Origin of the sequence: Pedobacter nyackensis, assembly GCF_032678475.1 — a bacterium.
Classification (GTDB): domain Bacteria; phylum Bacteroidota; class Bacteroidia; order Sphingobacteriales; family Sphingobacteriaceae; genus Pedobacter; species Pedobacter nyackensis_A.
On record NZ_JAVTSF010000001.1, the window covers coordinates 461,372 to 576,714 of the forward strand.

103 protein-coding genes (2 of these 103 running past the window's edge) are annotated in these 115,343 nt (G+C 36.0%); 43 read left to right on the forward strand and 60 right to left on the reverse strand.

What is annotated here, in order from left to right:
* The 3 genes from R2Q84_RS01895 to R2Q84_RS01905 form a co-directional block, all read right to left on the reverse strand.
* On the reverse strand, nt 1-755 hold the 5' portion of the coding sequence (locus R2Q84_RS01895; RefSeq protein WP_316814826.1) for a glycosyltransferase family 2 protein. Its footprint begins 109 nt before the window's first position; only the first 755 of its 864 coding nucleotides appear in the window; it begins with the start codon at nt 753-755; its stop codon lies beyond the left edge, outside the window.
* 76 nt (nt 756-831) lie between these two features.
* Nucleotides 832-2,283, reverse strand: a complete 1,452-nt coding sequence (locus R2Q84_RS01900; RefSeq protein WP_316814827.1) for a lipopolysaccharide biosynthesis protein — start codon at nt 2,281-2,283, stop codon at nt 832-834.
* 4 nt (nt 2,284-2,287) lie between these two features.
* Nucleotides 2,288-3,580, reverse strand: a complete 1,293-nt coding sequence (locus tag R2Q84_RS01905) for a nucleotide sugar dehydrogenase (protein WP_316814828.1) — start codon at nt 3,578-3,580, stop codon at nt 2,288-2,290.
* Nucleotides 3,581-4,176: 596 nt separating this feature from the next.
* On the opposite strand from R2Q84_RS01905, the gene R2Q84_RS01910 reads away from it, so the two are divergent.
* Complete coding sequence (locus tag R2Q84_RS01910; RefSeq protein WP_316814829.1) at nt 4,177-4,611, forward strand: helix-turn-helix transcriptional regulator; 435 nt, start codon at nt 4,177-4,179, stop codon at nt 4,609-4,611.
* 47 nt (nt 4,612-4,658) lie between these two features.
* Here R2Q84_RS01910 and R2Q84_RS01915 read toward each other — a convergent pair whose 3' ends face one another.
* The 4 genes from R2Q84_RS01915 to R2Q84_RS01930 form a co-directional block, all read right to left on the reverse strand.
* A complete protein-coding gene (locus tag R2Q84_RS01915) occupies nt 4,659-5,915 on the reverse strand; it encodes a YeiH family protein (RefSeq protein ID WP_316814830.1) in 1,257 nt (418 codons plus the stop codon).
* Nucleotides 5,916-6,001: 86 nt separating this feature from the next.
* A complete protein-coding gene (locus R2Q84_RS01920) occupies nt 6,002-6,652 on the reverse strand; it encodes a YceH family protein (protein ID WP_316814831.1) in 651 nt (216 codons plus the stop codon).
* 46 nt (nt 6,653-6,698) lie between these two features.
* Nucleotides 6,699-7,694 carry an L-glyceraldehyde 3-phosphate reductase gene (gene mgrA, locus R2Q84_RS01925; RefSeq protein WP_316814832.1) on the reverse strand — a complete coding sequence of 332 codons (996 nt, stop codon included), beginning with the start codon at nt 7,692-7,694 and terminating at the stop codon, nt 6,699-6,701.
* Between the two features lie 62 nt (nt 7,695-7,756).
* Entirely contained in the window at nt 7,757-7,936 is a 180-nt protein-coding gene (locus R2Q84_RS01930) for a histone H1 (protein WP_316814833.1), read from the reverse strand.
* Between the two features lie 224 nt (nt 7,937-8,160).
* Between R2Q84_RS01930 and R2Q84_RS01935 the strand changes: the two genes are divergently transcribed.
* From R2Q84_RS01935 to R2Q84_RS01950, 4 genes are all read left to right on the forward strand, one after another.
* Nucleotides 8,161-8,523, forward strand: a complete 363-nt coding sequence (locus R2Q84_RS01935) for a response regulator (protein WP_316814834.1) — start codon at nt 8,161-8,163, stop codon at nt 8,521-8,523.
* A gap of 65 nt (nt 8,524-8,588) precedes the next feature.
* The gene (locus R2Q84_RS01940; protein ID WP_316814835.1) at nt 8,589-9,053 is read left to right on the forward strand and encodes an antitoxin Xre/MbcA/ParS toxin-binding domain-containing protein; all 465 of its coding nucleotides are present in this window, start codon (nt 8,589-8,591) and stop codon (nt 9,051-9,053) included.
* Between the two features lie 2 nt (nt 9,054-9,055).
* Complete coding sequence (locus R2Q84_RS01945) at nt 9,056-9,508, forward strand: RES family NAD+ phosphorylase (RefSeq protein WP_316814836.1); 453 nt, start codon at nt 9,056-9,058, stop codon at nt 9,506-9,508.
* 349 nt (nt 9,509-9,857) lie between these two features.
* Complete coding sequence (locus R2Q84_RS01950) at nt 9,858-10,235, forward strand: GreA/GreB family elongation factor (protein WP_316814837.1); 378 nt, start codon at nt 9,858-9,860, stop codon at nt 10,233-10,235.
* A 39-nt stretch (nt 10,236-10,274) separates the two neighbouring features.
* Here the strand turns inward: R2Q84_RS01950 and R2Q84_RS01955 are convergent, their stop codons facing one another.
* Nucleotides 10,275-11,045, reverse strand: coding sequence for a queuosine precursor transporter (locus R2Q84_RS01955; protein WP_316814838.1), 771 nt, complete (start codon nt 11,043-11,045; stop codon nt 10,275-10,277).
* 69 nt (nt 11,046-11,114) lie between these two features.
* Between R2Q84_RS01955 and R2Q84_RS01960 the strand changes: the two genes are divergently transcribed.
* The 6 genes from R2Q84_RS01960 to R2Q84_RS01985 all read left to right on the forward strand — a co-directional run bounded on the left by R2Q84_RS01960 (nt 11,115) and on the right by R2Q84_RS01985 (nt 17,739).
* Nucleotides 11,115-12,260, forward strand: a complete 1,146-nt coding sequence (locus R2Q84_RS01960; RefSeq protein ID WP_316814839.1) for a methionine aminotransferase — start codon at nt 11,115-11,117, stop codon at nt 12,258-12,260.
* Nucleotides 12,261-12,284: 24 nt separating this feature from the next.
* The gene (locus tag R2Q84_RS01965) at nt 12,285-13,088 is read left to right on the forward strand and encodes a nitrilase family protein (protein WP_316814840.1); all 804 of its coding nucleotides are present in this window, start codon (nt 12,285-12,287) and stop codon (nt 13,086-13,088) included.
* A gap of 14 nt (nt 13,089-13,102) precedes the next feature.
* Nucleotides 13,103-14,134 carry a N(4)-(beta-N-acetylglucosaminyl)-L-asparaginase gene (locus R2Q84_RS01970; protein ID WP_316814841.1) on the forward strand — a complete coding sequence of 344 codons (1,032 nt, stop codon included), beginning with the start codon at nt 13,103-13,105 and terminating at the stop codon, nt 14,132-14,134.
* A gap of 37 nt (nt 14,135-14,171) precedes the next feature.
* Nucleotides 14,172-14,903, forward strand: coding sequence for a copper homeostasis protein CutC (locus R2Q84_RS01975; protein ID WP_316814842.1), 732 nt, complete (start codon nt 14,172-14,174; stop codon nt 14,901-14,903).
* Nucleotides 14,904-15,016: 113 nt separating this feature from the next.
* The gene (gene lepA / locus R2Q84_RS01980; protein ID WP_316814843.1) at nt 15,017-16,804 is read left to right on the forward strand and encodes a translation elongation factor 4; all 1,788 of its coding nucleotides are present in this window, start codon (nt 15,017-15,019) and stop codon (nt 16,802-16,804) included.
* Between the two features lie 53 nt (nt 16,805-16,857).
* The gene (locus R2Q84_RS01985) at nt 16,858-17,739 is read left to right on the forward strand and encodes a bifunctional 5,10-methylenetetrahydrofolate dehydrogenase/5,10-methenyltetrahydrofolate cyclohydrolase (protein WP_316814844.1); all 882 of its coding nucleotides are present in this window, start codon (nt 16,858-16,860) and stop codon (nt 17,737-17,739) included.
* Nucleotides 17,740-17,742: 3 nt separating this feature from the next.
* On the opposite strand, the gene R2Q84_RS01990 is transcribed toward R2Q84_RS01985, so the two are convergent.
* Entirely contained in the window at nt 17,743-18,084 is a 342-nt protein-coding gene (locus tag R2Q84_RS01990; RefSeq protein WP_316814845.1) for a Rieske (2Fe-2S) protein, read from the reverse strand.
* Between the two features lie 78 nt (nt 18,085-18,162).
* Here R2Q84_RS01990 and R2Q84_RS01995 point away from each other — a divergent pair, with 78 nt between their 5' ends.
* Complete coding sequence (locus R2Q84_RS01995) at nt 18,163-18,786, forward strand: 7-carboxy-7-deazaguanine synthase QueE (RefSeq protein ID WP_316814846.1); 624 nt, start codon at nt 18,163-18,165, stop codon at nt 18,784-18,786.
* A 58-nt stretch (nt 18,787-18,844) separates the two neighbouring features.
* On the forward strand, nt 18,845-20,740 hold the full coding sequence (locus R2Q84_RS02000; protein ID WP_316814847.1) for an OmpA family protein: 1,896 nt from the start codon (nt 18,845-18,847) through the stop codon (nt 20,738-20,740).
* 8 nt (nt 20,741-20,748) lie between these two features.
* On the opposite strand, the gene kdsA is transcribed toward R2Q84_RS02000, so the two are convergent.
* On the reverse strand, nt 20,749-21,564 hold the full coding sequence (gene kdsA / locus R2Q84_RS02005; RefSeq protein WP_316814848.1) for a 3-deoxy-8-phosphooctulonate synthase: 816 nt from the start codon (nt 21,562-21,564) through the stop codon (nt 20,749-20,751).
* Nucleotides 21,565-21,582: 18 nt separating this feature from the next.
* Nucleotides 21,583-23,772, reverse strand: a complete 2,190-nt coding sequence (recQ, locus tag R2Q84_RS02010; RefSeq protein ID WP_316814849.1) for a DNA helicase RecQ — start codon at nt 23,770-23,772, stop codon at nt 21,583-21,585.
* Between the two features lie 89 nt (nt 23,773-23,861).
* On the opposite strand from recQ, the gene R2Q84_RS02015 reads away from it, so the two are divergent.
* The 3 genes from R2Q84_RS02015 to R2Q84_RS02025 all read left to right on the forward strand — a co-directional run bounded on the left by R2Q84_RS02015 (nt 23,862) and on the right by R2Q84_RS02025 (nt 27,300).
* Nucleotides 23,862-24,827 (forward strand): KpsF/GutQ family sugar-phosphate isomerase, encoded by a 966-nt coding sequence (locus R2Q84_RS02015; RefSeq protein WP_316814850.1) that lies wholly within the window; start codon nt 23,862-23,864, stop codon nt 24,825-24,827.
* A gap of 15 nt (nt 24,828-24,842) precedes the next feature.
* Entirely contained in the window at nt 24,843-25,934 is a 1,092-nt protein-coding gene (locus R2Q84_RS02020) for a mannose-1-phosphate guanylyltransferase (protein ID WP_316814851.1), read from the forward strand.
* A gap of 94 nt (nt 25,935-26,028) precedes the next feature.
* Nucleotides 26,029-27,300 carry an Hsp70 family protein gene (locus R2Q84_RS02025; protein WP_316814852.1) on the forward strand — a complete coding sequence of 424 codons (1,272 nt, stop codon included), beginning with the start codon at nt 26,029-26,031 and terminating at the stop codon, nt 27,298-27,300.
* A 24-nt stretch (nt 27,301-27,324) separates the two neighbouring features.
* On the opposite strand, the gene rlmB is transcribed toward R2Q84_RS02025, so the two are convergent.
* A complete protein-coding gene (gene rlmB / locus R2Q84_RS02030) occupies nt 27,325-28,089 on the reverse strand; it encodes a 23S rRNA (guanosine(2251)-2'-O)-methyltransferase RlmB (RefSeq protein ID WP_316814853.1) in 765 nt (254 codons plus the stop codon).
* 165 nt (nt 28,090-28,254) lie between these two features.
* On the opposite strand from rlmB, the gene dnaB reads away from it, so the two are divergent.
* Entirely contained in the window at nt 28,255-29,820 is a 1,566-nt protein-coding gene (gene dnaB / locus R2Q84_RS02035) for a replicative DNA helicase (protein WP_316814854.1), read from the forward strand.
* 18 nt (nt 29,821-29,838) lie between these two features.
* On the opposite strand, the gene chrA is transcribed toward dnaB, so the two are convergent.
* On the reverse strand, nt 29,839-31,038 hold the full coding sequence (gene chrA / locus R2Q84_RS02040; RefSeq protein WP_316814855.1) for a chromate efflux transporter: 1,200 nt from the start codon (nt 31,036-31,038) through the stop codon (nt 29,839-29,841).
* 9 nt (nt 31,039-31,047) lie between these two features.
* A complete protein-coding gene (locus R2Q84_RS02045) occupies nt 31,048-31,383 on the reverse strand; it encodes a tetratricopeptide repeat protein (RefSeq protein WP_316814856.1) in 336 nt (111 codons plus the stop codon).
* A 179-nt stretch (nt 31,384-31,562) separates the two neighbouring features.
* Here R2Q84_RS02045 and R2Q84_RS02050 point away from each other — a divergent pair, with 179 nt between their 5' ends.
* The 4 genes from R2Q84_RS02050 to R2Q84_RS02065 all read left to right on the forward strand — a co-directional run bounded on the left by R2Q84_RS02050 (nt 31,563) and on the right by R2Q84_RS02065 (nt 35,345).
* The gene (locus tag R2Q84_RS02050; RefSeq protein ID WP_316814857.1) at nt 31,563-32,300 is read left to right on the forward strand and encodes an electron transfer flavoprotein subunit beta/FixA family protein; all 738 of its coding nucleotides are present in this window, start codon (nt 31,563-31,565) and stop codon (nt 32,298-32,300) included.
* 15 nt (nt 32,301-32,315) lie between these two features.
* The gene (locus R2Q84_RS02055; RefSeq protein ID WP_316814858.1) at nt 32,316-33,287 is read left to right on the forward strand and encodes an electron transfer flavoprotein subunit alpha/FixB family protein; all 972 of its coding nucleotides are present in this window, start codon (nt 32,316-32,318) and stop codon (nt 33,285-33,287) included.
* Nucleotides 33,288-33,355: 68 nt separating this feature from the next.
* Nucleotides 33,356-33,970: a bifunctional nuclease family protein gene (locus R2Q84_RS02060; protein ID WP_316814859.1), complete on the forward strand. Its 615-nt coding sequence runs from the start codon at nt 33,356-33,358 to the stop codon at nt 33,968-33,970.
* A 55-nt stretch (nt 33,971-34,025) separates the two neighbouring features.
* A complete protein-coding gene (locus tag R2Q84_RS02065; protein WP_316815943.1) occupies nt 34,026-35,345 on the forward strand; it encodes an MFS transporter in 1,320 nt (439 codons plus the stop codon).
* A 69-nt stretch (nt 35,346-35,414) separates the two neighbouring features.
* Here the strand turns inward: R2Q84_RS02065 and R2Q84_RS02070 are convergent, their stop codons facing one another.
* From R2Q84_RS02070 to R2Q84_RS02130, 13 genes are all read right to left on the reverse strand, one after another.
* Nucleotides 35,415-36,701 carry a citrate synthase gene (locus R2Q84_RS02070; RefSeq protein WP_316814860.1) on the reverse strand — a complete coding sequence of 429 codons (1,287 nt, stop codon included), beginning with the start codon at nt 36,699-36,701 and terminating at the stop codon, nt 35,415-35,417.
* Between the two features lie 112 nt (nt 36,702-36,813).
* Nucleotides 36,814-37,347, reverse strand: a complete 534-nt coding sequence (locus R2Q84_RS02075; protein WP_316814861.1) for a DUF3347 domain-containing protein — start codon at nt 37,345-37,347, stop codon at nt 36,814-36,816.
* A 209-nt stretch (nt 37,348-37,556) separates the two neighbouring features.
* Nucleotides 37,557-38,087, reverse strand: coding sequence for an outer membrane beta-barrel protein (locus R2Q84_RS02080; RefSeq protein ID WP_316814862.1), 531 nt, complete (start codon nt 38,085-38,087; stop codon nt 37,557-37,559).
* Nucleotides 38,088-38,273: 186 nt separating this feature from the next.
* Entirely contained in the window at nt 38,274-39,218 is a 945-nt protein-coding gene (gene miaA / locus R2Q84_RS02085) for a tRNA (adenosine(37)-N6)-dimethylallyltransferase MiaA (RefSeq protein ID WP_316814863.1), read from the reverse strand.
* Nucleotides 39,218-40,057 (reverse strand): hypothetical protein, encoded by an 840-nt coding sequence (locus tag R2Q84_RS02090; protein WP_316814864.1) that lies wholly within the window; start codon nt 40,055-40,057, stop codon nt 39,218-39,220. Before R2Q84_RS02090 ends, miaA begins: the two co-directional genes overlap by 1 nt.
* On the reverse strand, nt 40,048-40,425 hold the full coding sequence (locus tag R2Q84_RS02095; RefSeq protein WP_316814865.1) for a hypothetical protein: 378 nt from the start codon (nt 40,423-40,425) through the stop codon (nt 40,048-40,050). Before R2Q84_RS02095 ends, R2Q84_RS02090 begins: the two co-directional genes overlap by 10 nt.
* Nucleotides 40,426-40,483: 58 nt before the next feature.
* Nucleotides 40,484-41,578 carry an MBL fold metallo-hydrolase gene (locus R2Q84_RS02100; protein WP_316814866.1) on the reverse strand — a complete coding sequence of 365 codons (1,095 nt, stop codon included), beginning with the start codon at nt 41,576-41,578 and terminating at the stop codon, nt 40,484-40,486.
* Nucleotides 41,579-41,615: 37 nt separating this feature from the next.
* Entirely contained in the window at nt 41,616-43,478 is a 1,863-nt protein-coding gene (locus tag R2Q84_RS02105) for a DNA topoisomerase 3 (protein ID WP_316814867.1), read from the reverse strand.
* Between the two features lie 2 nt (nt 43,479-43,480).
* Nucleotides 43,481-44,380: a histone deacetylase gene (locus tag R2Q84_RS02110; protein WP_316814868.1), complete on the reverse strand. Its 900-nt coding sequence runs from the start codon at nt 44,378-44,380 to the stop codon at nt 43,481-43,483.
* A gap of 1 nt (nt 44,381) precedes the next feature.
* On the reverse strand, nt 44,382-45,242 hold the full coding sequence (locus tag R2Q84_RS02115) for a bestrophin family protein (RefSeq protein WP_316814869.1): 861 nt from the start codon (nt 45,240-45,242) through the stop codon (nt 44,382-44,384).
* A 14-nt stretch (nt 45,243-45,256) separates the two neighbouring features.
* Nucleotides 45,257-46,543, reverse strand: a complete 1,287-nt coding sequence (gene kynU, locus R2Q84_RS02120) for a kynureninase (RefSeq protein ID WP_316814870.1) — start codon at nt 46,541-46,543, stop codon at nt 45,257-45,259.
* A gap of 117 nt (nt 46,544-46,660) precedes the next feature.
* Nucleotides 46,661-47,266: a DNA-3-methyladenine glycosylase gene (locus R2Q84_RS02125; RefSeq protein WP_316814871.1), complete on the reverse strand. Its 606-nt coding sequence runs from the start codon at nt 47,264-47,266 to the stop codon at nt 46,661-46,663.
* Nucleotides 47,259-47,735, reverse strand: a complete 477-nt coding sequence (locus R2Q84_RS02130; protein WP_316814872.1) for a GAF domain-containing protein — start codon at nt 47,733-47,735, stop codon at nt 47,259-47,261. The genes R2Q84_RS02125 and R2Q84_RS02130 overlap by 8 nt, the downstream gene beginning before the upstream one ends.
* A 644-nt stretch (nt 47,736-48,379) precedes the next feature.
* Between R2Q84_RS02130 and R2Q84_RS02135 the strand changes: the two genes are divergently transcribed.
* The 7 genes from R2Q84_RS02135 (at nt 48,380) to R2Q84_RS02165 (ending at nt 62,439) form a co-directional block, all read left to right on the forward strand.
* Complete coding sequence (locus R2Q84_RS02135) at nt 48,380-50,560, forward strand: S46 family peptidase (RefSeq protein ID WP_316814873.1); 2,181 nt, start codon at nt 48,380-48,382, stop codon at nt 50,558-50,560.
* 61 nt (nt 50,561-50,621) lie between these two features.
* Nucleotides 50,622-50,873 carry a hypothetical protein gene (locus R2Q84_RS02140; RefSeq protein ID WP_316814874.1) on the forward strand — a complete coding sequence of 84 codons (252 nt, stop codon included), beginning with the start codon at nt 50,622-50,624 and terminating at the stop codon, nt 50,871-50,873.
* A 252-nt stretch (nt 50,874-51,125) separates the two neighbouring features.
* Nucleotides 51,126-51,686, forward strand: coding sequence for a hypothetical protein (locus R2Q84_RS02145; protein WP_316814875.1), 561 nt, complete (start codon nt 51,126-51,128; stop codon nt 51,684-51,686).
* Nucleotides 51,687-51,954: 268 nt separating this feature from the next.
* On the forward strand, nt 51,955-52,116 hold the full coding sequence (locus R2Q84_RS02150) for a hypothetical protein (protein WP_226905054.1): 162 nt from the start codon (nt 51,955-51,957) through the stop codon (nt 52,114-52,116).
* 398 nt (nt 52,117-52,514) lie between these two features.
* Nucleotides 52,515-57,677 (forward strand): polyketide synthase, encoded by a 5,163-nt coding sequence (locus R2Q84_RS02155; RefSeq protein WP_316814876.1) that lies wholly within the window; start codon nt 52,515-52,517, stop codon nt 57,675-57,677.
* Between the two features lie 3 nt (nt 57,678-57,680).
* Complete coding sequence (locus R2Q84_RS02160; protein WP_316814877.1) at nt 57,681-61,712, forward strand: amino acid adenylation domain-containing protein; 4,032 nt, start codon at nt 57,681-57,683, stop codon at nt 61,710-61,712.
* A gap of 25 nt (nt 61,713-61,737) precedes the next feature.
* Nucleotides 61,738-62,439, forward strand: a complete 702-nt coding sequence (locus tag R2Q84_RS02165; protein ID WP_316814878.1) for a 4'-phosphopantetheinyl transferase family protein — start codon at nt 61,738-61,740, stop codon at nt 62,437-62,439.
* Here the strand turns inward: R2Q84_RS02165 and R2Q84_RS02170 are convergent, their stop codons facing one another.
* Nucleotides 62,440-63,609, reverse strand: a complete 1,170-nt coding sequence (locus R2Q84_RS02170) for a glycosyltransferase family 2 protein (RefSeq protein WP_316814879.1) — start codon at nt 63,607-63,609, stop codon at nt 62,440-62,442.
* A 3-nt stretch (nt 63,610-63,612) separates the two neighbouring features.
* The gene (locus R2Q84_RS02175) at nt 63,613-64,524 is read right to left on the reverse strand and encodes a glycosyltransferase family 2 protein (RefSeq protein ID WP_316814880.1); all 912 of its coding nucleotides are present in this window, start codon (nt 64,522-64,524) and stop codon (nt 63,613-63,615) included.
* Nucleotides 64,525-64,733: 209 nt separating this feature from the next.
* On the opposite strand from R2Q84_RS02175, the gene R2Q84_RS02180 reads away from it, so the two are divergent.
* From R2Q84_RS02180 to R2Q84_RS02190, 3 genes are all read left to right on the forward strand, one after another.
* Entirely contained in the window at nt 64,734-66,530 is a 1,797-nt protein-coding gene (locus tag R2Q84_RS02180; RefSeq protein ID WP_316814881.1) for an ABC transporter ATP-binding protein, read from the forward strand.
* Between the two features lie 43 nt (nt 66,531-66,573).
* Nucleotides 66,574-67,632 (forward strand): hypothetical protein, encoded by a 1,059-nt coding sequence (locus R2Q84_RS02185; RefSeq protein WP_316814882.1) that lies wholly within the window; start codon nt 66,574-66,576, stop codon nt 67,630-67,632.
* 73 nt (nt 67,633-67,705) lie between these two features.
* Nucleotides 67,706-68,968, forward strand: coding sequence for a hypothetical protein (locus tag R2Q84_RS02190; RefSeq protein ID WP_316814883.1), 1,263 nt, complete (start codon nt 67,706-67,708; stop codon nt 68,966-68,968).
* Nucleotides 68,969-68,980: 12 nt separating this feature from the next.
* On the opposite strand, the gene R2Q84_RS02195 is transcribed toward R2Q84_RS02190, so the two are convergent.
* Complete coding sequence (locus R2Q84_RS02195) at nt 68,981-69,838, reverse strand: beta-1,6-N-acetylglucosaminyltransferase (RefSeq protein ID WP_316814884.1); 858 nt, start codon at nt 69,836-69,838, stop codon at nt 68,981-68,983.
* A gap of 9 nt (nt 69,839-69,847) precedes the next feature.
* Entirely contained in the window at nt 69,848-70,846 is a 999-nt protein-coding gene (locus R2Q84_RS02200) for a hypothetical protein (RefSeq protein WP_316814885.1), read from the reverse strand.
* A gap of 603 nt (nt 70,847-71,449) precedes the next feature.
* On the opposite strand from R2Q84_RS02200, the gene R2Q84_RS02205 reads away from it, so the two are divergent.
* Complete coding sequence (locus R2Q84_RS02205; protein ID WP_316814886.1) at nt 71,450-72,886, forward strand: hypothetical protein; 1,437 nt, start codon at nt 71,450-71,452, stop codon at nt 72,884-72,886.
* 14 nt (nt 72,887-72,900) lie between these two features.
* Complete coding sequence (locus tag R2Q84_RS02210; RefSeq protein ID WP_316814887.1) at nt 72,901-74,466, forward strand: beta-galactosidase; 1,566 nt, start codon at nt 72,901-72,903, stop codon at nt 74,464-74,466.
* Between the two features lie 6 nt (nt 74,467-74,472).
* On the opposite strand, the gene R2Q84_RS02215 is transcribed toward R2Q84_RS02210, so the two are convergent.
* The 19 genes from R2Q84_RS02215 to R2Q84_RS02305 all read right to left on the reverse strand — a co-directional run bounded on the left by R2Q84_RS02215 (nt 74,473) and on the right by R2Q84_RS02305 (nt 95,460).
* Nucleotides 74,473-75,279: a glycosyltransferase family A protein gene (locus R2Q84_RS02215; RefSeq protein WP_316814888.1), complete on the reverse strand. Its 807-nt coding sequence runs from the start codon at nt 75,277-75,279 to the stop codon at nt 74,473-74,475.
* Between the two features lie 45 nt (nt 75,280-75,324).
* Complete coding sequence (locus R2Q84_RS02220) at nt 75,325-77,016, reverse strand: GMC family oxidoreductase (RefSeq protein WP_316814889.1); 1,692 nt, start codon at nt 77,014-77,016, stop codon at nt 75,325-75,327.
* A gap of 6 nt (nt 77,017-77,022) precedes the next feature.
* Nucleotides 77,023-77,586 carry a gluconate 2-dehydrogenase subunit 3 family protein gene (locus tag R2Q84_RS02225; RefSeq protein WP_316814890.1) on the reverse strand — a complete coding sequence of 188 codons (564 nt, stop codon included), beginning with the start codon at nt 77,584-77,586 and terminating at the stop codon, nt 77,023-77,025.
* A gap of 42 nt (nt 77,587-77,628) precedes the next feature.
* Nucleotides 77,629-78,777, reverse strand: a complete 1,149-nt coding sequence (locus tag R2Q84_RS02230) for a glycosyltransferase family 1 protein (protein ID WP_316814891.1) — start codon at nt 78,775-78,777, stop codon at nt 77,629-77,631.
* Entirely contained in the window at nt 78,770-79,939 is a 1,170-nt protein-coding gene (locus R2Q84_RS02235; protein ID WP_316814892.1) for a glycosyltransferase, read from the reverse strand. Before R2Q84_RS02235 ends, R2Q84_RS02230 begins: the two co-directional genes overlap by 8 nt.
* Before the next feature lies 1 nt (nt 79,940).
* Nucleotides 79,941-81,140, reverse strand: a complete 1,200-nt coding sequence (locus R2Q84_RS02240) for a glycosyltransferase (protein ID WP_316814893.1) — start codon at nt 81,138-81,140, stop codon at nt 79,941-79,943.
* Between the two features lie 18 nt (nt 81,141-81,158).
* The gene (locus R2Q84_RS02245) at nt 81,159-81,773 is read right to left on the reverse strand and encodes an acyltransferase (RefSeq protein ID WP_316814894.1); all 615 of its coding nucleotides are present in this window, start codon (nt 81,771-81,773) and stop codon (nt 81,159-81,161) included.
* Between the two features lie 131 nt (nt 81,774-81,904).
* Nucleotides 81,905-83,185 (reverse strand): O-antigen ligase family protein, encoded by a 1,281-nt coding sequence (locus R2Q84_RS02250; protein ID WP_316814895.1) that lies wholly within the window; start codon nt 83,183-83,185, stop codon nt 81,905-81,907.
* 51 nt (nt 83,186-83,236) lie between these two features.
* Complete coding sequence (locus tag R2Q84_RS02255; protein ID WP_316814896.1) at nt 83,237-85,396, reverse strand: AAA family ATPase; 2,160 nt, start codon at nt 85,394-85,396, stop codon at nt 83,237-83,239.
* Between the two features lie 19 nt (nt 85,397-85,415).
* Nucleotides 85,416-86,090: a TolC family protein gene (locus R2Q84_RS02260; RefSeq protein WP_316814897.1), complete on the reverse strand. Its 675-nt coding sequence runs from the start codon at nt 86,088-86,090 to the stop codon at nt 85,416-85,418.
* 148 nt (nt 86,091-86,238) lie between these two features.
* Entirely contained in the window at nt 86,239-87,324 is a 1,086-nt protein-coding gene (locus R2Q84_RS02265) for a sugar transferase (RefSeq protein WP_316814898.1), read from the reverse strand.
* Nucleotides 87,321-87,704 (reverse strand): response regulator, encoded by a 384-nt coding sequence (locus tag R2Q84_RS02270; RefSeq protein ID WP_316814899.1) that lies wholly within the window; start codon nt 87,702-87,704, stop codon nt 87,321-87,323. The genes R2Q84_RS02265 and R2Q84_RS02270 overlap by 4 nt, the downstream gene beginning before the upstream one ends.
* 330 nt (nt 87,705-88,034) lie before the next feature.
* Complete coding sequence (locus R2Q84_RS02275; protein WP_316814900.1) at nt 88,035-88,403, reverse strand: hypothetical protein; 369 nt, start codon at nt 88,401-88,403, stop codon at nt 88,035-88,037.
* 207 nt (nt 88,404-88,610) lie between these two features.
* Nucleotides 88,611-89,606, reverse strand: coding sequence for a glycosyltransferase family 2 protein (locus R2Q84_RS02280; RefSeq protein WP_316814901.1), 996 nt, complete (start codon nt 89,604-89,606; stop codon nt 88,611-88,613).
* A 27-nt stretch (nt 89,607-89,633) separates the two neighbouring features.
* A complete protein-coding gene (locus R2Q84_RS02285; protein ID WP_316814902.1) occupies nt 89,634-91,688 on the reverse strand; it encodes a glycosyltransferase in 2,055 nt (684 codons plus the stop codon).
* Nucleotides 91,689-91,690: 2 nt separating this feature from the next.
* Nucleotides 91,691-92,944 carry an ABC transporter ATP-binding protein gene (locus R2Q84_RS02290; RefSeq protein WP_316814903.1) on the reverse strand — a complete coding sequence of 418 codons (1,254 nt, stop codon included), beginning with the start codon at nt 92,942-92,944 and terminating at the stop codon, nt 91,691-91,693.
* A gap of 10 nt (nt 92,945-92,954) precedes the next feature.
* A complete protein-coding gene (locus R2Q84_RS02295) occupies nt 92,955-93,821 on the reverse strand; it encodes an ABC transporter permease (protein ID WP_316814904.1) in 867 nt (288 codons plus the stop codon).
* Entirely contained in the window at nt 93,822-94,787 is a 966-nt protein-coding gene (locus R2Q84_RS02300; protein ID WP_316814905.1) for a polysaccharide deacetylase family protein, read from the reverse strand.
* 4 nt (nt 94,788-94,791) lie between these two features.
* Complete coding sequence (locus tag R2Q84_RS02305) at nt 94,792-95,460, reverse strand: methyltransferase domain-containing protein (RefSeq protein ID WP_316814906.1); 669 nt, start codon at nt 95,458-95,460, stop codon at nt 94,792-94,794.
* A 314-nt stretch (nt 95,461-95,774) separates the two neighbouring features.
* Here R2Q84_RS02305 and R2Q84_RS02310 point away from each other — a divergent pair, with 314 nt between their 5' ends.
* Nucleotides 95,775-99,314: a response regulator gene (locus tag R2Q84_RS02310; protein ID WP_316814907.1), complete on the forward strand. Its 3,540-nt coding sequence runs from the start codon at nt 95,775-95,777 to the stop codon at nt 99,312-99,314.
* Nucleotides 99,315-99,367: 53 nt separating this feature from the next.
* Here the strand turns inward: R2Q84_RS02310 and R2Q84_RS02315 are convergent, their stop codons facing one another.
* Together R2Q84_RS02315 and R2Q84_RS02320 are read right to left on the reverse strand one after the other, a co-directional pair.
* Complete coding sequence (locus tag R2Q84_RS02315; RefSeq protein ID WP_316814908.1) at nt 99,368-99,829, reverse strand: YMGG-like glycine zipper-containing protein; 462 nt, start codon at nt 99,827-99,829, stop codon at nt 99,368-99,370.
* A gap of 64 nt (nt 99,830-99,893) precedes the next feature.
* Nucleotides 99,894-100,112: a hypothetical protein gene (locus R2Q84_RS02320; RefSeq protein WP_316814909.1), complete on the reverse strand. Its 219-nt coding sequence runs from the start codon at nt 100,110-100,112 to the stop codon at nt 99,894-99,896.
* A 162-nt stretch (nt 100,113-100,274) separates the two neighbouring features.
* On the opposite strand from R2Q84_RS02320, the gene R2Q84_RS02325 reads away from it, so the two are divergent.
* The 4 genes from R2Q84_RS02325 (at nt 100,275) to R2Q84_RS02340 (ending at nt 104,398) form a co-directional block, all read left to right on the forward strand.
* Nucleotides 100,275-100,481, forward strand: coding sequence for a cold-shock protein (locus R2Q84_RS02325; protein ID WP_316814910.1), 207 nt, complete (start codon nt 100,275-100,277; stop codon nt 100,479-100,481).
* 79 nt (nt 100,482-100,560) lie between these two features.
* Nucleotides 100,561-101,409 (forward strand): NAD(P)H-binding protein, encoded by an 849-nt coding sequence (locus R2Q84_RS02330; RefSeq protein WP_316814911.1) that lies wholly within the window; start codon nt 100,561-100,563, stop codon nt 101,407-101,409.
* Between the two features lie 55 nt (nt 101,410-101,464).
* Nucleotides 101,465-102,850: an MBL fold metallo-hydrolase gene (locus R2Q84_RS02335; RefSeq protein ID WP_316814912.1), complete on the forward strand. Its 1,386-nt coding sequence runs from the start codon at nt 101,465-101,467 to the stop codon at nt 102,848-102,850.
* Between the two features lie 225 nt (nt 102,851-103,075).
* Nucleotides 103,076-104,398, forward strand: coding sequence for an OmpA family protein (locus tag R2Q84_RS02340; RefSeq protein ID WP_316814913.1), 1,323 nt, complete (start codon nt 103,076-103,078; stop codon nt 104,396-104,398).
* Nucleotides 104,399-104,470: 72 nt separating this feature from the next.
* Here R2Q84_RS02340 and R2Q84_RS02345 read toward each other — a convergent pair whose 3' ends face one another.
* From R2Q84_RS02345 to R2Q84_RS02380, 8 genes are all read right to left on the reverse strand, one after another.
* Nucleotides 104,471-105,463 (reverse strand): TerC/Alx family metal homeostasis membrane protein, encoded by a 993-nt coding sequence (locus R2Q84_RS02345; protein ID WP_316814914.1) that lies wholly within the window; start codon nt 105,461-105,463, stop codon nt 104,471-104,473.
* A 53-nt stretch (nt 105,464-105,516) separates the two neighbouring features.
* Nucleotides 105,517-106,479: a hypothetical protein gene (locus R2Q84_RS02350; protein WP_316814915.1), complete on the reverse strand. Its 963-nt coding sequence runs from the start codon at nt 106,477-106,479 to the stop codon at nt 105,517-105,519.
* Between the two features lie 8 nt (nt 106,480-106,487).
* Nucleotides 106,488-107,585: a toxic anion resistance protein gene (locus R2Q84_RS02355; protein WP_316814916.1), complete on the reverse strand. Its 1,098-nt coding sequence runs from the start codon at nt 107,583-107,585 to the stop codon at nt 106,488-106,490.
* Nucleotides 107,586-107,610: 25 nt separating this feature from the next.
* Nucleotides 107,611-108,225: a TerD family protein gene (locus tag R2Q84_RS02360; RefSeq protein ID WP_316814917.1), complete on the reverse strand. Its 615-nt coding sequence runs from the start codon at nt 108,223-108,225 to the stop codon at nt 107,611-107,613.
* Nucleotides 108,226-108,231: 6 nt separating this feature from the next.
* Nucleotides 108,232-108,786, reverse strand: a complete 555-nt coding sequence (locus R2Q84_RS02365; protein ID WP_316814918.1) for a TerD family protein — start codon at nt 108,784-108,786, stop codon at nt 108,232-108,234.
* Nucleotides 108,787-108,788: 2 nt separating this feature from the next.
* The gene (locus R2Q84_RS02370; protein WP_316814919.1) at nt 108,789-109,625 is read right to left on the reverse strand and encodes a phosphoribosyltransferase family protein; all 837 of its coding nucleotides are present in this window, start codon (nt 109,623-109,625) and stop codon (nt 108,789-108,791) included.
* Nucleotides 109,622-110,317 carry an HAD family hydrolase gene (locus R2Q84_RS02375; protein ID WP_316814920.1) on the reverse strand — a complete coding sequence of 232 codons (696 nt, stop codon included), beginning with the start codon at nt 110,315-110,317 and terminating at the stop codon, nt 109,622-109,624. The genes R2Q84_RS02370 and R2Q84_RS02375 overlap by 4 nt, the downstream gene beginning before the upstream one ends.
* 94 nt (nt 110,318-110,411) lie before the next feature.
* Nucleotides 110,412-110,975 carry an AraC family transcriptional regulator gene (locus R2Q84_RS02380; RefSeq protein WP_316814921.1) on the reverse strand — a complete coding sequence of 188 codons (564 nt, stop codon included), beginning with the start codon at nt 110,973-110,975 and terminating at the stop codon, nt 110,412-110,414.
* A gap of 226 nt (nt 110,976-111,201) precedes the next feature.
* Here R2Q84_RS02380 and R2Q84_RS02385 point away from each other — a divergent pair, with 226 nt between their 5' ends.
* The 5 genes from R2Q84_RS02385 to R2Q84_RS02405 form a co-directional block, all read left to right on the forward strand.
* The gene (locus tag R2Q84_RS02385) at nt 111,202-112,398 is read left to right on the forward strand and encodes a multidrug effflux MFS transporter (RefSeq protein ID WP_316814922.1); all 1,197 of its coding nucleotides are present in this window, start codon (nt 111,202-111,204) and stop codon (nt 112,396-112,398) included.
* 65 nt (nt 112,399-112,463) lie between these two features.
* A complete protein-coding gene (locus tag R2Q84_RS02390) occupies nt 112,464-113,525 on the forward strand; it encodes a hypothetical protein (protein WP_316814923.1) in 1,062 nt (353 codons plus the stop codon).
* Between the two features lie 25 nt (nt 113,526-113,550).
* Nucleotides 113,551-114,198 (forward strand): GIN domain-containing protein, encoded by a 648-nt coding sequence (locus R2Q84_RS02395; RefSeq protein WP_316814924.1) that lies wholly within the window; start codon nt 113,551-113,553, stop codon nt 114,196-114,198.
* A gap of 202 nt (nt 114,199-114,400) precedes the next feature.
* Nucleotides 114,401-114,901, forward strand: coding sequence for a DUF4833 domain-containing protein (locus R2Q84_RS02400; RefSeq protein WP_316814925.1), 501 nt, complete (start codon nt 114,401-114,403; stop codon nt 114,899-114,901).
* Nucleotides 114,885-115,343 carry the 5' portion of an RNA polymerase sigma-70 factor gene (locus R2Q84_RS02405; protein WP_316814926.1) on the forward strand. The gene runs 135 nt beyond the window's last position, so 459 of the gene's 594 nt are visible here — the first part of the coding sequence; its start codon is at nt 114,885-114,887; its stop codon lies off the right edge, out of view. The genes R2Q84_RS02400 and R2Q84_RS02405 overlap by 17 nt, the downstream gene beginning before the upstream one ends.

Genomic DNA, 115,343 nt, shown 5'->3' on the forward strand with positions numbered 1-115,343 from the left:
CTGGAGTATTTAAAAATTTTAACAATCAGGTATAAATCGCTAAGTGTTCTTTGTTTTATAATTTTGGGATGTATTGTACTCCAGATACCTCCGCTATGCTTTCTATAGCAACTCATTACTTCGGGCAGAACGTAAATATTTTTTCCAGATGTAAAAGTTGCATACAGTTTAAGAAATCTATCAGGCGCGTTGCTTTTATAAAACCAATCAGCTTTATACATCTCATTAATTTCAGCGGTATTTCTAAAAACAACGGAAAGAAGAACTGTTTCAAAGTCATTATCGAACAAGATATCCTCAAAAGAATAGACTATAGGTTTAGGATTCAGGTTCATATAATATATCTCATTATTTTCTTTTATTCTTTTCGAATAATGACAACACATGATATAATCTTGGTTTTGATCCAGAAAATCGACTTGCTTTTGTAATTTTAATGGATTTGTCCAATAATCATCCCCATCACATAGTGCGATGTATTTACCTTTTACTTCTTTAATTACCCTTACTACATTTTGATGAGCACCAACATTAGTTTCTGAAGTGATTAACTTGATTCTATCGGGATATTTAGCGGCATATTCATCTACTATTTTCCTGGTTCCATCAGTAGAACAATCTTCGCCGATTAATATCTCGTACTTAAAAGTTGTTTTTTGCATTAAGAAGCCTTCGATTGCCTGTGCAATATACTTTTCGTGGTTATAAGTTACACAGCAGATACTAAGCATTACTTCGTGTTCAATTTTCTCCATAACTATTTGTTTTCTTAAATGTCCATTTATACTATTTTTCTTCGATTGCCATGTTATTTGGCTGATAGTTTATATATTAGATCATTCTGAATCCCCGGATCATTTGTTTAAATTCTATTACTGCCTCAAGGTTTACAAGATTGCTAAAGCTTAAATAAATAGAATAATAAAACAGAATACCTATAATAATCAGGGACAAGTCGTTAAAATTTAAAGGAAGTATTAAATAATAATTAAGCAGGTAAGTTAGTACTCCGATAAGCGCTGATAAAGCGATCATAGGCAAAATATCTACAATTTGTTCTGTAACCGGATATCCAATAAGTTTTCCACTATAAATAGAATTGATATAGAATCCTATGAAGGTAAAAAATAGTTGAAAATATAGTAGTCCGTAAATACCAAATGGTATTACACATAATATACCTACTGCACTCATAATCTTTTTTATAATTTCCAATTTTAAAAATAGATCACTCCTCCCTTTTACCTTTAAAATATTCAAGTTGTATGAATGCAACGGGTGTAAAATCCCTGCAATACAAAGTATCTGAAAATAAGGAACAGCTGGTAGCCATTTATCGGTCAATAGAAATCTGAAAAGAGGTTCTGCAACAACACAAAGTGATATGAGCATCGGGGCATTCCAAAAGACAACCTGTTGCATAACTTTCTTATTGACCCTTTTAAGTTGTTCATCATTTTGGGATATTTCAGAGAACATCGGATAGGTTACTTTGCTAATAGCATTTGATACATTTTCAATGGGCAGCTGACTAATTGAAGAGGCTCTTGAATAAAACCCTAATTGTGCAGCAGAATAGTACTTTCCTATAATTAGTGTATAAATATTTTGATAGATTGTCTCCAATAGTCCAGACAGAGTCATTTTATAACCAAAATGGAAATGTCGGTTAAAACTAGCTTTATCAAAAACGAGCAATGGACGCCAACCAGAATATATCCAATGTAATAGAGTTGATAAAAATGCTGTAAACAGACTCATCCATACCAAACTCCAAACACCATATCCCATTTTAGCAAGTAAAATCCCTAAAAGTCCACCGGCTATAGCGGAGGGTATCTGAATATTGGTTTGTGTTTTAAACCTCATCTCTTTGATCAACAGGGTACTTTGAACAACGAAAAATGCATTTATGATAAGTGTTAAACCATAGACCCTGACTATTTTTGTTAAAACATCCTGATGATAAAACGCTGAGATTGCAGGAGCTGTTAAAAATAAAATGAGATATAAAAATATGCTTCCAATCAAATTAAAATAAAAAACTGTAGAAAGATCCTTTTGAGAGACATCAGCAGTTCTTATTAGAGAAGTTGTAAGGCCGCTTTCTAACAATGTATTACCAATGGATATAAAAATTGACAACATAGCTATCAACCCAAACTCCTCTGGAGTTAATATTCTGGCCAAAACTATTGTTATAAAAAAGCCAACTAACTTCGAACTGAATTGCTGACCAATTGACCAAATAATGCCCGTTACTGTTTTTTCTTTTAAGCTCATGTTATTAAAGACGCGAACTTACCATCGCATTAGGCAAAACTGATTTGATATCGTACACCACTGTATTTTTTTTAGATAACTCAGCGAGTTTAATATCTTTAAACTCATCATGAGCAACTGCCAATATTATTCCATCATATTTCCGGGTCTTTGATTCTCCATTTTCGCATATAATTCCATACTCATGTTTAGCATGTGCTACGTTTGCCCATGGATCATGAACTGTGACATGGACGTTATACTCCTTTAAACGGTTAATAATATCAATAACTTTAGTGTTACGAACATCTGGGCAGTTTTCTTTAAATGTAAAACCCAAAATAAGTACTTTAGCTTCAGTAATTTGTGTTTTCTGTTGTACCATTTGCTTAATTAACTGATCAGCCACATAGGCTCCCATTCCGTCGTTCACCCTTCTGCCAGCTAAAATAATCTCTGGATAATATCCTGCTTCCTGTGCCTTCTGCGCCAGGTAATAAGGATCTACTCCTATACAATGTCCGCCAACAAGACCGGGTTTAAAATTTAAAAAATTCCATTTTGTACTGGCCGCATTTAATACATCGGTCGTGTTGATACCTAATCGATTAAAGATCATTGCCAGTTCATTAACAAAAGCAATATTAATGTCACGCTGGGCATTCTCAATAATCTTGGCTGCTTCTGCTACCTTAATAGAAGAGGCCTTGTGGGTTCCTGCAACAATAATCGAATTGTATAACTGGTCTATGATTTCTGCTATTTCTGGTGTCGAACCCGAGGTTATTTTAAGGATATTGGCTACAGTATGCTTCTTATCTCCTGGATTGATACGTTCAGGTGAATAACCTGCAAAAAAATCTACATTAAATTCTAGGCCAGATATTTTAGCTAAAACAGGTACACATTCATCTTCCGTAACGCCAGGATAAACAGTAGATTCATAAATGACGATATCTCCCCTTTTAAGGACTTGCCCAACAGTTACACTTGCTTTTATTAGAGGTGTTAGATCCGGACGGTTGTTCTTATCAACAGGTGTTGGTACTGTAACTATATATATAGTACACTGTCTTATTTCTTCAATATTATTGGTGCAATATAAACCTACTGGAGAAGTACAATCTTTTGTAAGTACATGCTTTAGCTCTTCCCCGCCTATTTCAAGCGTATGATCAAAGCCTGAGTTGAGTTCGGATATGCGTTCAGCATTTATATCAAACCCGAGTACTTTATATTTCTTGGCAAATTCTACAGCTAAAGGTAAGCCTACATAACCCAGGCCAATAATAGCAATTCTTGGTTGCGTATTTAACATCTTGAATATTTTAGTTTATATGCTAATTGAGTTTTTTTGTGTTTTGCAACACCCTGAATAGTGTAAAATGATTACCCAGTTTTAATGAGACTATATAGCTTCGCTACATCAGTTACATTATCCGATTTTGAATTGTAACTTAAGACACTTAAATCCTTCCCTTGCTATTGATTTAGACTTCCGAGCAGAAAAGTAATTCGTTGAATAAATCTATGTAATATATCTCAAGAAGATAAAGGATTTTTCGATTTGTAGTATAAAATTGTAAACTTTATACAACAATGTAAACCCAATTGCACAGTTATACGTTTACAATTGAACAAGGCTAAGTTCTTTTAAGATTTTATTCATCTCCAAATGAAACATGTCGGGCACTGATGCATTAAACGAAAATGACAAAAGCAGTTAATATACCTAGAATTATGAGTTAGTTTTGATGTAAATTAATTTGCAGGCGATCTATGTTAAGAATAGATTAATTTTTAATTTTTATTCATTATTAATATTTTTTTTTATAACTTTCATTAAGATTAGCACATCCCTCTAATCCAAATATTTAGATAATAGAATTAATTTACATTTTAAGCTATTTACTAATGATTTCAAACAAAGGGGATGTAATTGAACGTATTGTTCGGACTAAAATCGGAATCAGCGAACTTTCACGTATACTACATGTTAGTAGAACATCTATTTATAACTGGTTTGAGCATGGACATTTAAGTCTGGAGACTATTTGTAAAATTGGTCAGGCTATAAACTATGATTTCTCTAATGAATTTCCAGAGGAATTTGCAAAAGGCCGCAACCATGTTTCAACAGGTTTTTCACCTGGATCCGACACGAAAACCGAAAATGGTGATAGTTCAGTCCATTATTGGATGAATAAGTATATTTCATTATTAGAAAAATACAATGAAATCTTAACTAACATTGCTAAATCTGATACTAAAGCTGATTTAAATAATGCTATTACATTTAACAATAATGGACAACTAGATCAAAGGGATCATAAAATGTTTATCTCCTGATGCCAATATAGAGTGACAAACAGGAGATAAACTAAAAACTTCGCTTATCAGCTAAACAAGAAGTATGCAATAATTAACGTGATGATAATATTGAATCCTTGAGCGATTAAAAAAGCATAGAAAGGTGTTTTACTATTTTTCCCAAAAAGATCTTTAAAATTAGTTTCTAATCCAATGCTTGTAAATGCCAGTGCAAACCACAAACCTTGCATATTTTTAAGCATACCTTTGACTTCTTTATTTACTTCAGGAGTAATAAAGAAAGAAAATAGCAGTGATGCCCCAACAAAACCTAATACAAATTTAGGAAAGCGTTCCCAAATCACTTTTAATGTTGGTTTTGATGCTGCATCTTTTCCTCCCGGATGCTCTGTATATGTCCAGTAAATGGAAATTACAAATGCCGCAATTCCGAGTAAAACATTTTGAGAAAATTTTACAATTGTACTGATTTTTAATGCTTCTTCTCCTACCAGACTACCTGATGCAACAACTGCACCTGTTGTATCAATGCTCCCACCTAGCCATGCACCTGTTACCGCCTGAGGAAAATTAAAGTATTGTGCAATATATGGCATAAAGATCATCATTGGTATGGCTGTAATTAAAACCATAGAAATAACGTAGGAAAGCTTTTTAGAATCGCCTTTGATAGCTCCTGAAGTTGCTATTGCAGCAGAAACACCACATATGGATACCGCACTGGAAATCATCATAGTTAGTTCACTGTCAACTTTTAACTTCTTACATAGCCAAAAAGCAAAATACCATACTGATAATACTACTGCTAATGATTGTAGCAGTCCCTTGGAACCTGCATTTAAAATCTCCGAAAAAATTACGGTGGTCCCCAATAGTACCAATCCTATTTTGACAAACAACTCGGTAGACAGGGATGTTTTAAACCACTCCGGAAGCTTAAAGAAATTACCAATTATTAATCCTATTGTTAAGCTGAATATGACAGCTTCCAGGTTTAGTGCTTTTACCTGACTATTTCCTGCTAGTATTAAGGCCAGGATAGTTAGGATATAAACAACAGGAAAGGTTAAAACTGCGCTTTTAACCGATTTACCTGTTAACATTGCACCGAATGCTGCTATTGTGATTACAAACAAGAATTGCAATCCTATGATTTGAAAATTTGAGACTGAACATACCAGCGTTGCAAGCTCTGCTGCATTTTTCCAACCAAAGACCGGAACAGGTAGTAAAACTCCTGACAAGGATAAAAAGATGGTTAAAGCGCCTAAAATGACAACTACCCAATCTTCATGGATACTTAGTTTTTTGTTTTCTGACATTATATAAAATTTGTGTGTTTACTATTTTTAGGTCATACCACTGCCATTACGCTTTATTACGTAACAGCGGTGGTATTAAGTATCAATTAGGACAATTCTTGCATCAGCTTATCAAAAGCCTCTTTTAACTCGGCTAACTCCTGCTCTACTTTGGCTAATCTATTTTCCAATTCACTTACAGGCTTGCTGTTCATCTCATCCTGTAAATCAATCTGACTAAGGTCAGGTACTCCTCCTAACAAATGAACATATCGAACTTCTTTTTGACCAGCACGCTTAGGGAGCTGCATTACATATGGCATTTCCGGATTAGAGAGTCTTTCCAATACTTCCTGTACCCCATCCAATGTTTCAAACTCATACATTCTTCCTGAATTCGTATTTAATTCGCCCGGTGTTTGTGGCCCTCTTAATATCAATAAGCAGATAATGGCCACTTCCTGTGGAAGGACCGGAAATACAATTGCAAAATTATGTTTATACTTCACACTTCTACTTGAGCCACCAGTAGCAGTAGAAACAAGACTTTTCCTTTTCAAGGTATCAAGTGCCAATATAACCGTTTGATCATCATATTGAACAACAGGTTTTCGGGATGTTTTTTGATTACAGGCCAGTGTAATAGCATTGATTGTCATCGGATAATACTCTGGCGTTGTCTTTGATTTTTCCATTAACACTCCTAAAACACGAAGCTCAATGGGATCAAGAACTGGTAAAGTTTGTGATGATTCCATCCCTAAATATAGAAATAAATCGTTTCACGATTGAATGAAATTAAATTTAAGCCTTAGAAAGGATGTTTTCGATCTGATCGAGTTCCGCTTTACTGAAATATATACTATCCAAACATTTTAAAGAATCAGCCAATTGTTCGGGTTTACTTGCCCCCACCAAAACAGAAGTAATCCGATCGTCCCGCAAAATCCAGGATAAAGCCATTTGCGCGAGCTTTTGCCCTCTGCTTTCCGCGATAACATTCAATTTATTTAATTGTGCTAACACCTCTGATGTAATCTGATCTTTCTTTAAAAATCCATGTGATTTTGCCGCTCTGGAATCTTCAGGAATACCTTTCAGATATTTATCAGTCAGCATCCCTTGCGCCAATGGAGAAAAAGGAATACAACCTACGCCTTCTTTACCCAAAAGATCTAACAAGCCGTTTTCTATCCAGCGCTCATACATAGAGTATTTAGGCTGATGAATAATACATGGTGTACCTAATTTATCTAATAAAGCAACAGCTTTAGCCGTTTCTTCAACTCCATAATTAGAGATTCCTACATACAACGCTTTTCCCTGACGAACGATCAGATCAAGAGCTGCCATTGTCTCCTCTAAAGGAGTTTCAGGATCTGGGCGATGGTGATAAAAAATATCTACATAATCAAGATCCATACGTTTTAAACTTTGGTCCAAACTAGAAACAAGATATTTTTTAGACCCCCAATCTCCATAGGGTCCGTCCCACATAGTGTAACCCGCTTTTGTTGAGATAATCATTTCATCTCTATATCCTGAAAAATCTCTTTTTAATAGTCGTCCGAAATTTTCTTCCGCTGAACCTGGGGGTGGTCCATAATTGTTCGCAAGATCAAAATGGGTAATACCATGGTCAAATGCCAGCTTTAAAATGCTACTACAGTTCTCCAGCTGATCAACATGGCCAAAATTATGCCATAAACCTAAAGAAATAGCTGATAGCTTTAAGCCGCTATTACCACAACGGCGATATTGCATTGCTGCATACCTTGTTTTTTTTGGTGTGTATGACATATCTCTGAAAAAAAAGCCAGTAATACACCGAAGCAAATTACTGACTTTTAAGCTATTAATTATTATTTAGCAGCATTTTTTTTATCTGTAACTTCTGTACGGATCTCCTGAGCTAAAACTTTTAAATCTTGCATTGCTTTACGTACTCTTGTACCTGCTGCATTGTTACCTGCATTATAAAATTTCTCAGCATCAGCCTCGATAGAAGCTAACAATTCTTTAACTTTTGAAAATTTTTCCATGTTTTTATTTTTTTTCTTTTAAATTATATGGAAGCTGCACATGCTGTTTCCATGTTTTATTTTTTAATTTAAGCCAAATATATATTATTTTAGAAATAAACGCACATAACTTACCTTCTATTGCAGTTTTCTATCTAAAATTATTATTTCCAAAACCTTTTTGTTCTAAAATTGGTTAATTGAAAGCTACCCAATTTATAATATTCTGAAGTCTTTTATTAATTATGAGTAAATGTATATACCTGGTTGAAGATGATGATGATATTAGATTTATTGTTGAATATGTGCTTATAGAGGAGGGCTATGAAGTTAAAGCTTTTGGAACAGCATCAGAATTTCACAAGGGACTGTCTACAAATAAAATTGATCTCATTATCTTAGATGTAATGTTACCTGATGGTAATGGTATTGACATATGCCGAAAACTAAAAACAAATAACCAAACATCCCATATTCCCGTTGTCATTATGTCTGCCCATGCTGCAGAAAAATCAATACTGGAAGAAGCCTGCGCTGATGGATTTATCAACAAGCCTTTTGATCTAAAAGACCTTACAAACCAAATCAAAACACATTTAAAAACATAGAGAAAAAATTCCATGAATTAAAGAAAAAATTCTTACATTTGAATAAACACTAAAACACTCACATTATGGCAACTACTTCAAAACCATATAAAACTAAAGTTAAAGTTTCAATTGTTGCCGAAAGTACAATTATAGCACCGTACCAATCACTATATGACAATCCAATAAGTTTGCTTACCAGTTCAAAAAATGGCTTATCGGCAAAAGCTGCCCTTGATTTTTTAAATCTTTCCGGCTTTACCAAAGAAGAATTCCAGGACACTTTTAAAACGAATGTTAAAACTATCCAGAATTATGTATCTAGTTCTTCAAAACTGGATGCTTCTTTAAGTGAAAAGCTATTAAAGTCTTTTTCTTTATTTGATAAGGGTATAGCTGTTTTTGGATCTGCAAAAGCATTTCATCAATGGTTAAACATACCTTCTTATGGTCTGGGTAATCAAATTCCTTTTGATTTAATGGATACTATTACCGGCATTTCCCTTATAGAAGAAGAGCTGATCAGAATAGAATATGGTGATTTAGCTTAGTTATGCAGGTATTTCGTATTGGATTAGCTAAATATACAGATTCATTAAAAGCATCAGGCAGAGCAGCCCGATGGAATCCTAATGATATTGATATGATCTATACTGCAGGTTCACGATCGCTTGCCTGTCTTGAAAACGTAGTCCACAGAAACCAAATAGGTCTGAATCAATCTTTTAAAGTAATGACTATTGAAATACCTGACAACCTTCTGATACTAACCATTCAGCAAAAGAACCTTCAGGAAGGTTGGACTGAATTTCATCAAATGCCCATCACCCAAAAAATTGGCGAAGACTGGATAAATGAAGCAAAATCTACAGTACTAAAAGTACCTTCAGCCATCATTAATGCTGAATATAATTATTTAATAAACCCTAAGCATCCTGATTTTAAGTCAATAAAACTATTAAAGTCTGAAATTTTCGTTTTCGACAAAAGGATAAAAATGTCATAATATTCATTTTCCTTTGATTTTTGAAAAAAGCTAACGACATTAGCAGAAATGGAACAAAGAGGCATTCATAAAGCTATTGTAGTGACTTATAATAAAAGTCAGTCACAAGCCTATGCCCTATTTAAAAGGTTTTTTAGAGAAAACTATCCATTAGGCTTTACATTCCAGGTAACTAGTAAGGACTTTATTATTTAAGCCCCGAATCATTCCTCTCACCTTCTTCGATTCAGGGGCTCAGAAATTTTCTGATAAATCATTCTTTTAAAATTTTTAACAGGAAGCGTTATAGCACTGAATATTGGCTTATAACTCCGAAACTTAAAATATCTTATTTAATACATATAAAATCATGGAAACAAAATCATTATCATTATCAAAAAGCGATTTTAAATTGCTAAAGGAGCATCTGGAGAAATCAAACATGAGCACCTACAACAAAGAAAAACTACAAGCAGAACTAAAAGCGGCAACAATATATTCAGCAGAAGAGCTTCCTTTAGATGTAGTTTGCTTAAAATCGGAAGCACGGATCGCCAATGTAAAAACAGGAAAAGAATTCACTTTTAAATTAGTGATGCCTGAAGAAGCAAATATTAAAGTTCAGAAAGTATCTGTCTTTGCACCAATAGGCATTGCTCTATTCGGATATAGAACTGGTGATAGTATTAACTGGGAAATGCCTGATGGTATACAAGAGTTTAAAATACTTGAAGTGAACAGATTATAATTTGACACATGTGACCAGGGAGATATTGGAGCATGTGTCCTATCTCCTTCCGGCCATTTTTATCATCCGTTGTGAAAGATCTTTACCCAGGTAGCTATCAATTACACCATGTACCACGTATAAAACCGGGGTCATTAAAATAGCTACAACAAATTTATAGGTATACCCCACCAACCCAATAGCCATCACCATTTGAAAACTCCAGTTATACTGAGGATTTAAGTAAAATGCGATAAAGATAACGACGAAACTATCAATGAATTGCGAAACAACAGTAGAGCCTGTAGCCCGTAACCAAAGTGCTTTATCCCCGGTGATTTTTTTTATACGATGAAAAATCAAAACATCGGCAATTTGTCCAACTAAAAAAGCGGTAATAGAACCAACTATGATCCACATTCCCTGCCCAAATATACCTGCGAAAGCAGTATTCATATTAAGTTCCTGCCCGTTAATATTTTGATTTACCCAGAAGTCTGAAGGTTTAAGATGCATGGCTGCTCCGACAACAATAAATGCATAAGAAATTAAAATAGCCGTAAGTATAGATAAAAAACGAACTTGTCTTACTCCGAAATATTCATTAATTATATCGGTCATGATAAATATTATTGGCCAGGTCAAGACACCGGCAGACATATTAAAGGATAAATTTGGTACGCCAAGCAAACTAATATCAAATTGTTTAATCCCCAACGTCCCCTCTACTGTAAAAATTTTAACACCAATAAACTCCGATAAAATTGCGTTGGCAACAAAAAAGGCACCAAGAACGAGCAGCAATTTGCTCTCTTTTGTTTTAAAACTCATAGCAGGCTGAAATTATTAAATAAATCCGATATAAGCCGATAAAATATTTATTTCTACTTTCGTTGTGCCATGATATCTATACAGTCAAAATTACCACATACAGGCATTAGCATTTTTAGTGTAATGTCAAAATTAGCAGAAGAGCACCATGCAATAAATTTATCACAAGGTTTCCCCGATTATGACTGCGATCCGAAATTATTAAACTTTGTTACGGATGCAATGCAAAAGGGCTATAATCAATATGCTCCAATGCCTGGTTTACCCGCTCTAAGAGAACTAATAGCTGAAAAAGTAAGCTACCTATATGGTGCTAACTATCATCCTGAATCGGAAATCACCATTACCTCTGGTGGTACACAAGCAATCTTCACAGCCTTAAGCTCGTGTATCAGTTCTGGAGATGAAGTAATCATTTTTGAACCTGCTTATGACTGCTACGCGCCGGCTGTTAAATTACTAGGCGGTCTTGTTAAACCTTATGAACTATCTCCTCCAAACTACGAGATAGACTGGGAAATGGTAAAAAAGCTGTTTACAGCAAATACTAAAATGATCATTCTGAATAGTCCGCAAAATCCGACGGGATGTGTTTTATCAGAAAAAGATATTAAAGCCTTAATTAAACTGACAAAAAATACCGACGTTTTAATTTTAAGTGATGAGGTATATGAACATATTATATTCGACGACAATAAACATCAAAGTATCGCTTTGTATCCTGAATTAAGAGAAAGAAGCTTCATCACTGCTTCTTTTGGCAAATTATTACATGCTACAGGATGGAAAATGGGTTATTGTCTGGCACCGGAGCTTCTAATGAAAGAATTTAAAAAGGTGCATCAGTTCAACGTTTTTAGCGTAAACACACCTATGCAGGTTGGCATTACAAATTATTTAAAAGACAAAGAAACTTACTTGGGTCTTTCTGACTTTTTTCAGAAAAAGCGAGATTTCTTCAGGAGCCTACTTGTGGAAACCCGGTTTAAATTACTACCTTGTAACGGTTCTTATTTTCAATGCGTTAGCTATGCTAACCTAAATGAAGAAAAAGATACCGACATGGCTATAAGGCTTATTAAGGAATATGGGGTAGCAAGTATCCCGGTTTCAGCCTTTTATACAAAGAGTACCGATCATCGGATATTACGATTTTGTTTCGCCAAAAAGCAAGAAACCCTTGAAAAAGCCGTTGAAAGACTAATGAAATTATAATTTACATCCCTATAAATTAGAATAATGGACAGTCCAAACTACTTAAATATAAATAATTTAAAAGTTACCATTTTCCAGGCTTATCTTTTCTGGGAAAACACTGATAAAAACCTGCAAAACCTTTCATTAAGACTTTCGTTGGGCGTGAAGGAAAAAACTGACCTTATCGTTTTACCCGAAATGTTCAATACGGGCTTTAGTATGAACGCAGCTGAACTTGCAGAAGAAATGAATGGTAAAACCATGCAGTGGATGCATAAGATTGCTGAAAAGTACGATTCTGTAGTTACTGGAAGTATGATCATTAAAGAAGACGGGAATTATTACAACCGTTTAATCTGGATGTTGCCAAACGGCAATTCAAGCTATTATGACAAAAGACATTTGTTCGGGCTAGGTGACGAAGATAAAACTTATACAGCTGGAAAAGATAAAGTTATAGTCGAATTAAAAGGTTGGAAAATACGATTAGCCATATGCTACGACCTTCGTTTCCCGGTATGGCTACGTAACCAAAATGAAGAATACGATATTTTATTATTAATAGCCAGCTGGCCAGACAAACGCTCTGCACACTGGAAAGCACTTATCCCTGCACGAGCGATTGAAAACCAGAGTTATGTAATCGCTGCAAACAGAGTTGGACACGACGGAAAAGAAATTTACCACAGTGGCCATTCTATGTGTATCGACCCGATGGGAAAAACCGTTTATTATAAACCTGAAGATGAAGACCTTTACACTTTTAGCATAGGCTATGAAGAATTGGTAAAAACACGCAGAAGTTTTCCATTTCTAAAAGATGCAGACAATTTTAATATTATTTAATTATATACGACCATATGTTTAGTCGCAGAAAATTCATTAAAGCAACGGCTATTTCCGCATCGTTGCTTGCAATAGATAAAAAAAGTATAGCAGCCCTCACCCCTGCTTCCTTAAATGTAGATGTTAAACCAATAGTAATCTCGACCTGGGATTTTGGTATTGCAGCCAACAAAGATGCATGGAAAGTGCTATCGACGGGAGGAAGAGCGTTAGATGCTGTTGAAAAAGGTGTTCGCGTGCCGGAAGCTGACCCTAAAAACCAATCCGTTGGTTACGGAGGCCTGCCAGATAGAGACGGACACGTAACACTTGACGCCTGTATTATGGATGAGTATGGAAACTGTGGTGCTGTTGCAGGACTAGAACACATTATGCACCCAATCTCGGTAGCAAGAATGGTTATGGAAAAAACACCACATGTAATGCTCGTTGGCGACGGCGCACTCCAGTTTGCATTAGAGAATGGCTTTAAGAAGCAAAACCTGCTGACTAAAGAAAGTGAAAAAGCATGGAAAGAATGGCTTAAGACAGCTAAGTATGCTCCTGTTATGAATATTGAGAACAAACTTTACGACAAGGTTGCACCGACCAAGTTACCAGGCAATCAATACAATCATGACACCATAGGAATGTTAGCGCTTGATGCCAAAGGCAATTTATCCGGTGCTTGCACAACAAGCGGAATGGCTTTTAAGTTACATGGACGTGTAGGTGATAGTCCGATTATTGGTGCAGGTCTGTATGTGGATAATGAGATTGGCGGGGCAACATCTACCGGTGTTGGAGAGGAAGTAATCCGCAATGTCGGCAGCTTTTTAGTGGTAGAGCTAATGAGACAAGGTTATCCTCCACAGGAAGCCTGTAAAGAAGCCGTAATGAGAATCATCAAGAAAAAGCCAGAAACCGCTAAAAATATACAGGTAGGTTTTCTTGCGCTAAACAAAAAAGGAGAATATGGCGCCTATGCTATTCAAAAAGGCTTTAGTTATGCGGTGTGTACTGAACAGCAAAACGATTTGCTAATTCCTGGAAAAAGTCATTATTAACATTATAAAACCTTATCAAGCGATAACTATGGTAAACATGGAAGTTTGCGCAAACTCTTTAAGTTCTGCGCTAGCTGCACAAGAAGGAGGAGCAATACGGGTAGAATTGTGCGATAATTTACCTGAAGGCGGAACTACACCGAGCTATGCACAAATTGCATTGGCTAAACAAATGCTAACTATTAAAGTATATCCGATCATAAGACCCAGAGGTGGTGACTTTCTATATTCAGACTTGGAATTCGAATTAATGAAAACGGATATAAAAACCTGTAAATCATTAAACTGCGATGGAGTTGTAATTGGAATTTTAAACGCCGACGGTAGTGTAGACCTAAACAGATGCGCTGAATTAATTGCATTAGCAGCTCCTATGCCTGTTACCTTCCATAGGGCTTTTGACATGAGTAACGACCTGGAAAAAGCATTGGAAGATATCATTAGCCTCGGTTGCGAACGAATACTGACTTCGGGGGGCGAATCATCAGCAATGAAAGGTGCAGCTACAATTGCCAAGTTAATTAAACAGGCCAACGGAAGAATTATAATTATGCCCGGAGCAGGTGTTTCAACAAATAATATCGCCGACTTAATACAAGCCACTGGCGCAACCGAATTTCATGCTTCAGCAAAAGCACCTGTTAAAAGTAACATGCTATTTAGAAACCCTCGATTAACTATGGGAACTATTGCCGATGAATTCAGCTATGATCTCACTAGCAGTGAATCAGTTAAAAAATTAATTGAGTTAGCTAATGCCAGTAATTAAACCTACTAATTACCTATAATTCGCTTATTTATCGTAATTAATTGCCATCCAATTCGGATATCGATGAAATTACGATAAAATAATCGAGTCAAAATCATATCTTTGCGCCACTGATGAAGCACATACGTAATTTCTGCATAATTGCACATATTGACCACGGTAAAAGCACTTTAGCTGACCGTTTATTAGAATACACTAAAACCATTAGTCAGCGCGAAGCTCAGGCTCAGCTGCTAGACAATATGGATTTAGAGCGTGAACGTGGTATCACGATCAAAAGCCACGCTATACAAATGAATTATAAGGTTGGTGAAATTGAATACAACTTCAACCTGATAGATACACCTGGACACGTAGATTTTTCTTATGAAGTATCGCGTTCTATTGCTGCTTGCGAAGGCGCACTACTTATTGTGGATGCCTCTCAGGGGATTCAGGCGCAAACCATTTCAAACCTATACCTGGCTTTAGAACACGATCTTGAAATTATTCCCATTTTAAATAAAATGGATCTACCTGGGGCAATGCCAGAGGAGGTAAAAGATCAGATTATTGACTTAATCGGCTGTAAACGTGAAGATATTATTCCTGCATCAGGCAAAACCGGTATGGGAATTCCGGATATTATACAAGCGATTGTAGATCGTGTCCCTGCCCCGGTTGGCGACCCGGAGGCACCTTTACAAGCATTGATTTTTGATTCTGTATTCAACCCATTCAGAGGAATTATCGCCTATTACAAAGTAGTTAACGGCGAAATTAAAAAAGGTGATAAAGTTAAATTCATTAACACGGGTAAACAATATTTAGCTGACGAAGTTGGTATCCTGAAACTGGATATGTCGCCAAGAAGTGTAGTTAAAACCGGTGATGTTGGATACATTATTTCCGGTATTAAAGAAGCTCGTGAGGTAAAAGTTGGAGATACAATTACTACAGTTGACAGACCGTCACTAGACTCAATTCAAGGCTTTGAAGAGGTTAAACCAATGGTTTTCGCAGGTATTTACCCTGTTGATACAGATGAATTTGAGGAATTACGAGAAGCAATGCACAAATTGCAATTGAATGATGCATCTATTGTCTTTGAACCCGAAAGTTCCGCGGCATTAGGTTTTGGTTTCCGTTGCGGGTTCCTTGGGATGTTACATATGGAGATCATCCAGGAACGTTTGGAACGTGAATTCGACATGACGGTTATTACGACTGTTCCCAACGTATCCTACATTGCTAAAACGACAAAAGGTGATGAAGTAATCGTAAACAATCCTTCAGATTTACCTGACCCAAGTAAATTAGATTTTGTAGAAGAACCTTTTATCAAAGCAAATATTATTACAAAAGCCGAATTTGTTGGCCCGGTGATGTCTCTTTGTATCCAAAAGAGAGGAATTATCATCAATCAATCTTATCTGACTTCTGACAGAGTTGAATTGGTATTTGAAATGCCTATGGGCGAGATCGTATTCGACTTTTATGATAAGCTAAAAACAATTTCTAAAGGTTATGCCTCGTTTGATTATCATCAGGTTGGCTATCGCAAATCGGATTTGGTAAGATTAGATATGTTGTTAAATGAAGAGCCTGTTGATGCTTTATCTTCATTAATTCACCGTAGTAATGCTTACGATTTCGGAAAGAAGATTTGTGAAAAGCTGAGAGAATTAATCCCTCGTCAACAATTTGAAATTAAGATACAAGCCTCTATTGGTGCAAAAGTTATTGCCCGCGAAACACTTAGTGCTTTACGTAAAGATGTTACGGCCAAATGCTACGGCGGTGATATTTCCCGTAAACGTAAATTACTTGAAAAACAGAAACAAGGAAAGAAACGTATGCGCCAGGTTGGAAACGTAGAAATTCCTCAAACAGCGTTTATGGCAGTATTAAAACTGGATTAACACAATATATTTAAGTTTACCTAAATTTTAACCAAAAACAACACAATCAATACATGCAGTTACTCGACGGAAAATTCGCATCTGAAAAAATAAAACAGGAAATAGCAGCAGAAGCTGCAGATTTTTTAGCTAGTAGTGGCAGAAAGCCACATCTGGTTGCAATTTTGGTTGGTAATGATGGTGGTAGTGAGACTTATGTAGCCAGTAAAATGAAAAACTGTGAGAAGGTTGGCTTTCAATCTTCTTTAATCAGATATGATGTTAGTGTTACAGAAGAAGAGTTGTTACAAAAGATTGAAGAAATAAATAAAGATGCAGGTGTTGATGGATTGATCGTACAACTTCCTCTTCCTAAACACATTGATCCGGAGAAAGTGACAGAGACTATTGATTATCGTAAAGATGTTGATGGTTTTCATCCGGTAAACCTGGGTAGAATGATGCGTAACCTTCCTTGCTTTATACCAGCTACTCCTTACGGTATTTTATTAATGTTACAGGCTTATCAGATTGATACAGCAGGCAAACATTGTGTTGTTGTTGGCCGCAGTAATATCGTAGGAAGTCCGATGAGTATTTTAATGGCACGTAATGCAAATCCGGGGAACTGTACTGTAACGCTAACACATAGTAAAACCAGTAACCTAAAAGAACTTGCGCTTCAAGCCGATATTATTGTTGCAGCAATTGGTAAAAAGAATTTCGTAACTGCTGATATGGTTAAACCTGGCGCAATTATAATTGACGTAGGTATCAATAGAGAAACTTCTGAGCAAACAAAATCAGGTTATAAATTATTTGGTGATGTAGATTTTGAAAATGTTGCGCCTAAGTCTTCATGGATTACTCCTGTGCCTGGTGGAGTTGGATTGATGACCATTGTTGGCTTACTTAAAAATACATTAGCTTCAGCGAAAGGTGAAATTTACAGTTAGGTGTTAACTACCGAACAATCTTTTAATCCAGCTTTCCTTAAAGCCTACATATATCCCGTCGGACCTTAGTTCTACGGGATATTTATTTATATAGTCTCCTTGTCCTTCTGCCCCTCTACCAGTATGTAAGTCATATTCCCAACGATGAATCGGGCAAACGAGATGACCATTTTTACACCAGCCCCCACTAAGAACACCCCCTGCATGTGGGCAATAGTTTTGTACAACAAAAAATTCATGCTCATGCTTTATCAGGCACAATTTCTTTCCGTCTACCACAATCTGCTTCACAAACTCTTCCCCTGGTATTTCCGTATCTATTCTATGCCATTTAAACTTATTCATGTGTTGGTCATTTATTAGCGTCAAGATACATATAAACTCATTTTCATTAGATATTTATTTACCTTTGCCTCCTTAAATATGGCACATCAAATACCAGAAGACGGCACATTACTTCCTTTAATGGAAGAATTCTATACAATACAGGGAGAAGGGTTTAACACAGGGAAAGCCGCATACTTTATCCGTTTAGGCGGATGCGATGTGGGCTGCCACTGGTGTGATGTAAAAGAAAGCTGGGATGCAGAACTGCATCCGTTAACTTTAGCAGACGATATCGTTGCCAAAGCAGACTCCTTCCCAGGTAAAGCAGTGGTCATTACCGGTGGTGAGCCATTGATCTATAACCTGAACTACCTCACAAAAGAACTGCAGAAAAAAGGGATATTGACTTTCATTGAGACTTCAGGAGCCTACCCTCTTTCTGGTGATTGGGATTGGATCTGCCTATCGCCGAAAAAATTCAAAGCTCCGCGACCTGACATCACTCCGTTTGCAAATGAACTCAAAGTAATTGTATTTAACAAAAGTGATTTTGAATGGGCAGAGAAATATGCAGAAACAGTATCTGAAAACTGTAAATTGTATCTGCAACCAGAATGGTCAAAATCTAAAGAAATTACCCCTTTAATCATTGACTATGTGATGGCTAATCCAAAATGGGAAATCTCATTACAGACACATAAGTTTTTGAATATACCTTAGTTTATTTATTATTTTTCCCTACATTTAATGTTACAGTTAACTTATCAAAGTAGCGTTGATGAAAAAAATTACGCTTTTACTCTTCCTTTTCTTTATCATACAGAAAACAAATGCTCAAATAACTAATAATAAAAAAGCGCGGGCTAATTTTGAAAAAGCACAAATACAGCTGAACTCCAATAATTATGAACAGGCTGTACAACTCCTTCAGGATGCAGTAAAAGCAGATCCTGGATTTCAGTTTGCCTTTATTCAACTAGGCGATATTAACCGAAAGCTCAAAGCATATGAACTCGCCAGGCAAAATTATACCAAAGCTATCGTTTTAGGAGGCAATCTGGAGCCCCGATTTTACTACGGTTATGCAGAAGCAGAAATATATACCGGTGATTATACCAACGCATTAAAAAATATCACACATTTTATAAATACTTATAAAGGGGATGATCCTGATTTCATCAACAAAGCGAAAAAATATTTAAAGGATTGCGAGTTTGCTATTGAAGCCTTAAAAAATCCTATAAAGTATGAACTAGTAAATATAGGACCTCAAATCAATTCTAAATACCGGGATTATTTTCCTTCTGTGACTGCTGATGGAAATCAGATGATTTTTACGAGAAAAATCGATGACAATGAAGACTTTTTTCTTTCTACCAGAAAGGAAAACATGTGGACTACACCGATCCCTTTGAGTGAAAAAATCAATACATCAAAATACAACGAAGGAGCACAATCAATTTCCCCAGATGGCATGTATCTTTTTTTTACGGGATGCAACCGTCCTGATGGATTCGGCAGGTGTGATATTTATGTAAGTCATAAAAATGGAAAAAACTGGGGAGAGCCATTTAATTTAGGAGCACCTGTTAATTCTTCCTATTGGGAATCTCAACCTGCTATTAGTCCCGATGGTACCACTTTGTATTTCGTTAGCAACAGGCCTGGCGGAATAGGTGGTTACGATATATGGAAAAGCAAATTAAATGCTGATGGATATTGGACGGTACCAGAAAACCTGGGACCGGATATCAATACCCCTTACGACGAACATACACCATTTATACACCCTGATGGAAAAACTTTATATTTTTCATCCAATGGATGGCCAGGAATGGGCGACAAGGATATCTTCTTAAGCCGGATTAACGAAACCGGCAAATGGTCTAAACCAGAAAATCTAGGCTATCCAATCAATACTTTTAATGAAGAAACAGGTTTAATTGTATCCCCTGATGGAACATATGGTTTATTCTCTTCCATTTTAGAACATGGTTATGGTGATATGGATATTTACCAGTTTAAAATGCCTGAAAGTAAAAAACCACTTCCTATTACCTATGTTAAAGGTATTGTTACCGACAAAGAAACAAAAGCGTTTTTAGAAGCCAGAGTTCAGGTAGTCGATTTAAAAACTAAACAGTTGGTCTATAATGATTATACTTCAGTAACAACCGGAGATTTCCTGGCGGTAATGCCTATCAATGGCAATTATGCATTCAATGTAAGTGCAGATGGTTATCTGTTCTACTCTGAAAACTACCAGCTTGATGACGCTTATATCAATAAGCCATTTATTATATCGGTGAACCTTGATAAGTTGGTAATTGGTAAAACCATGGTGATGCGAAATATTTTCTTTAATACTAATGAGTATAATATTTTACCTGCTTCCCTAATAGAATTAAATACACTTGTAGACTTACTAAAAAACAATGCCAGTATAGAGATAGAAATCCAAGGACATACAGATAATATAGGAAGCGACATTCAAAATGAAAAACTTTCTTTGCAACGTGCAAAGGCTGTTTACGACTTCTTAATTGAAAATGGAATCAAATCTGAAAGACTCAGCTTTAAAGGTTACGGAAAGACAAAACCTATTGTTAACAATGATACAGAAGCTCAACGAAAACAAAATAGGAGAACATCTTTTTTAATTACTAAAAACTAAAAAAGCGGTTAAACAACCGCTTTTCTTATTTTAATCAATTTAACCAGCAGTTGCTCTATTAAATCAAGATGTAACATATTTGCACCATCTGATTTTGCATTAGCAGGGTCGGGATGTGTTTCAATAAATAGTCCATCGGCACCTACCGCGATAGCTGCTTTTGCAATAGTTTCAATTAGTTCAGGTTTACCACCGGTAACTCCGGAACTCTGATTGGGCTGCTGTAAAGAATGCGTACAATCCATTACAACAGGAACACCAAAACTTTGCATCTCTGGAAGTCCACGATAATCTACAATTAAATCCTGATAACCAAATGTATTCCCCCTATCAGTTAGAATCACTTTATTATTACCTGATTCTACAATCTTTTCTACAGCAAACTTCATAGAACCAGCGGAAAGGAATTGCCCTTTTTTTACATTCACCACCTTACCGGTTTTAGCGGCAGCGATCAGCAAATCCGTTTGACGACAAAGAAACGCCGGAATCTGTAATACATCAACGTAAGCCGCAGCCATAGCCGCTTCAACGCTTTCATGAATATCTGTTACAGTCGGCACGTTAAAAGTTTTCCCGATCTTTTCTAAGATCTTCAAAGCTTTTTCATCTCCAATTCCAGTAAACGAACCACCTTTAGAGCGATTTGCTTTTCGATAAGACCCTTTAAAAATAAAAGGAATTTCAAGTTTATCGGTTATATTCACCAGTCGCTCTGCAATACTAAAAGCAATTTCCTCGCCTTCAATGGCACATGGTCCTGCCATTAAAAAGAAATTACCAGATTCTGTATGTTTTAATTTTTCTAATGAAAAGTTGATCATTATCGTTATTATATTCTATTAATTCCCTAATTCAGACATAAATTTTATACGCATCAATTGAATCTCTTCGCGAGAATAATCAGTTTCACCCAATTCTTTCAATGCCTCATCTATAGAATCATTTTCAGCAGATTGAAAATAATCAAACACTTCATCCTGTCTGTCCTCATCAATTACTTCATCTACAAAATAGTTCAGATTTAACTTCGTCCCCGAATTTACTATGGCTTCTATTTCTTTTAAAATATCATCATAGGTAATTCCTTTTGCCCTGGCAATGTCTTCCAAGCCAATTTTCCTGTCGATGTTTTGAATAATTGATACTTTTAACTGCGATTTATTAGCCTGTGTTTTAATAATCAGGTCTATTGGTCGCTCAATATCATTGTCCTCAACATATTTTTTAATCAGTTCAAGGAAAGGAGCACCAAACTTTAATGCCTTACCATTACCTACGCCAGAAATTTGTTTCAGCTCATCCATCGCTATTGGATAATGCGTACACATTTCCTCTAAAGAAGGATCTTGAAAAACAACAAATGGCGGTACGTTTTTTTGTTTCGCTATTTTTTTTCTCAGATCCTTTAGCAGTTGTAACAACTGAGTGTCCAACGTGCCAGAACCATGCTTTACATCATCTTCATCATCGTCAGCAGCACTTTCAATTGGCTCATTCAAAATAAACTTGAGACTATAAGGGTTTTCAATAAAATCTCGTCCAGAGTTCGTTAAACCCAGTAACCCGTAATTGTCTATATCCTTAGAAAGGAAATTATTCAGAACAGCTTGTCTTACTAATGACTTCCAGTGGTTTTCCCCCTCAACAACTCCTATCCCAAATTCAGGCAATTTGCTATGTTCATAAGCTATAGTCTGTGCGGTTTCAGATCCCATGATCACATTCAGGATATGCGAATCGTCAAACTTCTCTCCTATTTTTTTAATCAACTTTAAAACGACCAACAACGACTCTTCAGCGTCAAACAGTTTTTTAGGCTTTTTACAGTTGTCACACATGCAATTACAGCCAGTCTCATTGAAATTCTCTCCAAAATAATGCAGGATTTGTTTTCTTCTACAAACTCCAGATTCTGCATAATCAATTACTTCTTTCAATATTTGTGTACCTATTTCTCTTTCAGAAACAGGTTTATCTTTCATAAACTTCGCCAGCTTATCGACATCCTTTTGGGCATAAAAAGCGATACATACTCCTTCTCCACCATCTCTTCCGGCTCTACCTGTTTCCTGATAATATCCTTCCATACTTTTTGGAATATCATGGTGGATCACAAAACGAACATCAGGTTTATCTATCCCCATACCAAAGGCAATAGTGGCAACAATCACCTCAACATCTTCCATGAGGAATTTATCCTGTGTTTCAGCTCTGACTTTAGGTTCTAATCCGGCATGATAAGGTAGGGCTTTTATTCCGTTCAGATTTAAAGATTCTGCAACCTCCTCTACTTTTTTACGGCTTAAACAATAAATAATACCTGACTTTCCGGTATTATACTTAATGTACCTGATGATTTCTTTCAGTACGTCACGCTTGGGTCTGATCTCATAAAACAAGTTCGGCCTGTTAAATGAAGACTTAAAGAGCGTTGCGTCGCTCATCTGCAGATTCTTAATGATATCCTGCTGAACTTTCGGAGTTGCAGTTGCTGTTAAAGCAATGATAGGAATTCCTTCCCCCAACCCGCTAATCACCTGTCTGATCTTACGATACTCAGGCCTGAAATCATGTCCCCACTCAGAAATACAGTGGGCCTCATCTACCGCTACAAAAGATATTTTAATCAGCTTCAGGAAATCAATATTATCCTGTTTAGAAAGTGATTCAGGTGCTACATAAAGTAGCTTTGTCTGTCCGTTTAATAAATCACTTTTAACCTGGGCAATTTCCGTCTTATTTAGAGACGAATTTAAAAAATGTGCTATACTATCACTCCCGCCAAAAGCTCTCAACTGATCCACCTGATTTTTCATCAGCGCGATTAATGGGGATATAACAATTGCAGTACCCTCATTCATCAATGCCGGTAACTGATAACATATGGATTTCCCCCCACCTGTAGGCATGATCACAAAAGTGTTCTTCTTCTCAAGAACATTGGTGATTATTGACTCCTGATCACCCTTAAAATTGTCAAAACCAAAAAAGGTTTGTAAGTTGTCAAACAACGACTTTTTCACATCCATTTCGTGTATAAAATATTCAGTGCTATTTTTACTTCAAAATAACATAATTTTGCACTAATTCAAAGCATCAATATACTAATAAATTCTGTTTGAAAAGTAAAAAATCTATTATCGAGGCGGGTGTCAGCACTTTACAGTTGGAAGCTGAGGCCATTTTAGGGCTAATTAAAAATGTAAATGATGATTTTGTTAAGGTTGTTAACTTAATTATCGAAAGTCAAGGCCGCGTAATCGTTACAGGAATTGGCAAAAGTGCCATTATTGCGCAGAAAATTGTTGCAACTTTTAATTCTACAGGCACTCCTTCCATATTTATGCATGCTGCAGATGCTGTACATGGTGACCTGGGTATGATTCAAAAAAACGATGTTGTTATTTGCATTTCCAAAAGCGGAAATACCCCAGAAATAAAAGTATTAGCACCTTTACTCAAACAATCTGGCAATATCATGATAGGCATGATTGGTAATTTGGATTCCGAACTGGCAAAACAGGCAGATATGGTTTTGAATACCTACGTTGAAAAAGAAGCTTGTCCACATAACCTTGCTCCTACCACCAGCACTACTGCTCAGCTCGCCATGGGCGACGCTCTTGCCATATGCTTATTACACACCAGGAATTTTAACGAACAAGATTTCGCTAAGTACCACCCCGGTGGCGCCTTAGGTAAAAAACTATATTTGAAAACCGGGGACCTGGCCGTAAAAAACCAAAAGCCTAGTATAAGTCCTAATGCATCTGTAAAGGATGTTATCATCGAAATTAGTCAAAATCGATTGGGTGCTGTAGTTGTTATTGAAGCAAATGAAGTTCTAGGCATCATTACGGATGGCGACATCAGAAGGATGCTGGAGAAACAATCAGATTTAAGTAATATTAAAGCGAGCGATTTAATGAATTCGAATCCAAAAAAGATTGAAAAAGATCTTTTAGCAATAAGTGCTCTTGAAATCATAAAAGAGAATAATATCACCCAATTATTAGTTACCGACTCCGGAAGTTATTTTGGTATCGTACATTTGCACGACCTTCTTCAGGAAGGTATCATTTAAAACGTTCTAATTATCATGAATAAGAATAATTACGCATTAATAATGGCCGGCGGTGTGGGCAGCCGGTTCTGGCCAGTAAGCAGAACTGAATTTCCAAAGCAATTTATAGATTTCTTTGGCGTGGGAAAAACATTAATACAAAGTACGTACGAACGTTTTTTAAAAATATGTCCTCCGGAGAACATATTCATTGTGACCAACGAAATATATACTCCTATTATCCGGGAGCAATTACCAGATCTGAATGAGAACCAGATCCTGGCGGAACCAATTATGCGTAATACCGCCCCGTGTATTTCTTATGGCTCCATGAAAATTGCTAGTCTGAATCCCAATGCGACCATAGTTGTAGCTCCTTCAGACCACACCATAACAAATCAGGATGCTTTTGTAGCTGCAATAGAACAATCTTTAAAAGCAGCTTCAGAAAACAATTGTCTAATTACACTTGGTATTAAACCAAGCAGACCCGATACGGGATATGGTTACATACAATATATTGACAATACCCTAAAAACGGACAACCAAATTCACAAGGTTAAAATTTTCACAGAAAAACCAAATATAGATCTGGCTAAATCTTTTATACAGAGTGGTGATTTTCTATGGAATGCAGGGATATTCATTTGGTCTGCCAAATCTATAAATGATGCTTTCTCTAAGCATCTTCCTGATATGTACGAAATATTTCTACAGGGAAAGGCATTTTATAATACTGAAAACGAAAAGGGCTTTATCAGCGATGCCTACCAACAGTGCACAAACATTTCTATCGACTTTGCCATTATGGAAAAAGCTGACAATGTTTATGTATTACCTGCCGATTTTGGCTGGTCCGATTTAGGTACCTGGGCTTCTATATACGACATTGCAGAACATGACTATGTTGGTAATGCAGTTATCCCTGCTGAAAAAGTAATGATGTTCAATTCCTCTAACTGTATGGTAAATGTACCTAAAGATAAATTGGTTATACTTCAAGGTTTACATGACTATATTGTTGTAGAATCAAACAACACCTTACTGATCTGCCCACGATCTGAGGAACAAACAATTAAGCAAGTAGTGGCGGATGTAAAAGCTAAATTCGGCACTAAGTTCATTTAGTTTTTCATTTCCATTTATATACAAACATCCGGATTCGGGCTAAAGCCAGATCCGGATGTCTTTTTTTTACCTATCAAACATTTCAAATTTTACCATGAGTAAGTTTTTATACGGAATTGACTTTGGAACAACCAATTCTGCGCTATCTATTTTTGACGAAGAGAAAAATGAAATTACAGAAACCATTATCGTACCATCTATTCTGTATTTTCAAAGTGAACAAAGTCCATCACAGCCATTAAATTACGTAGTTGGAGAAGAGGCTATTGCAGCATATTTAAGTGACGGTATGAAGGGACGCTTCATGAAATCCATTAAACGAATTCTGCCAAGAAGCAGTTTTATAGAAACCAGGATTCATCATAAAAAACTAAATGCCTCTGATCTGGTTACCTTAATTCTAAAGGAGCTAAAATCCAGGGCAGACCAGATTACAGGTACAGATTGCCGGAAGGCAATTATCGGAAGACCAGTTTTTTTTGACGACGACAATACTTCCAAAGATGTATTAGCTCAAAAAAGGCTTAGCAAAGCTGCAGAAAATGCAGGTTTTGACGAAGTAAGATTTCAGTTTGAACCCATTGGGGCCGCTTTTGCCTATGAAAAAACCATCAGCACTAAAGAAAAAGTACTGGTAGCCGATTTAGGTGGTGGAACAACCGACTTCACGTACCTTGAACTGGATCCTGCTAAAATTGGAAATAAAGATCGTAGAGAAGACATTATAGCAACAGGAGGTATTTACATTGGCGGCGACAGCTTTGACTCTGCATTTATGTGGGAAAAAGGCACACCTTATTTTGGAAAGCACACCATGTACGAAGCAGCCCCTGGAAAAACGCTAAAGGTTCCTGTTTCTTTATTCGCCAATATTTGTTCCTGGGAACAGATGAACTTTTTTAACGGGTTAAAAGTAAAAAATGATATACAAACCTATTATCATTATTCTAAGCAAGATAAAACCTTTAAGAATCTCATCACACTTATTGATAACAACCTTGGTTATTCTGTTTTCCAGACTATTGAGAGAACCAAAATAGAGTTATCAGTGCAAACCACTTCTAAGTTTAAATATTCAGAAATGGAAATAGAGATCGATGAAAATATCTCTATTGAAACCTATGAAAATGTTATAGACAAAGATCTTTTAAAGATTAGCCGCTATCTGGATACGTTTTTATTACAACATCAAATCAATCCAGATGAAATAAACAGCTTGTTTTTAACAGGAGGAACATCTATGGTCCTGGCTGTAAAAAATCTATTTAAAACCAGATTTCCTAATATCCCTCTGCATACCGGAGACAATTTTATGAGTGTTGCGAAAGGATTGGCTTACAGCGGTTACTTATTTAACGAATCATAAAATTTCTCAAAGGTCATCAGTCAGCTATTGGCGCTGTCTGATGGCCTCATATAAAATTACCCCCGCAGATACAGATACATTAAGTGAACTGATCTCTCCTATCATAGGTATCTTAGCCAGGTGATTTGCCATACGCATAATCTCATTAGAAATTCCTTCATCTTCTGATCCCATTACTATTGCTGTTGGAGCTGTATAGTCAGGTGCATAAATCAGATCATTTGTCTTTTCCGTACACGCAACAATCTGCAAACCGCATTCCTGTAAATATAGCGCTACTTTATGCAAGCTTTGATGTCTGCATACCGGGATACTGAACAAAGCTCCTGCCGAAGTCTTAATTGCATCTGCATTGATCTGTGCAGAGTTTTTTGATGGTACAATAAGCGCATGTACGCCAGCACAAGCCGCTGTACGCGCAATTGCTCCCATATTTCTAACATCGGTAACACCATCAAGAATTAAAACTAACGGAGTTTCTCCTTTTTCATAAATCATTGGAATAATATCCTCAATCTTTTGAAATGCGATTGCAGAAATTACCGCAATTACCCCCTGATGATTCTTTTGCGTCATACGGTTCAGTTTTTCAATCGGCACATTATGGACAGGAATATCAGTACCTTTTAACAAGGCCTTTAGTTCCAAAATGATTCCGCCGGTAAGACCACGCTGTATATAAATACTTTCTACATCTTTCCCAGCTTTAATAGCCTCTATTACAGCACGTATACCAAATACAAATTCATTATTTTCTTTAGGTCTTGAAGGTCTTCTGGAGTTTTCCATTAATATTTAAAATTGAACCGCAAAAATAGGGATTCTTTTCCACATAGTTTTGTTAGCAAAAATCAAAAATTTCACAAGATGACGCCGCAACGAGGATATTGATGGATGTCGAAATGTGAGTAAAGAAATACAGAAAGGACTTATTTTTTGTATAATTTTGTAGCCATGAGTAACGATCACCCATCCCAAGGACAAGATAAGGCGAGTTTCAGTGCCAGAAAGAACCGTCTAAGCAATACTGTAAGTACAATGGGAAGAATCCCGCCACAGGCAATTGATCTTGAAGAGGCTATTTTAGGAGCTCTAATGCTTGAAAAAGACGCATTATCTACTGTTATCGATATCCTTAAGCCTGAAATGTTTTATCATGATGCGCATAAAAAAGTTTTCGAAGCCATCCAGGGACTTTTCCAAAAATCAAAACCGGTTGATATTTTAACCGTTACTTCAGAGCTACGGACATTAGGTCTCCTTGAAATGATAGGTGGTGCATATTATATCACCAACCTTACTAACAGGGTTGCCTCGGCTGCAAATATTGAATTCCATGCGAGGATTGTATCTCAGAAATATATTCAAAGAGAACTGATTAGAATTTCATCAGAGATTATATCAAATGCGTACGAAGATACTACTGATATTTTTGATCTATTGGACCAAGCTGAAAAAGGCTTGTTTGATATCGCCCAGAACAACCTTCGCAGGGACACGCAGAAAATGGATGAGATTGTAAAACAATCATTAGCGACGTTAGAAGAACTACGCAGCAAAAGTGACGGTTTAACAGGTGTACCTTCAGGATTTACCGATCTGGACCGTATTACTGGCGGGTGGCAGCCTTCAGATTTAGTTATTATTGCTGCACGTCCTGCAATGGGTAAAACAGCCTTCGTTTTAACATGTGCACGTAACGCAAGTGTTCAATTCCACCGTCCTGCAGTAGTTTTCTCTTTAGAGATGTCATCAGTACAGCTGGTAAATCGTTTAATTTCCGGAGAAGCCGAAATTGAGCAGGAAAAAATAAGAAAAGGAAATTTACAGGAATGGGAATGGCAGCAACTACATAGTAAGATTGGCGGACTGACAGAAGCTCCGTTGTTAATCGATGATACTCCAGCGCTTAATATTTTCGAATTCAGAGCGAAATGCCGGAGACTAAAATCACAATATGATATACAATTAATCATCATCGATTACTTGCAGCTAATGCACGGTAAAGGTGAAGGTGGTGGAAACAGGGAGCAAGAGATCGGTAGTATATCGAGAGCTTTGAAATCTGTTGCTAAAGAACTGAATGTCCCTGTATTGGCACTATCTCAGTTAAGTCGTGCGGTTGAAAGTAGACCTGGGGTGAACGGAAAAAGACCAATGCTATCGGATTTACGTGAATCGGGATCTATTGAGCAGGATGCGGATATGGTACTATTCTTATATAGACCGGAATATTACGGTATCACTGAAGATGAACAAGGGCGGTCTCAAGCTGGTGTTGGTGAAGTAATTATTGCAAAGCACAGGAATGGTGAAACAGGTATTGTACCCCTTCGATTCATTGGTAAATATGTAAAGTTTGCCGATCTGGAAGAAAGCTTCTCTGCACCTACTTCGTTTTCTATGGATAGTCCAAGTGCTGGTATGCAGCCTTCTCAGGATTTCGATAGACCAGCAGGCAACGTGATCATTAAACCTTCGCGTATGGATGATATGCATGATGAAGATGCACCTTTTTAAAACGGTTGTAATACAGAGCTATAAAAAGTAACCTAATAGTATTCCAGCTAGAACTATAAACGGCGTACTTATTCTGGTATAATTGAGAATCAAGAAAGTGGCAACCATCACCCCTATCGCTAAGGCATCAAGGGCGACAGGAAGCAATAAAAGCACAAAAGCTGCAATAATAAAACCTACACTTACCGCATTGATACCCGTTAAGGAGTATTTAATGCGGTTGATTTTCTTAAGATCTTCCCAAAACGGTACAATAAACAAAACTAGTATAAGCCCGGGAAGATTAATTCCCAGTACCCCTACCAGCCCTCCTAAAACCTGACCAGTGACACCGAATCCAAAATTCCGCATACTCAGAGCTCCCAGGTAACTGGTAAAAGAAAATGTCGGCCCCGGTAAAGCTTGTTGTAAAGCAAAACCCGATAAAAATCCTGAAGCGCTCAGATACTGTTTCATTTGCACAAACTCGGTAAACATTAACGGCACCAACACCTGTCCTCCCCCAAAAATTACAATACCATTACGATAAAAATTCTCAAACAACCTAATAGGCAAACTAAAAGGAGATGTTCTGTTTATAATAGCTCCCATAAGTGCGAGAAACAACAATACTCCAAAAAAATAAGTAAGCTTCTTGGGGTTAATATTGGAGAAAAGATTTAATCTTATGCTACTTTCTTCCGCCGGTGTTCCAATGGCTGACGATATCATCCCTCCCATTAAAATGGCCATTGGAAAAACATAAGCGTTTCTTAAAACTAAAGTTACAATAGCCGCAGATACCGCTAAAAAAACTGTCAGTTGCGACACCAATACTCTTTTTGCCAGATTAAAGGCGCCATACGCAACAATCCCTAAAGCAATAGGCTGTATGTATTCTAAAATTTCTGTAAACTTTTCCTTTTGATCCAATTTAGCGAAGGTTATTGCAGCAAAAGTCATAATTGCAGCCGAAGGCAGAATCCATATCAAAAAAGTGATAATTGAAAGCTTTAATCCACCTACCTTATAAGCAATCCCCACAAGCGTTTGAGTGGATGCGGGTCCCGGTAAAATTTGGGCAAGGGCATTCAATTCAAGTAATTCTTCTTCTGAAACGAAGCTCGAATTTTTCACAAAATACCTCAGCAAAAGTGCCAGATGTGCCTGAGCCCCACCAAAAGCAGTAAAGGTGAAAAGGATTACATTCCTGATAAACAACAATTGCCTTTTGCCCACCTGTTTTAATTAGTCATCTTCATAATCTAAACCTGCTGCAGAATTATAAGCGCCCTGAAGCTCAGAAAAGGCATGCATATCTTTTTTATTTCTCGCGGCTATCATACCTTTCTGATAAATATCCAATGCAAGCTCCATTTCTCCTGTTTTTTGATAAAGTTTACCCAAATGGTAGTAAGTTCCAACGTAATTCGGATGTTCATTAATAAGCTTCAAATAATATTGAAGTGCCTTTTCTGTATCATTTACACTATTATACTCCGTAGCCAGTGCATACAATACGAACGGATCATTAGGATCACTCTGTAAAAAGTCTAATAACTTTATTAATCGGGTACTTTGCATTTTAAATCCCTGCTTTTTTAATTAGATTTGCAAAAAGACATTTTGAAGTTTAACGACTTCTTAACCTTTAACAATCAAATATATTAATTCTATGAAACCATCATTAGTTTATGATTAACTAAAAAGTTATTAAAGCTTTATGATCGCTTCAAAACCATTAAAAATCAATATGTAAACCTATGAAAATATTAGTTTGTATCAGTAACGTGCCCGACACGACAACAAAAATAACTTTTACCAACGATAATACACAATTCAATACTGCAGGAGTACAGTTTATTGTAAACCCTTATGATGAAATTGCGTTATCAAGGGCTATTGAACTTTGCGAAGGTGGAAAAGGTACGGTAACTGTAATTAATGTTGGCGAAGCCACTACCGATCCGACTATCAGAAAAGCACTGGCTATCGGAGCAGATGATGCAGTGAGAATTAACGCTGCACCACGAGATGCCTATTTCACTGCCTACCAGATTGCTGAGTACGCAAAGACCAACGATTTCGATATGATCCTTTGCGGTCGAGAATCAATCGATTACAACGGCTCTCAGGTAGCCGCAATGATTGGTGAATTTTTGGATATCCCATCTATATCTATCATTAAAAAATTAGACCATGATGGCAGTACTGCCACAATTGAGCGTGAAATTGAGGGAGGTAAAGAAATTATTTCAGTTACAGGTAAATTTATTGCAAGTTGTGCCGAAGGTACAGCCGAACCTAAAATACCTAATATGAGAGGAATTATGTCTGCACGCACCAAGCCATTACAGGTTATTGAAGCTAAAGACATTGCACAGCTTAGTAAAATACAACAATTCGAGACACCTCCTCCACGTGGTGCGGTTAAATTAGTAGCTGCAGAAGAAACAGCTAAATTAATCGATCTGTTACACCAGGAAGCAAAAGTAATTTAATTAAAAGAAGATCTTATGTCAGTTTTAGTATATGTAGAGCAAGTTGATGGTAAATTTAAGAAATCTGTATTCGAAGCCGTTTCTTATGCAAAAGCCATTGCAGATAAAAAAAATAGTAATTTAACAGCTATTTCCATTGGTAATGTTGGTGAGAGCGAACTTGCAGAGCTTGGTAAATACGGAGCATCTAAAGTTTTAAACGTTACCAATGATCAGTTAAAAAATTTTGTAAACCAAGCCTATGCAGCAGTAATTGCTGATGCAGCAAAAAAAGAAAATGCAGATATCGTTGTTCTTTCCAATTCATTCTCTGGAAAAGGTTTAGGACCGCGTATTGCAGTAAAACTTGAGGCAGGACTGGTTGATGGGGCCGTAGAATTACCTCAAATGGACGGTGGGAAATTCCAGGTAAAGAAAACAGCATTCTCCGGAAAAGCATTTGCAATAACTGAATTAACCTCAGCTATAAAAGTGATCGCGCTGAACCCCAACGCATTTGGCACAAAAGAAAATGTCATTGATGTTACCATAGAAGCCTTCAGTCCGGAAGTAAAATCAACAGATCTTGCTGCTATTGTAAAAGAAGTAGTTAGGGCTACCAATAAAATATCTTTACCTGATGCGGAACTTGTCGTATCAGCTGGACGAGGCTTAAAAGGTCCCGAGAACTGGGGAATGATAGAAGAACTAGCTTCATTGTTAGGTGCAGCTACAGCTTGTTCTAAACCAGTTTCGGATGCCGATTGGAGACCACATTCAGAACACGTAGGACAAACGGGTATTGCCATTAGTCCAAATTTATATATTGCGATAGGCATTTCCGGTGCAATTCAGCACTTGGCTGGTGTTAGCTCATCAAAAGTAATAGTTGTCATCAATAAAGATCCTGAAGCTCCTTTCTTTAAAGTAGCTGACTATGGAATAGTTGGTGATGCATTTGAAGTAGTACCAAAATTAATCGAAGCATTAAAAGTACATAAAGGGTAATATTTGTCATCCTGAGCTTGCCAAAAGCTTCATAGTTTCTGGCAAGCTCAACATGACATTTCTATAAAATGAAAAAAGTAAAACTAGACATCGTTGGTCTATCTTATAGCCAAACCCAGTCAGGAGCTTATGCTCTGGTACTTGGAGAAGTAAATGGCAGAAGACGTTTGCCGATTATAATTGGTGCGTTTGAAGCACAAGCTATCGCTATAGAGATAGAAAAAATGACTCCAAGCAGGCCATTAACCCATGACCTGTTTAAAACCTTCGCGCAGATCTACAACATTGAAATTAAAGAAATCTTAATCTACAACCTGGTAGAAGGTGTTTTTTACGCCAAACTAATCTGCACTGATGGCCAGACTACACATGAAATTGATGCCAGAACTTCTGATGCAATAGCCTTAGCTGTTCGATTTAACGCAGCTATTTTTACCTATGAATTTATTCTTTCTTCAGCAGGTATAGTCATAGAAGGAAATGACTTCCTGTTTCTTGAAAACATGGATAGTCTTTCTAAGGAACAGGGGACTGAAGACATCACCTCCATCCCATCTTCAAGTTATAAATCATTAAGTATTGAAGAATTAAATCAAAAACTTCAGGAAGCAATTGCTGAAGAAGCTTATGAAAAAGCTGCCCGTATACGTGATGAATTAAACAGAAGAAATAATGAACGTTAAGTTCCGCTTAACCCTGATGAGTTTCCTTCAGTTTTTCGTATAGGGTGCCTGGCTCATCACCATCGCCAATTATTGGTTCGGAACAAAACAATGGGATGGCACTCAATTCGGTGCCATTTTTGCAACAATGGGATTTGCATCTCTTCTTATGCCAACATTAACAGGAATTATTGCTGATAAATGGGTAAACGCGGAAGTGCTTTATGGTATTCTTCATATATTATATGCCGGGGTATTATTTTACATACCGCAGGTTAACAGTCCAAATGATTTTTTCTGGGTGATGTTGTTAGCTATGTGTTTTTACATGCCTACCATCTCACTTAGTAACTCCATTTCTTATACAACTTTAAAGTCCGGATTGTTCGATGTTATTAAAGATTTTCCGCCAATAAGAGTTTGGGGAACAGTAGGTTTTATAGTAGCAATGTGGACCACAAACTTAACTGGAAATAAAGCCACCGCTTATCAATTTTATATAGCTGGCACCGCAGCACTCGCATTAGGTATTTATGCATTTACGCTACCAAAATGTCCTCCTCAAAACTTAATAGACGAGAAAAAGACCTTTGCACAAACTTTGGGTTTAGAGGCATTTAAGCTATTTACTAATTACAAAATGGCCTTGTTCTTCGTATTTTCGATGTTTTTAGGCGGTGCACTACAATTAACAAATGCCTATGGAGACGTCTTTCTCGATGAGTTTAAGTTATTCCCTGCCTATGCAAATTCGTTTGTCACCAGGTATTCCACCATCATTATGTCCATTTCTCAGGTTTCCGAAACCTTATTTATCTTAGCTATCCCTTTCTTTTTGAAACAGTTTGGTATAAAAAAGGTCATAGTAATTGCTATGTTAGCATGGGTATTACGCTTCGGATTTTTTGCTTTTGGCGATCCTGCAGGTAATCTATGGATGATCGTCATGTCCTGTATTGTATATGGCATGGCATTCGATTTTTTCAATATTTCGGGTTCTCTTTTTGTAGAGACCTCTACCACGCCAAAAAATCGTTCTTCCGCACAAGGTATGTTTATGATGATGACCAATGGATTCGGTGCTATATTCGGCAGCCTTGTATCCGGCTGGATGATCGATAAGTACTTCACAAAACACTATAGTGATATTCAATCACTCGCCACAGTAGCAAATACGGATCCAAAAAATCAGCACCTATTATCTTTCCTTGAAAATAAAGGTATAAGTGTATTGGCCAATGGCGATTTGAGCCGTGTACTGGATGTAAAAGACTGGTATAGTATATGGATTTCTTTTACTTTATATGCCCTGGTCATTACTATAGCGTTTGCCATCATGTTTAAACACAAACATAACAGTGCAGAAGAAAAAGCTATAGAAGCTATGACCCATTAAAACAAAAGATATTCTAAAAATAAACCCCGTTCAGTTATTGAACGGGGTTTATTTTTATCTAATCAGATTCTACCTGTCTTTTATTTCAGTAAACTTTCTATCAGTATGACCAACATAAATCTGACGTGGACGACCGATTGGTTCTTTGTTCTCATGCATCTCTTTCCATTGTGCAATCCATCCTGGTAAACGACCTAATGCAAACAATACTGTAAACATATCAGTTGGGAAACCCAACGCTCTGTAAATAATACCAGAATAAAAATCTACATTCGGATAAAGTTTACGTTGAACAAAATATGGATCACTTAACGCAGCCTCTTCCAATTTTTTAGCAATTTCCAAAACAGGATCATTAATACCCAGTTTCTCTAAGATATCATCACAAGCTTTTTTAATGATTTTAGCTCTTGGATCAAAATTTTTGTAAACTCTGTGCCCAAAACCCATCATGCGGAAAGGATCATTTTTGTCTTTAGCCTTATTGATCCATTTCTCAGTATCACCACCATCTTCTTTAATCAGTTCAAGCATTTCAATCACAGCCTGATTTGCACCACCATGAAGTGGTCCCCATAAAGCATCGATACCTGCGGAAACAGAAGCATATAAATTACAGTCAGAAGAACCTACCATCCTTACAGTAGAAGCAGAACAGTTTTGCTCATGATCAGCGTGTAAAATCAATAGGGTATTCATCGCACTAACTACAACAGGATCAATTTCGATCTCTTCTGTACGCTGACCAAAGATCATGTTCAAAAAGTTACTTACATAATCATATTTGTTTTTAGGATAAATAAGTGGATGACCTAAAGATTTTTTATAAATGAAAGAAACAATAGTCGGAAACTTAGCCAATAGCTTAATCATCGTCAGATCCATTGTTTCAGGAGATGAATTAGCATTTAGCGATTCAGGGTAAAATGTAGATAGCGAACAAACTAAAGATGACAACTGAGCCATTGGATGTGATTTAGAAGGATATCCATCTAAAAACTTTTTCATGTCCTCATGAATCAAAGTATGTCTGCTAATCTGGCTTTGAAAATTTGTCAGCTGATCTTGCGTTGGCAAATCACCATAAATTAATAAGTATGCTACTTCTAAGAATGTAGATTTTTCTGCCAGTTCTTCAATAGGGTATCCTCTGTACTTTAAAACACCTAATTCACCATCTAAAAAGGTTATTGCACTCTTTGTAGAGCCTGTATTCTTATATCCAAAGTCTAAAGTGATATGACCCGTTAAATCTCTAAGTTTAGAAATATCAATAGCCTTCTCTCCTTCGGTACCTGTAATAACCGGGAATTCATACACTTTTCCGTCAATCTTAATTTCTGCAATATCTGACATATATATTCTTAAATTTATAAAAACAAACTTAACTAATCCATTCCGATTAGCTTTTAGCTTATTATAACAAAGCTGTTAAATTATTATTAAATGTGGGTCAAAGCCAAGTAAATTACTTGGTAGAATTTATCGTTTCTACAACACGACCGCACTCCATCATCTCATCCCCATAATAAGGGTTTTGTATTTTTTGCTCATTTGAAAGCCAATCGCCGCCATCTCCATTATTGGCCATAGGACAATGCTGTACGAAAATAGCCCCTTTAGTGATGTCTGCGTGCTTAAACAAAGCAATAACATCATTACTTAATGAAGTAAACTCTTTACGTTGAGTGGCGATATCTTTTGACGTAGCTATTTTATCAGCAATCAATGCAGTGCTCTCACACCCCTTATATTTAGCTAAATCTGTTTTAAGTAGTGCCGCTGTTTTCTGCGCTTCTTCAAACTTCGTACTCACCAAAGCATCTTTTAAAGCGATATAACCGTTGTAAATGGCTTGAACTTTTGCGTCTTTTAATTCCACAATCTCTCCGCCTGTTTTGTCCGCGATTGATGTGGTATCCGAATTCCCTGCTACTTTCTTTTCCGTATTTGTGCAAGAAACTATCCCCGTGATTAGCATTACTGCCAGATATTTTCTCATGTTTCGTTTTTTTGGTTAAAATAGCATTTTAATTTTAAATAAATAAAAAAGCGCCTGAAAAAATCTGGAGCTTTTCAATATTTGCAATAAAAAGTACCACAATCCTCCCCGCTGACTACTCCATTCATGACCATTTATTTTAAAAATGTATCTGTAATAAAAAAGGCTCCTGGATCAGGAGCCTTTTTTACAATTATGTACTTTCAGTATTACAATTTGAAGCTATAAGCTAAACGTAAAGCGAACTGACCGTTTTGAGGTCTGAAAGTGTTTGAAGTTCTTTGTTGAGTAACACCTTCATATCTAGCACCGATATCAAAACCACCAGCAGTTTGGTAACCTAAACCAGTTGAATAAATGAATGATTCTTTAGCATCTTTTTTAGTACCAAAACCAAAACCAGCTTCACCTGATAAATATAAACCACCAATTTGTGGGAATACTTTAACACCACCTTTTACTGGAATGAAGTTATAGTCTTCACCTTGACCATCTTTTGCTTTAAAAGAAGTGTAACCACCTGTTGCTGTAAGAGCCAATTCTCTTGACAATTCGAACTGGAAACCTAAATCTGCACCATATGCATATTTAAATGGAGAACCATCAGTTGGTGCACCACCACTAATACCTACACCTAAACGAACACCTTTAGCATTTTCTCTTGTTTGAGCTTGAGAAACAGTTGCTGTTAACATAAATAAACCTGCAGCAATAGCGAAAATTTTTGTAACTTTTTTCATTTTTTAATTTTCAATTATATAAAACTTATTTGTGTATTATAAACAGATTTTTAATTATCGATAAATTATTAATACCTATAACTCAAAACCCATCTACTCCTCACCTTTACAAAACGTATGCCACATTCCTTAAGTAATTCATATTAATTTATGATATTGAAAATATTAAATGTGATACATTCCTATTCAAAAACTCCTCTCAGCATTCAAATACTGATTATACAGCCTAAACGCCTCTTCTGTAGGATCAATGTTATTCTTAGATTTTATCCAATTTATTTTAACGCCATCTTTTTCCATTTTTCTAAAAAAAGTCATCTGACGCTTTGCAAACTGACATATCGCAATTGTTAATTTTTCGACTAGCGTTTCGTAATTTATTTCGCCAAAGATATAGGACACAACAAACTTATATTCAAGACCATAGAACACAAACTTCTCTTTAGAAACCCCCATTTCAATCAACTGCTTCACCTCATTTATCAGTCCCTGTTCCAGTCTTAGGTTCAACCTTTCAATGATTCTGTTTCTTCGTAAATCCAGTTCAGGTTCTAATCCAATAATGCAGGAATTAAACACGGGTCTTTCTATTTTAACCAAAGTATGTTCTGTTAAATAGGATGACACCTCTATTGCTCTGATGATTCTCTTACGCGAAGATAAATCAGCATGAGCAGTAAATTTGTGAGAATAATCTGACAAAATATTTCGCAGTTCATTCAATTCAAGATCAGCTAATGAAGCGCGCAATGTAGCATTTGGTGGAATTGCTGTGTATTCATGATCCTGCAATACGCTATGAATATACATACCACTGCCACCACAAAGTATTGGGAGGGTCTTTTTGTCAGTTATTTTTTTAAAAGCATTATAAAAGTCCTCTTTAAATTCGTTTACATTATAATTTTCACCGGCTTTTTTTATATCAATAAGATGATAAGGAATTTTTCTACCGTTCACGACATACTCGTCAAGATCTTTACCAGTCCCAATATCCATTCCCTCAAAGACTTGTCTGCTATCTGCACTGATAATTTCACCATTTAGAACACTTGCCAAATTGACAGCTAACTTTGTCTTACCAGATGCTGTCGGGCCCAACACTACCAAAAGTGGCTTTTTATTAATCATTATAGATACAATATATATTTAAGGTTACCTGTATTAAAAACAGGCAAATACTCTTCATTAAGGTCGGCACTAGCTATCGATTCCTTATTCAAATTTAAATTCTGCTGAATAGAAAGTGGCAGACGATGCGGAAAAACTCTAGTCATCTCCTCCTTTTGCAACCATATTTGAGCCGGAGGTGTAATTTCAGTTAGCGTAAATCCTGATTGTTCATACGCATTCCCCAAGGACCAGTCTCGATCTGCATAACTCATCACATCATTTGGCGCTGTCAAATTTACAAAATGCTTCAATAGCTTAGTAAATCCTCCCGTAACCGTAAACCCCATAAGTGTGGCAAAACGGATCAGCTCAACGGATTGGTAATCCGCGGAAATTCTTTTCATAAACCTTGCATTGCTAAAACTTGCAACAGCAACCGTTTGTATACCTATATCAAGTGCAAACCTGTATTTTGCTTTAGCAGATCCCTGGATATGATTATCATTCAAAAAATCGTCGGCCTGTTTTTGTGTAATTGCCTTAATTAATCCTTTACGGCCATGCAACCGTTTATTTAAACCTAAAAGAGACTTGATTCTACCAATAACCTGTTCCCGCCTTGTATACCAAATGTCTTCCCAAAGCTGAACTAAATTAATACGCTTTTGCTGATAAATTGTTTGTAACGCTACGAGCTCCCCGGGGTTGTAATCGTTCTCAAGAGGGATTAAACTAATTACGACGGCATCATTACAAAGCAGTAAGTTATACCTATCATACGCAATAGGCACCACAACAAGCCCTGAGTCCTGAAGTTCAATTAATACATTATTCTGCCAAATCAATCCTATACCCAACCTTTTTCCTTATATAATCTATATCCCTCTGCTAAAGCACTTTCAATGTGACCTAACAATACATCGTCAAGCTTTTTAACATGAAAGCACGACTTACCTTTCAACAATTTTAAAAGAACCGGATCAAATACTGCTTTTATATCAGGTTCTGCATAAACTGGCATATAATAAAATCCAACATGACCTTTACGGATCATTACTGCAGCAAAATAGACTTCATGCCTTCTCCTACCCTCTATAACAACATCTTTATCACTCCACAGATCATAGGTCGTTTCACTATTAACCCTATTATTAAATCCGAGTGCTGCATATGGCTGCAACACTGCTCTTATGGTTTGGAATATTTCTATAAAATCTGTTTTCATTACTGTCATGATCAATCTACACAAACAACATCTTAAAAGTCAGATTGTTTAAAAGCTATTAATCCAGCCACCATTCTTTTGACGGATAGTTTTCATCCAAAACAACTGCTTCACCTAATAAAGGAGTAGTAATTTTAACACTATCCACCTTAGCTTGTTTTACAACACGAATAGCCGGTTCATTCCAACTATGCATAGCCAATGTAAACTTAGCCCAATGAACAGGAAATAAAACTTTTGCATTCAAATCTTTTGCAGCCTGAACGGTTTGTTCAGGAAACATATGAATTAAAGGCCAGTAAGCGTTGTACTGTCCACATTCCAAAATAGCGATATCAAACGGTCCATACTGCTCTCCAGCTTTTTTAAAATGAGTGTCATAACCAGAATCACCACCTAAATACAATTTATGTTTTGATCCCTGCAATATAAAGGCCGACCACAAGGTTTGATTTCTCTTAAATCCTCTTCCTGTAAAATGGCGCGCCGGTGCAGCAGTAAACTTCATATTATTAGTGATCGCCTCTTCACCCCAGGCGAGCTCAACAATCTTCTCCTGAGGTATACCCCAGTGTTCTAAATGAGCTCCGGCCCCTAAAGATGTAATAAAGAGTTTAGTTTTATGTTTTAGCTTTAAAATACTCTGGTAATCCAAGTGGTCATAATGGTCATGGGTAATCAGAACAATATCCAGTTCTGGAAAATCTTCAGCTTTAACAAAATCAGTCCCCATAAAACTTCCTGTTCCAACAAAAGAAATTGGTGAAGGTCGCTTGCTAAACACCGGATCGACTAAAATTTTAACACCATCAATCTGCAAAAAATAAGAAGAATGACCAAACCAAATCAATCTGGTTTTATGCGTAGCGGTAAAATCGGGAACAACATGTGGTAGTGCTTTTTTGGGCGCACTATTTTCATTACCTTTAACCATTCCCACAATCATATCCCAATAACTTACCCCCTCAGGCTTCATTGGTGTAGGCGAAAGATTATCCAGCGTCCCATCTGCTTTAAAGTTAGACAACTTTTTCAGTCGTTCTAATCTTGCTCCTTCTGGTTGATGCCCAAACACAGGCAAATTTAACACCCATACGGTTAATAAAACCAGAACAACTATAATACCCAATAAGGAATACATAAATTTTTTCATTTAAATCATGTAGTTATTACTACACCCCATATAACTATTAATCAGCTTTCTGTTCTTCTACTGCAGGTGGAGGTGCTAATTTTGCAACAAGCGTGTTTCCGGCAAGTAAAAGCTCATTAGTAATTGTCTTTGTATAATCTGCTATCTCTGCTTTAAAATCAACTACAGAAGCACCAGATCTTATTTCTTCCAGACGTTTCTCCCATTGACCGGTCAATTCAGCCTGCGCAATTTTTTGGTCCTTCACTACGTCATATACCGCCAAACCTTTAGTTGTTGGTACAAGATTTCGCTTTTCCCTAGAAATATACTCTCTGTTAATTAGCGTTTCAATTATAGCAGCCCTTGTTGCTGGTGTTCCCAGGCCACTATCTTTCATCGCATACCTCAGCTCTTCATCTTCGATATCTTTTCCCGAAGTTTCCAGCGCTTTTAACAAAGAAGCTTCATTATACATCGGTTTAGGCTTAGTTTGTTTTTCCAATAAAGCCTTATTTGTAATCGGCAATTCCTCTCCCTTCTTTACTTTAGGTAGCGCAGGATTATCCTCATCCTTCTTTTCATCGTCCGATTCATTAAATACAGAACGCCATCCTGCAGAACGTATTACGGTACCATTAGCTACAAATAAAGATCCGGATTCAACCGATATTTTAGTAATTTCTTTTACACACTCCTGATGAAAAGCTTCAAGCATGCGTCCAACTACCATATCATAAACAGCTTGTTTATCACCACTTAACTGATAAGGAGATTCCCCAGTAGGTAAAATTGCATGGTGATCTGTAACCTTTTTCGCGTTAACACTTCTTTTATTCAAAGGAACAGTTTGTAAAAATTCTGCCTGCTTACCGAAATCTTTATGCTCTTTTAGTTTATCAATTAATGTTGGCACACCTGCAAATACATCATCCCCAATATACCTGCTCCCAGTACGAGGATAGGTCACCAGCTTACTCTCATACAAACCTTGTAAAAGATTAAGCGTCTGATCAGCGGTGAATCCCTTACGTTTATTAGCCTCCTGTTGTAAACTACTTAAATCATGCAACAATGGAGGTGGTTCCTTTCTTGGCTTTGCCTCAACATTCAAAATCTTTCCACCATTGCTAAAGCCAGATGCCACATCTTCGATCTTCTCTAAAAGGGCTTCAGCGTCTTCTTTTTTATCGAAGTTGTTTACAGACATTGCTCTAAACAATTGTCCGTCTTTATCCAGTTGTATTGCTAACTGATAATACAACTGGGGAACAAAGTTTTTAATCTCAAGATATCTGGAACAAATCATCGCTAATGTTGGCGTCTGCACCCTACCTAACGACAAAACGGAACGATTGCCCGCCGAAATACTCAATGCCTGGGTTGCATTCATACCAACCAGCCAATCAGACTCAGATCTACAATGTGCCGAATTAAATAAGGTATCGTAATCTGTTCCTGGCTTGAGATTCCTAAACCCTTCCTTTATGGCTTCATCAGTTTGTGAAGAAATCCAAAGCCTTTTAAAAGGCTTCTTACATTTTAAAAAGTAATATATATAACGAAAAATCAATTCACCTTCACGTCCAGCATCCGTTGCTACAATAATTTCTGTAGCCTCATCGAAAAGCTTTTTTATAATATCAAGTTGCTTTCTTACCCCCGGATCTTCTACCATACCATCTTTGGTTTTAATCTTCCGGATAGCGAGTTTAAATTTCTTCGGCAACATCGGTAAATGTTGCCTTCGCCAACCTATAAATCCATATTCCTGTGGAGGCGCCAATTGTAATAAATGGCCGAATGCCCAGGTAAATGAATAACCTTTTCCTTCAATATAGCCATCCTTCTTAGTTGTAGCACCGAAAACCTTAGCCAATTCACGTCCCACCGAAGGTTTCTCTGCAATAACAATCTTCATAATTATTCAAAAATATCTAAACCAATTTTAAAAGTATTACAATGCGCATCCACAATATCTTTTATGTTTGGTGAATAACCACCTCCCATACTCACCTGAACCGGAAGGTGATTGTCTTTACAAAATTGCAATACGATTCTATCTCTCTCTTTACAGCCCTCTTTACTCAAAGCGAGCTTCCCCAATTTATCACTTTCCAACACATCTACTCCCGATAAATAGAAGACAAAGCCTGCCTGATGTTGCAAAAGCCTGGGCAAAGCTGCGCGTAACTTATCTAAAAATATCTGATCCGTTATTCCATCTTCCAATGGAATGTCCAAATCAGAACGCTCCTTTCTAAATGGAAAATTCTTGTCACCGTGCATAGAGAAAGTAAACACCCGAGGTTCATTGTAAAAAATTTCAGCAGTTCCATTACCCTGATGAACATCTAAATCTATAATTAATATACGGTCAACTAAATTACTATTCAACAAATAATTAGCTGCAATTGCCTGATCATTCAACAAACAAAACCCCTCGCCCCAATTGCTACCTGCATGATGGGTCCCCCCAGCAATATTAAACGCAATTCCATATTCTAGTGCAAATAATGCTCCATCAACCGTCCCTTGTGCAATCCTTATTTCACGCTCTACCAACTGTTCATTTAACGGAAAACCAATTCTCCTTTGTTCCTTCGCGGGAAGCGTCAGTTGTTTTAACTGATCCCAATAGTCCTGCTGGTGCGCCAACAACACCACATCCTCATCCAATAAAGCAGGTGTAAACAAATTATGCTCAGTAATTACTCCTTCATGCAGTAGTTGCGCTGGAATCAATTCATACTTAACCATAGGGAAACGATGTCCCTCAGGTAAAGGATGTGCATACAAAGGGTGCCAGGCTATCTTAACCATTTTACTTCAGGATTTCTCCTACATGTTTTTCAATGTTGTTACAAATTTCATTTACCGGAAGATCGTTAGGATCTTCACCAAATGGGTTCTCAATCTCTTCGGCAATCAGTTCTAAACTCGCCAAAACATAAAGTATGAAAGGTACAATCGGTACCACAAAATACCCAAGGCTAAACACCCAACCAAAAGGCAGTGTAATTACATAAATGAAGATGAACTTTTTAATAAATGCGCTATAAGAATACGGTATCGGCGTATTTTTAATGCGTTCGCAACCACCACATATCTCTGTAAACTGCTGCACATCTGCATTTAATATGATAAGCTGTTCATTTGTAATCTCACCATTTGCCTGCAATTCAAAAACTCTGGAAGCGATGCTCGTAGCCACCTGATTAGGAATATGTTTTCCTCCATCCACTTCAATCAACACGCTATTTTTACCAAAATACTGTTTCTCCCTTAAATGTTCCTTCAATGCAAATGCATACTTCGGAATGGCATAATCAAAAAACTCAATATGCTGAGGGTTAAGTTTTAGTGCTTTAATTTTAATTGCGAAATTCCGGCTTACATTGGTTAATCCCCCCAATAATCTTCGCCCTTCCCACCACCTGTCATACGAAGTATTTGTCCTAAAGACCAACAACATAGAGATCACAAAACCCAATAAATTATGCATCATACCTATATTCTTTACATAAGTAGTTTCAGCAAGTTTTAAATAATTAAGCTCCAGGTAAGCTATTACACCAGAAAAAACAGCGACACTCAGCATCAACGGCCATAAAGTACGTATGGTATCCGCTTTATGTACATGGAATATAAAAGTTACCCAATCTTTGGGATTATAATTTATCATATTGACTTCGTTTTTTAAAGAAGCTTTTTACTAATATCCAGCAACAATTCCCCCGTTGTAAATACGTCCTCAAAGGAATTATACAGAGGTACCGGACTTAACCTGATTACATTTGGTTCACGCCAGTCGCCCAATACATTATTAGCTACCAACCCCTGAAAAACTTCTCTTCCTTTTTGCTTTGCAATGATAGAAACCTGCGCTCCACGGTCAACCTCAGTTATCGGAGTAATGATCTTGTACTGTTCCTCTCCTAACACTTTATTCACCTCATTAATAACAAAAAACAAATAAGCACTTAATGTTTTACTTTTATTCCTTAAAGGCTCCATAAAGCCTGCTTTTTCAAAACTTTGTAAAGAGGCATAATACAAAGCCATAGGCATTACCTGTGTACAACTTACCTGCCAGCCATCGGCACCAGGTTCAGGAACAAATCCCTTTTCCATTTTGAAACGTTGCTGCTCCTGATAACCCCACCATCCTGCAAAACGGTTAAGTTTACCATCTGAAAAATGTTTTTCATGCACAAAAATACCGCTTATGCCACCAGGACCAGAGTTTTGATATTTATAAGAACACCAGCAAGCAAAATCGATGTTCCAATCGTGCAATTTCAAAGGAACATTTCCCGCAGCATGAGCCAGATCAAACCCTACCATGGCGCCAGCTGCATGCCCGGCTTTTGTTATGGCTTCCATATCAAACCACTGACCGGTAAAGTAATTAACCCCTCCAAATAATACCAAAGCTATCTCGTTCCCATTAGTTGCAATTGCATCTGTTATATCTTCGGTTCTTAAAGTATATTCATCAGTTCTTGGTGCGACTTCAATAATTGCAGTTGCAGGATCATACCCATGAAAACGAACCTGGCTTTCTATTGCATATTGATCTGAAGGGAAAGCTCCTGCTTCCATGATAATCTTAAACTTAGTTGCCGTTGGTTTATAAAAACTAACCATTAGCAAATGAAGATTTACGGTCAAAGTATTCATCGGACACACCTCAGCAACACTTGCACCTACGATCGGAGCCATCATTTTTTTCAATTCCTTATGATAGAACATCCAGGGGGTATCACCTTCAAACCATCCCTCAACGGCGAGATTTTCCCAATTGTTCAACTGTTCTTCCATAACCTTACGTGCAGCTTTAGGTTGTAGTCCTAAAGAATTACCACACAAATAAATAAATGGCTTTCCATTTTGCTGAGGAAACAAAAAATCTTCTCTTAAATCATGTAATGGATCAGCCTGATCCATCGACTGAGCGAATGCTAAAGTGTTTTCAAAATTCATCACTTCAAATATCCACAAAAAACAGGGATAAATAAATCAGCACAGTCATTTTGTTATCCACAACATGAGACCTCACTCCATGATGGATCTGATTAAAATAGATAAACAGCAGAAAAACTAATTATTTGGCTTACTAACAAACTTATTTCCTTTGACATAATAACGCCATGGCAATGAAGCGTGTTCACCCGCATAATCTATCCCAACCCGGGGAACAGCTGCAATATCATCTGCATCAAAGGCCAGCCCCTCATCTTCAATCCATATTTCATCACCATCCAGGTCTTTTGCGTTTAATTTTTTGTCGACACCCATTGCTTTGGCCAATGCCCCGGGACCGGCAGTAATATTAGGTTTTAAAACCTTCATATTTCTCCTTCTCAACATCACATCAATACCGTCTATTGGCTCCAACCCTCTTATCAATACGGCATGAGGTATTCCCTTTGGTGCCGTAACCACATTCAACAGATGATGAATGCCATAGCACAAGTACACGTAAGATACGCCACCCGCTTCATACATAATTTTGGTACGATCGGTAAACCTACCACCAAAGGCATGGGACGCTTTATCTTCAACACCCTTGTATGCTTCAGTCTCTACTATCGTCCCTCCAGTCAACTCCCCATCTACAAAAGTATATAGTCGCTTACCTAACAACTGTATAGCGAGTTGATTAACTTCTTTACTTTGATAAAAAGAAAAAGGCAATTTAAGCATCCAAAAGACTAACTATTTCCTTTAAATATTTAGCATCAACTCCATCAAAATGAGACAGGTATTCACTATCAACATCTAACACTGCGATTATTTCAGCACCACGATATACAGGTAAAACAATTTCAGACCTTGAAGCGGATGCACAGGCTATATGTCCGGGAAACTGATCTACATCAGGAACAATCAAAACCTCGTTTTGCTGCCACGAAGCCCCGCAAACACCTTTCCCTTTTTTTATTCTAGTACAAGCCACAGGCCCCTGAAATGGACCAAGAACCAGCTCATCACCCTTCACTAGATAAAAACCTACCCAAAACCACTTAAACTGCTCCTTTAGAGCCGCAGCGACGTTCGCCATATTAGCGATCAAATCTTGCTCTCCTGAGATTAAAGAAGCAATCTGAGGAATAAGCGATAAATACTGAGCTTCCTTATCTACGTTAGTGGTAATAATTAAATCTTCTGCCATGATTAAACTTATTGAAGTACAAAAATACAAAAGTTAAACTGATTGCTTCCACATTATAAATGTCCGTTCCTTCTCCGTTCCTGCTCTGAGTTTACATTTACTAGAGTATTAACTGGAAGTTAACAGGGCGTTAGCAGGGCCTTACTAGGACTAGGGGGTAAAGCAAGGCCCTAGTAAGGCCCTAGTAACACCCTACTAATGCCCTACTAATGCCGAACCCTAACAAGTAGTAAAACGGCACAACAATTAACTTAAGAGAAAAAAAATAAAATTCAAAACACTACTGCTACTCCAAAAACGTAATACGTTTATAAACAAGGGACCTTTTGGCCAAAAAGTCGACATCTTCTTTAAAATCAAGCTCTAGGCATTGTAAAAAATCAGATCAAAACGCAGAATGACGACAATTTTCTTTAATAGCGATTCTTTTTTTTAACCGCCCATCCAGCTTCTCCTCCGCGTAAGGACAAAAGCAAATTTTAAGCTCCACCAATAAAAACCTTCTAAATTCAAAAAGCCGACTATGATATTAAGGACTTTTACCCACCAACCGACTAAAATAATTAAATTTGGTGTTTTTAAAATGTGTCCGACAGAAATAAACACATCAATTTAGAACTAACTATTAACAAATATAATCACAAATGAATAAGAAAACCTTGATCACATCATTGTTGACATGTTCCTTGCTCACGGTTGGCATGCTTCAATCGGGCTATAAACCCTGGGAGGAAGGCATGTTTCCATTAAGCGAAATCCACAAACTTGATTTAAAGAAAGCCGGACTAAAGATTAGCCAAAATGAAATCTACAACCCTAAAGGCACCAGCCTTGTTGACGCACTGGTTAACGTTGGCGGGTGTACAGGATCATTTATATCCAATCAAGGATTAATCATCACCAATCACCATTGTGCATTTAGTGCAGTACAACTAGCGAGTACGCCAGAAAATGATTACCTAACCAATGGTTTTGTAGCTGCGTCGCATGAACAGGAAATTGAGGCAAAAGGATTAACATGTCGCATTACGGACAGCTACGAAGATGTGTCTGATAGAGTCCTGGGAGCCGTTGCACAGGTTACAGATCCTACATCCAGGCTAAAGTTAATTAATGATGCACTGAAAAACATTGAAGTTGAAGCCGAAAAAAAAGACCCAAGTATAAAAGCTGAAGTATCAGAAATGTTTATCGGAAAAACTTACGTCCTTTTTAGATATAAAACAATTCAGGATGTAAGACTTGTATATGTTCCAAATCGTCAGATAGGTGAATATGGCGGCGAAACAGACAACTGGGGATGGCCACGTCACACCGGTGATTTCTCTTTTATGCGCGCTTATGTTGCGCCCGATGGCTCACCTGCCAAATTCTCAAAAAACAACGTCCCTTATACACCTAAAAAATTCCTTAAGGTTAATCCAAACGGGACAAATGAAGAAGATTTTGTATTTATCCTGGGCTACCCTGGCAAAACTTTTCGTCACCGTCCTGCTCAATTCATAGCATATCAGCAGCAATACGTATTGCCTTATGTATCCAATTTATACGATTTCCAAAACACAACAATGGAAAACGCCGGAAAGAAAGACAAGACTACTGAGATTAAACTTGCTACCAGAATAAAACGAAATGCCAATGTATTGAAAAACTACAGAGGTAAATTACAAGGACTTAAAGGAATTGACCTGGTTTCACAAAAGAAAGAGGAAGATGCTGCACTTGCCAATTTCATCAATAGCAATGTTGATGTTAAAGCTCGTTACGGCAGTCTGATGACAGATATCGACAACCTGTACAAATTGATTAATGGTGATGCAAAAAGAGACCTATGGTTAACTCAAATCTACAATTCGACCAGCTTACTGGGGGTAGCAAGAAACATTAATACCTTTAAGACTGCACTTGATGCACAGCCAGAAAGCCAGAAAGAAGCCTTTTTTAATCAAAACAAACCTCGTTTAAAGCAATTTATTGCAGGTATTTACGAATCATTTGACTTTGATGCAGATAAAAAGATCCTTAAAAAGATGCTTATAGACGCTTCCGAATTTACTACTGACCAACCAATAAATGCTGTAACTAAAATCACAGGTCAATCTGCAGATAATGAAAAAGTGGTGGACGATTTCATCAACAACACATTTAGCAACACCAAACTTAAGGATACTAATTACGTCTACAATACCTTAATATCTTCAGCCAAAGCTATTGCCAGCTACAATGACGAACTCTTATCTTTAGAGAAAGGCATCTCTACCCAGATCACAGCGTTAAAACCTGAAAAAGACCGACGAGAAGGGGTTTTAAATAAATTAATGGGCGACTATGTGAACGTAAAAGAGAAATTCAAGAAAAAGGATTTCATCCCTGATGCAAATAGCACACTACGTCTTACTTACGGTTATGTAAGAGGCTACTGGCCTGCTGACGCATCCTATATGCGTCCATACACAACAATTAAAGGAATATTAGAAAAAGGAACAACAGGAAACCCTGAATTCGACTACCCTGCTCAAATTAGAAAATTATGGGAAGCTAAAGATTTTGGTTCTTTTGCTAAAAAAGATCTAAACGATGTTCCGGTAGCACTTCTATACAACATGGACACTACCGGTGGCAATTCGGGATCACCAATCATGAATGCCAAAGGCGAATTGATCGGCGTAAACTTTGACCGTGCATACGGCGCTACAATTAATGATTATGCATGGAACGAAAGCTATAGCAGATCTATAGGTGTAGACATCCGTTACGTATTATGGGTAGCTTCAAAAATAGACAATGCTAATTTTCTACTGAAAGAAATGGGCGTTAAAATTTAAATCAATTACAACTAAATAATCAAAAGCCATCCTTTTCGGGATGGCTTTTTACACAAAACACATGAGAGTAATAGCTGAATTACCACATCCGGATTGCAAAATCACATTGTTCAACATGAACCAAAAGTATATCATAAAGTTTGAGCAAGGTACACTCGAACAGAGTTATAAATTATCAGAACTTGACCTGACGGGTGGGGGCGCAAATGAAATATTTCAGATCATTGACGATGCGTTTATTGCCACCGTAGTTGAGCGTTTTAAAGGGATGAGAACAGATTTTTCAGCAGCCTACAACAGACAACAGTATTAATTCATATAACAAAAGATAAAACACTGTAAAACAAAGCCATTAAACAGCAAACAAAACTATATTCTGTAAATATCAACACGCATCGAAACAACACTCCTCTTTTAATAAACAATAAATTCATAACAACACAATTAATAGAACTGAATTACAAACAGTTAAAAAACAAAACAAAATATAATTTTGAAGTTCAAAAATACCAAATATGATATAAGTTAAGTGTTTTTGACAGATATACACTACCTTGCAAGCATCATGAAAAACAGACTCCTAAATATAGCTTTACTTTACCTAATTATAGCATTCACGTCTTGCAATAAAATAACAGAAAGTATCCAGCAGGACATCATCGTTAATGATACAGTTTACTTTGAAATACCCACACTGGATAGTGGCGGCTCAGCACCTGCCGAAGTAAAAAAACAAACACTTAGGCTTGAAGAAGAGATCAAAAAGAGCTTAAACAATTTTACACCTGAAAACATCAAAGCAACCAATATTAAAAGTTTGTTTCTGGCATTATTACCGATTGAAAAAGACTCTATTGATGCTAAGAACAATTTTGGCAATTTAGGAACTATAAAATTCAACATTGCTGCCAATGGAAATATCAGCAACATAGCAAATACGAGTATTACTTCAAGTTCAGTTATTGATTTTCTATCTTTAACACCAGGCATTCAACCTGAAACTCTAAAACCTATCCTAATCAATCCATCAAAAACATACGATATAATTGTTAAAGCAAAAGCACCTACTACTACCCCAATGATAGTTGCAGCACTCGCTACATATACGATTACGCTATCGAAATAAGAGCACCTTCTATTTTACCATAAAATTTCTTATATTTGCATAAAACGGGATATTCATTACACTATTCTCTTAATATTACTTGCCAATTAATCCTTTGATTGGGTTTCAAATTCTATAGGTTGCTGATCCGTTGCCAACCCAGAATTAAATTATATTTCGCCCTAATGATTAAGTAATCATATTGCAGGCTACAACAGGTAAGAGCAGAGAAAAGTTATTTTTTTTTAACTAATACATTGAATTTATGGCTAAATCTCAGGCTACCTTCATGAAGAAGCAACTAGAAAAGAACAGACAAAAGAAAAAAGAAGATAAAGAACAACGCAAGCTGGAACGTCAGCAAAATTCTACTGGAGGCGACTTAGAAAGTATGATGGCCTGGGTGAATGAATTTGGAGAAATCGTAAACACACCTCCAGAAAAGAAGTAATTTCATATATAAATAAAAGAAAGCCAATCCTGTTTAGGATTGGCTTTCTTTTTATCCAAACATTCCATTTCCAAAGACCAGACCTAAGTCACCGCCCTACCACAGGAAAACGCTGGTAAAAAAAACAGCAATAACCTGCGAAATAGATGTTTAAACCCCAATTTTGAAAGAAATAATTTTAAAAATTCAAGTGTATTTTATCACAATTCACCTTTCATTACATCATATTTTATTTATATTAGGCTCCTATTCAATAAGGATAATTTTTAAAGCCAAAACCAAACCAGATAAAAATGTATTAAACCTTAAATTAAATCATCTTATCAGCTAAATTAGAACTACTTAAAAAAAGAAAGCGTTTTTCAAACGCTAACAATCAAACTTAACTCTCCATCTTTATGATTAATAAGAATTCATTTATTTATTTATTTGCTGAACAGGTAGAAAGAATCCCAAATAATATTGCTATTGTCTGTAAAGACAGTAAATTAAGCTATATTCAGCTAGAAGAAAAATCGAACCAAATAGCTAACTTTCTTCTGAAAAAAGGCGTTAATAAAACAACAACAGTTGGCATCTACCTGGACCGTTCTATAGAATTGTTAACAACCATATTAGGTGTACTTAAAACCGGAGCTTCTTATGTTCCATTAGACCCAATTTATCCACAGGATAGAATTGACTTTATGCTGGAAGACTCTGGAGCTTCAATACTCATCAATTCTACCTATTTTAAAGAGCAATTTAACACCCCTGCTGAAATAATCTATTTAGAAAAGCATTTTGCAGAAATAGAACTTTGTGATAAAACTGCAGCCGATGTTACTATAGAGGGAACTGACGTCGCTTATATACTTTATACATCTGGCTCTACAGGGAAACCAAAAGGAGTTCAGATAGAGCACTATAATTTGTTAAATTTTTTATTAAGCATGAAAAAAGAACCCGGCTTAGTAGAAAGCGACTTTTTCCTCGCCAATACAACAATTTCATTTGATATTGCAGCGATGGAGATTTTCCTTCCTTTAATTGTGGGAGCAAAAATTCTAATGGTTGATTCGGAGTTGCGGTTAGATCTTCATAAAATTTTATCAGTTATTGAAGAGCAAAAGGTAACTGTTATGCAGGCAACCCCTACTACCTGGAGACTAATGATTGATGCAGGCTGGAAAAACAAATTATCTTTAAAAGTATTATGCGGTGGCGAAGCTTTTCCTCAGGATCTCGCTAATCAACTTTTAAACCTGAGTGATGAAGTGTGGAATGTTTATGGTCCTACAGAAACTACTATATGGTCAACGATCAAGAAAATTTCAAGAAATGAAAAACCTATTTCTGTAGGGAAACCTATTGACAATACACAGATCTACATATTGGGAGAAGATTTACAGCGCTTGCTGGATGGAGAAATTGGCGAAATTTGCATAGGTGGTCATGGAGTTGCCAGAGGCTATCTAAATAGACCAGAGCTTAATCAGGAAAGATTTTTAAAAGATACATTTTCAAATATAGCAGGGGCGAAAATTTACAGAACTGGTGATTTAGGACTTTTTCTACCGAATGGGGAAATTCAATGTTTAGGTCGAATGGACGATCAGGTGAAAATTCAGGGATACAGAATTGAGTTGGGTGAGATTGAAAACTGTATTTCCAGCTTTCCAAATATTAAGCGTTGTTGTGTAATTGTTTGGGAAGAAAAACAATCTGGTAACAGATTGGTTGGATACATTGTTAGTATAGAAAACAAATCCATAGATATAAATGAGTTAATCGAATATCTAAAAAAGGAGATGCCAGAATATATGGTACCTACCGTTTTTGTTCAACTAGAGGTTTTTCCATTAACTAGCAACGGTAAATTAGATAAAAAATCTTTACCTCCGCCGGTAAGAAAAAGATCTTCAACAGGCACTCTTTATAGAGCACCTACTTCAACCCTCGAAAAAAACATTATCACTATCTGGAAATCATTACTCGAAATAGATCAAATTGGCACAGATGATAATTTTTTTGAAATCGGAGGGAATTCTATTTTAGCTATAAAAACAGTTTCAATATTAAAAAACGAATACAACATAACATTACCGATTATAAAACTGTATCAACACCCTACTGCCAATGGCATATCAAAAATAATTGGTACAAATAATTCTGGTCAATTCTCATTTGAACCTCTAAATTCTGTAAAACAAAAGGAAGTTGCTATTATTGGAATGGCTGGAAGATTTCCCGGGGCAGATAATATAAATGAGCTTTGGGATGTGCTAACCGAAGGAAAAGAAACAACAAAATTCTTTGACTACGAAGAACTTGATAAGCAAATACCAGACGAAGAGAAAAACAACAAAGACTATGTCCGTGCTCGTGGAGTTATAAATAATCCAGAATGGTTTGATGCCGAATTATTTGACGTTACCCCTACAGTAGCTAAATTGATGGATCCTCAGCAACGTGTTTTTCTTGAAATCTGCAGAGAAGTACTAGAGACTACTGGTCATTTATCAAGCCAGTACGATGGTATTACAGGGGTATTTTCAGGTAGCGGCACCAATGATTACTATATAAACAATTTACTCTCTAACCCGGATGAAATAGCAAAAATCGGTAATATTCAAGTTTTCACTCTCAATGAAAAAGACTATTTAAGCAGTAGAGTCGCCTATCATTTAGATTTAAAAGGACCTGCAGTAAGTGTATACTCCGCATGCTCTACCTCATTGCTTGCCATTGCACAAGCTGTTACGGCAATCAGAAATAACCAGTGTGACTCCGCTATAGCAGGAGGAATATCAATAACCACTCCAGTTAATAGTGGTCACCTTTATGAAGAAGGTGCTATTTTTACTGATGATGGACATTGCCGACCTTTTGACGCATTAGGAAAAGGTACCGTTTTTAGTGATGGTGCGGCTGTGGTTCTATTAAAAGATCTGGAATTAGCGAAAAAAGATGGTGATGAAATTTTCGCGGTTATTAAAGGTATTGGAATCAATAATGATGGTGCATTAAAAACTAGCTTTACTGCTCCAAGTACCATTGGACAGGCCAAAGTTGTAGCTATGGCTATCCATGATGCAGGAATAAAGCCAGAATCTATTAGTTATATTGAAGCACACGGTACAGCAACTCCAATTGGAGATCCTATAGAAATTGAGGGACTAAAATTAGCGTTTGGTCATCAGACAAAAAAACAGTACTGTGCTATTGGTTCTTTAAAGAGTAATATGGGCCATTTAACGCATGCGGCTGGTGCAGCCGGATTGATAAAAACTACGCTTGCATTATACCATAAAAAAATTCCCGCCTCTATAAACTACAGTCAGCCTAATCCTAATATAGATTTCGTCAATAGTCCCTTTATTGTCAATGATAAATTAATAGATTGGCAAAGCGATGTAAACCGTATTGCCGGCGTAAGTTCCTTTGGTATCGGCGGTACTAATGTACATACAATTCTTGAAGAATACCCCTCCGCATCCCTCAAAGAGCAAACCAAGCTCGAGGTCCCTGTATTGATAAGTTGGTCTGCCAAATCCGAAAAATCGATTGATTTGTATGCTGATAAGTTAAAGGATTATATTAGTCAAAATCCTGAAGTAAATATAGCTGACATCAGTTACACACTACAGACTACCAGACAGAATTTTAATTTAAGAAACTATATAGTTGCAAACAATGGAGCTGATCTGCTGCAAAAGCTACAAACAAAGGCCTGGCAAACTAATAGCCTTACTGAAAAAAATAACAATTTAGTTTTCATGTTTCCCGGACAAGGTGCACAGTATATTAATATGGGGCTGTCACTTTATAAAAATGAAAAAGTTTACAAAGATGCAATTGATGAATGTGCTGAATTACTGCTATCTGAACTTGGTGAAGATATTAGGAAGGTTATTTTTTCTGAAGAATCCGAAGAGGAAGCTTCTAAAAAATTAAAAAACACCTATTATGCTCAACCAGCGATTTTTATATCCGAATATGCACTTGCCAAATTGTGGCTAAGTTGGGGAATTGAGCCTACTGCGTATATAGGTCATAGTGTAGGTGAATATGTTGCAGCACATCTATCTGGTGTTTTTTCGTTACCTGATGCGCTAAAATTGGTTGCTTCCAGAGGAAGGTTAATTAGTAAGCTTGCTTCGGGCAGTATGTTATCCATACGTGAGTCATCAGAAAAAATAGCTTTATCACTACCTAAAGGTGTATCTATTGCCGCTATTAACGCGCCTAATTTATGTGTGGCCTCCGGACCAGCTGAACTTATACAAAGCTATGCTGAAGAACTTGAAAAAAGAGGAATCAAAACCGCATTATTGCATACCAGTCATGCGTTCCATTCTGAAATGATGAATCCCATTCTAAACGAGTTTAAAGAAATAGTGAGTAGTGTGCCTTTAAATATTGTAAAAAAAGCAGCAATTTCAACTGTTACCGGAGACTGGATGAAGGACAGCGAGGGAATAGACCCTGACTATTGGGTAAAACACATTAGTGCTACTGTTAGATTCTCCGATGGAGTTAAAATCCTTTCTACTGAACTAAATCCTGTTTTTCTGGAAGTTGGTCCTGGAAATGTGACCGCAACGCTAACCCGCCAACATGGAGGAGATACTATTTCAAAAACTATTGGTGGGTTAACCGCTGAGGGGGAATATGAATCAATCTTAAATGCCTTAGGCAAACTCTGGGCGAATGATATTAACCTGGATTGGAACAAAGTATATGGAAAAAGAAGAAGTAAAATAACAAATTTACCGAGCTATGCATATAATAGAAAATATTTTTGGATCAATTCAAAACAAGAAAAATTACCGCAGTTAAATTCCAATATAGATACAACTGTCCAAACCGATGTACTGCCTGAGGAACATGATGTCAAAACATATAATGAAAAGGAAGTTATAATAGAGCGTATTAAACAAATACTATATAACGCTTCTGGAATAGAGATGAATAAAGTAAATCTATTTTCTAGTTTTATTGAAATAGGACTTGATTCTTTACTCCTTACCCAAATAGCCGTAAGTTTAAAAAATGAGTTTAATTTACAGCTTACTTTTAGAAAACTTAATGAGGAGTACTACAACATTGACTTATTGAGTTCACATATACTTAAAAATCAACCTGCCAGAAGCGAACCATTTAATCAACCCATAAAACCTCCAGTTTCATCGTTATCCGAAACAACTGCAGCTACGGATAATTTACCTATAGCAATCCAGCTACTGACAGAACAAGTTACATTCTTGGCCAAACAGATAACTCTACTTCAACAAGCAGCTGATAAAACGGTGAATACTAACGGAACGCACCCTATTTTACAGTCGGAAGCAAATCATAATTCGTATAACCAAAATTCTGAGAAAGAAATCTTAGAGTCAAAAAACACCCCTGCACCTATAAAGGCTACCAATGGTCTTCAACTTACTAATTATTTCAAGAAACCACCGATGAAGAATGCTCGATTAGGAAAAGATAAGTCTGGAAATCCAGCATGGTTCATTCCTGACGAGAAAAATCCTGGAAATTTCATCCAGCTAGAATTACGCAATAACATTTAAAGTATGGAATCTAATTTTTCACTAATACCCGTTGACTTTAACCCGTTTGAAAACCACCAACTTGAAAAGGTTGTTCAAATTAGTGAACCACAGAAAGAAATCTGGGCTTCCTGTATTCTTGGTGGTAATGAAGCTAATCTAGCTTATAATCTATCCGTCTCTGTTAAATTAGATGGCACTTTTAATTTTGAAGCATTTAAACAAACGATATCTATTTTAATTTCCAGACATGAAGCGCTACGTGCCACATTTGATCCACTCGGTGAATATTTAATGGTAAGTAAAGATGTTCCTTTTTCACTGGAAATCAATGATCTATCTACCCTGCGCGGAGATCAGCAGGAAAGTCAGATTAAAGATTTTCTTGACACCGAAATGAGCACTTCCTTTGATTTATTGAAAGGGCCATTATTTAGATTTTTTTTACATAAGAAAACCGACACGAGTCATCTTTTCACCCTAATCGTTCATCATATTATTGCGGATGGTTGGTCAGTAGGAATTTTGCTTCAAGATATTGCAGAGCTTTACTCTGACCTTGTAAAAAAACGACCACTCGCAGCTAAAAATATAACTCAAATAAGTGATTACAATGATGAAGAAATCCATTTTAAAGAAACTCAGAACTATTCGGAAATTGAAAAGTACTGGTTAAATACATTTAAGTCATCTGTACCAGTTACCGACTTACCGACCGACCGTCCCCGTCTTTCTCCTCGAAGTTATGCGGGACGTAGATATGATTATAGAATAGACAGCGATGATGTAAAGCAGTTAAAAAAATTAGGAGCAGATGCAGATGCAACACTCGTTGTTACACTCCTTAGCGGATTCGAAATACTACTTCATAAGGTAACCGGTCAAAATGAAATTGTTATCGGGCTACCAACCGCCGGACAGGCAGCGACTGAAAACTTCTATTTAGTGGGACATTGTGTAAATTTACTTCCATTAAAATCCGAATTAGATGAAAGCTTATCCTTCGACGAATATCTGCGTATACGAAAAACTAAATTCTATGATGACTACGAACATCAACGCATTACGTTTGGAGAGCTTATAAAAAAGCTAAAACTAAAAAGAGAAGATTCAAGGATACCATTAGTACCCATTATGTTTAATGTAAGTTTGGGTATGGATACCAATTTTGCATTTGAAGGCTTGTCCCATCATCTAACTTCAAATGCCAGACCGTCCGAAACATTCGAAATCTTTTTAAATATTAATAGTGACAAAGACGCAATAATTTTAGAATGGTCTTATAATATAAACCTTTTTGATTCAACTACTATCAGCCAATTGAATGACTCTTTCTTACTATTATTAAAAACTGTCATAAAAAAGCCTAACATAAGGATCAGTAACATTTTGTTATATGATAAAGATGCATTAATTAAACAAACCAGCCAATGGAACAACACTACCAGCTATTATGATAAAAATACAATCGTTACAAAATTAATAAGCGAAACTGCCAGGCTTTATCCAAATCGCACAGCAGTGACATTTAAAGATGAAAAAACATCTTATAGTTTACTTGAAAGCAAATCCAATCAGCTTGCCAGACTATTGACTGCAAAAGGTATAAAAGTTGGTGATAAAATTGGTTTGTCCTTAGATAGGTCAACAGAAATGTTAATCAGCTTACTAGCTATAATGAAAGCTGGAGCTGCCTATATACCACTTGACCCACAATATCCAAAAGATCGTATTGAATATATGCTGGCCGACTCTGGTGCCAAAATATTAATTACAAGCAGAGATTATCAAGACAGCTTTAAAAGTGATGCAACACAATTATTAATTGAAGATATCTGGGCTAAACTTGATATATATGATGCAAGTTTGCCTGAAACATCTGTTAAAGGGCGTGACCTCGCTTACATCCTTTATACATCAGGCTCAACAGGGTTACCAAAGGGAGTACAAATAACCCATAGCAGTTTGGTTAATTTCCTGCTAAGTATGCAAAAAGAGCCAGGAATTGATGAGAAAGACATAGTCTTGGCCATCACAACGATATCATTTGATATTGCAGGATTAGAATTATACCTGCCATTAATTACCGGAGCAGAGATTGCTTTGGCAGATACAGATACGGCTAGAAATGGTATAACGTTATTTCAGTTTATTAAAGATGCTAAAGTAACAATTATGCAGGCTACACCTTCGACCTGGAGAATGCTGATGGATGCTGGCTGGGATGACTGTTTGCCTATAAAAGCGCTTTGTGGTGGAGAACCATTAGCGAAGGACCTTGCTGAAAAACTACTGAAAAGATGTAGTTCACTTTGGAATATGTACGGTCCTACCGAAACAACCATATGGTCCACCTTAAAAGAAATATTACCGACTGACGAAATTATAAGTATCGGAAGGCCGATAGATAATACAGCTATATTTATTTTAGATAAAGATCTGAATCATTCCCCAATTGGTTCTTCCGGAGAAATATGCATTGGCGGAGATGGCTTATCAATTGGCTACCTGAATAGACCTGAACTTACATCTGAAAAGTTTAGAAGTACAGATCTATTAGTTGATGGAGCTAAGATATACAGAACCGGAGATCTAGGAAAATTCTTAAGCAATGGTGAGATTCAATGTCTGGGAAGAATTGACCAGCAGGTTAAATTACGTGGACATCGTATTGAGCTGGAAGAAATCGAATATCATTTATTAAAGCTTAATGGAATAAAAGAAGGTGTCGTTACCATGCGGGAAGATAATCCGGGAGATCAACGTCTGGTAGCTTATGTTGTTAATGGAAATGACAGACTTACAAAGGAAGAAATTGATTCATGGAAAAACTTGTTAAAAGAGGAACTTCCGTATTATATGATTCCTAACGATTGGGTTGTACTCAAAAAAATGCCACTTACAAACAATCATAAAGTAGACAAAAAGGTCTTGCCAAAACCTGAATATAAATATATTCTTAATGAAGCTTCGTCTAGACCATTAAAAGGACGAAGCGAAGAGATGCTGGCAAAAATTTGGTCTGAAACTTTAAAAATAGAGTCTGTTAAACCAGAAGATGACTTTTTTGATTTGGGCGGGCATTCGCTAATCGCAATTAAGGTAATGATGTCAATCGAAAAAGAAACAGGCAAGCGATTGCCCCTGGCTTCTTTGTTTGAAAATTCTACATTAGAAAAGTTGGCCAAACTGATTGAGTTTGATGAAAGCGATATTGAGTGGAATTCTCTGGTTCCTATTAAAGCGACAGGAAATAAACCTCCGCTTTATATTGTACATGGATGGGGATTAAATGTATTAGGTTTCCGGAACCTGGCTAAGGTAATAGAAGATGATCAACCGATATATGGACTACAAGCAAAAGGTTTAAATGGCGATGATTTCCATTTTGATTCAGTTAGTGAAACTGCAGCACACTATATTTCAGAAATTATGAAATATAATCCAGACGGCCCCTATTTGGTATCGGGATATTCCTCAGGAGGTATTATCGCATTTGAAATGGCGAAACAGTTAAAAGAACTTGGTAAGGAAGTTCCTTTTTTAGCTTTTTTTGACACCTATACTGAAGTAAGTGATATTGCAATGTTAAAAAAACAAAAAAGAATCATGCCTTACATCAATTTCTTTTATAAGAAACTTATATACAGCGGACTATTTTTTATCCGCACCCCAAAAGCTTTTCTTAAAGATAAACGAGACTTTACATTGGGTACACTCTATAATATTTATGCGAAGTTTAAGCCCAAAAAAGTGATCGATATGAGTATACATGAAAATAAGTTATTGGAACTAAAATGGTCAAATGACAGACTAATGAAAAAGTACATTTTTACACCTTACGATGGCCATGCTTATTTATTCAAATCCAATGATCCGAGAACAACTTATTACAGTCATTTTGAAAGCAACGGCTGGGCTCCATATATAGATAAAGGACTGACATCGGTGGATCTCCCCATCGGTCATCTGGACTTTTTTAAACCCGATTTTGTTCATCATCTCGCGGCTAAACTTCATCAAGAGCTAGCTAAAATTCAAATAAGTGAGAATTAAAATAGATTAAAGGGGTGCATTTAAAATGGTTAAAACTTTACATAGTCGAGATGACTGGGAACTGTGGACAAATAAATCATGCATAAATAGGCTTGAGAACCATCTTTTTAAGGTAAGTACCAGCCAATATTTTAGTAAAATAATACACCTGTATAAGCAAATACTCTCCAAAGACGAACTTTATAAGGCTTCTCGTTATTTTCACCAAAAAGATAGAGAAACCTTTATTGTTACCAGATATTTTTTAAGAACCGTTTTACCTACTTTTATCACAAACCTTAAAACTTCAGAAATTCAATTCCATTACTCAGGCAATAAAAAACCTGCAATTGATGGAATTGAATTTAATGTATCTCATAGTGGTGATTACGTCTTTATTGCGGTCAGCCCTAATCCAATTGGAATTGATATTGAGTCCATTGATTCTAAATTCGATTATCCCCCAATGCTAAATGAATTATTCAATATTGAAGAACAATTCTTTATCACTTCAGGAAAAAACAAACCATTGAACTTTTATGCGCTGTGGACCCGAAAAGAGGCAATATTGAAAGCTTCAGGCGAAGGTTTGATTGATCAATTAAACGAACTGAATGTTTTAAATGAATACATTACAAGAAATGAAATGAATTACAAGCTAGATACCTTTAATCTAGATGATATGAAATATGTATTTACCCTAGCCTTAAGCAATATGCAACTAACTAAATTTTGGAGAAACTGTTAACTATTTTCTTTTTGATTTTTCCCAGGCAGCACTTTGATTCTTTTTAAAATATCTTATGATACCTGCAATTACTGCGTAATTCATAACACAAAAGTAAAAAGGAATAAAAAGAACTTTGATACGTATGTTTTTGCTTTCAAAAAACATACCGATTAGACTTAACAGGTAAAACACGGTTTGTAAAGCAAACATTACTTTATAAACTGCTCCTCCATCATTGGCCACTATCAAAGCATTTAAAATAAAGACTAAAATGAGCAAAAAGGGGGTAATTGTCCATCTTAAAACCCTGTGACTAATATATTGAAAAGTAAGTATAGGGTAGTAAAAAGGATTGGCCGCTTTTTTTAAACGGAATATAGATTGAATCCCCCCTGCTGCTATCCTTATTTTCCTTTTCAACTCTTCTTTTGTATTGGCCGAAGCCGTTTCCATAGCATACGCATTCGGCTCATAGGCAATAACATACCCCTTTTCAGCTATTCTCATGGCAATCATATGATCGTCAATAATCGTATCCGATTCAACAGGTTGATACAATGCTGTTCGTATACTAAACAACTCGCCAGCGGCACCAACATTCGAATATAACTCATAATCCCACTTTTTGAGTGCTGATTCGTATTTCCAATAGAAGCCCTCGCCAGCAGAACTAGCGTCGGCTTTCTCATCCACTAAAATTCGTTTTTCGCCCGCCACAGCTCCAACCCTATTGTTCTGATAATGCTTTACCAGCTCAAGAATTGCATTTTTATTTAAAAAGGTATTTGCATCTGTAAATATGGTTACATCACCATTAATAAAGGGTATAGCCCTTTTGATGGCAGCCATTTTTCCTGACCGAATATCCTCGTGTAACAACGTAATTCCATCAATATTCCGCAGTTTTTCGACCGTTTGATCAGTAGAGCCATCGGTAATGAATATAACTTGTATTTTATCTTCCGGATAATTGAGTTCAAGCGTGTTTTTCACTTTATCAATAATGATGTCTTCTTCGTTATAGGCTGCTATTAATACCGTAACTTTAAGCAAATGTTCAGGAATATCTTTAAAAGCTACTGCTTTAGTTAATATTCTTTTTATTTTAACAAGAACAAACAATAGCAGTCCATATCCAACAAAAGTATACAAGATGATAAAAAGACTAACCCAGAAAGCTATAATCATATTTTATATTTTAAAACCAAGTTTATTACTGTTTTTTGTATTGGTAAAATTCCAAAGTATCCCCTTAAATACCCACTTTACTAAATCCGACCTGCCTTTTAAAAGGTATGCAAAAATTTGCTTACTACAAGCAAACAAAAGGTAGTAAACAGTAAAAAACAGTGTATTGTACAGACTGGTATTCCTCCTGATAAAAAGCAAACGGTTGCGTGTCATAAAATAAGTTTTGATACTACTTTCTTTACCAACACTCATAGATTCTTTATGATAAACTCTGGTTTTTCCTGTAAACCAAATCTTTTTACCTGCCTTTTTGAATTTCTCACACCAGTCTAATTCCTCGTAATACAAAAAGAAATTTTCGGCCATCATACCAACAGTTTCCAAGTCTGCTTTGCGACACATCATTGCAGCACCATGGCAATATCCGGTTTCCCTACTATCCATGTCGAACTGCCTTTTATCGATTTCCATATTGCCAATCCCCTGATTTCTGCAGGTAAGATAATTCATCGCTGTAAACCCAGCGTATTGAATCACCTCAGGTTGATCAAAATATAAAATTAGGGGCGATATAATTCCAATTTCCGGATGATTATCCAACTCAGCAGTTAATGTCTCGATAAGGTTATCGGTAATTTCGGTATCGTTATTAAGTAATAGCAGGTAATCACCATTAGCGACTTTAATCCCGAGGTTATTACCTCCTGCAAATCCAAGATTCATTGATGATCTGATGTAAACAAGCCCCTGATAAACAGATTTAAACAACTCCTCATGATCTTCCCTACTCCCATTATCAACCAAAATAACCTCTACATTTTCAACTGATGTATTTTCCTTTACTGACCTGAGAAAGTCAAGCGTGACCTTCGGCTGATTAAAATTAACTGTGATTATCGAGGTTAAACTCATTAATTATGGCGTTTACTAATAAAGATGTTACAGAATGTAAATATACAGTCTTAAAAACAAATATTAACCACCTTAAACGATATAGTTTTTACACCAAAACCACTTTTAAAAACTAAAAATACCTCCCCCCATATTGTTTTTTAAACATTCTAAAATAGATATGACATTATATATATATATTTAAACAAAAATTCCGGACACGCCATCGTATGAATAGTTTAAAAAAACTTATCAAAAAACATTTTAGTAATTTTGTCTTTTTTTACCAATACCTACACAATAGAATATTCATAGCCCTTACCCTGAGTATCATTGTAACCGTTTTAGATGGTTTGGGTTTATCCATGTTCTTACCACTATTGCAAACTGTTGAACACAAAGGGCAAATCAATTCGGAAGTTCTTGGAAATCTAAGTTTCCTGGTTGATGGTATCCAGGCTATGGGTATAGAACTTACTACTGGCTTTGTGTTGCTTTTTATGCTCATATTTTTTATTTGTAAGGGCATTGCATATTACTTCACTTCAGCCTATATAGTTACGCTGTTACAAGCATTTATAAAAAAAATACGATTAAGATTGCTGAATGCTTTAAACAAAATGAGCTTTAAAAGTTTTATTACTTCAGATGCAGGTCGTATTCAAAACACGATGAGCGGAGAAGTAGATAGCGTAGCTAAAGCTTACTCTTCTTATTTTGGTGCCATTCAGGAAGGAATCATGGTTATTGTATATATATCCTTCGCTTTCTTTGTTGATGCGCAATTTGCTGTTCTTGTTACTGCCGGTGGAATGATCATTAGCATTTCTTACAAGTTCATTTATAATCGTACAAAAAGTGCATCAAAAGAGTTAACGTCTTCTAATAACAGTTATCAAGGATTAATTATCCAACATATTGGAAACTTTAAATATTTGAAGGCTACCGGAAGGATACAGCGTTACGCTGAAAAGCTTAAACGTACAATAGACGAAATAGAATTTTCGAGAAAAAGAATCGGGATACTAGGTGCCATAGGTTCTTCCGCAAGAGAACCATTATTGGTTGCGGTTATAGCTGGTGTAATTCTAATACAAACGGAAATTTTTGGAGGTACAATGGCCACAATTTTAGTTAGTTTATTATTTTTTTACAGAGCATTAACGGCCTTAATACACACACAGGGGCACTGGAATGCCTTTTTAGGTAATAGTGGTTCTCTCGAAAACATGCAGGATTTTATAGAGAACATTGAATCTAACAAGGAAAAAAATGGATCTATAAAATTTGAAAAATTTGAAAGATCAATACACGTAAACAATGTTGACTTTGCTTATGGCGACACAAAGATCTTAAGAAATATCCAATTGACCATCCCAAAATACCAGAGTATAGCTTTTGTTGGTGAGAGTGGTAGTGGCAAAACCACATTAGTAAACCTCATTGCAGGCCTCCTGCCTGAGAATAAAGGAGAAATAAGTGTCGATGGTATCACATTCAAAGAATTAGACAAGAATACCTATCAAAATAGAATAGGATACATTACGCAGGACCCCGTAATTTTCAACGACAATATTTACAACAACATCACCTTTTGGGCAGAACAAACACCTGAGAATTTAGAACGTTTTGAGAGAACGATTCAACAAGCATCTTTATCAAAATTCATGCACAAACTTCCTGATGGAAAAGAAACAGAATTGGGTAATAATGGGATCAACTTAAGTGGTGGACAAAAGCAGAGAATTTCAATAGCCAGAGAACTTTATAAAGACATTGATATTCTGATTATGGATGAAGCTACTTCGGCATTAGATTCTGAAACAGAAATTGTCATTCGCCAAAGTATTGAGAGTTTACAAGGTAAATACACCATACTAATTGTTGCCCATCGTCTATCCACCATCCGCAATGTCGATCGAATCATATACTTAAATGAAGGAACAATAGAGTGTGAAGGTAATTTTGACGAACTAGCAGAAAAGCATGAAATTTTTAGAAAAAATGTTGATCTTCAAGGACGGTAAGGCTTAGCAAATACAATTAAATATTCACACGCTTCTTTTTATAATGATTTATAAAATCAAAAATTTATTAAAACGATTAATACATAATTTAGGATTTATAGTAGAACAAGTTCCGAATGACGATCAACTATTTGAAAAATTAGAGCATGCTCATGAAGCTGTACAGCACCATGAATTGAGGAAACTTGCACTTCAAATAAAAGTAGCGAATAATCAGAAACTATATAATAAAATCCTTAAGAGAAAGGTAGTAGACTGGGACAACAATTTTAACAGCTCAAAATTTGTTGGAAGCGGCTTTGGAACCGGAAATTTTGGAGTCTTTCGAAAGGTTTGTTTTGATGACAACTGCTATTTCGAAAAAGTTTACTTTAACAACACCAGAGATCTTTTAAAAATTGAATGGTTTTATACTAATGTATATCCTCTTCTTTCGAATATCTCTGTAAAACCACCAAAGCTCCATAAAGTCATAAAGGGGGATTTAATCACCATTGTTTACTTTGAGTTTATAGATCTTGTTTCTTTATCTCAGCAACAATTAGATGCTGCTCCCTTTAACATTTCGAAGCAACTTCTAGGTATTTCCAACTCTAAACAAATGAAGGAGCTGATCAATAATGCTGAAAGTTCACTCAAGGATTACACCAGTTATTACTACTACACTAGAAATATAAAAACTGCAGAAAAAGATATTCAAAATTTATCAGCGCATAAGCTTTCATTACATACAATTGAGGTAATTATAAATCAGCAACCATTGGTATTAACCCATGCCGATATTCATGGTACAAATATATTTTCAAATGATTATACTCTTGATTGGGATTCCTTCGGCTTTTTCCCTTTTGGCTTTGATACCGCTTTTATTCTATTTCAAAAATCAGAAACGCTGGATTTTCCAACTTTACAAGAAGTATTAATTAAAGAGTATAAAGAAATTATACCGAAAGACCAATGGGAAGACTTTGAGCTAAGCTGTTTATATTTCTATTTTATCTTCATTGCTTTAAATGAAAACACCACGATAAAAATAGAAATGCAAAAGAAAGCATTCTTAAGAATTAAAGAATTATATTGCAACAAAATAATCCAAAATTAGTTGTATAGAATATCAATTGCTTTTAAGAGATAGTGACCAAAATCCTTAAGCAATTAAAAAAGTAAAGATAAGCATGTCACATTATTACTCAAGCATCAAATTTTCTGAAAAAAACAACCGCTTCTCCCACAATTTAGAAGCTGATTACACTTGTTTTGCTTTATGGAAATCGGCGAGACCTTATCGAGACAAAATCAGGGCATTACTTTCTGCAAAATTTGAAATCCTTCTTGAAACTGAAATCGTATGGAGTAAGGAAAATTTTCATGACAATGCAGCCAGGCTTTATGAAAACCCTTTATATGATAGCATACCAAAAGAAAAGCGTAAATCTCAATTTGCTGACAAACTAGGAGATGAAAAGTTTAATCTATTTGTAATTAAAGATATTAAACCAGATTACGCATATGTGATTTCCACTTCTAAAATCATCGAATTATCTAATTTAAATACTGTACATGTAAAAGCAGAAATTAGAAAATGGATTTTTAATGACTTAGGTGTTGAATATGCTGTACATTCAACAAATGGCATTTACGAATTCTTTTTTCAAGCGCCACTATTGTTAGGCGTTGAATTATTTAATACACTAATGGATGGAGAAACACCTACTATCCCAAGAATCACCAAAGATTTAGAGGGAGCAAATGGTTGGTCGAACTGGGAAGAACTATTTAAAATTCTGAATTTAACTAATAACTATCTGGTCCTTAAAAACCATGAAGGGTTTCCACACGAAAACTCTTATAATCATTTAGAATTGTTAACAGATAACTATCAAAGGGTTGCCTCGGCTTTGGCCATCAATCAACTGTCGTCGGACGGGTCTAAGGGGTTTATTAAGGTTGGGGGTACAAATATTCCTGTTGACATAAGATTTATTGGAGATAAGTACCATAATACCTCTTGGCAAAAAGATATGTTGAACAAAAAGGTAAATAAAAACGGTTACTTCGAATTACGAACTGACATGTATTTTTTTTCTTTACTATACAGCTGCAAAGTTCAGAAGAGCACCGTTACTGATAAAGACATTGAAATATTAGATAAGCTAGCCAAGGATCTTAAGTTTACCTGGTATGAAAAAGAAATGTTACATAGTGACGATGCTATAGGTGAAATTTTGAAAGGATACTTTAAAGCCCATCAATATCATTATGAAGATCCCATAGATAAACAGCTTTCTCAAAAAAGACAAATTATACGACACTTGCCCAATGAAAATTCTATTATTGTCCGAGAGTCTAAGAAAACGAAACTAAAAAGAAAAATAAAGGATGTAATTCCAGAAAGCATGTTCCCTTTATTGAAAAACATCTACAATAAAGTGCGTTAGAAAGAAGTTATTTTAGTCAAGCCGATCGATGTATTGATCCAGCTTCGTTAAAATAGCTGCATCTACCTCCTCATCAAATTTCCTGGCAAAAACCATATTAGAATTAATCATGTCCTCGAAGTCAGCAACTCGGAGGATTTTAGGATTTGCCTTTCCTTTTGGAAAATGTATATAGCGCCAATTATTATTGACAATTTTATTTCTAAACGGAGAATTCATTAATATTGAAGGGATTACAAACTCATCCGTTCCCCAACAAAATCTAAGAAAACTGTGCAATTTCTTTTCTTTCTTAAAAACATCTAAAAGATAAACGGCAGATTCATGATTAATAGTCCACCAACACGCCTTACTTCCGCCATACAACTTTAATGCTAACGGAAACTTACGCTTAGGAAGTACTTTGTTTATTAGTCTTTCAACAAAAAATTTACCGGGAAAGCTAAAGTCTGTCAAATGATATTTTTGATATCTTTTCACCGCGTCCGTCCACCACTCCGACTCCTCCTCAGGTTCATAATAGATAAAGGATTTATCCTGATTTTCTAATAAAAGTTCTTGAATTGTATCACTTTTTTTTAGAGAATAATCCTGAGCACTCAATAAATTATAAAAACCATAATTATTTTTAAGTGCTTCATCTAAAGAACCCAACATTGCTTCCAGCGTACTATAACCACCCCAATTACAGACGACACGATTCTTTATAAAAAAAACATTCTCCAATTCTTTTAAATACAAGAAATCACTGATGTCAACTTTTTTATCGACATGGATGTAAAAATCAAAATCAGGATGCTTCAACCTTTTTATTAAGCGTTCTAATTGATTTGGATTTTTATGTACAATTAAAATATGGGCAGTACGCATCTCTATTTATTAACTTTTATTTGAACCTCTTTTTATTCCACAAAATAACTCTTTATAAACTTTAACATCAGTAGGGAAGTGTAAAAAAACTTGCACGGATTTCTTTAATCCGTATTTTAAATGTCCTAGAGAAAATGCCATGACTGCTTGTTCAAGTACCAAATCTAATTCTATTTTATTTTTCCAGTTTTTAGTTACACTCCTTATAAAAGAAATATCATTAAAATTGGCGGGTGAAGTTCTGTCGAATAATTCTTTAAGGAGACCATCAACAAGCACTTTCTGACGAGCGCCCCAATAGTGCAACAAAAATTTATCTGTTGGTCTTATTTCAGTTCTTTTCTGTAAAACAAGAGCAAAAGCAAGTTGTTCGCTAATAAACCAGTGGGAATTATTGTAAAATTCATCAACTAATTTAAATATATCAGGTAAATAAGAAGCAAAGCTTTTATCCAACCCCAACACACCGGAATTCCAGCAGTAATCATACTTACTGAATCGTTCTGAAGATCCACCAATAACAAATTCTCTATCCGTTATATAATTAATAAACGCTTCTGGGTATTGTCCCTGACCGAAACTGCTAAACAAAGCCAATCCTTCCTCGAAATTATATTCCCTTTTATGCATAAAACTCTTGTTCTCTGCAAATCCATCAAGCATTTCATCAGTTTCATGAATAAAAAAAGTATCAGAATCAACAAACAACAGATCTCTTTCTGGAAAAGCTTTAAAAGTTAAATCGATCACCCCCACTTTCCTTCGATGTATGTAATCCGTATCTCCCATCATCTCCATTAAAATCGTTTCCGTCAAAGTAACATATTCTACTTTGAGATCTTTAAAATATTCTTGAAAAAAAAACGGATTATCTGTATATATCAACACATTAACATCATCAATCTTATGACGCGGGGTCCAGGCAAAAAAACTTAAAACACAAAATATAGTTCTATAATACTCGGATTCCCGTCCATACGAAAGCAAAACCAAATTCTTATTTGTCATAGCACCTAATTATCCAAAAGTTAAAACTATAGCCTCTTCCAGGACTTACAACTAAAGAATTACAAGTCAAGTTAAAATTGCTATAAAGATTTCTATACTTTCAACATCGTCAAAAGCATTTTTTAAAAATAAGAAGAAATAGTTGTTTAACGCATACTATATTCAAATAATACAGCTAAATCTAGTTTAACGTATCCTCACTGTGGAAATATCAATTTACAGAGGGCTATCGATTAACAATATGTTAACAAAAAATCATTAACCAATTTAAAACGGGTATTATTTTCCCCATGCCAACTTTTCAAGGAACTACCTTACATTATTTCCCGTACACAAGTATAAATCCACAATTTAGCAAACAAAGGCCTGTTACGAGTCAAAATGTCATCAAAAAGTAAAAATAGAAATAAACTAATTTCTATAAATTCTTAAAAAATACGAGAAAAACATTCCCCATGTTGTTTAATTAAACATTTTTAAAAAAAAATACGGGGAATTAAAGCCACAACAATTCTACTTTGAATTAAAGCATAGTAGTTAATTGTATGATTTTTATTACAATTGCAAATCAATGGGATAAGTTATTATAATAACTTCTATATTATGGGAAACAAAATAAAGATGCACTTAATATTGTGTGTAGGGGTTTTTATGTTCTTTGCCTGCAAAAAAGGCGAAGTAATAAAAGAAAAAGAAAAGCCTACAGTAGCCGAACCAATCAAACCAAATCCACCTAAAGACACGACCATAACAACACCTCCTAAGCCAACCCTTATTTTTGAGGTAGGAACAGGATCAGGAAATCTTTCAATTGATGCAAATACCCTTAAAATCCCGACGAATTCAGTTATTAAGATAAAATCGGGCTCATATAGCAGTATCCGTGTAAGCAACTTTTTATATGAAACTGGAATAGTACAGATCCAAAATGATGGTCTTGTTGAATTGGTTGGTGAGAAACAATTAACTTTTTCCAATATCAAAAACGTAGTTTTCACTGGAAGCGGAACAAAAGGTTTAGATAAAGGGTTTGTATTTAGAGATAAAAATTCTGATGCAACATCAGTCCAATTGCTAAATAACATTGACAACTTTACATTTAAAGATGTGAAGTTTACTAATGTCAAAACATATAATGCAATTCAATATGACTCAAAAAAAGTTTACAATGGATCTGAATCATCATATTCTAAAAATATTAAGTTCAGCAATATAGAATGTGATAACACTGGTACCTTAATCAGATTCAGGGGCTCAGCTGAAAATGGCGCTATCGTTGGCTTAATAAAGGATATCGAAATCTCCTATATTACCTTTAAAAACTCTCCTAATGTTGGTAGTGTTGTTGCTATTGAAAATGTGCAGGGATATAATATTCATAATAATATTGTTCAAAATGTAAACCAGAGTAATGACAATCATAATGGGATATTCTACATGCAGGGTAACGGAAAGTTTTATAACAACAACATAAAAGATCATCAGGGCAATGCATTAAGAGCCTGGGTTTATAGTATAGGTACTACTCCTCAAACTACACTTATTTTCAATAATATTGTTGCGAACTCCAGACAATATGGTGCATTTGAGTTACAAGCTTTCACCAGGAATATGATGTCCGGCTCAACTACCTATTCTAATGCTATGGTTTTTAATAATACCTGTGGGAATTTATTACCTAAAGGAGGCTTCCCAGCGCAGGTTCTTGACCTATATAGTTTATTAGGTGGAAGTTGTGAGATTTTCAATAATTTCGGTTATAATTTCACATTGGTTGGACAAAACAACACCAACTTTATCTGGAATGAATTAAACGACACTAAACCGACAGGTTACAGTAATAAATATACAGCCACTTACAAGGCAGCTGGAATTTTAGATGATACGAGGTTTAGTCTGGGATCTGGCTCGATCCTGAAAAACAGTGGATCAACGCTAAATGGCAGAAATCTGGAAACGTTAACAAATCAGGCCTACAGCAAAGACATCTACGGCAATCAGCGATCGCTCTCCAATCCATCAATTGGTGCCGTTGAATAACCAATAATCATATAATGAGATCCAGATTTCTTTTAGCTTTATTCCTTCTTTTTTCAACAAGTTGCTTGTATTGCAAAAAGAAAGAAAGTCTTCCAACCATCCTTCAGGAAGAAAATAATGGAAATCCGGATCAAACTCCAGATGATAGTCTAAATACCCCAAACGGAACCCTTTTTAAAGATATGATAGGGGTAAATGGTTTTGATTGGGAGTATACGCAAAACAATTCTACTGAGCTTGATAACAATAAAATTGAATTAATAAAAACGTTCAGCTCCTTCCGTCAATATCTTGACTGGGAGAAAATAGAACCAGAAGAAGGTTCATTTAATCTTGGACACTATGACAAAATCTATAATAAGAATTTCGAATTAAAAATAACCACGTTACTTTGCCTTCAAATTATCCCCAGCTGGATGAGGAGAAGTTATCCGGAGTATAATGAATCTGATCCTTTCTCCAGCTTAAGAGATTATACACCTGTACGATATGGTGCGGATAAATCCTCTCCTGCGTCTTACATTCAGATGGCAAAAGTTGCTTTTCAATTTGCTGCAAGATATGGGTCAAATACTAATATTGATAAAAGTCTTATTAAAGCACCTTCATATGAACAAGGTAGTTATAAAATTGGGCTGAATACCCTTAAATATCTTGAGTGCAGCAACGAGCCTGATAAAAACTGGAGAGGCCCGAATGCCCAGCAAACTCCAGAACAATATGCAGCACAGCTTTCTGCATTTTATGATGGCCATATGGGGACTCTGGGTGCAAATGTAGGGGCAAAAACCGCTGATCCCAATATTAAAGTAGTAATGGCTGGTCTTGCAGATCCTGATCCCGAATTTGTAAGAAAGATGATAAACTGGTGTAAAATAAACCGTGTAAAAAATGGAAAGTACACTTTATGTTTCGACGTTATCAATTATCATCAGTATTCAAACGAAAACATGAAAAAAGGTAAGGCTCCGGAACTTACAAATGTAGGTTCTGTAGCAGCAGATTTTGTTAAAATGAGTAAAGAAGATGCAAACGGGGCCGAAGTATGGGTTACTGAATGTGGTTTTGATGTAAATCCATCAAGTCCACAAAGAGCAATAGCCATTGGTAACAAGTCCACAAGAGATACTCAGGCAGACTGGTCATTGAGAACTAGCCTTTTGTATGCAAGAAAAGGCATTAAAAGGACTTTTTTCTTTATGCTTAATGATGTAAATATTAATGACGCGACTCAATATTCTTCTTCCGGATTAGTTGAAAGCGGGAAAAGAAGACCTGCAGCAGATTTTCTGCTACAAGCCAAAAATCTAATGGGAGAATATACTTATCAAAAAACGATTTCAACAGACCCTATTGTTGACCTATATACCTCAGGAAACAGTAAAATTTATGTCCTGACCATTCCCGATCAAAAGGATAGAAAGGCGAATTATACGATAATCTTGGATATAGGAATTCAAGAAGTTACCATATATAATCCGCTTGCCGGTGCTGAAAGTATGATTTCGAAAAAAGTGGCAGTTAACGATAAACTTGTCATAAATGTTACGGAAACGCCGACCTTTGTTAAAGTTAATTAGTAATTTCTATTTAGAAAACGAATAAAGTCTAGTCGTAAAAGCTTTAAATACCCCTCCTTGTTCGATTATCTGTCTATCAGATGTCCAGACCAGAGAATGATTGTTTTTTACACCATACAGTCTGCCAAATTTCTCTCTTAACTTTAATGCTAGATAACCATCTTCATTTGCACCGGGAGGGTGCTCATAACCACCAACTTCAAGTCCTTGTGTTTTTCTGTAAGCGGTACTACAGCCGTAAGCATAATAGGCTTCCTCTTTATTTCGTTGAATTACACTTTTAAAGATATCCCCTATTGTTTCATATAAAAAATAAGGAATCCTGGATTTAGAAGAATCTGGTAAAAATGCGAACCTACCATAGGCACATGCGATATCTTCATTTTCTAAAAGCGGTTTGCTCAATAAGTCTACCCAATATGGACTATAAACAGAATCCGCATCGGCATTCATGATAATTTTTCCCTTAGCAGCGGCCAATCCAGAAGCTCTCGCATGTTTAACTCCCTGTTTATATTCTATAATGTTGCTTACACCAGTCATCTCGATTAACGCTTGCGTATTATCATTAGAATTATTGTTAACAACCAATATTTCTACCCGTAAATCCGTAATCGTTCTTGCTAATGATGATATTGTTCTAAGTATAGATTTCTCTTCATTAAATGCAGGTACTACTACAGTTACATCAGGTTCATCATGAGAAAACTTTTTCAAATTCTCACGAATATCATTCACATGACCTAGAAACCAATCCGCATCATGCATTTGTTCTTTAATATAAGCAGGTACAGTTATTGGTCTGACAGGCATAGCATCTTTTTATAATTTATAAACATAACAATACTTCTTATATTCTTAAAGACTTCCTGATTTAATCTCAGCTACAGCATAAGCACATGCCCGCGCTGTTAGTGCCATATAGGTAAGCGATGGGTTTTGACAACCAGAGGATGTCATACAACTACCATCAGTTACAAAAACGTTTTTAACAGCATGAACCTGGTTAAATCCATTCAAAACAGAAGTCTTCGGGTCCCTTCCCATTCTGGCTGTACCCATTTCATGAACAGTATCTCCACCAGGTTTGTTATACGTAAATGTGTCTACGTTTTTAAATCCCGCTTGTATGAGCATTTCGCCGGCAGTCTTACGTATATCTTTCATCATCAACTTCTCATTTTCTCCAAATGAAAAGTTAATTCTAATCAAAGGCAAGCCATAGCGGTCTTTTTCGATTAAATCCAGACTTATTTTATTGTTAAAATCAGGTAAACACTCTCCCCAGCCCGCCATCCAAACGGCCCAGGGGCCTGGTTTTGTAAGTTCTTCTTTAAAATTACTGCCAAATCCCTTTAAGGAGCCAATCTTGTCCTTCCAATTTTCACGTTCGCCCTTTCCCTGTATATTATATCCTCTTAAAAATTCCAGTCCTTCATTGCCCTTTAAATTTCTATATCTTGGTATCAAAAAGCCTGCGGGTCTTCTGCCCTTATAATAACGGTCAGTATATCCCTCGTGTATCCCCATTGCACCCGATGATGAATGATGATCCATTAAATTATGGCCAAGCTCACCACTATCATTACCAAGTCCGTTCGGAAAACGTGCTGAAACAGAATTTAAAAGAATTGATGTTGAAGCGATGGTAGATGCATTTAAAAAAATCACCTTTGCATAGAATTCCATTTCCTCAAGCGTATTCATATCTATAACTCTTACGCCTTTAGCCTTTTGGGTAACATCATCATAAATAATCTCTTTCACAATTGAAAAAGGTCTTAATGTCAGATTTCCAGTAGCAGCTGCAGCAGGAATTGTTGCGCTATTACTACTAAAATATCCTCCGAAAGGACAGCCTCTGGTACATAAATTTCTATACTGACAGGGACCTCGTCCATTCCAGCCCCTGGTTAAATTTGCTACTCTGGCAATCATAAGTAGACGTCGTTCATCATCCTTTTTTATAGATTCAGCCAGATGTTTTTCTATACAATTTAACTCCATAGGTGGCAAAAAAATCCCGTCAGGTAAATGAGGTAAATTCTGACAGCTGCCACTTACTCCAATAAAGCGTTCTACATGGTCATACCAGGGAGCCAGGTCCTCATATCGAATTGGCCAGTCAACACCATTACCATCTTTTAGATTCGCTTCAAAATCCAAATTACTTAAGCGATAGCACTGACGTCCCCATAAAAGCGATCTACCCCCAACCTGGTAGCCCCGGATCCATTTGAATGGTTTTTCTTCAATATAAGGCTGCTCATTATCATTCACATAAAACATCCGGTCATCTTCATCTGAAATTGAGGCCCTTAGTGGTGTCGCCTCAATTTCCTTTTCCGTGTTATTTAACCGATATTTAAAGTCCCAGGGATTTAAATTGGCTGTTGGATAGTCAACAACATGTTTTACATCTCTGCCTCTCTCAAGCAAGAGCGTTTTTAATCCACGCTCGCAAAGTTCCTTTGCAGCCCAGCCACCGGTAATACCGGAGCCAATTACTATCGCATCATAAGTATTATACTTTATATCAGCTAGATTCATTTTCTATTATTGAGTTGCCCAGCATTTTTGATGAGGGGTTAATGGAATACAGGCCTGGTATGTTCCTGGAATATAATCGTAAGCCATTGCTTTTGTTGAACCAGCTTCAGAGGTACAATATCCCATTATTGCATAATACTTAAACTGGTACATAAAGCTATCACCAAATAATCTTTTAGATATTTTATGCACTATCGGACTTAGCTCTTCTTTATTTTCCAGATGTGTTAAAATATCTATTCTTTCTCTACCGTTACAATCAAAATAGTTCTTACTAAACTCTTTTAGTGTATAGTCTTCCAGATCTTTCAGTCCGGATATGAATGCATTCTGAGATTTCTTTTCAGTACATTCTTTAACCATTTTTAGAATAAAATCTTCAACCCCTACATCTTTAGCCCCGGGAGTATCTGTTGCAGGTATTATGGTATCTGCTATCTCTCCGATTAAGCCTTTCTTCGTATCCAAATAATTAAGGTCCGGTTTTCTAAAGATTTTCCAGAATTTAAAGCCTGCAAAAACTATTGTCGCAATTCCAAAAATTCCGAGAACAGCCGTTCTTCTATTCATAATCACAACACATCTGAAATAAACATTTAAACTTAATGAAAATTATTTTACGAATGTATCATATACAGAAAGTAATTGTTCCGCGGCTGATTTCCAGGTAAATTGAGCTGCTCTCTTCAACCCTTTCTCTTTCATTTTAAGCATTAAACTCTGATCCGACAACGCCGTTATCATTTTAGCAGTCAAATCTTCGTAATTAAACGGATCAACAAATAATGCTGCATCAGCCGCCACTTCAGGCATAGATGAAGTATCAGATGTGATTACCGGCACGCCACATGCCATGGCTTCCAAAATTGGTAAACCAAAACTTTCACGAAGCGATGGATAAAGAAACAGTGTGCTGCAATTATACAGTAATGGCATCTCTTCTAAAGGGATGTATCCTGGAAATAAAAAAAATGGCTTCAGATCTATTGCATTCAATTTACTGAGCAGCTCATAAACTAACTCTTTATCATAATCAAGAATAACAATTGGTAGGGCATCAGGAACTGATCTTTTATAACCAACATATGCTTTTACTACATTAATTGTATTTTTTTTTGGCGCCGTGTTACCTAAAAACAATATAAAAGATTCTGGTAATGAATGAGACGTTCTAAAATCAGATAAGCGAATGGAATCAAAATCTGTTGTAAATTTAGGACTTACCGCATTATAAATAACCTTCACAGTATCCTCTGGCAGATTCAATCTCTTCAGGATTACATTCCGTTCATAATTAGAAACTGTGATAATGAGTTTACAGGATTTTACAATTCTGGGTACAACTAACTTCCTGTAAATATTCCCGAAATTCTGATAAGCAGTACCTTTAAAATCTGTTTTTTCAAGATATATGATATCGTGTAAAGTAAGTACCAGAGGGACAGTTAAACCTAATGCAGAAGTATTACAAGTGGAGTGTAGAACATCTAAATTATCTTTTTTAACAGCCGCCGGTAAAACAAGTTGTTCCCATGTAAAATAAGTTTTCGCCGGAAGTGACCTGATCTTAAAATTATCAGTCTCAACAATACATTTATCTACGTCCTCTCTTACATAAATTATATAATCATTATAGGTGTCAATTTTTTGAAGCTCTTTAATGATCTCAAGGGCGACAACTTCCATTCCATGCTTCTTTCTCCTAAAAAGTCGCTGTACTTCTATACCTATACGTAACTTATTACTTTTTAATTTACTCATTGATTTCCCCTTTATAATAGTGTTCTGTCGCTACAGATATTTCATTAGCTCTCTTCGCTTTAAAAAGAGCAAGAATTTGAAAATAAATAAACTTCGGTACATTTTTAAGCGATGTGTATATTCTCTTGTCAGCTTTAAAATATGACAATGCACTAAATAAAGATATAAAGAACACGAGAAATAGAAGCGACCAGTAAACCAGCATCCATGGAACAAAAAGAATATTTCCTATAACACAAACAGCTGACAACATCATTAACATAAACAATGGTGGACGTAACAACATTATGCTAAATAAAAATTGGTTCTTATCCAGTCTACGAATGGACGTACTCAGTAATCTGCCACCAAGAAAAAAGAACTTAAACCAGGTATTAATCCAACGCGCCCGCTGGTTTACCAATTGAGCTGTTTTCGCAGTTTTTTCATCATACACAATTGCCTCCTCAGCAAAAGCAATCCTATGACCAGCGGATATAATTTCATATTGAAGAATTTTATCAAATCCTGCACCTTTAAAGAGGTTATCTTTAAGACATTTGATATATAGTTCCGTTTTAAATGCCATACCAGACCCAGACAAAGCTGCAGAAGACCCCGCCTCAAACATGAGTTTTCTATCTATAAAACGATAAAAGATATCTCCCGCTTCATCTAAACAGGCATAAGTTGTATCTAAATTTTTAGCTTTTCTAACCCCTTGTACAGCCAAAAATCCCTTATCAAAAACTTTGTTCAGTTCGTTAAAGTAGGCTGGGTGAACCAGGTTGTCGCTATCAATAATTGTAAGATATTCATGCGCTCTTTTAAAGCGGTCGATTGCATAGAAATGTGATTTGGTATTACTTGCTAGCACCAATTCAGGCCTTAGTAATATTACCCGCTCATCTTCAAATTTTAACTCGCTAATATCACAATTATCAGCAACTACATATATTAAATAGTTACTGTAATTTGCCTTTAATATAGAATCGACAACCATTGGAACAAGTCCTACTTGCTGGTAAGCTGTAATAATAACAGCATAATCGGTTTCAGCTACCTCGGAAGACTCGCATGAAATTTTAGTAAAGAATTTCAGAATGGAAAAGATAACTGGCATCAAAAAATGAATACCGATTAATAATTGCAAAAAGATAAAAACATATAATACTATACTCATTCTAATTATTTTTATCCATGTAGTTCTCTATGGATTCATAAATACTATTCACACTGTTTTCCCATGTATGGCTCTCAGCAAATTTCTTCCTTTCTTGCTGCAGTTCCCAACTGTCATCTGCTATAGCCCGCCCAATACATGCAACATAATCATCGTTACCATCTGCCAGATAAACATGATCTTTAAAAAGATCCATAGCCCGCGTTCTTGTTGCAACTGTTGGTTTGCCCATGGCAAGATATTCATCAATCTTCCGCGGATAATTACCAACTGTAACCTGGTTAACCAGCTGAGGATTTATGCAGATATCAAAAAACTGCATATAAAGCGATAATGTATCCAGAGGCTTACTCCCTGTAAATACAACATTCTTCAATTCATGTAAATCACTTTTCTGAAAATCTTCATCCTCTGGTCCTACAAGCACAATTGTCCAGTCTTTTCTAGCAGTCGCGATATGTCTGATCAATTCAATGTCTAAGCGTAAACTTTGCAATGCCCCAACGTATCCAATTATCGGAGTAGATATATTTACCAATTCTTCCGGTCTTGGTGCATTCTCCTTCAGCTTAAAAAGTTCCAAATCACACCCCTGCCCAACATAATAAGAATTAGGATTATAGTTTCGACAATAATCAGTCAGATAGAGGGAATTGGCCATGCAAAGTGTACTCCTTTCCATTAGCAAAGGTTCAATCCGTTCACCATGCTTTTTCCAATATTCAACTGCAAGCATGTAGTCCCTGGAATAATAAATACTCAAATCAGGTTTCAAAAAATCATTTAGATAAAAACCTTTAAACATTTCACTATCGTTAAACAATATAAAATCCTTAAAGTTTAATTTATCAATAGCGTGCTTTATTGATCGGGCGAATTTTACATTATTTCTCTTGTTAAAGAAATCGAATACATGCTTATTGTTAATCCAGTTTATTGATTCAACCAAACAGTCCGGATATAAATTCCATAAGTTATCAGAAACCTCGACTAGTCCTTCAGCTTCTTTATTAATTATCTGTATACGTTTTTTTATCTTAGGTTCATCGGCATCTTTAAATCTCGTTATCCTGTCTAAAGGGGAATTGACATATAATACACGGTTCTGTTTTGAAATTTCTTCTGCAATGTTTTTACAATTGCTTCCTATATCCGTATCCCATGCTTGCTGGCCTAGTATGACAATATCTTTATTAACCATGTAAATAATATAAACAACTTAAACCTTTTTCCATATACCTTCTTCAAAAGAATACTGTTTAACAACCTTTGCAGGATTCCCAACAGCGACACAATAATCAGGAATACTTTTCGTAACCACACTTCCTCCTCCAATAACTACGTGTTTACCTATCGTAACTCCTGCCGTTATTACTGAATTGGCTCCAATCCAAACATTATCACCAATAAAAATTTGCTTGCAACTTACCTTTTGTAAAGAAGGAGGAATATCAATCATCTCATAACCATGATTTAACCCCGATACAACTATGTTCTGTGCTAACATCACATGGTCTCCTATCGTCACAGGGCCAATGATCACGTTACCTATTCCTATAATAGTCTTTGCTCCTATAACAACATTCCCTACTCCATTATTTATAGTCGAAAAATCTTCAATTACAGAGCCTGCACCCAAATTAAACTCATTGAAAGGAAACACATCCAACCTTGTTCTGTTTCTAATGATAGAGCCTTTTCCTCTTTTATGTTTGAATGGATTTAAAAAAAGTCGCACCCAAAGTCTTGGTCGATGCTCATTTGATGGAATCAAAAGAGCTAATGCCAATTTTTTTAATTTAGGATTCTCTTTTATTTTTGAGATAATCGACATAGACTTAATGAATTTTGATATAATTTAACTATTTATTGCTCAGCTTTCTTCTTCATCATCTTTAATCCATTGATAATTCCGAGAATCAGAAAAATAGCAGCTGGAAGTCCAAATATTTCGTAAGGCATAAATTAAACAGTTAATAGTTTTTCTTCCTTAATCTCTTTATCCCAACCCGGCATCTTATATATAAAAACCCAGGACATATATATTACAACTGAAGATGGCATAGTATTAATTATTTCATTACCATAGCTACAGAATAGAATACCTGCAATTCCTGAAGTTATAGCTATTCCTTTCACCCTTAACCCTTCATCTTCAATTCGCCAAACAATACCACAGCACTTTCCAAGTATATACAGCATGCCACTAAACCAAATGGTAAAACCAATTATCCCGGTCATTGCCCAAATTTTTACCCAATAGCTATCTGGCTGAATGGTTGAAAGAAAACTATCAGCATTATATTTGGTACCATAATAACCAATAACACCCAAGCCTCCTCCGAATGGCCTGGAGCTCATATATTCTCCTAGAATTTTTTGAGAAACTAGTCTTACTTGTAACGAAGGATCATCTGGATTCAGCGCAGACCGAAATCTATAAATATTATAGTTCCCATTTCCGATATAAGTAAATTTTAGAAAACAAATAAATCCTACCGCCAGAATTCCACAAACGATCAATACTTTAAAACGTTTGCTCAATACAATCGCAACAAAAGCACCAATAATCAATGCAAAAAAAGCACCTCTTGTTCCAGATATCATCATCCCATAAAACATAAGAGCTGAACATCCTAACAATAAAACCTTAATTTTCTTATTAAAAGGACCAAATACCAAAATAAGTGTCAACAAGCTGATATGTGCCTGAGATGAACCAAACTGTGCAGCCTCAGAATACATTGAAAATACACGTAAACGACCCCAAAGCAAATGGGTAATTGCTCCTCCCTCTTCTAAAAACCTTGCGTCTCCCTGCGACAGACCTATATGCAGTTGCTTAACGCCGTACAAAGCAGCCAACGTAGAAAACCCAACGACAATAATTAAGAATATATTCAAATCCTTCTTATTGTTAATCGCCAAAAGAGAAAGTGATACGATTAAAAAAGGAATCAAAGCAACGGGGACAATTTCCCTCACCCAACCATCAAAACTTGCTCCTTCTGGATTAAAAACCTCTAAAATGCAAAATACAAACCAACCCAATATAATGTAACACAAGTCGCTCTTTAAAGCAGGCCAATCCTGATTTGAGGATCTGATAGCAGCCAACATTAATCCGAAAAAAGGTAGGGATATACTTATAATATCACTAGGTATTTTTAAATCAAACTGCCTAACAACAAATTGTATTGTGAAACTATAGATAAGAACTAAAAACAATAGAAATTTGGAATTCATAGCATTGTGATAAAAAATAGTTTAAAATAATTATCAAACTCCTAAATGAAATTAAGAGACCTGACTATTTTTAATTTCACTTAGTTTGATTTTATTTAAAACCCATCCCAAAAAACCCGGTTGCTCCTTGAGGAAAGCTACAAATTCCTTTTCGTCGTCTGTTAAAGATTTACCTGCTTCAAAAACGGCGATATTCTTTTCAGTAAATGAAAGCCATTCCTTAGCCATATTGATATTTCTCAGGCTATCAATATCTATAATTACCAGATCAAATTCATTTTTCAGCACTTCAAAACCTGTTTTTAGGCTTCTTTCATTTTGAATTTCTAATAATGAAGAGCTTTCTTTATTTTTATTCAAGACAGTGATTAAATCTTCAGCTACCACCTCTTTTTTAACTAAGAAAGATTCAAAATTCTGGCTCCGTACGATTGCCTTAGAATCAGACTTATCGGCAGAAACAGGTTCCTCTCCTATCAGTAAAACCTTTTTTCCTACCATAGCAAAAGAATAAGCTAAATTATAAGCCGTATATGTTTTTCCTTCTCCATTTCCTAAGCTGGTAATACCTAAAATATTATTAGAATCTGCAGCTAAAGCAGCACTTATTTCAAAACGCAAAGATCTCAGTAAGTTTTTATATGTAATATAATTGCCATTATCGTTATCGTTCCAAATCGTTCTTATACCTCTTTCAGGAGTACTTACATAACTTAAATTACCTAAGACCTTAGATTTAGTTGCTAGTTCAAGCTGCGACGCTGTGCGAATAGTACTATCCAGGTTAAAAACCATACCAAGTACAAGTACACATAAGAATAAACTTCCTATACCCGACATTCCCAAAAACAATGTCTTTTTTGATGCCTCAGGCATACCCGGCACCCCATATTCTTCAATATTTAAACTAAGACCAATACTTCGGTCTGTTCTCGTTTGATTATATCTCGCTAAAGCATCTGTATATTCTTTAGTCGCAAGATCAGCGTCACGCATATAATTCTGAATCCCCGCATCAAAAGGCACCATAGCATAATACTTAGCCTTAGCTTCAGTCAACTCTTTATTAATAGATACAACACTACCATTCAATTGAGCCAAAGTCGTTTCTAAAGTATACTTCTGTTGTAACAGATTCTGCCTTGAAACCTGTGGATCAACAATATACTTATCAGAGTTGGCAATCGTTAAACTATTTTTAATTGCAACCAAAGAATCAACCCTCCTCTTATCGGAGATCTTGAATCCTCCATCAACATATTTCTTGTTAGCCAATTCCAACTGGCTATTAACTTTAATTATTTCCCCATTTTCACGAATAGCATCTCCGCCCATTTCAGGCTCTTTGCTACTTAGTTTTCTATCTATTGCATTAATGGTATTTTGGGTAGACTGTAAATCTCTGATCACCTGGGCTTTTCTATCTTCTGCCTGTGTAATTTGCTGATAAACCAGTTCTGATTGCTTATCCAGATTTAAAACACCATTGTTCATTTTAAAGTCTTTCAATGCAGCATTTTTGGCGTTCATTTCATCTTCTTTTCTCTTTAAATCAGACCCCAGTATTTCTATTGAATTACTTTGATTATAGTTTACCTCTGAACTAAAGGTTTTAATGAATTCACTTGCCAGTGTGTTAACAACAAATGCGGAAAGGTTTGGATCCTCAGATACGAAACTGATATCAACAAAATCACTATAGTTATTACTATGGGATACGTCTATTTTTTCTCCCAAATCACCCTCGCCGTAACCCATAGAAGAAACAATACCAAGTAGGTCATATTTTCCCTTTTTATCTTCTAATGTTAAAAGGGATTTCTTGTTAAGTTTTTCTTCAAATAACTTAACAACTTCTGCTCTATCATGAGTACTTAAAGAATCAATTTTTTTACTATACTTTTTGAAAGTCTTTCCAGGATTAGACAGATCATGAATAATTAAATTGTAGGAGAGGATATTGAGCATCTTCTTCATCTTTAATTTTTCCATTATCGTACTAAACTGCTGGCTGACTTTAAAAAAGTCAATATTTTGCTCGGTAATTTGTTTAGATTGATCCAACAATCCTGTAGAAAGTTTAACACTCGAGCTATATTCTTCTGGCAAATTCTTAACCAAGAAATAAGTAATAGTGACGGCAATAGCGGGAACCAAAATGAGTACCCATGTATATTTATATAAAAATTTTAAAAAACGCTTAATATCCATATTTCCTTTTTGAAAAGAATTATTTAACTTCCTCTAACTTCATACCTATAATCTCTTCCAATGCATCTTTTGCTTTAAGATAATTAACTTCAGATAAGATTTTAGCAGAACTTGATGTCGAAAGGTTGTTTCTGGATTGGTTATAAACATCCAATGAGATTTCTCCTTTTTCAAACTTATATTTTAAATTATCAGCTACATTTTTATTATCCATAGCAGACTGAGAATTCATTTTTACCTGATTTAACTGCAGGATATAGTCATAATATCTTGACTTCACGTCTTTAACCAAAGTTAAATCATAGTCCTGAGCCTCAAGCTTTGCAATCTTATAATCCATTTTAGACTTTTTAACCTGAAAAGGTCTCTGTAGCAAAGCACCTAGGCTGGTAGTTATTCCAAATTGGAAACCATTAATAGTGTAAGGGTTATTGACGTCAATAGCAATTCTATCATTAGGACGATAGTAATAAGCTGCAGTAAACATCTCAAGGTAATTTAATGTTGTAATTGTAACTTCGTTTTTAGCGATATCAGATTTTATTCCTACAACATCTCTACGAGGACTTTTCTTAGCTGCTTGTATGTACTTTTCTAAAGTAGCATAATCGATTTCTGAAATAATTGATTCCTGAGCAGAAAGTTTTAAGCTGCAACCGCAGATTAAAATTATTAATATGGCTAGATTTTTCATTTATTGAGCTTTTAAATGTTGTTTATTCGTTTAGATTAGGGTTGATTTTACTTTTAAATAGATAGTGTAGTAAAAAATTGATTTTGAAGCGTATTTAAATTATTCATTAGGTTATGATATTTATATTTGACATTACGTTATGATTTTACTAAACTTTTTCCTTTTGTATTAATGCAGGTATTGTTTTCAATATGATCTTTAAATCCAACAAAATCGAATAATTTGCCGCATAATAATTATCCAGCTCTTTTCTTTCCGTCTCTGACATATCTTTCTTCCCTCTTTTGCTGATCTGCCATAATCCAGTTAAACCTGCAGGTCCCAAAAAACGTGTAGACCACTCATTTGTAGTCAATTGTTCTGCCTCATACAAAGGCAAAGGCCTATTTCCAACTAACGACATATCTCCAATAAACACGTTAATCAACTGCGGTAATTCATCTATACTGGTTCTTCTTAAAAAAGCACCCAGTTTCGTAATCCTGGGATCATCTTTAAACTTTACAAATGCAGCCTTACCATTTTTCTTATTAGACTCATTAGCATACTGATTCAATTCAGCTATTGATGCTATCATCTGATCAGCATCACTCCTCATAGACCTGAATTTAAAAAAGTCAAAGATCTTATAACCAGCACCTACCCGTCTGCTCTTATAGATAATATCGCCTTTCGATTCTAATCTGATCAGGATGGCAACAATAACAAATACCGGCGCTAAAAAGAGCAGCGCACAACCTGATGCGATTACATCAAAAATCCTTTTTGTTAAGGGAGTCTGATACTCTACATCCATATGTTTAGAAAGCTCAAGTAACTTAGGCTTTATCAGTTTAAACTTTATTAAAAAATTAAGTCGCTCATAAAAATCTTCAATCGGGAAAGGATAAGTGTAATAATCATTAACCTGAAGTTTCAATGCTTTATTTCTCCATTCCTTATCTTCTTTAATGCCTAACAGCACTATAACTAAACCATGAAGTAAAGGATTACTCTTTATATAACTAACCTGTCCGAAACAATCTTTATTATCATCAACTTCAATTAAGATGATATCCGGCAAACTTAAAAGCGAACGATTATCCAGATAATTCTGAAAATCCTTCGGATTCTCCATGTGTTCAATATTGAAATTAGCCTCACAATCTTCAAACACAACGCTTTTAAGTAGTTTACCGAAGTACACAATTTTTGCGTTTATTTCAGGACGATTAATAGTAGTTGTTATCATCATGCGAGTAGTTCTGAGATATGAGACTTCAAAATTGCGGGATTAAAAGGTTTCTCCATAAAACGGTCTATTTTAAAAGACATCTCACTTACTTTCTCCTCCAAATCCTCAGCGCCAGACAATAATATCACTGGCGTATTTCTATAAAAACCACTTATTTTAAGATTCTTAATTAATGTACTTCCATCAAAATACGGCATCATTAAATCCGATATAATTAAATCAGGGTCATTCCCCTCTTCCAACCATGCAATTGCCTCTATACCACTCCTCTTTATAATCAAATCATACTCCGACGATAATATAAAAGTTAACAACTTAAGTATGCTTGGCTCATCATCCACAACTAGTATTATTTTTTTATTACCGTCTTTACTCTCCATAATGCATTAAGTGCTTCAATTTGTTCGTCTAGCAAAATTAATTCAAACTTAAACAAATATTCCCAACTACTTATTTATTAAAATGTTTTTTATTTCCAATAAAAAAACCATCATTTATTTAATAGTAAAAATAACAATTTGTTATAAAAAACATAATAAAATCACTTATTTTCAATCAATCAAAAATCTAATTAATAAAACACGATGCAATTTAAATTTTACAAATCACTTAAAAAAAGTTATTCCAACTGGAAAAGTATAAAAAAAAGCACATACCATCACCATACAAACACGCATACACGTATTGTTGAAACTTAATAAATCTAAAAATTACTTAGTATTAATCCTGAAAGAGCCCTTCCTAACTTCACCCTGAACACAAGAGTTAAGTTCGTTAGACACTACCCGCCCATACGAATCAATGATCATTAGTCGTATACCTTGATTTTGCAGCGACTTAAGTTGAGTTATCAAATTGAAGTCCGTCACGTAGAAGAAAGGAATATCTTCGCTACCATCCTTTACAGACACGTTAAAATCTTTATTCTGAACTGAATAGCTTATTTGACAATCGTTGCATTCTACCCTTAAAATGCCCTTATTACTAAGAACAACATTTGACAGATCATCTGTTAAGGATTCCTTTTTACAACTGGTAAAGGACAAAATGAGAAGAATCAATAGGGTTGAGATTTTCATTTTTATTACTTTTTCACTTAATTAAATGAAAAAATCACGCCACAACTCCGATTAGCCCACCTATTATTTAAAAAAACCATAGAAACCACTGTAAATAAAACATTTAACCACTACAAAAACCAAATCAATCCCATACATTGATAATACCCTTGGTTCATAAAATCAATAAATATTCACAATAATTCCCCAAATCGGGGAATTATCTCATCAAGCTGTTTGGTTTTTATAACCAATCATTCTTTTTACTAAAATTTTGATAACTCTGTGCAATGTACGTTTACTCGGATACATTTTAAATGCCTCCGTTACCTGCACAAATGCTGCTTTTGGATTGTTTTGCGTGTGGTATATCCTATCAGATAGTATCCCTACATAGATCGCATAGTTCATCCGTGCTTTTCTTCTTAAACTTTCCCTTTTATCCAAAGGCAGATAATTTTGAATAATATCAATTACTGTGGCTATATCTCTAATGTTTTGACCAGTCAGTAAAGAGTTACTCGTAATATTGCTTGAATGCACCCTGTAATTAGCCAACTTTCTGGGAGTATACACAACAGGATAATTTGCAGCAATACGGGTCCACATTTCCCAATCTTCACCATAATGCACAGCAAAAAAACCACCTAATTTCTCATATACTTCACGTTTTACCACAATACAGGGAGTTTGCAACAACTGGCCTTCAGCAAGTCGAAGTACCCAGTTATCAATTATACCCGGTTCATCTAATATTTTCTGACTATCCCATAACCATTTATCGTTCTCATCAATATCAGAGCACCCGGTAAACACTGCCCCAGCTTCCGGGTATTTTTCAAACAATTCACCAACTTCCTGATAAAACCCGGGCAACACCAAATCATCGCCATGTAAGATATGTACAAACTTTCCGCGGGCCCTGTTAATGCAGGTTTCAAAATTCCTCAGACTACCTACATTATGCGGTTGTTTATAAAAAGTAACTCTACCTTCACCCAGCTCCTGTACTAAAGCTTCAACATCTCCATCATTACTAAAATCGTCGACAACTTCAATCTGCATACTCTTAGTATCCGGAGCCTGCAACAACACACTACTAATTGTTTTGCGTAAATAATTGATGCAATTATAGGAAGGTATCATAACCGACCATAGTGGTCGATCAGGTCCAGGAACTAACGGAGCAATTTTAGGCGGTAATTTTGGGGTACGTTCAAGCATTTTATTCGTATTAAAATTCACTGATTATTAAGATGTGTAATAGTCTTGCCATACTTTAACTCCAGCTTCATAGGCTTCAATTTGTTTTCCACTTCTCAGTTTACTTTTTTGTCGTTCCAGAACTTTCATAACATAATCAAGCATCAAAATTTTATCAGCAGACATGTTAGCACCATGAATACGATAGGCTGCAATTTTTTCTGTATGTGTCACTGTTGGAAAATATCGGGTGATGTTAAGATTAATATCATAATCCTCACATGCTTTTAACTGCGGGTCAAAAAAGAATGAATAAAAAAGTTCCTTCCTATACATTACCGTTGCTTCCATCGCAATATAATTACCATTTAAAAGACCTTCATAGTTTTCAGCCCATCTCTCCGCAGGTTTTGATGTTGGTAACAGATTGCCCTCGTCATCAACCTTATCGTGCGAACCTGATACAAACACAACTTTACCATTATCAGAAAAATATTTGAGATTTATTTTAAAGGCATCGGCATACAAATAATCATCTGCATCTAAAAAAACTAAATAATTACCTGTACTATATCTTATTCCTGTATTACGGGCCCCCGAAAGTCCCAAACGTTCGGTACGAACATATTTTACATTTGGATAGCTGTTACATACACTTACAGTATTATCTGTTGATCCATCATCTACAACAATGATTTCTGTGTTTCTATGAGTTTGACCCAAGATGCTTTCAATAGCCTTGCTTAAATATCTACCATGATTATAACAGGGAATAACTACAGACACAACGGTACGTTCATCTACAACAGCATTTTCTTTCAGCGATTTAAGATAAAGTAAACTACCTTCCCTTATCACATTGCGGTGTTTTCGATAAAAAAGCCATCCGGAGATACAACCATGTATCTCGTTAAGGGTTTCAAAAAAACTACTCCAGCTAAGGTGCTTAACAGCCTGATATATTCTCCTGGCATAATAGTTAGGCAAGCTCTTTTTAAGGCGAAATAGATCACCGGAATGATGATAATTTTCATATTGTACAAATATTGAACTAACCTGCCCTCGCATATAATTGAAAATCTGACTTTTTAATGAAGCCATTTCTTCACGATGCTGGTGATAGACAAATAATTGCGGATAATAATTACATTGGTACCCCTCTGCCATTATACGGTACCAAAATTCGGAATCTCCACTGCATCCTGATGCACCTACATCCAATCGCTCATCAAACCATCCCACAAGATCAAAAACCTCTCGTCTGAAAGCCATATTTGCACCTGCGCCTACTTCCCATGCCGGCACTCCAATGTTAACGTTAGCATCAAAATATGCGGATCCAAATATCTTAGGTAAATAACCTTTGTTAAAACCCCAGTCTTTTTCAAAAGTATACTGCGCCTTAGTTTTTAAGCTGACTGGTATAACCAATCCGGTAACGGCCATCGTTTTAGGATCCCTAAATACTGTTTTAAGTAAACTGCTCCAGTTTGGTTCCACAATTACATCATCATCTGTATAGGCGATAATGCCATGTGTTGCGTATCTTGCTCCTGTATTACGTGCCACGTCTAAACCTTTAAGGGGTTCCTTCACGTATTTTACATCAGGGTATTTTTTAATGACCTGCTCCGTACGATCATCATCAGGTGCATTATCCACAACAATTAATTCAAAATCTTTATCATGCGAAGCCATCAGCGCTTTGACACAATCATCAATTGCCTGTGGCCGGTTTCGGGTGCAAATAACAATCGAAAGTTTTTCGCTATCAGCCTTTCCATCAATTTGCAAGGGAATAATAAGATCAAGTTCCTGCTTAAGATTCTCCTTATCACTTGCTAAAAGGTAATTTTTCCAGAATGTCTGGTCGCCTTTTCCCTGAACGGAGGCATAATAAGCAACGGTTTTTTCAATTGCCTCCAACACCTTTTGATTGAAAGAGATACGTTCAAAACTATCATCTTCATTATATAGCCAAATGTGGCCTAACGGTATATTTTTCCACCAAAAAACCAGGTAGTAGTTAATCCTTGACGGACTAAACTGATCAAGTTGATCAACCTGAAGATGCTCAATTGTAAAAGGCTTAAAATTTTTCATATTTAAAACTTGTCCTGTTGTAGTTCTATCTTAAACTTTGGCCTAACGGCGCCAACCCAGTCACCATACCACGTTGTATTTTCTCTAAAATCCTCAACATCAAAAGATAAACATTCTTCAAAATCAAACAAAGAGCTGCTGTTGTTTTTCACAAACAATAAGTCTATTAAATAGGAGCCATTATTTAGAAAGTCGCCAGGGATGGTACATTTTCCTTTGATCAACCCTTTACTGTACCTGTTTGCCGGAGAGGGAACATCAAAAATACAATCGCCCATTACTGTATTTAAAAGCACATTTACCCCCAGATCCATTTCTTCAGCGGGGAAATACCAAAATTCAAATTCAATAATCAAAGGTGTTCTAATATCAATGATATTGTTGGAATCCAGGTATTGTGGCAGCATTTCTACACGCTTAACGCGGATATTTTCGTTTCCAGGCGCGGTATTAGGATCAGGATATACACTATTTAGAGACAACGTTTGTTCACGCTTTAAATAATTAGATATTACATCTTGCGTATTCCCCATATCAATAAGGCGGCCCTTTTCCAGGTAAATAGCTTTAGTACATAAATTTTTGAGCGCCTGCGAATTATGGCTCACAAAAAGTACGGTCTTACCCTCCTCCGCTGACACCTGTTTCATCTTACCCAAACATTTTTTCTGAAATTCAGCATCACCTACGGCCAGTACTTCGTCAACGATAAGTATTTCGGGGTCTAAATGCGCTGCTATGGCAAACGCAAGCCTAACGTACATACCACTTGAATAACGTTTCACCGGAGTATCTAAAAAACGTTCAATACCCGAAAAAGCTACTATTTCATCAAACTTAGATTTAATCTCATTTTTGTGCATCCCCAGGATCTGACCATTTAAAAAAATATTCTCACGCCCTGTTAGTTCTGCATGAAATCCGGTTCCAACTTCCAAAAGACTTGCAATGCGTCCTTTTCCTTTAATTGTTCCTGTGGTTGGGCGGGTAATACGTGAAAGTACCTTTAATAAAGTTGATTTTCCTGCTCCATTTTTACCAACAAAACCTACCACATCCCCTTTCATTATTTCGAAGTCAATATCTTTAAGCGCCCATAGCTCATTTGCTTTAGGTTCAATACCAATATTATTACTACCTGCTGAAAACGTATTTTTCCATAAATTTTGCAGGTCTTCTTTAAATGATCCTGATCCGATTACCCCTAAGCGATAATATTTTGATATGTTTTCTGCTTTTAATATTAGGTTACTCATTTTTTATCGCTTAAATAATGTCCATCACTTCTGTCTCGCGTCTTTTGAACAGAACCAACCCAAGGATTAATATAATAGTAGTATTAATAACTGCTAATAGCAAATAGTTATACTGGATCGCACCCTGATGAAAAAACACAGCTCTAAAAGTCTCGATAATCGGCGTTAAAGGGTTTAACCAAAATAGAAACTGATACTTTGCAGGTACTATCGAACTTGGAAAAACAACGGGGGTAACAAACATACCTAAGCGAAGTATATATTGAAAAAAAGTATCTACATCGCGATACCGCGCTGTAAAAACAGAGATTAATAACCCGGAACCTAAGGCAAAAGCTGCAGTTAATAATATTAAAAATGGAATAAGCAACAAAGTATAGGACAGCTTGAACTGATCATATGCGATATAATAAAATACAAAGATAATTATGAACAGCAGAAACTGTATTGACAATCTTACCGTCTGGGTAATGATATTACTTATTGGCATAATCAATCTTGGGAAGTATACTTTATTGAAAATGTGTGCATTCGAGATAAAGGTATACATGGTACCTGAGATACTGTCGTTAAAGAAAGTCCATATAATAGTACCCGACAAATAGAACAAGATTTTAGGAACACCGTCAGTTGATACATTAGCAAAAGTACCAAACACAACCAAATAAATTAAAGTAGTTATAAGAGGTTGTAAAAACATCCAGAGCGGGCCAATTATGGTTTGCTGGTAACTAGCAAGTAAATCACGGCGCACAAAACGCATAATTAATCCGCGATAAGCATAGAGGTCACGTAGGCCTAATTTAAACCAGCTTTGGGCAGCGTTTATTTCCCATTGCCACTTCTCTGTTATATCTTCTTTTTCGTTAATATTCATTTAAAATAAGCTATTGTTTTTCATCCAATTCTTAAGGTGGAACTTAAACGTTTTCCCATCCCAGTTACCTACCTGAAAACGTGGTATAGTGAGATGATAAGTATCAGCTTTAAAATGATGGGGATCTGTAGTAAATGCCAGTTCTACATCGGAATCAGCCAAAATATCTAAAGTATCTTGATTCCAGCCACCATGTGGATACGCCAGATATTTAACACGGTTATCCGTTAATTCATTTAAAAAGGAAATCCCGCCCAGTATCTCATTTTTTTGATAATCATAATGAAAATCAGGCAAAAAAGGATGTGTCATTGTATGCGCACCAATAGTAAAAAGCTTATTTGATTGTAAATCTAGTAACTCAGTTTTATCCATTGTAAAATATTCCGACCTATTATCCGTGTTGTTCGCCCAGGCTTCAAGTGCTTTGATAAAGGCCTGATGCTGTGTTGCCGGCATTTTTCTAACAATAATACAAAGTTTGAAATACAGATCACTAGGGCTAACCATATTTTTAGAACTGCCAATATTCCACGAAATATCTTCCGGATACGTAAGTATTAATTTGTTGGGCAGATTAGCAGATTGCAGGCAAATACGTTCCAGTGCATCCCACCAAAACTCTTGTTGTTCACCAATGGAATTAGTAGGAATAAAAAATGTTGCCGGAGTATTAAACTTCTCAAGTAATGGTTTTGCGACTAAATAGTTATCACGATATCCATCATCAAAAGTAACAACTGTTGTATTCGAAGGCATTTTGTTTTTTTTAGCAAGTATGCCTGTCAATTCATTTACAGAAATTACATTATAGGCTTTTAACACTTTTAAGTGTTCTTCGAAATTCTCAGGACTAACAGCAAGATCCCAGGGATCTGATATAGGGTTTGCTATCCGGTGGTACATTAATACAACACCGCGACGAGCATATCTATTTTTTACTTTGGATAGTAATGAACGTAGCATTAAGCTATTTTGTTAATTGAATAGTCACGATAACACTAAATGCAGGATCCCTTACATCAAGTTTCCATTTATCCACTTCATCAATTCCGGCTCCATATAAGAAAGTTGTGGCAGCATATACATTGCCAAAAGTTTCAATCGTATAACTACTTGCAGGAAACAACTCTTCGAAAATCTTTCTCATAGAATGCTCATTAAACGACCAAAGCCAGTATTTACCCCATTCTCCCCGGTCGATTGGACTTATCCCCGGAGTTGTTAACAATAATACGCCATCCTTTTTAAGAATTCGGTAACAATGTTTTAGCGCAGACGTATAATCATAGATAAGATGTAATGTTTGTGTAAGTATAATACAATCAAAATGATCGGAAGGTAAATCCCCCCCTTTACTTAAATCCCCAATATAGGTAGCACCGGGTGTGCCGGCATTTAGATGTAAAACATCACTTTTAGTAACATTGTTTCCACCGTATTTTAACGTGTATGCGTTATCCGCGACCTCTAAAACATTGCCCTTAATATGAGCGGATTGTTCCGCTAAAAAATTTTCGATATAGTAACGATCTACCGCTCCTCCACGGTCAAAGCCGAAATCACCACTAAATGGTTTTACTGAATTAAAATCACCCCAGCTGATTTTACCCTGAGCAGGTACAAATCCTGGATGCATATTTAATCGGTTTGCTAACCTTTTAATAAAGTTCGGTGTGTACTTTTTTAGTCTAACTTTTAAATTTTTGTCCATTAAGCGTAATAATCAGAAGGTAATGCAACAGTCTTGATTTCCTAGCGCAAGATAATAATATCAGGAGAAGTTTCGATAATATTGTAATCAAATCTATAAAGATATTCAGGATCAATACCAAACGTTACGGAGGAAGATACTACTTTTTATATCTTTTATACGATTTACTTACTCATATTATGTTTAAATAACTATTTTTACCTTGTTGTTAAGAAAAGGTTCCTGACAATCATTTTCATATGAAATATACACCACTTCCCGAAAATGAAAAAGAACGACTGAAAGTGTTGCAAAACTCTAAGACATTCGATGCAGTATCTGAAGCTCATTTTGAACGTATCACAGAATTAGCATCATCAATATGCGACACAAACATTGCATTTATTACCTTAATTGATAATAAAAAACAGTGGTACAGATCAAACAAAATGTTCTCCTCTGATGAAATCGCTATAGAAAATGATTTTTATAAACAAACTGTCAAAGGGCCTGATTTTACCGAAGTAGTTAATGTAACTGCTGATCCCCGGTTCAAAACAAACCAAAGTCACCAATATATTAAAATCATCTATTATGCTGGTTTTCCTTTAATTGACACAGAGGGGATAACTATTGGAGCCTTATCCGTTTTTGATACAAAAATTAGAAAAGAGCTAACTGCCAAGCAAAAAAGACTACTGGAATTATTATCTACAGAAATAGTTTCATTAGTAAATCAAATCAAAAGCAAAAAAGAATTAAATCACTTTCTAAAACTTTATAAACTTTCTCCGGATTTAATTTGTGAAGCAGACATACAAGGGGTATTGCAAAAAATAAATCCGGCATTCATAAGCACCCTGGGCTGGACTGAAGAAGATTTATTAAACAACTCATTTTACAATTTCCTTCACCCATACGACTTACAGTCGACAAGTGATGAATTTAAACGACTGGATTCAGGTAAAAATGCAGTAAGTTTCACGAATCGTTTTAAAACAAAAAAAGGCGAGTATAAAACCTTACAATGGACCGCCACAATTGAAACAGATTCTCACAAAGTACTTGCTATTGCAAGAGATGTTACAAAAGACAAAAATATTCAGCAAAAGATTTCCAATAGTGAAAACAAATTAAAAACTTTTGTTGAAAATAGTCAGGGCTTCATGTTTACCCATGACCTCCTTGGTAATTTCCTCTTTATCAATAACAACGGCCCCCAACATCTGGGTTTCACAAAAACAGAAATGCAAACCATGAGTTTGTTTGATCTGATCGGTAGAGAACACCACTCAAATCTTGACAACTATTTGCTTGAACTCAAAAATAATGGAAAAGCAGAAGGCATAGTCACTACAAAGCATAAAAAAGGCAAGAATATCATATGGATTTTCAACAGTGCTGTAGAAAATCTATCAACAAGTAAACCTTACGTAATTTGTAATTCCATTGACATTACAGAAAGACACAACCTGGCAAAGGAATTAAAAAACAAAAATAACAGGCTTGAACAAGCTAGTATTACTGCCCGACTGGGAAATTGGGAGTTAGATTTAGCTGCCCGGAAACTAATCTGGTCAGACGTTGCAAGGGAAATATTTGAAGTTGACAACAACTTTGAACCAAATCCTGAAAATGAGCTATTCTTTTACAAGGCAGGAACTGCCCGGGACAGCAAATTTAATGCATTAAATGCAGCAGTCTTACATGGTAACAAATGGGATCTGGAACTAGAGTTAACAACTGCCAAAGGGAATAACATTTGGATAAGGTCAATAGGTATTCCTGATTTTGTTGATGGCAGATGTAACAAAATAAGAGGCACCATTCAGGATATTACCAAAATCAAGCAAATGGAGGCTAGCCTTATGTCGGCCAAAGAAGAGGCGGAATTGGCAAATAAAGCTAAATCAGAATTTCTGGCAAATATGAGCCACGAAATTCGCACTCCACTAAATGGCATAATTGGCTTTACTGATTTGCTCATCAAAACGCAATTAAACGAAACACAGCAACAGTATTTATCCATAGTTACCCAATCTGGGAATGCCCTACTCAATACCATCAATGATATTTTAGATTTTTCTAAAATTGAAGCTGGTAAACTGGAAATGAACCGTTCCAAATTTAATTTATATGAAATGGCAGAAGAGTCTGCCGACGTAATTAAATATCAGGTTCAAAGCAAAGGACTTGAAATGTTGCTAAATATTTCATCTGATCTACCAAAATACATTTGGGCAGATGAATTGCGTCTCAAACAGATTCTCATCAATCTACTAGGTAATGCCGTTAAATTCACCGAAAAAGGAGAGATTGAACTAAAAGTAGAAGCTTTAACAGATCCGGAGCAAAAAGAAATAAAGTATAAATTTGCGGTAAGAGATACTGGAATAGGAATTAACCCAGACAAAAAGCTTAAGATATTTGATGCGTTCTCCCAGGAAGATGCATCTACAACAAAAAGATACGGAGGTACAGGCCTCGGGCTTACCATTTCAAACAAATTACTGGGTTTGATGAATAGCAAACTTCAGGTCGAAAGTATTCCAGGTAAAGGAAGTACTTTTTATTTTGAAATAGTCCTCCAGTCTGAAGCTGGTGAATCTTTGGAAGTACAAAACCTAGATTCCATTAAAAAAGTGCTCATCGTCGACGATAACACAAACAACAGGTTAATTATCAACAAGATGCTTTCATTAAAGCAGATTAAATCTGTTGAAGCTGACAGTGGTCGGGAAGCAATCAAATTAATCTCAGCCGGCGAAAAATACGATGTAATCCTAATGGATTATCATATGCCTGAGCTGGACGGACTTGAAACAATAAAAAAGATAAGGGAGATCTTAAAAGACTCCAACAATGAACAGTCAATCATCTTACTTCATAGCTCTTCCGATGAAACGATTATAAAAGCTTGCGAAAGGTTAAATGTACACCATCGTTTACTAAAACCAATAAAACTAAAAGACATGTATAATTCTCTTTTCAGGGTTATCTCTAAAAAACCTGAAAAGAACGCCATTATTGTACAGGAACCGGAACGAATGGATGATCCTATTCAGGTTTTGATAGCCGAGGACAATGCTGTAAACATGCTTTTAGCAAAAACTATTGTAAGAAGGATTGCACCAAATGCTACCATTTTTGAAGCGAAAAATGGATTGGAAGCGCTTGACATTTATAAAAACACAAAAATTGATATCGTTTTAATGGATATCCAAATGCCGGAAATGAATGGTTATGAAGCCACCAAAAAGATCCGAAACGTTAAGCATAAAGGCCACACCCCTATCATTGCACTCACAGCCGGAAATGTAAAAGGAGAAAAAGAAAAATGTTTTGCAGCTGGCATGGATGATTTCATTTCAAAACCTGTAGTTGCCCATACCATTGCACTATCATTAAAAAAATGGTTGAAAAATCCTAAAGAAGATCCACATAGTGAACTGTCTTTATCACCTTCTGAAAACGCAACACACCATTTTAACATCGAGTTACTTAAAGAATACGTTGGAGATGATGAAAGCGTATTAACAAAAGTACTATCCTTACTCAGAACCGAACTCATGAACTTTGCTAAAGAGTTTAAAGAGCACGTAATAAATAAAGATTTAAGTAAAATACAGGAGCTAGGCCACAAAATGTACGACACATCAATTGTATCAGGACTTACCGCTCTTGCAATCATAGCAAAAAAAATAGGAGCTGTCTACACCTATGATGATGCCGAAATAAATGAATTGCTGTCTCTAACCCAACAGGAAATAAAGACTGCGATCAGCCTGATTATTAAATAAAAAATCCCCATAAAATATTTTATGGGGATTTTTTATATTTAAGCTTGTGCTATTTAATTTTTCGGCTGTACCCTACCCGATTTCCGGTCTTGCCCCCTTCCGATCAGGTATCCTGTACCAGCACCAACAACACCACCAATTATAGCTCCACGTCCATCTTTTTTATCTATAAGCACACCGCCTAAAGCACCAGCTCCGGCACCAATAGCGGCTCCTTTAGCAGCCTGGCTCCATCCTTTTTTCTTAGCAGGAGCGGTAGCCTCTGATGAAGATCTCGAAGATGCTGCTTCATTTCTTTCTGCCAATAAAAGCATGCGTTTCTCCTCCTTCACCTGCGCTAAACGCTGTTCTTCTTTTTCTTTTGCTTTTACTTCCGCTCTTTTAAAGCTATCTAATTTCAAACTGTCTTTAATTGCAGTTATTGCTTGCTGCTTAATAAGCGCTTCTTGCTTCGCATTGTTAGAACAGGCTGATAATAACATTCCTGAAATAACCACTAAAAATATCTTTTTCATAACTGTAGTCTTAAACGATTTTAATTGTAACATATTATTGACAAAGAAAAAATGATGCCAAAGCTTATTTATCGTCTAATAAAGAACGCCCAGGAGGTTCATGTGTATTTTTCTGATCATCTTCTCCATCTGGATTTCCTGAAATCCGATCATTATCACTATTCAAACTACCATAAATAGAATCTATGGATGAGCCATCTGCATCCAGACCTAGATTCTCAAGATCATCATTGCTTAAAACATCTTTAAGCAATGGACTTTTAGACTTTTTTTTCTTAGACATATGCCTTTACCTTTAATTGATTAGACTAAATTTATACAACAGAAAAAGGGAATATTAAGTTTTCAACATGTACTTTTTCTACCTTTAATCCTCACAATTTCAGGCATTTTGATATTAAGATCCAATTGATTATTTTCACAACCAAATATTTATCAAAATAATATGCGCACAACAGGAAAAGTTAAATGGTTTAATTCTGCCAAAGGGTTTGGATTTATAACTCCATTAAATGGAGAAAAAGATATCTTCGTACACTTTTCTGCAATTGCAGGCGATTCGTTTAAAGAACTAAATGAAGGAGACAGTGTAGAATTCGAATTAAATGATGGCAAAAAAGGTCCTGAAGCACAAAATGTAACTGTGCTTTAACAACCTATCTATATCGTTTAAAAGGGAGGGTAAGTACACTACCCTCTTTTTTATTTTAAAATACAATCAAAACTGTTTAATGAATAGTACAATAACGCAAAAAAATAACAAAACAATAAGTGTATTAGGCTGTGGCTGGTACGGATTAGAACTGGCAAAAGCCTTGATCAATCAAGGATACCTCGTTAAAGGCTCAAGCACTACACCTGAAAAGCTCGAAATGTTATCTACTTATAACATCGAACCTTTTCTGGTTAACATTCAGAAAGATGAAGAAAAATTCAACCCTTCATTTTTTAAAAGTGATTTGTTGTTTGTTTGTATCCCACCAAAAAGAAACGCTGCAGAACAAGCAGATTTCTATTACAAAATAGAACGAATTATCAATGCTGTGAAAGAAAACCGGGTTAAACAACTTGTATTTATTAGCTCAACAGCTGTTTATGGAGATACAAATGCAGAACTGACAGAATTAAACACGCCACAGCCCGAAACAGATTCTGGCAAAGCCATGCTAAAAGTAGAGTCCCTCTTGAAAAATCAAAATGATTTTACCAGCACTATCATTCGCTTCGGAGGATTAGTTGGCCCGAAAAGACACCCTGGAAGGTTCTTTGCAGGTAAAGAAAATATACCAAATGGCAAAGCACCAATTAACCTCATTCATTTAGATGATTGTATAGGTATAAGTCTGGCTATCCTTAAAAATGAAGCATTTGGATACACATTTAACGCCTGCAGCCCCGACCATCCCAGCAAACAGGATTTTTATACAGTAGCGACCATAAATGCGCAATTAACCCCTCCTCTTTTTATAGATGAGTTGTTAAACTGGAAAATCGTGAGCAGCGTACATTTCCCTGTCTTAAACTACAATTATCTTGTTACCAATTGGATAAAATGGTTTGAAAAAGATAATCCCAACTAAAAACACTTATAAATATTTAAAATGATAAATTGCCCTTAATAAGGATTGTGTAACTATGAAATTAACGATTTTAGGTGCTGCAGAGCAGGTAACAGGAAGTATGCACCTTTTACAGTTGGAAAACTATAACATTTTAATTGATTGTGGACTTGATTATGAAAAAGGAACCTTTCAAAATGAAAATCTGTATTTCACATTTGATCCTTCCAGCATCGACGTCGTAATCCTGACACATGCACATATTGATCATTCCGGAAATTTACCTACGCTAATCCGTATGGGTTTTAACGGTCAGATTCTATGCACAGCACCTACTGCCGAACTTACAGAGATACTTTTAATGGATTCAGTAAATGTATTCTTAAGTAAACAAAACAGATCAGCTCGCTCAAAAAGGTATAAATCCGGCCCTACTCCTTTGTATCTGCATAAACATGTGGCAGAAACTGTAGATAGGTTTGTAGTTATTAGCTTTCATAAGGAATTCAGAATAAATGAAAACATTACCTTAACATTTATACCCGTTGGACATTTGTTAGGTGCTGCCGCTGTAGTTTTAACCGTAAATGAAAATGGCTCAACAAAAAAAATTGCCTTTACAGGAGATATAGGTAGAAAGAACTATCCTCTCTTAGTCGACCCACAACCGCTTCCTCAGGTAGATTACCTGGTCTGTGAGTCTACATATGGAGGTAGATTCCATAGTAGAGATACTACGCTGGAGCAAAAGCTAATTGAAACCATCACGGAATCCTGCATTAAATATCCGGGAAGACTTATCATTCCGGCCTTTAGCATAGGGAGAACACAAGCTCTTGCCTATATGTTAAACAAAATATTTAGTGAAAAACGGCTACCTTCGGTAAAAGTTTTCATAGATAGCCCTCTCGCAAGTTCAGCAACCGAAATTTATCAAAAATACGAACATTACCTTAATCTCGAAGCTCAAAACTTCTACAAAAACAAAAACGGTCAATCCGATTTTAAAGAGCTTTCTTTTGTTAGCGACAAACGGGAAAGTTCATCAATCAGCAATTATCACGAACCTTGTATCATTATCTCATCAGCGGGAATGCTTGAAGGAGGTAGAATACAAGATCATCTTTATTACAATATCCAAAACTATTATTGTACCATATTATTCATTGGATATTGCGCAAAAGGCACCCTTGGTCACAGACTTTTAAGGGGCGATCCTATCATAAAGTTAAGAAACCGGGACCTTATGGTTTATGCCGCTATAAAACAAACCGATTTATTAAGTGGTCATGGAGACCATAACGATCTGGTCAACACAGTTAAGCAACAAGCCCCTAACCTTTTAAAGAAGGTATTCCTTGTTCATGGTGAAATAAATAGTATGAAACATCTATCAACCGCCCTTGCGCAGGAAAACTACCATGTAGTCTTGCCTAAAAAAGACGAAACATTTGAACTTTAAATGCTAACTTATTTCTTTTTGTAGCAAATACTATACATTAAATTCCAGCGTTAATCAATAATGCCTAATCTTAAAAAAGTCACACAAACAAAAATAACCCACTGATTACCAGAAACTTCAGAATTAATAATTAGGAAAATATCCTTTGGCAAGGTTATTACAAGTAGATAATTGTTCGGGAATAGAAAAACAAAACCTGAACATTTGATATCTAATTATAAGAATATGACTTCTAAAATTACAAAAACAGCCTTAGTGCTGTCCCTAGTAGGGTTATCATCGCAACTATTTGCCCAGGATCAATCGGCAGGTAGATTCTCAGAAAAATCTTTTCGCACCTGGTCTGTTGGAGTTCATGGTGGAATATTAAGCCAAAATACAATCTTCAACGGTAAAGAACGTGATTTCCAATCTGCTAATGAAGGAAAATCTATTGGTTATGGCGCATTTATCAAAAAGCAAATCTTTCCTTCTTTAGGCTTACAAGCTGACTTCTTAAGAGGAAAAATGGAAGGCCTTAGATCTAATAATGGCTTAGGTGGTTATATTGGCAATTCCAGCTATGAAACTAAAATCGAGTGGTCTGCAGCTTTAACAGCAGTATATAACATCGCAAACATCAACATCAATAACGAAAATGCAGTTCTGATTCCTTACGTTAAAGCTGGTGCTGGTTATGGTGTTGCAGGTGCTACCACCACAAACGTTCCGGCAGCTGCTAACGAAGGTTACAAAGAAAGAGTATTTATTCCGGTTGGAGCAGGTTTCAAATTAGGTTTATCTAAAGGAATCAACTTAGATATGGGTTATGACGTAAACTTTGTTAAATCTGACAAATTTGACGGATTTAACTACGGTAGCCGAAATGATAAATTTTCTTATGGGCACGTAGGTTTAGAATTTGCAATAGGTAGCAAAGAAAAACCACAATTACAAAACTACAGCTCATTAGCTAATCTTCGTAAACAATCTAAAGAAGAATCTGACGAGTTGAGAAGAGCATTATCTACTGCAGAGCAAAACGCCGAAAGAGACAGAGCTCAATATGCTAAAGACATGGGTGATGATGACAATGATGGTGTAGCTAACAAATTCGACAAATGTCCTGGTACTGCATCTGGTGTAGTAGTAGATGGTTCAGGTTGCCCAATCAAAGTTCAACGTGAAATCATTAAGGAAACTAAAGTAGTGGTTACTGAAGCTGATCGTAAAGTTGTTGATGAAGCTATTAAAAACTTAGAATTTGACTTAGGTAAAGCAACTATCCGTTCTACTTCTTATGCTACATTAAACAAAGTAGCTGAGTTATTGATCGCTAAAAACTTTAGCTTAAAATTAGCCGGACACACAGATAATACTGGTTCAATGGCTTTAAATTTACGTTTATCTAAAGAAAGAGCAGAAGCTATCAAAGCTTACTTAGTTTCTCAAGGCGCAAACGCTTCACGTATCGAAGCAACAGGTTACGGTCCAAACCAACCTATTGCATCAAACAAAACCGCTGAAGGTCGTCAGAAAAACCGTAGGGTAGAATTTACATTATATTAAGCTGTAAATTCCCCATAAAAAAAGCGAGTGATCAAATGATCACTCGCTTTTTTTATGCCTTATTATTAATTATTAATCTGCTTTAGCTGCCTCTTTCGGTGCAAAAATAAGCGAAGCAATAACTGAAAGAATCAAGACTCCTCCTACTATAGTTAATGACATCGGCGAAGAGATGTGATAAAATGGCGCAACAATCATTTTAAAACCAATAAATGCTAAAATAATAGCCAAACCATATTTCAATAAGCTAAACATATGTATAAAGTTAGCCAATAGGAAATATAGCGCCCTTAATCCTAAGATTGCAAATATATTTGAAGTATATAAAATCAAAGGATCATCTGGTGCAATTGCAAAAATCGCTGGTATAGAATCTACAGCAAACAACAAATCGGTAAACTCAATTACTGCTACAACTACCAATAAAGGAGTAGCCATCTTTACTCCGTTTTGAACTGTAAAGAACTTAGCACCGTCAAATTCCTTGCTCACCTTAAAAAATTTGTAGATTACCTTTGCTCCGGGGCTTTTACTGAAATCTTTTTCTTCATCATCATCGTCGCTCGCAAACCATGATTTAATTCCTGCATAAACAAGAAACAACCCGAAAATCAATAGCACAATGTTAATCTTTATCATCTGACCAAAAATGTTCATCTCCGGCAAATAAGTCAGGTTAATTAAACCTACACCTGCAAAAATGAAAATTGCCCGGAATAATAAAGCACCGATAATACCCCAGAACAGCACTTTATGGTGTAATTCTTTAGGTACATTAAAAAATCCAAAAACCAGGATAAACACAAACAGGTTGTCTACTGACAAAGCCTTCTCTATCCAATAAGCCGATTGAAACTGCGTAAACTTCTCAAACCCAGAAGTTACATAAATTACGGCACTGAAGATCATCGACAAACTGATCCAAACTACAGACCATATTGCGGCCTCTTTACTACTTACTGCATGAACCTTCTTGTTAAAAACACCTAGATCCAGCAGTAGCATGACCACCACCACAATTGCAAACCCGATGATCACACCGGGATGATTAATCAAATTATCCATTTTCTATTTTCTATTTTTAAATTTATTTGTGTGATCTATTGGTATTAAAAATGCTAAAAAAGATCGGTTTTAAGCATCATTTTTAAAATATTAGCCTGCACATCAAAATTGTTCAGATGATTCAAAAAGTCTATATCTGATATCTTGATATAATTCTCTTCCAGTAGCTTGATTATTTCCAACGGAATATAGGTTTTTGCAGTAGCAGCACTACTCTCCAGCTTATCATTTTTATAGGCCAGTTCTTGCACCAACCTATCTTTTTCAGACAGGTTATTATCCAGATCTACCCCTCTTAATTGTTCCAGATCACAAAACAAGAACAAGTTCCTGCTCGGAAAAAACAAAAAGTACCGATCAAGGTCAATAAACTTATATACTTCTACGATCAGCTGACCAGACTTTAAACCATAAAAAAACTCAGTCTTAAAATCCTGTTTGCACAACAGTCCCATTAATTTTCGTTCAATGCTCGCGTGTACATCAATATATACCTCATCAGGCGTAAACTCAATTAAAGTACCCAGCTGTTCGGTCGAAATATCATGATAAAAATCCCTGGCATACCTGGCACTAAACGTATTGATATTTTTGGCGAAAGGAAATTGCTCAGTATGATCAGAAAGCACTTCAAATAGCTTTCTCAACGACAAATTGATTTTTAAAGATTGCTTTTGCTTATCCAGATTGAAGCTCTTTTCCGTATAAACCGAACTACCAACCTTATCCATCAGTTCTTTGTTTAACTGAATCTCATCATAAATAAGGGTAACATTCTTTTCATTACTCTTTTTAATCTTCCTTAGCAATTCAATTAAACTTGCAGTAAACTGTATATGAAACAGCTCCAGTTTATCAATATCCAGCTCTTCATTGTTTGCAAAAAGCTGATGGATTACTCTAGACCGTAAATAAATCTTATAGACAGTTTCCTCCTGAAAAAAAGCAGAGAGCAGCTGTAAACGGCTGATCTCTGCTTCGGACTCCTTTAAAATATTTATACGTCGTTCATCCATTGTTAAAGTTAATTAACCCGGGTAACGTTTTTCTTCAATTCTGATTCTAACGTTTTCAGTTCACCGTCCAGTACTTGTCTGCTTTTTGCCCCTTCTTCATGAATTTTCTTAACCTCGTTCAAAGTTTCGATTAATGATGAAGTAGTCATTTTAAGCGTATCCAAAGAAACGATAGTCTTCTCATTTTCCCTGGCTACATCAATGCTGTTTTGTTTAAGCATCTGTGCATTTTTCTGTAAAATGGTATTAGTTGTATCAGAAACCTTTTTCTGCATCTCCACATTAGCTTTTTGCCTTTGCAGCGCAACAGCTATAGTCAGCTGGTTTTTCCATACAGGTATAGTTGTAGATACAATCGACTGTGCTTTTTCAGCAATAGAGGTATTATTGTTCTGCACTACACGAATCTGGGCCAGCGATTGAAGCATAATAAATCTAACAATTTTCATATCAGCCAGACGCTTATCCAGTCTACTGATAAAATCACGTAAATCCGCAATTTCATAGTCCTGATAATCTGCAGGCCTACCTTCCATCTCTGCCAGTTTAAGGCTTAGTTCATTAAACTTAAGCTGACCAGAAATAATCAGTTCCTCCATCTGGTGAATATAAGAGACATTGCTGTCAAACATAGTCTGTAATGAACTGTTATCCTTAATAGAATTCAAACGGCCTGCCTTGATCTTATTCGTGATTTTATCGACATTATTCACCACCACATCATACTTCTGAAATAGTTTTTTAACATCTACCACCAGATTTTTCAGAAATGGAATCTTCGAAATAAACGATTTAAACCCACTCTGTTCCAACTCGCCAACATCAATATAATTCAATTCAGTAAGTAGTTCATTGATCAAACCACCAACCTCACCGCTATTGTAGGTACGTACAGACGATAAAAAATCGTTACTATACTTCTCCATAGAATTTTGTGCCTCAGCACCATAATTCAAAATAGAATTTACATCAGATGGCACAAGTGATTTACCTATTTCCTTGTATTTCTGTTCGTCCTCAGTGCTTAACACGGTAAGGTCTACATTGCCATCCTTGTCAATTTTTGCAGGACTAAGGCTTTGTATTTCGTTTGGGTTAGTTTCCATTTTATTTAGATAAAAGCTAAAGCGTTTATAAATAACTTTGTGTAACAGTCTTTACCGTTTCTTCCAATTTCTTGTCCTTGGTCGGTTCACCAATGGCATTAAACTTCCACTCACCATTTTTCTTATAAAACACACCCATTACCATAGAAACATGGCCAGCGAAGTTAGAGCCATTTGCAATGTCATACACGGCAAATACTTCATTCACCCTTTTAGGTGTACCTTCATAAATTCTTATAGAAGCAAAAGGAATAGTTCCAAAATCATGTCCTCTGAAACTGTTCAACACAAAAGCAACGTAGTTCACTGCAGGGTTTAATCTCGAAAAATCAAGTGTAATCACCTCATTATCCAAACCATCATCCCCACCCATATCGCCGGTTAAATCGTCACCACTGTGTTTTACAGAACCGTCTTTTGATCCCAGGTTGCCAAAATAAACCACCTCGGTCAATTGTTTATTCTCATTATAAAGAATACAACTAGCGTCAAGGTCAACCGCCTCCTTCGTTTTACCGAAGCCAAACATTCCTTTTTTCTCTATTGCACCCCAGTTAATACCAACACAAACGCCTTGAAGCTTGTTACCATTACTTTTTTCCAGGCTAATGCGCTGTCCTTTTTGAAGATTAATTGCCATAATTTCTTATTGATATTTATTTAAATAATCCTGTAATCCACCTTTCATACCCATTCCTACGGCTTCAAATTTCCATTTTCCATCACGTTTGTAAATCCTGCCGAATTCAACAGCTGTTTCAATAGAGAAATCCTCTTCCAGTTCATATTTAAGTAATACTTCATTTGTAACTGCATCAAAAATACGCACATACGAATTCCTTACCTGTCCAAAATTCTGTCTTCTGCTTTCTGCATCATGAATAGTAACCACAATACATATTTCCGACACTCCAGGGCCAGCTAAAGTTAAATCAACTTTAATTTGCTCATCATCGCCGTCTCCATCACCTGTTAAGTTATCCCCTGTATGCTCAACAGCAGCGTCAGGTGATTTTAAATTATTATAAAAAACCAAATGATCATCAGATACCAGTTTTTTATTGTCATTCAGCATAAACACAGAAGCATCTAAGTCAAAAGCAGTCCCGGTAGTAGAGCTATTCGTATCCCATCCTAAACCAATAGTAAATTTCGGTGCATCAATATTCTCTCTCTGCCCTTTTTGTAAGTTAATGGCCATAATTAAATCAATTTATAGTTTTTATTATTCAAGTAGTTTTTTAAAAAATTCAAATTCCTGGAATAGCATTCAATCGTGTGGTAACTATTACCTAACGATAAACTATACAGGTTATATATAAAGTCTTCCGTTTGCTTCTCCAGAAATATAGAAAAGCTATTAAAATCGCAATTTAAGATATATTTAACAATCCTTGTATTAAAACAAAAATTACCACTTTTGATGATCTCATCCAGATCAAAAATAGACCTGACCTTATGATAATTTAAGTGATTTTCTACATTAGGATGAATATCACGATTTACCAACTCAGCAAAATAAAGCATGAAAATATCATTCTTCAGCCCATATTCTTTCACCATTTTAAGAATCATTTTCTCATGACTTCCGGTGATTTTGATATCGTCTAAAAAGAAAAGCACTTTATCTTTTAAAAATTCCTTATCAATATGAAAAGAATCGTTGCCAATCAACTTCATCCGATCTTCAGCACTCAGTTCTCCATAGTCATCTTTATAAGTAATCGTCCGATGTACCTTAGCTTCCTGAACCACCATACGGCCATTCTCTACCAACCAGTGGTTAACCTGGTTGACAAAATAATTTTTCATTGCAAAAGTAGCAGTAGGAATAAAACAGTAAGGGCTCGAAATCACAACGATCTGCTCAACTATCAGGTTATCTTCCAAAAAGCTTTTAATAAAACCATCTGCCAGGTCCTTACCAAATTTCCTGGCTACTTTATCATCCCCAAACTTAAACTGACTGTAATCATCAGCACTAAACCCAAAATTATCGGTGTCGTGTATTTTATGTAGCGAATAAGTATATGGGATCATAGCAGTAAATGACTTATAGATAAATGATTCGAGTTAATCTGCAAGCTTCTGATGCCAACTGATTCAGCACCTTTTACATCAGCAAATGGGTTATCCCCTATATGTATAATGTCTTGTAAATTCAATTCTGTATGTTTGTTTTTATCAATTGTATCCAGCATGAGCTGAAAAAAAGCTTGATTAGGTTTCGAGAGCCTTACCTCATCCGAATAAAGCTGAAAATCTAATAGTTCATCCAATTGCAGCAAGCTCAAAACCTTTCTGAGTGTTTTTCCTTTGATAAAACCGGTGTTGCTCAACAGGCTGATTGTACTTGCCCCTGATTCCTTTATACGACGCAACACATCAATGCTGTTATCGCAGTAAACTTCAGGTAAGTATTTAAAAATCAACACGTCCATTTCATTATACAACTCCTCTACATCAACATCATTGAAATCATTCGAATAGTTATTGATGATACTAATTACCATCAGATACATCTCCTCTGCATCAATGTTTTTCCCGGTTTTCTCATTAATCGCATTCACCATCAAATCTACTTGTCGGAATACAACACATACTTCTTCAAAGCTCTTTCCGGCCGAATTAAAATTGGCATAAAAATACTTTGCCCTTTCCGTTTTAAAAGCTGGATTAGACTTGATTAGTGTTAGCCACAAGTCGAAAGAATAATGTTTATAAAAAGGCATCTATTGAGCGTTTTTTAAGGTTTTGACGTTTTTCAACACCTAATGTTACAAATTTAGACATAGAGTCCGAAATTAATTTTAGAAAAAAAAACACTCAACCAACCTTATCCAGTGGTTTTCTGTCTTTTAAAGTTGTGCTTTTGTACTTGCTGGGTGTAAGACCAGTGAGCGTCTTAAACTGGGTTGATAAATGGGCACTGCTGCTATATCCCATTTTATAAGCAATCTCATTTAGGTTGAGTTCACCATATTCCAGTAATTCTTTTACCTTTTCAACTTTTTGCTGAATGATATATTTTTCGATCGTCAGTCCTTCTGAATCAGAAAACTGCCTGCTCAAATAAGCGTAATCTTTATTTAGCTTATCAGCAATCACCTGTGTTAACGTATTTTCTATCTCGTTTAAATCAGAATAATGTACCAGGTCTATCACCTGATTTTTGATCTGCTCTACCAATTGATCCTTCTCTTTGTCCATCAACTCAAAACCAAGTGACTGTAATGAAACAGCAATGGCTTGTCGTTGATCAGCATCAGGCTCAGGTTCAACCTCAATTTTACCCAACGAGATCTCCTTAACTTGTAATCCAAAACTCTCCATCTGTTGTTTCACAATCATGATACAACGATCGCAAACCATATTCTTAACATATAACATACGCAAACAAATTATCTTTTATAGTTTATGCATTACCTCTTTCGCAAAGATAAAGCAATAATCAATCCATAAGGCTCATTAATATTATCGTTACACAATACGCATTTTAAGTCTATCCTATCTTAAGATCCAACGCATATTGAACACAATTCTTATATTTGCCCGTCTCCACAAATCTGCTATTCTCTCTTACAGCACAAAATTGTGTTAAATCATAAAACAACAAATGACACAAAAAAAGTACTACACACTTATTTTAATATTGGGTTCACTTACTGCACTTGGACCTTTTTCAATCGACATGTATCTTCCTGGGTTTCCCGCAATAGCTGCAGATCTAAATACCAGCACAGCCCGCGTATCCCTTTCTTTATCAAGTTTCTTCATAGGAATTTCTGCTGGTCAATTGCTATACGGTCCCCTTTTGGACAAATTCGGAAGAAAAAAACCTTTGTTCATCGGCCTGTTGGTTTACATCATTGCATCAGTAGGCTGTGCATTTGCAACTAGTATTGATGCACTTATCAGTTTAAGGTTTGTACAAGCTTTAGGCAGTTGCGCCGCCACCGTAGCCTCGGTAGCAATGGTACGCGATTTATTCCCTGTAAAAGACAATGCCAAAGTATTCGCCCTATTGATGCTGGTGCTAGGCGTTTCCCCTATGATCGCCCCAACGCTCGGTGGTTATGTAACTGTGGCATTCGGCTGGCATGCCATGTTTTTAATTTTAATGGGCCTGGGCGCTTTTAACCTGGTAGCCAGTTGGCTGTGGTTGCCCAATAGTTATAAACCAGATGCCAATCTTTCTTTGAAACCCAGCCCCATCATCAATAGCTTCTGGATTGTATTTAAAAACCCACAATTTTACACTTACGCCATTACCGGTGCATTGGCATTCTCGGGCCTCTTTGCCTATATTTCTGGTTCTCCGTTAGTATTCATGGAAATATTTCAGGTTAGCGAAAAAACATATGGCTGGATCTTCGCTTTGCTCTCTTTAGGCTTCATTGGATCAAGTCAGGTAAACACCTTAATGCTTAGGAGATACACAAGTCAACAATTAATCTATGGAGCACTAGCCATTCAGGTTGTCACTGCACTTATCTTTTTAACAGGGAGTATCAATGGATGGTTCGGACTAATCGAAACCACTGCTTTACTTTTCATATTCTTGTGCTGCCTCGGTTTCATCAGCCCAAATGCCTCCGCCCTTTCACTTTTGCCTTTCACAAAAAATGCCGGCAGTGCCTCGGCCCTTATGGGAGCCATCCAAATGGGAATAGGTGCACTCGCTTCTTTTGGGGTTAGTTTATTTGATATTAAATCCGCTGTACCTACTGTAAGCATCATGACAATCAGCTCAATACTAGCCTTTTTCGTTCTATATTTAGGAAAAAAGAAACTCGCCAGCCTAAACCTTTAAATTTATTTTTTTTAGTCGTAGGGGTAAAGTTCAATGTTGTTGTCCTATTTTAAAATAAGACAACAATGAACTTTACATTCAACAAAACAAACTTCAGGCAGCAGCAAACAACACACTCAACAACGCGTTCAATAACGCTTTCGATAACACTCTCGGTAGTACTTGCGCTGTTACTTTCGGTCGTAACAAAATCTTCAGCTCAAAATAAAACGCATAAGCTACATTTTGGCTTTATCTATCCCCTCAGTACCAATGGCACACATGCTCCATTAGACACCAATACCTTTTCTTTTCATTTGTTAGCAGGTGTATCTGCTGCCGAAAGAGGATTTTCATTCGCAGGACTTACCAACGTTGTACGCAACAATGCCAAAGGACTACAATTTGCCGGCTTTTCAAACCATATTGGCAAAGCAGCAAACGGCGGATTATTTGCAGGCTTCCTTAACACCTATAAAGGAGGAAATGACTTTGCGGTAGCCGGTTTTGCCAATATTTCAACCGGAGATGTAAAAGGGCTCCAGTTTGCAGGCTTCATCAACAAGGCAAAAGACGTTAATGGAACCCAGGTTGCAGGTTTTATTAATATTGCCAGAAAAGTAAAAGGTGTACAATTCGCTGGATTCATTAATGTAGCAGATAGCAGCGATTACCCTATCGGCATTATAAACCTGGTAAAAAAAGGAGAAAAAAGCATTAGTCTTACTACTGATGAAACACTTACTACCCTACTCTCCTTTCGTTCAGGAGGTAAAGTACTTTATGGTATCATCGGAATAGGGTACAATTTTAAAAACTCCGATGAAGTATATGCATTTGAAGCAGGTTTAGGTGCACATTTATTCCAGTCAAAATCATTCAGACTAAACGCTGAAGTTTCAGGAACCGGCTTAGAAAGCTTTAAAGCAGGAGAATATATGAAAACTTCGCTCCGAATAATGCCAGCGCTTAAAATCAGTAAAAACCTCGAAATATTCGGAGGCCCATCCATCAATTATCTCAATACCAATACTGCAGAAGGCCGTACATTAAACGATAAATACATCACCAGTTGGGAGAACAAATGGGGCAATAACTTCCAGGCATTGTACATCGGTTATGGTGGCGGACTGCAATACATCTTCTAAAAATTACAAATTCAAAAAAACAATTATGAGACTTTTATCATTTATTTGTATCAGCATCCTGTTTATGGGATGCAGCAAAGACAGACTAACAGCAAGTGGCGACAAAACTTCTGAGACACGCTTTCCAGGCACTTTCACTGGTGTCAACACCAGCGGATCTACACCGGTTCAAATTACTTATGGCACTGAATTAAAAGTAGAAATTAAAGGATCTAATAATCTCATTCCATATTTCAAGAGTAATATCATTAATGGAACGTTATACCTGGGTTACGAAAAAGCAAGTGTACAACATGACGATATTGAAGTACACCTTACTCTTCCCATAATTAAAAAAATTGCACTAAGTGGTAGCGGAAAAGTAGATCTGGGGGGCAATTTCCAACCTGTAAATGAACTAAAAATATCCATTAGTGGCTCAGGTAGCATTTTGGTAAAAGACACCTTCGAAGCAGACGAAATTTCGGTAAACATTTCAGGATCAGGAAAGGCAGACCTGCTAAAAATAATCAGTACTGAGGCTGAGGTCGACATATCCGGAAGTGGAAACGCTACGCTCACGATAGAGAACAAGTTAAAAGCCAGAATAAGCGGCAGCGGAAAAGTATATTACAATGGAAGCCCGGAAGTAGATGCCAATGTAAGCGGCTCAGGTAAGGTTATAAAGCTGTAGAATTTTTGTTGTGAACCTTCAGGATTATAGGAGTATGTTACCAGATATTAAAAATAGCGACGGATTGGAAGAACTATTGTATTTTATTTTTTCCAATCCTCATAAAACCTATAAACATAAATCAAATAAACACCCGCAATTATCTGCATCACCTAAAAACATAAGTAAAAGATTATTGAGAACTGCTATAATCCTGATCACAATGATTTTTGTTCTGAGTCAGCTCTCCTATGCCCAGAACCAGATTGAAATTTCCACACAATCCACAGCAAATAACAATAACGACTTCTTGTTTTTTCTACAACGCAGTCCTGAAACAAACAAGGTGGGTTATGCCCTTAACTACAAAGAGTCTGGCAAACTGTGTGAAAACGAGCCTATAAAAGCCTTTTGGATAAGCGAAAACAACCATCAAAAACTCAAGCCCCTTACTACAAAAGAAGAAAGACAAGCATATGGACTAAAAACTAAATCAATAGGAAATAACGAATTCGAAATCAGATTAATAGCCTACAACAAAATCCCTCTTTATTTAAAAAAATCAGAAATTGGCGATAACTATCGAATATACATTCAGGATGAAGATAAAGCGTTACTTTTAAAGAGGATATTTATAAAGCTAAACCATGGTACTTTTTGGTTTCCAAAATTACAGTATATAGATTTGACTACTACAACACTAAACAGTGAAACTAAATTATAGCATTAGCGAAACCTCAGTCCATCAGCAATATAATGATGATCAGGCTTTTGAACAATTGTTTAAAAGCCATTTTAAGGCTTTGCATGCCTATGCCAATGTTATTTTAAAAGACGAAGATGATGCTGAAGAAATCGTACAAAACATGTTCTTAAAATTTTGGGAGAAACGAGAGCTACTCCATGTACAAACTTCATTAAAAGCTTATCTGTATAAATGTGTGTATCACGATAGCCTTAATTTTCTGAAACACCAGAAGATTAAAACAAAATACCAGGATTTTGCAGCCTATACCATGAACGAAGGACATCTACCCGCTTCATCAAAAGTTGAAATGACAGAGCTGGAGTATAATCTTGGTTTAGCACTAAATGAATTACCGGAACAGTGCAGAACTATATTTCAGATGAGCAGATTTGAAGAATTAAAGTACCGGGAAATTGCC

Bases quoted from the DNA above. Each gene is read 5' to 3' on its own strand.
- R2Q84_RS01900 (WP_316814827.1), bottom strand. From the start codon at position 2,283: ATGAGCTTAAAAGAAAAAACAGTAACGGGCATTATTTGGTCAATTGGT.
- R2Q84_RS01905 (WP_316814828.1), bottom strand. From the start codon at position 3,580: ATGTTAAATACGCAACCAAGAATTGCTATTATTGGCCTGGGTTATGTA.
- R2Q84_RS01910 (WP_316814829.1), top strand. From the start codon at position 4,177: ATGATTTCAAACAAAGGGGATGTAATTGAACGTATTGTTCGGACTAAA.
- R2Q84_RS01915 (WP_316814830.1), bottom strand. From the start codon at position 5,915: ATGTCAGAAAACAAAAAACTAAGTATCCATGAAGATTGGGTAGTTGTC.
- R2Q84_RS01920 (WP_316814831.1), bottom strand. From the start codon at position 6,652: ATGGAATCATCACAAACTTTACCAGTTCTTGATCCCATTGAGCTTCGT.
- mgrA (WP_316814832.1), bottom strand. From the start codon at position 7,694: ATGTCATACACACCAAAAAAAACAAGGTATGCAGCAATGCAATATCGC.
- R2Q84_RS01930 (WP_316814833.1), bottom strand. From the start codon at position 7,936: ATGGAAAAATTTTCAAAAGTTAAAGAATTGTTAGCTTCTATCGAGGCT.
- R2Q84_RS01935 (WP_316814834.1), top strand. From the start codon at position 8,161: ATGAGTAAATGTATATACCTGGTTGAAGATGATGATGATATTAGATTT.
- R2Q84_RS01940 (WP_316814835.1), top strand. From the start codon at position 8,589: ATGGCAACTACTTCAAAACCATATAAAACTAAAGTTAAAGTTTCAATT.
- R2Q84_RS01945 (WP_316814836.1), top strand. From the start codon at position 9,056: ATGCAGGTATTTCGTATTGGATTAGCTAAATATACAGATTCATTAAAA.
- R2Q84_RS01950 (WP_316814837.1), top strand. From the start codon at position 9,858: ATGGAAACAAAATCATTATCATTATCAAAAAGCGATTTTAAATTGCTA.
- R2Q84_RS01955 (WP_316814838.1), bottom strand. From the start codon at position 11,045: ATGAGTTTTAAAACAAAAGAGAGCAAATTGCTGCTCGTTCTTGGTGCC.
- R2Q84_RS01960 (WP_316814839.1), top strand. From the start codon at position 11,115: ATGATATCTATACAGTCAAAATTACCACATACAGGCATTAGCATTTTT.
- R2Q84_RS01965 (WP_316814840.1), top strand. From the start codon at position 12,285: ATGGACAGTCCAAACTACTTAAATATAAATAATTTAAAAGTTACCATT.
- R2Q84_RS01970 (WP_316814841.1), top strand. From the start codon at position 13,103: ATGTTTAGTCGCAGAAAATTCATTAAAGCAACGGCTATTTCCGCATCG.
- R2Q84_RS01975 (WP_316814842.1), top strand. From the start codon at position 14,172: ATGGAAGTTTGCGCAAACTCTTTAAGTTCTGCGCTAGCTGCACAAGAA.
- lepA (WP_316814843.1), top strand. From the start codon at position 15,017: ATGAAGCACATACGTAATTTCTGCATAATTGCACATATTGACCACGGT.
- R2Q84_RS01985 (WP_316814844.1), top strand. From the start codon at position 16,858: ATGCAGTTACTCGACGGAAAATTCGCATCTGAAAAAATAAAACAGGAA.
- R2Q84_RS01990 (WP_316814845.1), bottom strand. From the start codon at position 18,084: ATGAATAAGTTTAAATGGCATAGAATAGATACGGAAATACCAGGGGAA.
- R2Q84_RS01995 (WP_316814846.1), top strand. From the start codon at position 18,163: ATGGCACATCAAATACCAGAAGACGGCACATTACTTCCTTTAATGGAA.
- R2Q84_RS02000 (WP_316814847.1), top strand. From the start codon at position 18,845: ATGAAAAAAATTACGCTTTTACTCTTCCTTTTCTTTATCATACAGAAA.
- kdsA (WP_316814848.1), bottom strand. From the start codon at position 21,564: ATGATCAACTTTTCATTAGAAAAATTAAAACATACAGAATCTGGTAAT.
- recQ (WP_316814849.1), bottom strand. From the start codon at position 23,772: ATGGATGTGAAAAAGTCGTTGTTTGACAACTTACAAACCTTTTTTGGT.
- R2Q84_RS02020 (WP_316814851.1), top strand. From the start codon at position 24,843: ATGAATAAGAATAATTACGCATTAATAATGGCCGGCGGTGTGGGCAGC.
- R2Q84_RS02025 (WP_316814852.1), top strand. From the start codon at position 26,029: ATGAGTAAGTTTTTATACGGAATTGACTTTGGAACAACCAATTCTGCG.
- rlmB (WP_316814853.1), bottom strand. From the start codon at position 28,089: ATGGAAAACTCCAGAAGACCTTCAAGACCTAAAGAAAATAATGAATTT.
- dnaB (WP_316814854.1), top strand. From the start codon at position 28,255: ATGAGTAACGATCACCCATCCCAAGGACAAGATAAGGCGAGTTTCAGT.
- R2Q84_RS02045 (WP_316814856.1), bottom strand. From the start codon at position 31,383: ATGCAAAGTACCCGATTAATAAAGTTATTAGACTTTTTACAGAGTGAT.
- R2Q84_RS02050 (WP_316814857.1), top strand. From the start codon at position 31,563: ATGAAAATATTAGTTTGTATCAGTAACGTGCCCGACACGACAACAAAA.
- R2Q84_RS02055 (WP_316814858.1), top strand. From the start codon at position 32,316: ATGTCAGTTTTAGTATATGTAGAGCAAGTTGATGGTAAATTTAAGAAA.
- R2Q84_RS02060 (WP_316814859.1), top strand. From the start codon at position 33,356: ATGAAAAAAGTAAAACTAGACATCGTTGGTCTATCTTATAGCCAAACC.
- R2Q84_RS02070 (WP_316814860.1), bottom strand. From the start codon at position 36,701: ATGTCAGATATTGCAGAAATTAAGATTGACGGAAAAGTGTATGAATTC.
- R2Q84_RS02075 (WP_316814861.1), bottom strand. From the start codon at position 37,347: ATGAGAAAATATCTGGCAGTAATGCTAATCACGGGGATAGTTTCTTGC.
- R2Q84_RS02080 (WP_316814862.1), bottom strand. From the start codon at position 38,087: ATGAAAAAAGTTACAAAAATTTTCGCTATTGCTGCAGGTTTATTTATG.
- miaA (WP_316814863.1), bottom strand. From the start codon at position 39,218: ATGATTAATAAAAAGCCACTTTTGGTAGTGTTGGGCCCGACAGCATCT.
- R2Q84_RS02095 (WP_316814865.1), bottom strand. From the start codon at position 40,425: ATGAAAACAGATTTTATAGAAATATTCCAAACCATAAGAGCAGTGTTG.
- R2Q84_RS02100 (WP_316814866.1), bottom strand. From the start codon at position 41,578: ATGAAAAAATTTATGTATTCCTTATTGGGTATTATAGTTGTTCTGGTT.
- R2Q84_RS02105 (WP_316814867.1), bottom strand. From the start codon at position 43,478: ATGAAGATTGTTATTGCAGAGAAACCTTCGGTGGGACGTGAATTGGCT.
- R2Q84_RS02110 (WP_316814868.1), bottom strand. From the start codon at position 44,380: ATGGTTAAGATAGCCTGGCACCCTTTGTATGCACATCCTTTACCTGAG.
- R2Q84_RS02115 (WP_316814869.1), bottom strand. From the start codon at position 45,242: ATGATAAATTATAATCCCAAAGATTGGGTAACTTTTATATTCCATGTA.
- kynU (WP_316814870.1), bottom strand. From the start codon at position 46,543: ATGAATTTTGAAAACACTTTAGCATTCGCTCAGTCGATGGATCAGGCT.
- R2Q84_RS02125 (WP_316814871.1), bottom strand. From the start codon at position 47,266: ATGCTTAAATTGCCTTTTTCTTTTTATCAAAGTAAAGAAGTTAATCAA.
- R2Q84_RS02130 (WP_316814872.1), bottom strand. From the start codon at position 47,735: ATGGCAGAAGATTTAATTATTACCACTAACGTAGATAAGGAAGCTCAG.
- R2Q84_RS02135 (WP_316814873.1), top strand. From the start codon at position 48,380: ATGAATAAGAAAACCTTGATCACATCATTGTTGACATGTTCCTTGCTC.
- R2Q84_RS02140 (WP_316814874.1), top strand. From the start codon at position 50,622: ATGAGAGTAATAGCTGAATTACCACATCCGGATTGCAAAATCACATTG.
- R2Q84_RS02145 (WP_316814875.1), top strand. From the start codon at position 51,126: ATGAAAAACAGACTCCTAAATATAGCTTTACTTTACCTAATTATAGCA.
- R2Q84_RS02150 (WP_226905054.1), top strand. From the start codon at position 51,955: ATGAAGAAGCAACTAGAAAAGAACAGACAAAAGAAAAAAGAAGATAAA.
- R2Q84_RS02155 (WP_316814876.1), top strand. From the start codon at position 52,515: ATGATTAATAAGAATTCATTTATTTATTTATTTGCTGAACAGGTAGAA.
- R2Q84_RS02160 (WP_316814877.1), top strand. From the start codon at position 57,681: ATGGAATCTAATTTTTCACTAATACCCGTTGACTTTAACCCGTTTGAA.
- R2Q84_RS02165 (WP_316814878.1), top strand. From the start codon at position 61,738: ATGGTTAAAACTTTACATAGTCGAGATGACTGGGAACTGTGGACAAAT.
- R2Q84_RS02170 (WP_316814879.1), bottom strand. From the start codon at position 63,609: ATGATTATAGCTTTCTGGGTTAGTCTTTTTATCATCTTGTATACTTTT.
- R2Q84_RS02175 (WP_316814880.1), bottom strand. From the start codon at position 64,524: ATGAGTTTAACCTCGATAATCACAGTTAATTTTAATCAGCCGAAGGTC.
- R2Q84_RS02180 (WP_316814881.1), top strand. From the start codon at position 64,734: ATGAATAGTTTAAAAAAACTTATCAAAAAACATTTTAGTAATTTTGTC.
- R2Q84_RS02185 (WP_316814882.1), top strand. From the start codon at position 66,574: ATGATTTATAAAATCAAAAATTTATTAAAACGATTAATACATAATTTA.
- R2Q84_RS02190 (WP_316814883.1), top strand. From the start codon at position 67,706: ATGTCACATTATTACTCAAGCATCAAATTTTCTGAAAAAAACAACCGC.
- R2Q84_RS02195 (WP_316814884.1), bottom strand. From the start codon at position 69,838: ATGCGTACTGCCCATATTTTAATTGTACATAAAAATCCAAATCAATTA.
- R2Q84_RS02200 (WP_316814885.1), bottom strand. From the start codon at position 70,846: ATGACAAATAAGAATTTGGTTTTGCTTTCGTATGGACGGGAATCCGAG.
- R2Q84_RS02205 (WP_316814886.1), top strand. From the start codon at position 71,450: ATGGGAAACAAAATAAAGATGCACTTAATATTGTGTGTAGGGGTTTTT.
- R2Q84_RS02210 (WP_316814887.1), top strand. From the start codon at position 72,901: ATGAGATCCAGATTTCTTTTAGCTTTATTCCTTCTTTTTTCAACAAGT.
- R2Q84_RS02215 (WP_316814888.1), bottom strand. From the start codon at position 75,279: ATGCCTGTCAGACCAATAACTGTACCTGCTTATATTAAAGAACAAATG.
- R2Q84_RS02220 (WP_316814889.1), bottom strand. From the start codon at position 77,016: ATGAATCTAGCTGATATAAAGTATAATACTTATGATGCGATAGTAATT.
- R2Q84_RS02225 (WP_316814890.1), bottom strand. From the start codon at position 77,586: ATGAATAGAAGAACGGCTGTTCTCGGAATTTTTGGAATTGCGACAATA.
- R2Q84_RS02230 (WP_316814891.1), bottom strand. From the start codon at position 78,777: ATGAGTAAATTAAAAAGTAATAAGTTACGTATAGGTATAGAAGTACAG.
- R2Q84_RS02235 (WP_316814892.1), bottom strand. From the start codon at position 79,939: ATGAGTATAGTATTATATGTTTTTATCTTTTTGCAATTATTAATCGGT.
- R2Q84_RS02240 (WP_316814893.1), bottom strand. From the start codon at position 81,140: ATGGTTAATAAAGATATTGTCATACTAGGCCAGCAAGCATGGGATACG.
- R2Q84_RS02245 (WP_316814894.1), bottom strand. From the start codon at position 81,773: ATGTCGATTATCTCAAAAATAAAAGAGAATCCTAAATTAAAAAAATTG.
- R2Q84_RS02250 (WP_316814895.1), bottom strand. From the start codon at position 83,185: ATGAATTCCAAATTTCTATTGTTTTTAGTTCTTATCTATAGTTTCACA.
- R2Q84_RS02255 (WP_316814896.1), bottom strand. From the start codon at position 85,396: ATGGATATTAAGCGTTTTTTAAAATTTTTATATAAATATACATGGGTA.
- R2Q84_RS02260 (WP_316814897.1), bottom strand. From the start codon at position 86,090: ATGAAAAATCTAGCCATATTAATAATTTTAATCTGCGGTTGCAGCTTA.
- R2Q84_RS02265 (WP_316814898.1), bottom strand. From the start codon at position 87,324: ATGATGATAACAACTACTATTAATCGTCCTGAAATAAACGCAAAAATT.
- R2Q84_RS02270 (WP_316814899.1), bottom strand. From the start codon at position 87,704: ATGGAGAGTAAAGACGGTAATAAAAAAATAATACTAGTTGTGGATGAT.
- R2Q84_RS02275 (WP_316814900.1), bottom strand. From the start codon at position 88,403: ATGAAAATCTCAACCCTATTGATTCTTCTCATTTTGTCCTTTACCAGT.
- R2Q84_RS02280 (WP_316814901.1), bottom strand. From the start codon at position 89,606: ATGCTTGAACGTACCCCAAAATTACCGCCTAAAATTGCTCCGTTAGTT.
- R2Q84_RS02285 (WP_316814902.1), bottom strand. From the start codon at position 91,688: ATGAAAAATTTTAAGCCTTTTACAATTGAGCATCTTCAGGTTGATCAA.
- R2Q84_RS02290 (WP_316814903.1), bottom strand. From the start codon at position 92,944: ATGAGTAACCTAATATTAAAAGCAGAAAACATATCAAAATATTATCGC.
- R2Q84_RS02295 (WP_316814904.1), bottom strand. From the start codon at position 93,821: ATGAATATTAACGAAAAAGAAGATATAACAGAGAAGTGGCAATGGGAA.
- R2Q84_RS02300 (WP_316814905.1), bottom strand. From the start codon at position 94,787: ATGCTACGTTCATTACTATCCAAAGTAAAAAATAGATATGCTCGTCGC.
- R2Q84_RS02305 (WP_316814906.1), bottom strand. From the start codon at position 95,460: ATGCATCCAGGATTTGTACCTGCTCAGGGTAAAATCAGCTGGGGTGAT.
- R2Q84_RS02310 (WP_316814907.1), top strand. From the start codon at position 95,775: ATGAAATATACACCACTTCCCGAAAATGAAAAAGAACGACTGAAAGTG.
- R2Q84_RS02315 (WP_316814908.1), bottom strand. From the start codon at position 99,829: ATGAAAAAGATATTTTTAGTGGTTATTTCAGGAATGTTATTATCAGCC.
- R2Q84_RS02320 (WP_316814909.1), bottom strand. From the start codon at position 100,112: ATGTCTAAGAAAAAAAAGTCTAAAAGTCCATTGCTTAAAGATGTTTTA.
- R2Q84_RS02325 (WP_316814910.1), top strand. From the start codon at position 100,275: ATGCGCACAACAGGAAAAGTTAAATGGTTTAATTCTGCCAAAGGGTTT.
- R2Q84_RS02330 (WP_316814911.1), top strand. From the start codon at position 100,561: ATGAATAGTACAATAACGCAAAAAAATAACAAAACAATAAGTGTATTA.
- R2Q84_RS02335 (WP_316814912.1), top strand. From the start codon at position 101,465: ATGAAATTAACGATTTTAGGTGCTGCAGAGCAGGTAACAGGAAGTATG.
- R2Q84_RS02340 (WP_316814913.1), top strand. From the start codon at position 103,076: ATGACTTCTAAAATTACAAAAACAGCCTTAGTGCTGTCCCTAGTAGGG.
- R2Q84_RS02345 (WP_316814914.1), bottom strand. From the start codon at position 105,463: ATGGATAATTTGATTAATCATCCCGGTGTGATCATCGGGTTTGCAATT.
- R2Q84_RS02350 (WP_316814915.1), bottom strand. From the start codon at position 106,479: ATGGATGAACGACGTATAAATATTTTAAAGGAGTCCGAAGCAGAGATC.
- R2Q84_RS02355 (WP_316814916.1), bottom strand. From the start codon at position 107,585: ATGGAAACTAACCCAAACGAAATACAAAGCCTTAGTCCTGCAAAAATT.
- R2Q84_RS02360 (WP_316814917.1), bottom strand. From the start codon at position 108,225: ATGGCAATTAATCTTCAAAAAGGACAGCGCATTAGCCTGGAAAAAAGT.
- R2Q84_RS02365 (WP_316814918.1), bottom strand. From the start codon at position 108,786: ATGGCCATTAACTTACAAAAAGGGCAGAGAGAGAATATTGATGCACCG.
- R2Q84_RS02370 (WP_316814919.1), bottom strand. From the start codon at position 109,625: ATGATCCCATATACTTATTCGCTACATAAAATACACGACACCGATAAT.
- R2Q84_RS02375 (WP_316814920.1), bottom strand. From the start codon at position 110,317: ATGCCTTTTTATAAACATTATTCTTTCGACTTGTGGCTAACACTAATC.
- R2Q84_RS02380 (WP_316814921.1), bottom strand. From the start codon at position 110,975: ATGTTATATGTTAAGAATATGGTTTGCGATCGTTGTATCATGATTGTG.
- R2Q84_RS02385 (WP_316814922.1), top strand. From the start codon at position 111,202: ATGACACAAAAAAAGTACTACACACTTATTTTAATATTGGGTTCACTT.
- R2Q84_RS02390 (WP_316814923.1), top strand. From the start codon at position 112,464: ATGAACTTTACATTCAACAAAACAAACTTCAGGCAGCAGCAAACAACA.
- R2Q84_RS02395 (WP_316814924.1), top strand. From the start codon at position 113,551: ATGAGACTTTTATCATTTATTTGTATCAGCATCCTGTTTATGGGATGC.
- R2Q84_RS02400 (WP_316814925.1), top strand. From the start codon at position 114,401: ATGATTTTTGTTCTGAGTCAGCTCTCCTATGCCCAGAACCAGATTGAA.